Below are 95,178 nucleotides of genomic sequence, written 5' to 3'. Positions count from 1 at the left end.
CTTGGCGCCGTACTTGCCATGGAACATCAATCTGGACTAACAACAGAAAATCGGGCCAAGACACATCTTAGCGATGTGACTTGGCCCGATTTTGGCGTTACTAACGTGTGATTATCTCCTGCTTACCAATGACTTGCACCTTGTTGGCGATGACTTTAAGCTTGAGCGGCAAGGTGACGCTGGGGTCGCCGTCGATGCGGCTTCTTAAGCGTGCATCGGGACTTTCGATCGACAACTCGCGGGCGGTGAAGTAAGTCATCCCCGGCAGCTTGCTGAAGTTGCCGCTGATAAAATACGGCACCAACAACAGCGTGCGCTGCCAAGTTAAGCGCGGGGCAACGAAGACGTGAAACAACCCATCGTCGGGCTTGGCTTGCGGGGCGAAGTTGGTGAAGCCGCCTACAGAATTGGTCATGGTCACCAACAAGAAGGCGGAGTCTTGTTCCCAAGCGCGGCCGGCGCCGCTGATTTTCAAATGCCAATGCTGCTTTTTGGTCAGGCTGTGGATGCCGCGAGTCAAATACACCAAAGGCCCCAAGCGCTGTTTGGCTTGTTGGGTGACGGAAACTGCCGCATTGGCCAACACGCCTAAAGTCAACGTCGAGATCATCACTTGGTCATTGACTTGGCCGATATCGATGAAGCGGCTTGGCCCGCGCAATAAATTGCTCACTGCCAGATTAGGCAACAACGGAATATGCAAGACCTTAGCGAGATTGTTGACGGTGCCTTGGGGAATGATGCCCAATTTTGGCGGGTTGCGGCGCTTGATTAAGCCGGCGGCGACTTGATTGATGGTACCATCGCCGCCAATGGCCACCACCACGTCGCTTAATGCCACAAACGCTTGCGTGGTGGCGTCGCCGGGATTGATCGCAGGTGCGTTGGTGACTTGATGGCCGGCTTGTTCAAGACGCTTGGTGCAATATGTTGCAACTGCAGTGGCGCCGTTTTTGCCGGCATGAGGATTGTAAATCAAGGTATAGTTGGTCATAAACGCACCTCCTTTACGCTTAAGTGTACCACGATACCCCAAGGCCGCAAATTCTGGTACAATCACTTTGAGGCAAGATCAGCCTCAAAAAAAGGAGCGCGTATGTTGAGCATTGTCACAAGCGTTGCGATGTCACTGGAGGACTACAACGCTTAGTCTTCCCGCAACTGGAGGACAGAAAACTGAATTTATCTGAATATGGTACCACCAACACCCAAGCAGCTAACGGCTTGCATTTGGCGCGGGTGATTGCTTTAAGTCATCAACAATATACGGTTGTATGTGAAGCCGGCGTTATGTTTGCGCAAGTCGCAGGGCGCTTGGCCAATCTGGCGCTTGAGCCGGCAGATTTTCCCACGGTGGGTGATTGGGTGCAGATCCGCTTGGCCGATCAAAGCGACTGGGCGATCATCGAACGGCTGAACCCGCGGCAAAGTGTCTTTACCAGAAAAACCGCCGGCAAGCGCAGCGCCAGCCAGTTGGTGGCGGCTAATGTTGATTGGTTGTTGTTGTGTATGGCTTTAGACGCCAATTATAACTTGCGGCGCTTAGAGCGCTATTTGGCTGTGGCCCAAGCTTCAGGGGCCCAAGCGGCAGTGGTGTTGACCAAAGCCGATCAAGCCCAAGATCTGCCTAAGCAATTGGCGCTGGTGCGCACCGTGGCGGCAAAACAGCCAGTGTTGGTGTGTGATGCCACGCAACCAAACGGCTTACAAGCCTTGGCCGCTTTTATGCAGCCGCAAGTGACTTATGCGTGCTTAGGCTCATCTGGTGTCGGCAAAACGACGCTGATCAATCATTTGCTAGGCCAAGCGCTGCTGGCCACGCAAGCGGTGCGCGTTCAAGATGCCCATGGCCGCCACACCACCACCGCGCGGCAGTTGATCAAACTTCCTAATGGCAGTTTAATGATCGATACGCCAGGGATGCGTGAATTGGGCTTGATCGACGCTGATGTCGACGCGACTTTTGCCGATATTGCCGAATTGGCGGTGCATTGCCGCTTTCATGATTGCACCCATCAGCATGAACCAGGCTGTGCGGTGCAAGCGGCGATTGCTGACGGGACTTTGGCCCCGCAGCGTTTCGCCAGTTTCTTGCAGCTTACAGCCGAACAGGCGCATAACCGTGATTTGCGCGGCAAAGCGCGCGAGAATGCCAAGATCAAGCGGATGTTTGGCAGCAAGTAGCAAATGAAAGCTTTGCGCCAAGCTGTTAAGCATAAGCGCTGATCATGTGATCCCTGCCACCCAGTTTGGGCGGCGGGGATTTTTTTTGCGTGCGTGAAGGTTAACGGTCACATTCATCTTCGCCGCAAACCGCGGCAGCGCCTAGCGGACCGCGCAGGGAATGCTGAAGGTTTGCCGCCTTGCTTTGTTAGTTTGGCACAAGTTTTTGGGCTAATTTGCTAAAATTTAAGATTCAAGTATTGTGAGCGCTGCCAGATTGTGCTATGTTAGTTATGACACAGGGTGTTAACGTTAACATTCACAAAAATTTGGAGGCGCAACATGGCTTTATTGGATGACGATTTCTTATTGAGTAACGACATGGCCAAGAAGTTGTTTCGCGATCATGCCCAACACATGCCGATCATCGACTTTCACTGTCATTTGAACCCAGAAGAGATCTATGAAAACAAGAACTACCCAAACATTACCCGAGTTTGGCTCAATGAAGGCACTTACGGCGACCATTACAAGTGGCGCTTGGAACGGGCCAACGGCGTGCCGGAAGAATTGATCACCGGCGACGGCGATGAATACCAGAAGTTCTTGGCTTGGGCCGGCACCATTGAAAAGGCCGCAGGCAACCCGTTGTATGAATGGACGCACTTGGAATTGCGGCGCTTCTTTGGCATCAACGAACGCTTTGACACTAAGTCTGCCCCAGCCATTTGGGAGAAGGCCAACCAGCTGCTGCAAACCGATGCCTTCAAGCCGCGCAACTTGATCAAGAATTCCAATGTGCAAGCCGTTTGCACCACAGATGATCCAGCCAGTGACTTGCATTACCACAAGCTGTTAAAGGCCGAAGAGAAGGAATCAGGCTTTCGTACTTTGCCGGCGATGCGCCCAGATAAGCTGATCCAATTGGACAAGCCAGGCTTTGGCGATTATCTCAAAGAATTAGGCAAGCAAGCCGGCGTTGAAATCACGGATTTTGCCAGCTTGAAGCAAGCCTTGCACCAGCGCTTTGAATACTTCCATGCTTTAGGCGGCCGCTTAAGTGATCACAGCTTGTTGACTTATCACTTCATCGAAGGCAGCGAAGCAGAAGTTAACGCTGTCATGCAAAAGGCTAAAGACGATCTGCCGCTGTCAGCAAACGAAATCGATTTGTTCTTGACGGCATTGCTTGAAGAATTGATGCGCTTGAACACCGAGTTTGACTGGACCATGCAATTCCACGTGAACTCTGTGCGTGACTTAAACCGCCCAATGTATGACAAGCTTGGTGCTGATACCGGTTATGATGCAGTGGGCACGCAGCCTGACATTGTGTTACAGCTGCAAAAGCTTTACACCAAGATGCAAAGTGAAAACCAGATCCCGAAGAGCATTTTCTACTCATTAAATCCTAACGACTGGATGCAAATCGCCACGATGATCCCAGCGTTCATCGCCGGCGGTGTGCAGCGCCTGCAACTGGGTGCCGGCTGGTGGTTCAACGACACAGCAGAAGGCATGACCACTCAATTGCGCACGTTTGCCCAACAAAGCCTGCTGCCTAACTTCGTCGGCATGCTCACCGATTCGCGCAGCTTCTTGTCTTATCCGCGGCATGAATACTTCCGCCGCGTCTTATGCGACTTCTACGGCAAGCTGGCTGAACAAGGGCGCGTACCAGATGATGAGGATTATCTGGGCAAGATCGTTGAAGATATTTCGTACAACAACGCTTATCGCTTCTTCGGGTTCTTCCATGACCAAACCCCACAAGAGCTGTTCGGCACGAAATAAGGAGGAAAAAACATGGCATTGCCAACTTTAAATGATTCATATCGCAAATTACCTAAATATCCAACCAAAGTGATCCAGTTCGGGGAAGGCAACTTCTTGCGCGCCTTTGTCGACTGGCAGATCCAACAAATGAACAAGCAAGGCTTATTCAAAGGCGGCGTGGCTGTTGTGCAACCGATCCAATTCGGCCGCACCAAAGAACTCGACGCCCAAGACCGCTTGTATACCACGCTTTTGGAAGGCAAGCTGGATGGCAAGAAGGTCCAAGATGCTGAAATCATCGAAGACATCAACCAAACCGTGCGGCCTTTTGAAGACTGGCAAAGTTATTTGGACTTGGCCAAGCTGCCAGAAGCCCAATTCATCTTCTCTAACACCACTGAAGCCGGGATCGCTTTTGACGAAAACGACAAATATGACGCTTTGCCAAATGGCACTTATCCAGCTAAGCTGACAGCGCTGTTATATGAACGCTTCAAGTTGGGTTTGCCAGGCTTTCAAATCATTCCTTGTGAGTTGATCAACCACAACGGCAACATCTTGAAAGCTTATGTTGAAAAGTACGCCAAGCTTTGGGACTTGCCGGAAGCCTTTGGGCAGTGGCTGGAATCAGACAACGACTTCTATGCCACCTTGGTTGACCGCATTGTGCCAGGCTATCCTAAAGACCGCGCGGCAGAACTTGAAGCCGCTTGGGGCTATCACGATGCCAACATGGTCAAAGCTGAACCATTCTTCATTTTCGTGGTGGAAGGCAACGCCAAGTTAAAGCAGCTGTTCCCAGCGGTAGAAGCCGGTTTGAATGTGGTTGTGACTGACGATATGCAGCCATACCGCAACCGCAAAGTCAGTTTGTTAAACGGCCCGCATACCACCATGAGCCCGATTGCGCGCTTGGCTGGCATCGAAACGGTTGGCGAAGTCATGAAAGATCCTGATTTCTACAAGTTCATCAATGATGAAATGTACGAAGAAATCATTCCAACCGTCGCTTTGCCGCATGATGAATTGGTCACTTATGCTGAAGGGGTCAAGGAACGCTTTGAGAACCCATTCGTGAAGCATGAATTGTCCAGCATCGCTTTGAATTCCATTTCCAAGTTCAAAGCCCGCCTGCTGCCGACCTTCAAGCGTTACGTGGCCAAAGAAGGCAAGCTGCCGCAACGCATCACTTTGGCGTTGGCTGCATATTTGAAGATCTACGCCGGCCAAGCTGACTTTGAACCTTCTGATACGCCAGAAACGCTGGCAGAATTCAAGCGGCTGGTGCGCGAAACCGACTATGTTGGCGCAGCATTAGCCGACACGACGTTGTGGGGTGAAGACTTGACGCAATATGACGGCTTGAAGTGTGCTGTAGTCAAGGCGTTAGATACCTTCGACAAGCAAGGCGCCCGTGCTGCGGTACAAGCCATCAACCAAGCGGAGGCTTAGTTATGAACGCTTTTATCATCTTAGATCCCACCGATAAAGTCGGGGTCGCCTTACAAGATATCGCCAAGAACACGACGCTGGCTACGGACAAAGGGCCAGTGACGCTGCAAGAAGACGTCAAGCGCGGCCATAAGTTTGCGTTGCAAGACATTGCCCAAGGCGAAGACGTCATCAAGTACGGCTTCCCAATCGGCCATGCGACCCAACCGATTGTCAAAGGCGCTTGGGTGCACACGCACAACCTCAAGACCAATCTCAATGGTGAGCTGGCTTACACTTATCAACCGCATGATATTACCCGCCAAGTGCCGAAAGACTCGCGGACGTTCATGGGCTATAAGCGCGCCAACGGCAAAGTCGGTATCAGAAACGACTTGTATATTATTCCCACTGTCGGGTGCATCAACCCATTGTTGGACATTGTCGTTGAACAGTTCAAAGCCTTGCATCCAGATAACGGCAATTTCGATAACATCATGGTGTTGAAACATCCTTATGGCTGCTCACAACTCGGGGATGACTTTGAAACCACTCGGCGCATTCTTTGCGACGCGGCTTTGCAGCCTAATGCCGGCGGGGTGTTGGTGTATGGCTTAGGGTGTGAGAACAACCAAATGGACGGCATGATCGAAGAAATCGAACAACTTGGCGGCCCGATCGATCATGACCGCATGAAGTTCATGATCGCCCAAGAAGTCGACGATGATATCGGCACGGCTGTGGAATTGCTGGAAGATTTAAACGATGCTGCAGCCAATGACCAGCGCACCCCACAGCCGCTGTCAGAATTGAAGATCGGCTTGAAGTGCGGCGGTTCAGACGGTTTGTCTGGCGTTACCGCCAATCCGCTGTTAGGGCGCGTGGCGGACTTTGTCACCGCACAAGGCGGCACGGCGGTGTTGTCTGAAGTGCCGGAAATGTTTGGTGCCGAAACGATTTTGATGTCGCGGGCCAAAGACGAAGCAACCTTTCACAAAATCGTGGATTTGATCAATAACTTCAAAGGGTATTTCGAATCCTTCCATCAGCCGATTTATGAAAACCCGTCGCCTGGTAACAAAGAAGGCGGCATCACGACACTGGAAGACAAGTCCTTAGGCTGCACCCAAAAGTCTGGCACCAGCCAGGTCATGGATGTGCTGCAATATGGTGACAAGCTCAAAACCAAAGGCTTGAACCTTCTGCAATCGCCAGGTAACGACTTGGTTTCAAGTTCTGCCGAAGCTTCAGCGGATTGCCAAATGGTGTTATTTACCACCGGTCGCGGCACGCCTTTTGCCACTTATGTGCCAACGGTCAAAGTTGCGTCAAATTCCTACATTGCCAACAAAAAGCCGCGTTGGATCGACTTTGACGCTGGGCAGTTGGTGGATCATGACATTGACACGTTAGCTGATCAGTTCATTGATTACTTGATCAAGGTCGCTTCCGGTGTCCAAAAGACCAACAACGAACAATATGGCGTCCACGGTATCGCCATCTTCAAGAATGGCGTGACTGAATAGCGCTTCGTTAAGTCAAAAAGCACCGCAAAATCCGAATAATGGATTCTGCGGTGCTTTTTGCGATATGCCGACATTGTGAAGAAAACTCACAATCATTCAGCCGAACTGACGGCTGCGACGATACTTGAGCGGGGTGAAACCAGTTAAAGCCTTGAAGTCGTGAATAAAGCGGGAAATATCGCTGAAACCGCATGCCGCGGCGATTTGTTGGACTTGCCAGTCTTGATGGGCCAACAGCATCGCCTTGGCCTTGTGCAAGCGAAAGGCGTTGAGGTATTGCAGCGGGGTCACGCCGTAATAATCGCGGAAAAGCTTGGTTTGATACGGCGCAGAATAGCCGGTGATGGTGCATAACTTGGTGTTGGTCAGCGGCTCTTGGTAATGCTTGGTGATGTAATCCACGATCGGTTCATACAGCGATTGGGCGTAGAAGGCGTGGATCGCATGAACATTTTGTTTCAGCAGCAGCAAGAAGCGAAACACTGCAGTACTTTGATTCAAGCGGGCTTCTGGGGTGTCTTGGGTGAAGGCGTCGAGCTTGGCGTGGAGATAATCCGCCAGTTCGCCAGTCAGTTCTGGAAACATCAAGTAATGCGTCAACCCTAATTGCGCACTCAACTGCGGTGCCAGGGTGCCGGAAAAGCTCAAAAACGCGGTGCGCCAGCCACCAGCAGCCGGTGTGTAGGTGTAGCCGACGCCTGGGTGCAACAAGATGCCTTGATTTGGTGCCAATTGGATCGTTTGCCCGTCGATTTGGACCGTGCCGCTGCCAGCCAAGGTCTGCAGCCAGTTGTAATGCTGATCGCCTTGCAAATGCCGGTCAACGGCATGCTGCGGCCAATCATAGCCGATGGCATTGAAGGCTAATGGCGCATCACAACTCACGACGGGACTTTCAATCAACATGGCAGATCCTTCCTTTCGTTCCTACTCACTTTGAATTATAATTCACAATCTCTTCAAAAGCCACCTTTATCGCCAAAAACATGGTGATGACGCAAATATATGTGATAATGTTCGGATTATTTGTAAGCGGCAGTCTGTCATGCGGCGTCGATAGCAGGGGGATCCAAATAGCCAGGGCAATCGCGTGCTGCGTTTGCCCTGGCTGCTGTTTTAATTGGCATGAGTTAATTTGTGGGAATGCGATAAAACCGACGCAGAGCCAGGCAACAAGTGGCCATGATGGTTGCGTGCATGTTATTGGATCGCGTATTCTTTGGTCCCAATGGTCTCAAAGTTGGAATTGGAGAATTCAAGGGTGACCGGATTTGTATTCTTCAGTTCAAAGATCAAGACAGTATCCACAGTTTTACCTGGTAATAGTGCGTTGTTGAGGTTGTCTTCTTGTTGTTGCAGCGGATCATTTCCGTTCTCATCAGAATTCATCATGCCGACATCTAAATCGACATTTGAGGTGGCTGTTTTCTGTTTGGCGTTGATCACCATGTAGAAATTGGATGGATCTTGTTCCTTGGTGGAATTGTTGCGGATCGTATTGTAAATCACCAGGACCTTGGTGCCGTCTAAACCATCACGCACCTCAGACTTGGTTAGGGTCATCGTTTCATTACCAGCATAGAACACGTTCTTTTTGGCGTTGAAGAACCATTCGTGCTTGGCATCGGTGGGAATGGTGCCGTCAGCTGGCGCCTTGGTGGTTGTGGCTTTATTGATGGCTTTGGACGCCACGGGTTTCCCATTATGCTTGAGGCCTGAATAGGTGATCACCCATGAACCGACAACGGAAGTGGATTTCTTGATTTTCGCAGTCACCGTATCGCCTTTGGTGACGGCCTTGCCGTCTTTGCTGATAAAATTCAGGTGCTTGCCGGTTTCCAGGTTAAAACCAAAAGCGCTATTTGGCTCAATCTTTGAAATCTTGAATTTAACCGTCTTGCCTTGGACTTTCTTCCCAGCGTTTAGTGCAGTTTCTAACTTCGCGGCAGTATAGTCAACTTTTGGTGCAGTAGGCTTCGTTTGCGTTGTAGTTTTGCCACAAGCTGCTAACAACAGCGTCGCGGCGGCAACTGCCAGCAGTGAAACTATCCTTTTCTTCATTTTTCCCCCAGTCAGCTTTTGCTGAATTCATTATGTGGCAACAATGGCGCTACAAATATGATAACAAATTATTCTAATAAAGTAAGCGTTTAAATTAAACTGCGGTCATCCGCTAATCTGTTTCGGGCTGCTTGCCGGATTTCGCGTAGTACGCGCAGACAAATTGTTGCACCTGTGCGACAGGCAAATTATCTGCATCATTGCGGTTGACCATGTAGAATTGCCGCACAAATCTTGGCCCCAGCGAAGCATGGTGAATGCCTTGCGCCGCACGGGCAGAAATAATGGACTGGCCAAATCCGCTGCGCAACAAATGTACGATCACGGTGTTGTTATCAATTTCGATGACATCAGCGGTGATGTCTTTCTCGGTTAAATAGCGGTGGGTGTAATAATAAACGCCTGAGGCCTGCTCGCGAATGAGCCAAGGTCCGCTGGTGCCGGCGTGGACCAGTTGATCGTCAATTAACGTGTGCCGTTCAAGCTGCTTGGTGGCCAGCGGCTTTTCGATGAAGCCCAGATCTGCTTCATGGCGCAGCAAGGCATCTTGGACGCTTTGAGAATTCGTCATTTGCACGCTGAATTGAATGTTGGGAAACTGCGCGACCAATAGCGGCAACAATTCCGGCAGCAAGTAAGTCGCAAAGGTGTGTGAACTGGCAATGCGGCAAGGGGCTTTGTGGCCGGTGGCGCCGGGCAAACTTTGGTGCAGTTTGTCCCAAGTCGCAAGCATCGTGAGCGTTTCGTCGTACAGCACCTTTGCCGCCGGGGTGATGCCAACTTCACCGCGACCGTTGCGAATGAATAAAGCTGCGCCAAATTCGGCTTCCAGCTGCTTGATCTGGGCTGAAACTGTGGGTTGGGCAATGAAAAGCAAGGCCGCAGCCCGCGAGAAGCTGCGGGTTTCGTAAACTGTTTTGAAGGTGGTGAGATTTTTAAACATCGATTTCTCCATCAGTATTTGTGATAGCTCGTATTATAGCAATCAATCACATTGATGGAAACACTCCGGTATACTTGGTCGAGGACAAAAGGAGTGGACAAGATGGAAAAAACGAAAACAATTGGCAAGATGGCCGCATTAGCCCCGATCGTTCCCGGCCTGGCGGTATCGATCATGGTGGCCATTGCGGCCAAGCTTGTAGGGGAGTATGTGCCGAGTGTAGGCGGGGCGACTTTTGCGATTTTGTTTGGCATCGTGCTGGGCAACACAGTGTGCAAAAAGCCCGTGCTTGGCGTCGGCACGAAATTTGCTGAAAGCAAGCTGCTTGAAGTGTCGGTAGTGTTGTTGGGGCTGACCGTGACCTTCCAAACGATCGGACAAATCGGCTTGCGCGGCGCAGCCTATGTGTTATTGATGATGAGCGTGGTGATTTCTGCGGCGTATCTGATCGGCCGCAAGCTTGGTTTCAGTGAGAAAATGGCCCTGATGATGGCCGGCGGCAACGCGGTGTGCGGCTCATCAGCCATTGGCGCCATTGCCCCGGCGATCGAAGCCGACGATGCGGACAAAGGCCAGATCATCACGCTGGTGAACTTGCTGGGTACGGTGATGATGTTGACGCTGCCGTTTTTAGGCACGGCGTTGTTTGGCAAAACCGGCATGGCCACCAGTGCGCTGCTTGGCGGCACCTTGCAGTCAGTGGGGCAGGTGGTTGCCGGCGCCAGTTTGATCAATGGCCAAACCGTACAGTTTGCGATGCTGTTTAAGATCATGCGCATCATCATGCTGGTGGTGGTGGTGTACTTATTCACCCGCAAGGTCGAAGCCGATGGCCTTAAGCCAACGCGAGCCGCAGCCAATCGGAAAATGCGGCTGCCGATGCAATGGTACGTGTTAGGCTTCTTGATTTTTTGTATCTTAAACAGTGCCGTGACGCTGCCGGCGGTGATGGGCGACAGCGCGCATTTGCTCAGCACTTGGTGTGAAACCATTGCGTTAGCCGCCATTGGCTTGCGGCTGGATCTGGCGCGGTTTATCAAAGAAGGGCGCAGTTACATGATGTATGCGCTAGGCGTCGGGGCGGTTCAAACCGTTGCTGCCATTACCTTCATTAAGCTGCTTAGATTGGCGTAGGTCAATTCATGTGCAGCAAAGCAAGCAAATAGCGCCGTCTTGCTCATATTGGGCAAGACGGCGCTATTTGCTTGACTAAGCCTGCTGGAAGGCTTAGTCGATAGTTTACTTAGTGGATTTCTTAGGTTTCTTAGTGGAAGCTAAGGCCGGCTTGTTTTCTAAGTCGGTACGCACCACCAGCACGTCGCAAGCGGCGTTTCTGGTGACATACTCAGTGACGCTGCCGATCAATAAGCGCTCCACGGCGTTTAAACCGGTAGCGCCGATCATGATCAAGTCAATATTATGCGCCTTGGGCATGTCGCGGGCGATAATGGTCTTTGGTGCGCCATATTCAATGGTGTAAGTCACTTTCTCAAGCCCGGCAGCCTTGGCTTGCTGGACATAGCCGTCCATCGTCTTCTTGGCGGTTTCGGTGACTTGTTCAACCATGGCAGAGTCGAAGCTTGACACGTTTTGGAAAGCGCGAGTGTCAACGGTGTGTACCATAAACAAGTCCCCATCGTTACGCTTGGCAACAGCGATCGCCTTCTCGAAGGCGAGTTCGGATTCATAAGAGCCGTCGATCGCAACTAGAATGTGTTTGTATTGTTGTAACATGTCTATCACCTCTTAACTTAAGTATAAGGGTTTCCTAGGCAAAATGAAAGCGTGTTACGCTTGGTTGGTGATCAATTTCGGCAAGTTGATCCCCAAGATCCCCACTGCAGCTGCGCCTAACACCAATGCGCCTAACTGCACTTGAGTATTGGCCAAAACCGTCCCTAACAAAGCGACTAGTGCAGCCAAGATCAACACATAAGCATAGGTGCGCAATTGTTTGCCGGTTTTGGCCGGCACTTCTTTAAGCGTTAAGAAGCCTTGATGTTGATGAGCCAACAAGTACCAAGCCAAGGCCAATAAGACCAGCATATAAAGAACCATTACGATCGTCATAAAAAATATTTTCTCCTTCAAGCGGTGTCGTTTTGCGATCATCAGATTTGTTTGGAACCTCAGCCAGAGACTGCCGGATCGGCGCTTGTCCGGGTATGATGCGCGGTGGGGATCGTCGAGCTGCGCAAAGCAAAGCGGCAGTGATATAAGCTGGGATGCTGCCAAGGTGAAAAACACATTTGCGTCGCTGATAGCAGCCGCTAAGAGCGCCTTGTTTTGCCTTGGACCTTTTAGCAACGCAACTGTGCTTTACAATCACCCATTAATTATCCCTCAACGCACCTTACCAGCCAAGTTCATCAACCAATCTCATCGCCTGCGCTGAAGCTTTCCTCGCGCGCCGGAGCAATACCTGGCCGGGATTTTACCTCAAGATCGGAGTCCACGCCTGAAACGCTGTGGGCTTCGTCGAGCTGCGCAGCCCAACGCGGCGTGAGATAAGGCGTGACGTCAATTGGGCAAAGAGCGCCCAACTGACATCCCGTCTTATCTCCACCGCTAAATACGGACTGCTTCGCTCTGGTTATTCGTCGAGCTGCGCAAAGCAACGCGGCAGTGATATAAGCTGGGATGCTGCCAAGGCAAAGAGCGCCTTTGCGTCATCCCAGCTTATATCAGCCGCTAAATGCGCTTTGCTTCGCTCTGGTTTATTCGTCGAGCTCCGTGGCGCAACGCGGCGTGAGATAAGGCGTGACGTCAATTGGGCAAAGAGCGCCCAACTGACATCCCGTCTTATCTCCACCGCTAAATACGGACTGCTTTGCTCTGTTTTTCGTCGAGCTGCGCAAAGCAACGCGGCAGTGATATAAGCTGTGACGCCGCCAAGGCAAAGAGCGCCTTTGCGTCATCCCAGCTTATATCAGCCGCTAAGGGCGCTTTGCTTCGCTCTGGGTACAAAAAAACCGGCATACGCCGGCTAAGTCGCGAAGACTTAAATGAAAGGCTAGTAGTACCGTTCTCTTCCCGTTCTGTTGAAACCCGCGATTACGCAAGTGGGCCCAAACGTCCAAGGCGTTAGCCGCTCAGTGAAAGAGCGTCACGGCATCAGGCTCTTATGGTCCCAAGGTCTCGATACTGTTCGGTCAACTGAATATAGGGAAGCGCGCATACCTTAGGTGACTTCCATGGTTAAATCATAGCATCACTTGCCAGCAGATGCAAGTTTAAAACCTTGCTGGCTCAACGTTGGTAGCGCTATACCCAAAGCACAACGCCGCGCAGTTGTCAAGGTTTGCGCCCGGCTTGCAAGGCCCGCAACTGGGCCAAACGGGCGGCTAGGGCCTGCTCGTATTTGCCGGTGGTTTTGGCTTCGTAGTAATGTTTACCGCGCAAAGTTTCTGGCAAGTAAGCTTGTTTGACCCAATCGCCTGGGTAGTCATGCGGATACAAGTAACCAACGCCATGGCCTAAAGCTTGTGCGCCTTTGTAGTGAGCATCTTTTAAGTCGTCTGGAATCGCACCGGCGTGGCCGTCTTTGATATCTTGCAGCGCCGCATCGATGGCAGTCATGGCGGTGTTGGATTTAGGCGCCAAGCACAAGTCGATCACCGCATTAGCCAGCGGGATCCGGCCTTCTGGCAAGCCCAAGCGCTTCGCGGCTTGAATCGCCGTTAAAGTCCGGCTGGCAGTTTGCGGATTGGCTAAACCCACGTCTTCATAAGCAATCACCAACAGCCGGCGCAAGATGCTGGGCAAGTCGCCGATCACGATCAAGCGGGCCAAATAATGCAGCGCTGCGTCAACATCTGAGCCGCGGATACTTTTTTGAAAAGCAGAGATCAAATCATAATGCGCGTCGCCATCGGTGTCTCCATCAATGGCGCGGCGCTGCAGCGACTGATGGATCACTTCATCGCTGATGGTGATGTGCCCAGCCGCTTCTGGTGTGGACAAAACGGCCAGCTCTAACGCATTCAAGGCACTGCGCAAGTCACCATTGGTTGCATGAGTGAGAAATTCGCGCGCCTTAGGGGCTAACACCACTGGATATTCGCCTAAGCCGCGGGTCTTATCTGCCAAAGCGCGGTCAATGGCACTGGCAATATCAGTCGGCGTTAAAGGAAAGACTTGAAAAATCTGGGTGCGGCTGCGAATGGCTGGCAAAATGCTCATGTAGGGATTTTCAGTGGTGGCGCCGATCAAAATGATCCGCCCAGATTCCAAATGCGGCAGCAAGAAGTCTTGTTTGGTTTTATCCAAGCGATGGATCTCGTCTAACAACAAGATCACAGTGCCTGACATTTTTGCTTCTTCGGCGACGATTTGCAGGTCCTTCTTGGTGTCAGTCGCCGCATTAAGTGTGCGGAAGGCATATTTGGTGGCCCCGGCAATGGCGCTGGCGATGCTGGTTTTGCCGGTGCCAGGCGGGCCATAAAGGATCATGGATGAAAGGCGCTTGGCGATCACCATACGCCGGATGATCTGGCCTGCGCCGACGAGATGTTGTTGGCCGACGACTTCATCGAGGTTTTGCGGCCGCATGCGGTAAGCCAGTGGTTGTTGCATTTGCTCAGTCCTTTCGTCAGGTGTGAATAACTGTATCATAGCATATTGGGCCGGGTGCATCAGGTTAACCGTTTCCAAGCCGGCTCAGTGCTTGCAAGCCTAACTTGGCGTGATACGATAGACTTACACAATAACGATGATAGGATGATTATATGTATGATTATGGCCAAATGACCAAGCAGCTTAACTTGATCGGGTTACTGCCGCAAACGCAAATGCGGCTGCGTTTGCGTTTGTCAGCGACGACGCAGCGCTTGCCGCAGTCGCCATATTGGACCAGTACCAAAGAAGCACTCGTGGTGACGCTTCCGTTCACTGCTGATCTGCGGGCCACCACGCGCAAACTCGCGGCGGTGTTAGTGACGCTTAAGCGCTTAGGTGTGGACACAACCTTGCCAAGGCAACCGTTTGCCTTGGCTTGGATCTTGCCTGAGCAATTATTTGTTACCAGCTATGATGCCATCGCCAATAATGCAGATGCGCCAAGTTATGCCGCATTCAAAAGCGGCTGGTATCTGCGGGTGCTGCAAGTTTGGCCCAAGCTTCAGCCGCAGCTGCAAGCGGCTTTTGGGGTGCATGACGGCTTTAACGCGCAGGTTTTAGGGGATGTTGACAGTCCAAGCGGCTTGGTTGGGATCCAATGGCAACAAGTGCCGCTGTTAGCCAACACAGATACCGGCAGTCAAACCAGCAGTTTGTTATGGCTGCGTGCGGCGTTATGGGGCGTGTTGAATAATCAGCTGATCGATGCTTTGCCCACTTGGGGCCAAGCGACGATCATCGATCAAGAAACGGTGCAAGTCTTGCGGCGTTTTCAGCCAGGGGCCAGACATCAGGTGCCCAATTTCGACGATGGGGTGCATTTGGCAGGGTATCCGCAACTGACTTTGGATAATCAGCTGAAACTGGCGGCGGCCTTGGCCGAGGGGCATGCGATCGCGGTGTTGGACGAGCGCGCTGAAGTGTTGCAAATCGATGGCGCAGTGATTGCCGGAGCAGCCACCTTGAATTTGCAAGCCGCGGCTTTGGCGGCCAATGCCAAACCCGCCCAAAAGGCGCTGCTCGGTGCCGCTGGGTTACCGGTTCCACCTGCGGCAGAATACGTGAATCGCCAAACTGCGCTGCATGATTATGCGACCAGTTACCAAGACAAAGCCATCGTCGTTAAGCCCAGTTGCGGCCATGACGGCTTAGGCGTGCATGTGTTTATGCTGCCGCCAACGCAAGCGGCGTTTTTGGCGGCGTATGATGCCGCGGCCAAATATGGCAGTGTGTTGGTCGAAGCGTATGCCAAAGGCGCCGCTTATCGCTTGTTCGTGCAAGACGGACAGGTGCAAGCGGCGCTGGAATTGACCCCGGCAAATGTCGTCGGCGACGGCAGGCGCACCATCGCGGCCTTGGTTTCCCATAAGAATGCCAAACGCCCAGTGGGCTGGCAGCCGGTGGTGTTAGATGATCAAGCCAGCCAAGTCTTGGCGATGCAAGGCTTTAACGGCGACACGATTTTGCCGCGCGGGCATCAAGCGTTCTTGCGGTTTGCTTCAAACACCCGCTTTGGCGCCGATGGCTATGACGTGACCGATGACTTGGCAACCGGTTACTCAAAACTGGCTGTTAAAGCAGCACAAACGCTGAACTTAGCGGTGTGCGGGGTGGATATGATGATCCCGAATTTGTATCAAGCCTATGATCCGACTAAACCAGCCATGGCGGCGATTCTTAGCGTCACCGCCACGCCTGCTTTGTGGCCGCATGCGGTGGCGCAAATGGGCACCAAGCGCAACCTGGCCAGTCAGTTAGTGTCTGCGGTACTTGCCAGCAGCCGTCGTGCGCGCTAAAGCACGGGCAACATTCAACGTGCCAGCCAGTGATTCGCGCAAGACATTGCGTTGTGCGGCGTTCATTTGGGCACCGGCTAAAGTCGGCTGGCTTTGTTGATCATCCAGTTCGCTTAGCAAATGGGCCAGTTGAGTGTCGACATCAGCCAGCATTGGCGTGGCGCGGTGTTCTGTGCGGCCAAGCAAATAATCCAAAGAGACGCTGAAATAATCGGCTAAGCGGCGTTTGGTGGCGTCATCAGGTTCGCGGACGCCTTGTTCATAAGACGAATAGGCGGAAGCGGAAATTCCCAGTGAGTTGGCAAGGTCAACTTGCCGTAATCCTTTGTGTTCAGTACGAAGCTGTTTTAATCGTTCTGCGTTCATGTTCTTCACCTCATAAGTTACACTTTACAGTTACAATTTGTGTAGTTGAATGAAATCCACAAATTGAGCGTTTTCAACTTGACGGCCCACGAATTGTGACGTAATTTAAAGACAGCGTAACAAGATGGGAGTGAACCGGATGCGCGATTGGCTGGTCGGCAAAAGGCAGGCGTTGGGCTTGACTCAGCGCGAGTTTGCGGCGTTGTTGGAGATCCCGGTGAGCACGTTGGCGGCATATGAGCAGGCGGCGCGGACACCGACCGTTGCCCGGGCGAAAGCCTTGGCGCAGAAGTTGGATGTTGCATGGGAGAAATTCTTTGATTCTGATCAGAACTGACGCAAACTGGCTAGTGCAGATGCACTAGCCAGTTTCTTTGGTGCTGATCAAGTTGATGACGTCAGTTGAGAAAATCAAAGAAACTGTGTTTGCGTTCAGGAGCAGCTGGGGCAGTTGGCAAGGCGATGTCAGCGTGGTTGATAGCGGCTTGATTCACCACCAACAAGCCATAAGCGTCAGGTTCAAGGTGAGCAGAGTCATCATTGATGCTGGTGAAAGGCAAATTCACGCGGCGCGCCAGCTGCATATATGGCGCCAGCAAGGTGACATCGAGTTTGCCGTTTAGCAACAGCTTGTAGCCGTCAGCAGCGGTGTATTTGGCCAAGGCCTGCTGACAACTTGGCAAAGTCTTCGGGTCTTTCAGCTGTTCATTGGTGATCGCCAAAGCGACGCGTTCGCGCAGCGACCCCAAGTATTGGCGCCGCTCGTCTGGGCGGGTTTGGGGGTTGCCGTTCATGCTTTGGGTGAGGCGTTCATTCAGCTCGTCTTTGGTCATCCTCAACACGCTCCTTTATGCTAAAATGGTGTCTAAATTATAACACTTCGCAGGGGGTGCCGACATCTTTAACGAATCTGATTTTCGAATATTCCAAGAGCCGGATGTGGATCGCCGCTTGGCCTTGATCCGCACCCAACTCGGCCCTAAATTCGCCCAAGCCGGCAGCCAATTGCAGTACTTGGCCAAGCAGCATGCCGGCGTTGATTTCACTGTGCACATTGCCAAACACGCCAGACGCCACGTCAATCCGCCGCAGAACACGTGGCTGGCCTTATCTGCCAGTGCCCGCGGCTATAAGATGCTGCCGCATGTCGAGCTGGGCTTTTGGGATGATCGGTTGTTTTTGTGGGTGGGCGTGTTGCAAGAAGCCAAGCCTTTCTTTGGTGTGCTGCCGACGTTGGCGCAGCTGCCTCAAGGCTTTGCTTTGGCAGATTCGCATATCAATAAAGCCACTCAGCCCTTGAATGCCGCAACCCTTGCCGCACAGAATACCCGCTTTAAACAAGTGGCAAAAGCAGAGTGGCTGCTGGTGGCCAATCACTTGGCGCAAGCGCCAACTTGGCAAGACCCAACGCGCTTGTGGCGCACGATTCAACAAGAATTCCTGGCCTTGTTGCCGGTTTATCAACTGTTGACGACAACAAAATAACCCTGTTTCCATGATAGAATTATGGTAAAATGATGACATCAATCTTAGGAGGCTCTCATTTATGGAAACAATCTACACGCCTAATGCGCCAGAACCCCTTGGCCCATACTCACAAGCTAAGCAAGTTGGGGACTTGGTGTTTATTTCCGGCCAAATCGGCATCGATCCGCAAACGGGTAAATTGGCTGGCAGCGATATTGAAACCCAAACCCGCCAAGTCATGCAGAACCTCGAGGCAATTTTGCAAGCCGCTGGCAAAACATATGCCGACGTGGCCAAAGCCACTTGTTTGCTGGCGAATATCGATGATTTCGCCAAGTTCAACGCCATTTATGGTGAATATGTGGTTTCTAAACCGGCGCGTTCGACTTTTGCGGCTGTGATCCCAGCAGGCGCTTTGGTAGAAGTTGAATTGATCGTTGGCTGATCATACGAAAACGTTGCTAAGACATAAGTCACATCGTCGCGTTCCATAAAGCAACGCCAAGTAACGCAAACTGCTCTGTACCGCGATTCATAGTGCGAATCGTGGTGCAGAGCAGCTTGCGTTATTGGCTAAAACCGCTTTATGTCTCAGCCTCGTTCGCTTCAGCTTAAATCAATGAAATCCCCGGCGCCTAGCAGTAAGCGTACGAAGTCTGGCACATATTCGGTGCGATTCCAATCCCGCTGCCACTCACAAGCCAGCTGCGCGTTGGTGATCAATTCACCGCCGGCTTGTTCGATGCGCCTAAGCGCTGTTTCATGAGCGACGGTGCTGGTGCCGCCAACTGCATCCGCTACGGCAAACACGTCATATCCAGCCCGCAGCGCGTCTAGTGCCGGGAAGGTCAAGCACGCTTCAGTCCACAACCCGGCCATTACCAATTGTTGTTTGCCAGTAGCGCTAACGGCTTCGACGAAATCTTTGTCTTGCCAGGCGTTGATGCTGGTGCGGTCGTAGCTGGGCACGCCTTCCAGCAGTTGACGCAAGGGTTTAATGGTTTCTTGATTGCGCCCGGTGGCCACGTTGACGGTGGATAACACGACTGGCACATGGTAGGCCAAGGCCAATTGCACCGTCATTTCAATGTTTGCAATCAAGGTTGGATGATCGATCGATCGCACAGATTGGATCTGGGTGGGTTGATAGTCGATCACCAACAAAGCGGCATTCTCCGGTGTCAACAATGTATCTGCCGCGGGATCGCGGCGCGGATAACTGGTCATAATGATCACCTCATCTCAAGATATTGGGTCAATTGCCAAGCATTTCTGCTTTAAAGGGAGTGTAGCGCGCACTGGCTGAAATTGCGAAGAAGTGCCTTGTGAATTATGAACAAGACTCAGGCGGTGGTACAATGTGGGCAATACTTCAAGAAAAAAGGTGACAAGATGCTAGTAGGAGTCGAGAACATCGCGGCGTATTCGAGTTTGATCAGACACGCCAGAATCGGGTTGGTGACGAATTTCAGCGGCTTGACCAGCCGCTTTGAACCGACTGGCAGCGTGTTAAACCAATTTGGTACGGTGGTGAAGCTGTTTGCCCCGGAATATGGCTTGCATGGGCTGAATGCCGGACACGAAACCGTGGCTGATGTGGCTTGCGATCCCCAACTCAAGGTGCCGGTGGTCAGTTTATATGGCGAGAAATTCATGCCGGACTTTACTGATTTAGCCGATTTGGATGTGGTGGTGTTTGATATTCAAGACACCGGCGTGCGCTATCATTCCTTCATCAACACCTTGTTGCGCGTGATGCAAAAAGCCGAACAAGCTGGCAAGCCGATGATCGTCATGGATCGGCCGCTGCCCATCGGCCGCAAACAGCCGCTTGGCACGCGCTTGGCGCCGGCATACATGTCATTTGTCGGATTGCTGGCCACGCCGGCTTTGTACGGCTTGACCATCGGCGAATTGGCGCGCTGGATCCAAGCCACCCAGCTGCCTGAGCTGCAATTAGAGGTGGTGCCGCTGATCAATTGGAACCCGCATTTAACCATCACCCAAAACGGCTTGCCATGGCAGGCGCCTTCGCCGAACTTGCCAACCGAAGCGGCGGTGCGCTTATATCCTGGGTTAGGGTTGCTGGATGGCACTAACATTTCCGTAGGGCGAGGCACGGTGCGGCCTTTTGAACAAATTGGCGCGCCGTTTATTGACGGCATCAAGCTGGCCAAGCGCTTGCGTCAACTGGCCAGCCAGCGCGGCCGCGTGGGCTTTAAACCAATCTGGTTCAAGCCGATGCAAGGGCGTTATGCTGGACAGATCTGCCAAGGCGTGCAGCTGCACGTGCAAGACAATGGGCTCAACCCGCTGCGCCTAGGTGCTGAAATCCTGGCGAATTTGGCGGCGCTGTATCCCGCCGAGCTGGTTTATACCAAGCCTTTGCCGCAACTTGGCACAGCACATACATACCTGGAATATCTGTGTGGGCGCGTGATGCAAACACCTTATGACATTGCCCAGTTGACTGCCAGCAGCGACTATAATCCCGCCTTTCAGCTGGAAACAGCCGGTTACTATTTATACTAATTCTGTTATAGAAAACGTTTGAAACTGTCCTATTGATTGTGCAAATCAGCCTTCTTTGGCAAATCGGTTTCCTTACTTGAAATATGTGATATATTGAAGATGAAAATTTCAATTAAGGAAGCCAACATTATGAAAAACGAATCCGTCATCGTCCCAGAATCCACGTATAACTTTGATGTTTTAAACGGCAAGCTGTTGTTGAACCGCTTTGCGCAGCACGCCCAAGATGCCAAGAGTCGTGCCCTTTGGCAGAATGCTTTTGACTACGCGGTCAGCGCCCGCTGAGCTTAAAAAATCCCGGCTAGCAAATTGCTAACCGGGATTTTTTTAGGCGAAGCGTTCTGGAAACCAGATCTTCATTTCGCGTTCGGCACTGGCCACAGAGTCTGAAGAATGTACCACGTTGCGGATCGGGCCTGGGCCCCAAGCACGGGCGAAATCGCCGCGAATCGTGCCAGGCAAAGCTTCTTGCGGGTTGGTAGGGCCGGTCATCTTGCGGAAAGTTTCCACAATATCCACGCCGCTGGCGATGATGGCCACCAGCGGGCCTTCTGTCATGAACGCTTCGATGCCTGGGTAGTAAGGCTTGCCGACTAAAGCGGCGTAATGTTGTTGCAGCTGCGCCGGGGTGGCTTGGACGACTTTCAAAGCGGTGATGGTGAAACGGCGGCGTTCCAGCCGGGTGATGACGTCGCCGATATGGCCGCTGGCCACACCGTCTGGCTTGACTAGAATCAACGTGTTTTCTTCGTGCATATTATCCTCCTTATGCAGTGCGCTAACTATAGTTTACATTGTTGAAGCATGGCGCGCCACTGCTTGCAGAAAATTCTTAGCGGCACTTGCTGGCAAAAATTGGGCAAAATCGCCGTGCTAACGTATCATTAAGGTATCCTATCGCACAAGGAGGCGCCATCATGAAAGTTCGCAAAGCAGTGATCCCAGCCGCCGGCCTCGGAACCCGGTTTCTGCCGGCGACCAAAGCCTTAGCCAAAGAAATGTTACCGATCGTGGATAAACCCACCATTCAATTTATTGTGGAAGAAGCCAAGGCTTCTGGCATTGAAGATATTCTGATCGTGGAAGGCAAACAGAAGCGTTCTATCGAAGATCATTTTGATTCGGCCCCAGAATTGGAACAAAACCTCGCCGCCAAAGGCAAACAAGATTTGCTGCAACTGGTGCATGAAACCACGGATATCGGCGTGAATCTGTTCTTCGTGCGCCAGCCTTATCCCAATGGCTTAGGCGATGCGGTGCGCTTGGCGCGTTCATTCATTGCTGATGAGCCTTTCGTGGTGATGCTAGGCGATGATCTGATGACCGACCAGGTGCCGCTGACCAAGCAATTGATCGAAGCGTATGATCAAACCCACGCTTCGATCTTGGCGGTGATGAAGGTGCCGCATGACGACGTTTCCGCTTACGGGGTGATCGATCCGGATAAGGCGGTGCGTCCTGGGCTGTATAACGTGAAGCGCTTTGTGGAGAAACCGGCAGTCGCCGATGCGCCGTCAGACTTGGCGATCATCGGCAGGTATCTGCTGACGCCTGAGATCTTTGACTTGCTCGATCAACAAAAGCCGGGCCTTGGCGGTGAAGTTCAACTCACTGATGCGATTGATGCATTAAATCGCACCCAGCGCGTGTTCGCCCATGAATTCAAGGGCCAGCGCTTTGATGTCGGCAACAAGTTCGGATTTGTGCAAACCACAATCGAATACGGGTTAACGCACCCAGAAGTCCAAGCACAGCTGCGGGCCTATTTATTAGCCTTAGCCAAGCGGTTAACCCCAAAGCCGCCAACAAAATCATAAACATGACAGCTGAGACGTAAAGCGGCTGCGCCAATAACGCAAACTGCTCTGCACCGCGATTTGCAAGATGAATCGCGATGCAGAGCAGTTTTGCTTTACAAAGTGTCTCGCAACGATGCGAGCGATGGCTTGGACACTTTTGGTTTGCCGCATAGTGATACAATGAACACATCAGAAAAACAGGATTCAGCAAATGGTGATCAGGCAAATGCTCAACTGATATTTTAGATTAAATGTCATGTAACCTTGCAAAAATATGATGAAAGCCCGTTCAATATAAGAGTTTCATGAAAAATTCAAGGAAACTTAGGAAACCGGTCACCGAAGACTTCACAAATCAGAATAATCGTGTATGATAGAAATTGTTGAAAGATATTGATACAGAAATAAGCAGATATTCATACAGGAGGCAGCAAACACATGAAGAAGTTAACGAGTATTGTATCCATCGTCGTCGTGGCCGCGTTTCTCGCGTTGATCGGGGTCGCTTCCGTTTCGGCCAACAGCCGCACCGGTGAAACTGTGGCAGATCGCATCCAGAACCAAGATTTCTATTCCAAAGCCGCTAACATTTATGGGGACCGTACCACTGGCATGCATTATGGCCCTGATGTGCTGAGCTTCTCCGGCTTGAAGGCTTCCAGCGACGAAATGCGCGTGGGGGACTTGTTCACCACAGCCACCACACCTAGCTTACAATTGGTGCACTTCACCACTGAAGGTAACAAGTTAGTTGCTGCCAAAGCCGATTTGCCAGCCGGCGTTTCCAGTTACTATGTTGAAGTCGCTCAAGACGAGAATTCCGTGGTTTTGCATGAAACCAAAAACGGTGTCACCCGCACCCGGGTTGGCTATGCCATCAGCGAATTTAGTGCCAACTTGGCCCAAGCCGAATATAACCACTAAAAGTTGCTGTGCCAGCACAAAAACGCCTTTCGCATCACATTTGCGGAAGGCGTTTTTGGTGCAACCAAGCCTTAATTGGCGTGCAGTTGCACAGTGGTGGTCAAGGTATATGGATGTGCCGCGTCGACGATGACTCCGGCATCTTGCGCGTCCACCAGCGGCCGCAACCCCACCGCGGCGTGGGGGTGGCCTTGAATGCCGTTGAAGTTGGTGGTGGTATCCAGGTGTTCATAAGTTGACACCGCCACGCCTAAGCCGCTAGTGGTCCAATCAAGCGCCCAAGCGGCGTCAGCCAAGCGGACTTTGGTGGCGGTGCTGACTGTGGCCGTTGGTGTGATCGGCGCAGCGTCACCTAAGGTTAATTGCTGATGCATAATGGTGCGCGCCGGGTCGCCAGTCAGCATGAAGGCGAGGTTTTGCCAAGGGCGGATGGTGATTGGCGTGTCAGAAGTGACCTGCAAGCTGCTCGTCCAAACATTGTCATCATCCAACTGGTGGGTCACGGTGAGTTGTTGTTGACCTGGTGTATCATCGGCAGTTTGATCCAGCGTTAAGTGGAAGCTGACTTGATTTGGACCATCGATGGTGGCCGCCCAGTTCCAATTCTGCCAATCAGTGCGAGTTGGATGCGCGAAGTCGCGGCCTAACAAAGCCCCGAAGTGCTCGGGTTGATTGAGATAATCTTGCAAGGTGACAAAGCCGACAATCAGATTCGGGTCTGCGCCGTTGGCTTCAGGTAAGCGCAACTGCTGGACTCTGGCACCGAAGGTCAATAATCTAACGGCCATTTGGTTTTGATTGGTGAGACTGTATTGGGTGATGACTTCATTTTGAAGTCTGGCGAAGACTTTGGTGGTAACTGACATGCAACCGCTTCCTCTCGTAATTACCTTTAGCGTACCGAATTTTTGGCGGCGATGCAATGGATTTTGGGCTAAAGCCCTAGGCGAGGCGCTGATGCTTCTGGTACATTAGTAAGGACAACAACGGAAAAGAGGTTCGCGATGTTACACCAATTATTAAAGCGCGCCTATTATGCGCTGTGGGCAGCCTTTTGCTTGGCGTTGGTTTATTGTTTTGTGGTGCGCCGGTTCTTGGCGATCCAAATCAAAGCCCACATTGATCCAGTCGTGTTTGTGGTGATCAGCATCTTCGTCGTTTATCACGCGTGGTGGCTGTATCGGCATCACTTCAAATACCGCGATTTGCAGCTGGAACAAGTTGACGCCATGGAAGGCGAAGAATTCGAGCATTTCTGCGGGTTCTTGTTGAAGAAAAACGGCTACAAGAAAGTGCAAGTCACCCAAGCCACCGGCGATCAAGGCATCGACATCATCGCCACCAAGCAAGGAAAAACGTGCGGTTTTCAGTGCAAGCGGTATACTGGTTTTGTCGGGAATAAAGCCGTCCAAGAAGTATGGACCGGGCATAATTTCTATAAACTCGACGAAGCTGCCGTGATCACCAACAGCGAATTCTCTGATTCTGCCAATGAACTGGCAGATGAACTGGGGGTGCGCTTGATTGATCGGCCGCGTTTGAAGCGGATGATGCGGCGCTTGCCCAGTTAAGGGAGGGAGACACGATGGCCTTGCAGCTTGGCTTGAAAGCCAGCACTGATGAACAACAAATCGACAACCGGTTGCAACACCACCCGGATGTCTTCGAGTTTCACTTAACCGAAGCCGACTTCACACCAGCAGGCTGGGCGCATTTTGAAGCGATGGTCGCCAAAGTCCAAGCCGTGGTACCGCGTGTGGTGTTTCATCATCCGATGAAATATCAAGGGTTGCGCTGTGAACTGTGCGTCAACAAACTGGCGTATCCGGCCCTTTATGAATTCGTGATGACCAGCTCGAAGCGCTTGATCGAATTTGCCAAGCAAGTCGGCGCTGTGGCTTTGATCCATGGCGGCTACGGGCGCCACCGCGGCGAACACGACTTCACCAGCGATTGGCCGGATCTGGCGACTGCTCAGAAGGTGGTGTTAGGCCGGATGGTAGATTTCACTGCGATGGCGCCGGACAATGTCGTGTTTGAAAACTCGATCTTACCAGTGTTTGCATACGGAGATCCAGCATTTGAAGCCAAGTTATTGGCGCTGCAATTGCCATTGGCCTTTGATGTGTCGCATGCGTTCATCTATGTGCACGGCGACAACAACCGCTTGATCGCGTCGATGCGCCATTTGCGGCCGTTTGTGCGGCATTATCATTTGGTGGATTCGATGGGGTTGACGCATGACAGCCTGATCGTTGGCAACGGGGCGATCAATTGGCGGCGGGTGCTGCATGCGATGAATTCGAATGCGTCGATGATTTATGAGATCAACTTGGCCAATCAGTGGGATTGCTCGGAGATGCTGGCCAGTCAGTGGTATTTGGAACAATTGGCAGAAAAAGACCAGAGTGAAAACCAGAGCGGAGCAAAGCGGGTTTAGCGGTGGATATAAGGCGGGATGACGCTAAGGCGTTCTTTGCCTTGGCGGCGTCACGACTTATATCACGCCGCGTTGCTTTGCGCAGCTCGACGAAGACCACAGCGTAAAAGGTGGGCAGGGTCCGGACAGGTGTTGCTCCGGCGCGCGGGGCCAGTAAGACGGCGCAGGCGGTGCGGCCGGCTCCAACCACGCAAAGTGCGCGTGTTTTACGCCTAACTTTTGAGCTTTGCACTCGCCTGCGGCTCGTCTTGCAAATCTCAAAAGTTGCCGCGATTAGCACAGCGAGCCTTGCACAGCCCGCAAGTCTCACTGTGCTAATCGTTTCACGGCCTGACCGTCTTGCTGGCCCCGCGCACCTGCGCAACACCTGTCCTTCATGATTCGAGTCAGGCTGCCTGATAGTGAGATGGACTTAAGTGGTGTGAGGCGTGTCGTGGGATGATTGATAGATGATTGCGAAACACCGCGGCCCACGAAAGACTAGAGCTAAGCAGCGTGTACCTAGCCATGAGTAGCAGCGGGGACGCCGTTTGGGCGGTTGATGCCCAAGCGGCTCACGATTTCTACGCTGGGGCATTGGGCCATGTAGTTCGACGACGGCATGATGTTCCAACCGATTCATCAAATTTCTGATATTATTTCATAATTTTAGGTGCATAGCCGCTTGGCTGTGCGCCTTTTGTTGTGGTAGCATTAAGCGGAATTATCAGATGGGGGAATATGATGTCAGCGCGAGTAAAAGGTTTGCTGTGTGCGGTATTGGGGCCAGTATTATGGGGCGTGTCAGGCAATGTGGCCCAGTGGCTGTTTGATTCAGCGCATTTGCGGCCGGATTGGCTGGTGGCGGTGCGGCTGTTGTTAGCCGGGTGTTTGTTGATGATCTGGTGTTTGGCCACACGGCGTGAAGAAACGGTGGCGCTGGTGCATCAGCCGCACTTGTTGATACAAGCGTTGGGCTTTGGGGTGTTTGGGGTGGTGGTGTCGCAGTTTTCTTATTTCACTGCCGTTGCCACGTCCAATGCGCCAACAACTACGGTATTGCAATATTTGGGGCCGTTATTTATCGTGTTGTGGCTGGCGCTGCGCACGCGCAGCTGGCCGGCGCGCATTGACGTGATCTCGCTGATCGTGGCGTTTGTGGGGATCATTCTGTTGGTCACTCATGGCCAGTTGACCAAGTTGGCGTTGTCGCCGCAAGGGTTGTTTTGGGGCGTGGCCGCAGGGCTTGGCGCGGCGTTATACACGCTTTTGCCAGTGCATTTGCTGCAACAAGTGTCTGCGCCGGTGGTGATCGCTTGGGCGATGTTATTTGCCGGGATCGTGATGAGCCCGGTATTGTGGCTGACCCAAGCGCCGCATTTGACGGTTGCGATCGTTGGCGGTATCGGGTATGTGACGGTGTTTGGCACGTTGTTTGCTTATTTGTTGTATCTGGTGAGCCTGCAGGCGGTGTCGCCAACGGTGGTGGGGATGTTGAATGTGTTTGAGCCGCTAACAGCAACGGTGGTGGCGATCATCGCCTTTCATGCGCATTTCGGTATTGCGGAAATCGTTGGCGGATTGTTGGTGTTAAGTACCAGCTTCTTGCAGGTGCTGCCGCATGCGCGACGCGGGGTTTCAGCGTCTGTCGACAAACAAGATTAAGCCTTGATGATAATTATAGGTTGACCTTTCACATAAATGGTGTTTTAATTAAAAACAACTTATAAAACGAAAAGGGATCATGATAATGGTTAATTCTCAACATATCGCAGTTGCAGCTTACTATTATGGCTTTTACTACTTTAGGTAATGTCCGTGCTTGGCACGGACGTACACGTCCGTGTCTAAGGTGGCAAAGCCCTTTTCGCTTGCCGGTTAGACACTTGTCTAGCTAGCGGCGATACGAATCCCTTGTATCTTTCAAGCCAACTAGACGTCTAGTTGGCTTTTTGATTGCAAAGGAGATCCGTATGACAACATCTATGCAGCATCGCTTATCGTTAAGCTTGTACCTCAATTACATCGTCCATGGCATTGGCTTGATCATCATCGCGCAGAATATGCAAGCGTTGAGCCAAAGCTTTGGCTCTCCAGTCGCCACTGTCGCCTTGGTGTTATCTGGCGTCGGGCTGGGGCGCTTTCCGGCATATTTTGCCTTCGGCGTCTTAGCCGACAAAATGGGACGCAAAGCCTGCATCTACATTGGCATGGCCTTATATTTGGTGTTTTTTGCCGGGATGATGCTCACGCATAACTTGCAGGTGGCTTATGGTTTGGCAATGTGTGCCGGGGCAGCCAATTCCGCTTTTGACGCCGGGTCGTATCCGACTTTTGCAGATCTTGGCGGCAAGGCCAAGGCGTCGAATGTCTTGATCAAAGCGGCAATGTCGATCGGGGAGTTCATCTTACCGATTTTCGTGGCTTATAATGAAAACATGCATGGTTGGTACGGCTGGTCCTTTGCCATCGGGGTGGTGCTGTTGGTGATCAACGCCGCGTTGCTGGTGCCGATCCAATTTCCGGCCATTAATGCCGGTATCGCTGATGCGACACATCAGCAATTGACCTTAAGCATGCCGCGCAAGGTGTTGGCAACGATTGCTTTGGCTTTGTATGGTTACACGTCAATGGGCTTGATGATTTGGTTCACCCAATGGATCAGCTTGTATGCCACCAAGGTATTAGGCTTTTCGAATCTTAATGCCCACTTGTTATTATCCAGCTACTCGGTAGGCAGTATCACCGGTGTATTGGTGATTTTCGCCTTGTTGCGCAAACAAGTTCCTGAAGGCTGGCTGCTGGTGGCTTTGAACGCTTGTGGGGCGCTGGCGTTAGCGGCGGTGTGCTTGGTGCATACGCCGTTGATCGGCATGATTGCCGCGTTTGTCTTCGGCTTGTCGGCGGCAGGAGGCGGCATGCAAGTGGGCTTGACGATGTTTTTGAGCATGTACCCCAATATCAAAGGTTTGATCACTGGGATCTTCATGAATTTCGGCAGCTTGGCGACGTTTTCGGTGCCGCTGATCACCGGCTGGTTATCGGCACATGTCAATTTAGCCACCGCATTGCGGGCTGATTTGCTCGTGGCTGTGGCTGGGCTGGCGCTGGTGTTTGTCGCACGCAGCGCCATGCATGAAGCGCAAACAACGCAACAGGAGGCAATGGCATGATGAATCAAGACGAAATACATAACGCCGCGTGGCAGCAAGCCCAAGCGGGTTTGGCCAAGCAGCGCCAAGAGATCAATGAAATCGACGCGCAAATCGCCAAGTTGCTGCAAAGCCGATTTGCCGCCAGTCGGCAAATCGCCCAGCTGAAAGCCAGCGCCAATTTACCGGTGTTAAACGTCACCCGCGAAGCGCAAGTGTTAGCACATGCTACCAAAGACGTGGACGATCCGGCGGTAGCTGAAGCGATCCGCGGCATTTTTACCACGATCATGCAGGAATCACGAGCCTTACAAAATGAACAACTGAAGAAAGCGCAGGTTTAATCATGAATTACATGACAGCAGGAGAATCACACGGCCCACAACTCACCGGGATCTTAACCGGCGTACCTGCCGGGTTGCACTTGGATATCGATGCCATCAACGCGGCTTTGGCAGCGCGTCAAGGCGGCTATGGCCGCGGCAGCCGCCAAAAGATCGAACATGATACCGTGCAAATCGTCGGCGGTGTGCGCCACAGCATCACCATGGGCGGCCCGATCGCTTTGGTGGTGGCCAACCGCGATCACGGCCATTGGGGTGAGATCATGTCGCCCACGGCTGAAGAAACCGCAGAAAATTCCTTACGTCAAGTGACGCGGCCGCGGCCTGGCCATGCCGATTTGGTCGGCGGCCAGAAATACGGCCATCACGACATGCGCAATGTGCTGGAACGCTCCAGCGCCCGTGAAACGGCGATGCGTGTGGCCATCGGCGCGATTTGCAAGCAACTGCTTAACGCTGTAGGCATCACCTTAGTGGGTTATGTTGATCAAGTCGGCACCGTAGCCGGCCCGGCAGAGAAGCCTTTAGATGTTGCAGCAATTGAAAAGGCGATTTCCGAAAACGACATGCGCATGCTGGCTGATGATGATGTGGACCGTATCCATGCCTTGATCGATGAAACCCGCCATGCCGGCAATACTTTAGGCGGCATTGTGCGCGTGGTGGCTAACGGCGTGCCAGCAGGATTAGGCAGCTACACCAGCTGGGATGCGAAGTTAGACGCCAAGCTTGCCGCGGCAGTGATGGGCGTTAACGCGTTTAAAGGCGTGGAAATCGGCGACGGCTTTGAGGCGGCGACAAATTTCGGCTCGGAAGTGATGGATGAAATTGATTGGCATCAAGATAGCGGCTACACGCGCTTAAGCGATCACCTAGGCGGCTTTGAAGGCGGCATGACCAATGGCATGCCAGTGGTGGTCCGCGGCGCCATGAAGCCGATTCCGACGCTGTATCAGCCGCTGCAATCTGTAGATATTCACACCCATGAAGTGTCTAAAGCCAATGTGGAACGCTCAGACACCACAGCCATTGTGCCAGCGTCGATCGTGGTGGAAGCGGCAGTGGCTTATACGTTAGCTGATGCGCTGACGCAGACATTCGATGATGCGAATTTGGCGCGCTTGCAGCAACAAGTGGCGGCATATCGCAAAGAATTTGCGCAGTTTTAAGCGGAGGATAAGATGGATAAGCAATTGATCACCAACGTGCAGCATGGCTTGCACGGGACTTTGGCGGTGCCTGGCGACAAAAGCATTTCACACCGCGGTATCATGCTCGGCAGCTTGGCAGAAGGTACCACGCATTTGCATCACTTCTTGACTTCAGCAGATTGCTTAAGCACCCTTGAAGCGTTCAAAGCCATGGGTGTCCCCATCGAACGTGATGGTTCAGAAGTGGTCGTGCATGGGGTAGGCATGCATGGCCTGAAGCAGCCGCAGACGGCTTTGGCGATGAATAATTCCGGCACCACCACGCGTTTGATCATGGGGTTGTTGGCAGGGCAGGCGTTTGATACCACATTAGTTGGGGATGCTTCGCTGTCCAAGCGCCCAATGCGCCGCGTGGCTGATCCTTTGGCCCAAATGGGGGCCAAGATCACCACTACTGATGGCCATTTGCCAGCGACGGTGCATGGGCAAACCTTGCATGGCGCCGAGATTCAGCTGCAAGTGGCCAGCGCCCAAGTGAAATCTGCTGTGATCTTAGCGGGGTTATTTGCCGACAGTCCCACGGTGGTGCATGAATTGCTGCCCACGCGCGACCACACCGAGAACATGTTGCAAGCCTTCGGCGCCGATGTGGCAGTGAGTGCTGACAAAATGACCATCACCGTGCAGCCGACACAAGGCTTGCACGGTCAAGTCGTGCAAGTGCCAGGCGATATGTCCAGTGCCGCTTTCTTCATGGTGGCGGCCACGCTGGTGCCAAATTCTGATATTACCTTGACTGATGTGGGCTTAAATCCGTCGCGGCGCGGGTTGTTGGATGTGTTGATCCAAATGGGCGGCAATGTTACCGTCCAAGCGCGTCAGTCGGCTGGTGAAGCAGTCGGCACCATTCGCGTACAAAGTGCCGCCTTGCACGCAGTTGACCTTGGCGCTGCGCAGATCCCGGCGATCATTGATGAACTGCCGTTGGTGGCGCTGTTAGCCGCCAAAGCCCAAGGCATCACCACCGTTACCGGTGCTGAAGAATTGCGGGTCAAAGAAACGGATCGCATTGCCTGTGTTGCTGAAGAACTCGGCAAGCTTGGCGTGGCGATTCGCGAATTGCCTGATGGTTTTGTCATCGACGGGCGCAAGCCTTGGCACACGCAAGCTTCGCACTTGGCCAGCCATGGCGATCATCGCATCGGCATGATGTTAGGCTTAGCGGCGTTATTGGTGCCTGATGCCTTAACACTGGCTGATGCGGATGCCGTTGGGGTGTCTTATCCGGAATTTTTTGCTGATTTGCAAAGCTTGTTGGGGGAATAAGATGACTGAAGTATTTATTCAAGGCTTAGGGCTGATCGGCTCTAGTATGGCGCGGGCGATTCGCCAGCGGCGCGGCGATGTGACGGTGGTGGGCTTTGATGCTGATGCCAAGGCTTTGGCTTGGGCCGGGGCGCATAAAGTGGTGGATCGCGTGGCTGCTGGCTGGGCAGATGCGGCCACGGCTGATGTGGTGATCTTGGCCACCCCGGTGACGCAAATCGTCAAGGAATTGGCGCAGTTAGTTGATATTCCGCTGAAGCCTGGCGTGATCGTCACCGATACTGGTTCAACCAAAACTGCGGTGATGCAAGCGGCGCAACCGCTGATGGCCAAAGGTGTGACTTTTGTCGGCGGGCATCCCATGGCCGGCTCTGAGAAATCCGGCGTCAAAGCCGGGCGCGCCGGGTTATTTGCCGAGCATCATTATTTCTTGGTCAATGGCAACGCCACGCCGGCGCAGATCTTGGCGCTGCGCAATGTGTTGTCGGCGTCGGGGATGTATTTTGAAATGTTGTCGGCGACACAACACGATGAATTAGTTGGGCATATTTCTCATGTGCCGCATGTGGTGGCGGCGTGCTTGGCGTTAAATGCGGCTGCCGGGTTGGCCAAGCAGCCAGAGGCGTTGAATTTTGCCGCTGGCGGGTTTCGCGACACCACCCGCATTGCCGCCAGTGATCCCACCATGTGGACGGCGGTGATGCAATCCAACACCGACATTATCGTGGCAGAATTAGACGATTACATCAACCAGCTCACCCAAGCGCGCGACATGATCGCCGCGCATGATGAAGCGGCGATGTATGATTTCTTCGCCCATGCCCAAGCGGTGCGGCGCAGCATTGATGAGCAAGCGGAGGTATAAGCAATGGCAGTGATCTTAGTGGGTTTCATGGGCGCCGGCAAAACCACCGTCGGCCGCCAATTGGCCGCACAACTGGGGGTGGCCCATCATGATCTGGATGACTTGATCGTTGAAGCAGCCGGCTGTTCGATTCCGGAAATCTTCGCTGCGCGCGGGGATGCCGGATTTCGCGCGCTGGAACATGAAACATTGCTTAACGCACTTGATATCGACGGCGTCTTGTCCACTGGCGGCGGCGCGCCGGTGCAACCGCAAAACTTTGCGCTGCTCAAAGCAAGCAGCGCTCCGGTGGTGTTGTTAGAAGCCAAGCCGGCGACGATTTTACAGCGCATTGGCGCCGATGCCAACCGGCCGTTGGTGCAAGAACTCGGCCAAGCCGGCTTAGTGGCCTTGCAAGCCCAGCGCGATCCGCGCTATCACGAGCTAGCCGATTTGGTGATCGCCACAGACACCTTGACGCCAACTGAAATCGCCTTGCAGATCCGGGATTGGTTAGCCACGCGGTAATCACGATAATGGCCCGCTTACTTTATCGGTAAGCGGGCCATTGTGGGTTTAGCGAGATTTGACTGGGATCAAGGCACGACGCCGGTTGTGGCCGTACGCGACAATGGTGGAAGTGGCGATCAAACCGAAAGTGATGACAAAAACAGCGATGTGAGCAGCATTATGCATAAGCAGAATTCCTTTCTGAGTGACAGTTAATTCACGTTGGTTCTAGTATCGCTGACAGGCGCGAAGAATGTGTGGCGATTCTGGTAAGGAATCTGCTGAGAATGTGAATATTTAACATGGCGCAGCAAGAAATTTGCATGCGGATTTGTAAGCGCGTACAATTGAGCTGTAAGGAAGTGTCATCATGAAAATTCTATTTGGACTCATGTTGCTTGCGGTGGCTTGTTGGCAAGTGGTGACCTTGAGGCGGCCGGTTGCTGGGCAAACCGCAGTGGTGCTAGATGGTTATGGTGTCTTCTTTGTCGTGGTGTTGGTTGCGATGGGGCTGGCTTTGTTGGCAGGATTGGTTTAAATCATGGCGCTTGTCGCAAGCGACAGGCGCTTTTGTGACCCCAATCAGCCACAACACGTATGAATGGGGGAAGGTTATGGGACTGCTGGTCGCCGGCTTGCTATTGGTGTTGGGTTTTGGTTCGCTTGGTGAGTGTTTGTATGGCTTCTTGCAAGTGCAAGCCAGCGATCAAGCCAATACAAGCAAACAAGGTCATGAAGCGCGCATGATGATCGTGATTTATTCTGGATGCTGTGCGGTGTTGTTTGTGATTGCTGGGTTGATGCTGTTGATGAATATGCTACAATAGCTTCCATATGCAATGGAGGCTATGATGACTGAAATTTACCTGATCCGCCACGGGCAAACCGTGTATAACGTCCAAGCCCGTATTCAAGGCATGGCTGATTCTGAATTGACCGCCTTGGGCCAAGCTGACGCCAAAGCGTTAGGCCGCGGCTTGATGCAAGCCGGCGTGGTGTTTGACGCCGCTTACAGCAGTGACTTAAAGCGTGCCAAAGACACCGCTGAATTGGCCCTTGAGGCGGCTGACCAATACCTGCCAGTGCAAACTCTGCCTGGCTTGCGTGAAGAAGATTACGCCAGCCTTGAAGGCCATCCGCAACAAGAACGCACGGAGCGCTTGCAGAAGCTTCTGCCAGGCGCTGATGTGCATGACTTAACGGTGATTGCCAATGGCGTGCACCAACTCGATGCCCAAGCCGAAGATGCCGTCATGGTGCAAAAGCGCTTTGATGCTACCCTGCGTCAAATTGCCGCGACGAAGGCCAAGCGGGTGATGGTCGTTTCTCATGGCACGGTAAGCTTGTTGTGGCTGGCTTATATCGGCTATGACTTGCATGGCCAAAACAAACTTAACAACGCCAGCGTCACGCGCTTGACCATCACTGATCGCCAAGTGGCTGTGCAAGAATTTGATTCATTGGCATATGTAGAAGCTGGACGTTAATAAAATAAGCAGGTCTTGGCTGAATTAAATTCAGCCAGGACCTGCTATTTTAATTGGCCGTGCTGTTGCCGGTGGCATAATCGATGGTGTAGCCGGCTTCAACGTTAAAGATGTACACATTGAAGTGGATCGTGTTGTCACCAATGGATTGTGCGCGCATTTGCACGCCGCGGGCGACCAATTCATTGCCGCGATACCAAGGCTTGACGCTATAGCGCACATAGCGGCTGCTGGAAGCTTTCAGATATTCGGCGATATCCATTTCATGCGCCAACATCAACGGGTTGTTCAACGACATGGTGCCGGTGATCAAGTTGCGTTCGTTGTTGTTTTCGCCAGAAAGTTGAAAGCCGATCAAGTGGCTGCGGTTATACAACCAGCCATGGGCGGTGCGGCGGTTATGCCAACCGGTGGGATCATAAGTCAAGCCTTCGCGCTTTTGCGTGGGCGTCAAGGATTGATTCAACAAGGCTTGAGCTTCCACCGCGCGGCCTTGTGCGTCCAGGTCGCTGTATTGTTCCCAGGCGCCGGCTTTGGTAGCTAAGTCGGCTTTAGAAAAGCCTGGGTTGTCTTGGTTGATCACGATTTCTTGTTGGCCGGCGTAATTCTGATTGGCCAAGTTCGTGGTTTGCGCCGCTGGTGTGGCCTTAGGCGCAGCGGTGCTGGCTTTAGGGATTTGTTTGGCTTTGGCCAGTTGTTCGCTGGCGTCTTCAGATGCGTCTTTGGCAGCTTGATGATACGAGCTCAAGTCGGCTTGCAAACTGCTGATGTCTGATTTGGCTTGGCGGTTGGCGGCTTCTTTGGTCTTGACGGTTTGATTGTGTTGGCGATTGGCTTTGGTCAAAGTTGACAAGGAGCTGACTTGCGCGTCGCTGGCGGTTTGCTGGCCGCACCCGGCTAGCAAGGCGCCACATAATACCAGTGCTGTGATTAGTTTCTTCATTGACGAGGCGCCTCCTAGCGTTTGGACTTGCGATAGCCGGCAGCAATCGCTTGTTGTTCGGTGTCAAAATAGCGGGCATTGGCCGAGTTCATCTTGTAGCCGGCTTGTCCTGGCACATGATAGATCTTGGAATTAACGTTGCCGACGATCTTCTGGGCGTTGCCGGTGTTCATGTCGCCATTGTTGACTGGGGCAGCATGGTTGCCGCCGGTTGCGGCTGCTTGGGCTTTGGAGCGGGAATTGGCGGTTGTTGCGGCTTGGGCTTGGGCCTTGCTGGCAGCGGCGGATTGACTAGATGCAGCAGCTGCTTGTTGGGCTTTGATCTTGGCGCTGTTTGCGGCAGCAACGCTTGCGGCAGCGGCTTTTTGACTGGCGGCTTTGGCCAGGGAACTGCTAGCGGCGTCGCGCTGGTCGGCGGCTTTAGTCGCGGCTAGTTTGGCTTGCTTGACTTGTGCTTTGAGCAGCGCTTTTTGTTGCGCCAGCTTTTTGGCAGTGCTGTCAGCTTTAGCCACGCGCGCTGTCAATGTATGTTGCGTGTGCGCGGCGGATTTGATTTGCGCAGCCGCTTGCGTAGGCGTTAAATTGGTGCTTGGTGTCGTGGCGACAACGCCAATCATCAGCACCACAGTCGCACCTAGGCTGATCAAGGCGTTGCGGCCGTGGTGGCGGGGGTGGTGTTGGATCTTATCGATTAGCCAACGCACGGTATGATATCCTGTTGCAATCAGCGCAACGAAGAATAATAAGGCAAGAAACGTATTCATCTTTTTTCCTCCAAATAGACTTATGATCAGTGTACCGGAAGCTAAGCGTGGTGAATAGTCTATTTGTAGAATATTCTCAGGAAGGATACGTTTCCAGCCAAAAAAATCCCGGCTCACGATGATCGTGAACCGGGATCGTTGTTAACTGGCCGCAGTTGTGCTAAACAGCGGCAGCGGCGCCAAGAACGTGATGTCTTCGCGCTTGGCGGCATCGCCTTCCGCCAAGATCGCCGCTTGCGCCACGACTTGCGCATGCGCTTGATCAAGCAGCTGGGTGGCAGCGGCCAGCGAGCCGCCGGTGGAAATGACGTCATCCACTAACGCCACGCGCTTGTTGGCGAGTAATTTCGCGTCGGTACCATCCAACACCAATCGCTGATCGGCGCTGGTGGTGATGGCATGCACCGGCACACTGATCGGATCCACCATGTAGTCTTTAACGCTTTTGCGCAACACGATGAAGCGCGCTTGGTTCAGGCGAGAGCTTAGCGCTTGGGCTAAGGGGATGCCTTTGCTTTCAATGGTGACCAAGTAGTCAAAAGGCTGATCTGCTAATTTCTTGGCCAAAGCATCTGCGGCGTAATCGGTGAGTTCGGTATCGCCTAACAAGACAAACGAGGCGATCGTCAACTCCGGATTCAAGGCGATTTTTGGCAGCTGACGGTGCAAGGGGCCAAGGGTCAATTCATAAGTGTCCATCATTTCCTCCTATAAACCTAAACCTAACAGCGGCAGCACGAACTTCAACACGCCGCCGGTGACTAACCCGGCGAAAGGATCAAATACCGCCGTGGTGACAATGGTGATCCCAGCGATCATCATGTGGCTGCCAGACAACGCAGCTTGCGCATCGGCTGGGAAAATCACCACCATGCCTAAGATCAACAAGAACCCGGCAATGGCACTGGATGGGACATACTTGCCGATTTTTGGCAGCCAGCCGGCAAACAAGATCACCGCCATGATCAGCATCATCATGATTCCGGCGATCACCGGCTCCGGCGCACTGGCCGTTGCGGAGATAATCGCTTCAACTGGCGCCCCGCCTAACAAGCTGGTGCCCATATCTGCCAATGCTTGCGTTGACGTCAACAGATTCAAGTTGACTGGGTTGGGCTTGATGCCGGTCATTTGCCCAGTGATCAACCCATAGGAGATGTTGGCGCCAATGTTCAAGCACGCCAGGCTCAACGCCCCGCGCAGCACCTGCCAACTCAACTGCGGTTTGGTGAAAATGAAGCGCCGCGCCGTGACGTTAGCCGGCAATTCCGCGCGATATTTCTCGATGAATGCGGCATACAAGCTGGCAATGCCGACAGATGCAACAATCGTCCATACCAAGTCTTTGGTCAACAGGTACACGATGATTGCCACGGCGATCGACAACCAGCCGGTTTTCTTTTCGCTTTTGGTCATGGAAATGGCGATCTTGGCTAACATGATGCCGACGCCGGCCATCATCGCGTTCATGATGTCATTGCCCAGCCAGTCAACGATGCGCGTCAGCGAGCCGGTCAAGCCGATCACCACCATGATCAAGGACCCGCCGAAGATGATCGAAGTCCGCTCGCGCAATGATTTGCCCAAGTTGCCGACTAAGGCCAGCGATTCAGCTTGAAAAGACAAAGGTGCCACAGCCCCGAAGAAGCCGTTCACCCCAGACGCCAGCAGGAAAGAGAAGGTCGTGGGAAACACGGCAAAGCCTAACATCATGGCCATGATCCCTTGAGGAATACCATTCAAAACGACGCCAATTGCCGCCGATAAGTCTGCGATCCAATGCATGTCGATTACCACCTTAGTTCGTTGATGAACTGAAGTATACACGCAAAATCCGGCAAAGTTAAGGGAATTTGCGCAAAAACACGAATTGAATACACGAATATAAATACATCGTTCGTATTATGACATAAATTAATTGAATAGAGAAATTTTCCTTAGATGGAATCGGTTTCAAAGCCTCACCAAATCAGTGAATGTTCGGATTCATGGCAAGCCGATAAAATCAAAATGACCAGGTTCACCAATGGTACGAAATAGTTTCCACAAATCGTGCAGGCGCAATCAGTTATCAGGATCACTCGGTTGTATGGCAACATTGCGCATCAATTTGCAGTAATAGCCAATCCGCAATAGGGTGTTAATCAAGAATTGACCAGCCTCGTCTGTGCTGCAGATGCATGGACGTCAGCCGAGACTTGTTAGATATTGGCGTTGTTGATAGTTGACTGCACTGTTTGTTAACGAGTTCGAATATTGTAGGACAGGGGGTGCGTAGGCGCGTGGTCCGGCAAGCCGGTCAGGCCGTGAAACGATCAGCAAAGCGAGCCAAGCGGGCTGTGCTTGGCTCGCTTTGCTGATCGCGGCAAGTTCAAAGACAGGCAAGGTGAGCGCAGCGAGCGCCTGGCTTTGAACTTAGGCGGAAAACACGCGTACTTTGCGTGGTTGCAGCCGGCCGCACCGCCTGCGCCGGCTTGCCGGACCACACGCCGAAGCAGCACCTGTCCGGGCTTTACCACAGCGAAGTCCCTGCCGGTTACGCTGTGGTCTTCGTCGAGCTGCGCAAAGCAACGCGGCAGTGATACGCGGCAGTGATATAAGATGGGACGCCACCAAGGCAAAGGCCGCCTTTGTGTCATCCCATCTTATATCAGCCGCTAAAAGCGCTTTGCTCCGCTCTGGTCTTCGTCGAGCTGCGTGGCGCAACGCGATTGTGTATAAGCCGTGACGCCGCCAAGGCAAAGTGCGCCTTTGCGTCATCCCGTCTTATACACATCGCTAAGAGCGCGCCACTCCGCTCTGGTTAATAAAAAACGCCTTACCCTTAAGTGGGTAAGACGCGCTCAGTATTCAGTTGTTAGCGGGTAAGTTCGCGGCGGATCGCTTGATACTGCGCAAGGGAAATGCGGCCGGCTTGCAATTGACGTTGATACCATGCCAATTGCGCCTCCACTGACTCCTGACGCACACCGACGCGCTGGCGCAACGTATAAAACAACGTCGCAGCCAGAATCAACGTCAAGACCAACACGAGCACTAGACTGGATTGTACCATATGAAACCGCCTCCTTATGGGTACAGTATAACATAACTTGTCCTTACAAATAAACAGTTTTGCATCATCTATTCGAGCAGTTTAATCTGGCGCAGTTTTTTTTCGAAAACACTTGACCTGTAACGCGTTACGCAAATTATCCTCAAGATGTACTTCAAAAGGAGGTCATTATTATGTTTGGATTATTAAAGAAACAAGTTGTCACTGATGTTGCGATCAAGGATGGTTCAGAACTTAACGCAATTGCCAAGCTTGCCGGGTTTGCCTCAGAAAAGTTAGATATCGCCGCGCAAACCGTACGCTCAGGTTTCTTGGCCACCGAAGCGCAAGGTGCCACGATCATCGCCGACCACATCGTTTTGACCCATGCCTCAAGTGAAGCTGTTAAGCAGCCGGAGCCGCTGATCATGACTTTGGCAGCGCCGATTGCTTGGGGCGATGGCGCGCAAGTGGACACATTAGTCGGGGTGGTAGTGCCGGCAGATGCCGATACCAGTGCAATTATGGCGCAGATCAAAGCCCATTTAAGCGCCCAGGCTGACCAATATGCCACCGCTAACGCAAGTGCGTTGGAGAAGCTTCGCCGCCAGTTGTGATGTGGTAGACTGAATGCATGGGGGTGAGGCTTTGAACATTCATGATATTGCAAAGCTTGCTGGCTATTCAGTGGCGACAGTGTCGCGGGTGATCAATGATCGTCCGTATGTGTCGCAAGCTGCGCGTGAAGCGGTGTTGAAGGTGATGCGCGAAGCCGATTATGTGCCCAATGCCGTGGCTCGCGACTTATCTGCTGGCAAAACCTGGGCCATCGGCGTGGTCACACCCATGCGCGAACATCCGTATTTCACCAGTTTGACTGACAGTATCACCCAAGCGGCGTTTGCCAAAGGGTATCATGTGGTGCTGCTGCCTTCACAATATGATGCAACTGTCGAGTTGGGATATTTGGAACAATTGCGGCGCAAAGCTTATGATGGGCTGATCTTCACCTCACATGCGATGAATGCTGAAGAGATGGTGCCGTATTTGAAGTACGCGCCGGTGGTGTTATGCCATGATCCTGGCCGCTTGGCGTTGCCAGCGGCGTTCACTAAACGCGGTGATACTTATGTCGCCGGGTGCCGCTGGCTTAAAGCCCATGGCGCCAAGCGCGTGGGGCTGTTTCTGCCGCGCACGCCGGCGCTTTCGGCGACGGCTGCGGCGATGCTGACTGCTTATGAAACTGTCTTTGGCTTCACCCCGCCAAAAGCTTGGTTGGCTGATGATGTGATGAGCAATGCCGCCGGTTATCAAGCTGCTGCCAAATTGGCTGGACAAGGGCTGGATGGGATCTTGACCAATGGCGATGATATCGCCGCTGGGGCCGTGCAATATTATCGGCAACATCACCTGCCTTGCCCGCTTTTGGTGGGGCAAGAGAATCAATTGTCCAGCCGTTTGTTGAATCTGCCGACGATCGATCACCATTTTCATGAAGTGGGGCGGCATGCGTTAAACCTGGCCATTGAAGCTGAACATGGCCACATCGCTGTGCCGTCAACGTTCATTGCGCGCGGCTAAGGCGCAAGACGGATTGTGGCGGCGGCGGTTGTTCTTGTATAATGGTGAAAAACCTATAGAAAGCGAGTAACCATATGGATTGGCTATTCCGTTTCATCAAAGGGGGCTTCATCGGCTCTGGTTTCATTCTGCCGGGGGTATCAGGCGGTGCCTTGGCTGCGGTATTTGGGATCTACGAGCGGATCATCACGTTCTTGGCGCATCCGTTCACTGATTTCAAACGCAATGTGCAATATTTCATTCCTGTGGGCCTAGGCGGTTTAGCCGGCGTCTTCGGCTTGTCGTTTGCCGTGAGCTTTTTTCTCGGCGCCTATGAAGCACAGATCTTGTGGCTGTTTGTCGGCTGTATTGTCGGCACCATTCCTGCGCTTTGGCAACAAGCCGGCAAAGCCGGGCGCGGTGGTCGCCACAAGTGGGTGACACTGGTTTCTGGACTGGTGGCGCTGGCGTTCTTGTTGTTTGGTGAGCAGCTGTTTGCTGGCGGGGTCGAGCAGAATTTCGGCACTTGGATGATTGCTGGGGGCCTGATCGCCTTGGGCTTGATCGTGCCAGGCTTGTCGCCGTCTAATTTCTTGGTTTACATGGGCATGTATAAGGCCATGGCCGATGGCATCAAAACTGTCGACTTCGCCGTGTTGGTACCGTTAGCGTTAGGCGCTGTGGTGTGCTTGGTGTTGTTGGCTAAAGTGATGGATTGGGCGTTTGCCCGCTGGTACACGGATTTGTTTCATATCATCTTAGGCGTTGTGTTTGCCTCGACGATCATGATCATTCCGCGAGATTTCAACTACTTAAGCTTAGGCACCTTGGTATGCGCTGGGATGTTTGTGGCCGGCTGCGCTTTAGGCTGGTGGATGAGCTCGCTGGAGAAGCGTTATGGTTTAGATTAAACGCAAAAAGCACCTTGTGAAATAATTTTTCACAAGGTGCTTTTGCGTTAATCAGGCTGGTCGTCTGGCGGAGTGTCAGGCAAGACGATGCGGTATGTGGCGTCTTCGGCTTCGTCATAAACGGATTCCGGGCCAAATTCACCGCAAGTGACGATCAATTGATAACCATAATGGTCAAGAAATGTGAGTTTGTTGGTCGTGATCCCCGTAACATGACCGGGAAGGGAGCGGCCGTCGATCTTAATGTCCAATTCAGGACTGATGCTCAGCGCGTGACTTTTGTGTGTTTGCTCATCGACGAACCCGAAGTTGCCGGTGAATGTGTGCGCTAAGGTCAATGCAGGATTGGCTGGTGTGGAGTGGTTGCGATGTTTCAATAAGTGCTTGAAGCGGCGTAACGCGCCAGACAAGGGTAGCACCATCTGCCCACCTCCTTACTCTTGATAAATCTAATCATAGCACGAACCGATTACGTCGTGGTGAAAACCGCCTGACATTTTCGTAACGTTGTTGCAGTGTCGTCACAAAGAGATTTCAGCAATCGCCGCGCAGATTTGTTATGATAGAGCTAGTGTATGTGTCAGGTTTAAACAAGGAGGCTGGCTGATGTTGACATTAGGCGTTATTGGAACCAATTGGATCACCAAGCAGTTTGTCGAAGCGGCAAAAGGCCGCTTCAAGCTGACTGCGGTATATTCGCGCAAGCAAGCCACGGCTGACAAGTTCATCGCCGAAACTAACCCGGCGCAGGCTTTCACCGACTTGGAAGCCTTCTTGGCCAGCGGCATTGATGTGGTGTACATTGCCAGTCCCAACAGCTTGCACGCCGCGCAAACCGTGGCCGCGTTAAACCACGGCTTGCATGTGATTTGTGAAAAGCCTTTGGTCAGCCATATCAGTCAATTGGCGCAGATCCAAGCGGCTTTGGATGCTCATCCTGAAGCAATGGTGTTTGAAGCGGCGCGGCATTTATACGATCCGAACTTTGCGGTGATTCAGCAGTATTTGTTCACGCATCACGCGACTGGAGCCAGCTTGGGTTATATGAAGTATTCTTCGCGCTATGACGCGTTCTTAGCTGGTGACGACCCGAACATTTTCTCGCCGCGCTTTGCCGGCGGGGCGTTGATGGATCTTGGCGTGTATCTGGTGTATGCGGCGGTGGCCTGGTTTGGCAAGCCGCAACAAGCCACGTATTTGGCGCACAAGTTGGCCAATGGCATCGACGGGGATGGCGTGGCCTGCTTGGCTTATCAAGATTTAGATGTGGTGTTGCGCATGGGTAAAACCGCCAATTCGCAAGCGCCGTCTGAATTGTACTTTGGCCGCGACACCTTGCGCTTTGATTCACCAGGGGAGTTGAATCACTTGCGGCTTAATGACCAAAGCATCCAAGTGCCGCATGCCGCCAATCCCATGACCGAAGAAGCCGCCTTCTTTGCTCAAGCCTTTGAACAAAACGACCGCGCCGCATTTGAACTGAAATGGTCGCTGGCCAAAACGGTGCATCAAGTGATGGCAGAATTGCGGCAATCAGCAGGATTGCATTTCACCGACTAAAGCAGCTTTGCAAGAAGACTTACTTATCGCATTTTTGATTCAGCGCAGGCCTAGACCTGACGCTAGGAGGACTCAATTTGATCGCAGAACCATTTCAAGCTTTATGGCAACAAGCCGGCTTTACCGAACAGACTTTGATCCAAAAGCGGGTTTATCAGCCGCTTAAGCAAGGCGTCAACCTGATCGGCTTAGCGCCGACTGGCTCAGGCAAAACCTTGGCATTTGGCTTGCCATTGTTGGAAACGTTAGTGCCAGGCGACGGTGTGCAGCTGTTGATCTTGTCACCGTCACAAGAATTGGCCATTCAAACCCGCAACGTGCTGCAGCCTTACGCTAAAGCCGTGGACCTGAATGTGGTTGGCATCACCGGCAACGCCAACGTCAAGCGCCAAAAGGAACAACTCAAGCGCCATCCAGAAGTGATCGTAGGGACTGCCGGGCGCATGGTCGAGTTGGTCAACGCCGGCAACTTGAAGCTGCATGCTTTAACGACCATCGTGGTGGATGAAGCCGACGAATTGTTGCGCGATCCAGGGCTTGATCAGGTGCGTGCGTTGACCATGGCGGCACCTGCCGATGTGCAAATGGCCTTCTTTTCAGCAACGGCCAGTGCCATGTTCAATGAGTTAGACAAATGGTTTGGCATTGAAGCCGAAACCATTGACGTGCGCCAAGAAGACCACACCCAAGGCGCCGTCCAGCACTTGTTTGTGCAAACGGATAACGCCCATCGCGTAGAGTGGCTGCGGGCCTTGGCGCATTTGGATGATTTCTCGGCGCTGGTATTTTTCAACAACAACGGGACCTTAGAGAAAGTGGCCAGCATTTTGCATCATCAAGCAGTGAAGTTTGCCGTGCTGTCGCGCAATGACCGCTCGATCAACCGCGCCAATGCGCTGGCGGCGTTTCGCAAGCATAAGGTGACGTTCTTGTTGGTGACTGATTTGGCCGGGCGGGGGTTAGACCTCAAGAAGCTGCCGGCGGTGATCAATTATTCCGCACCTAAGCGCGCCGAAGCATACATCCATCGCGCCGGGCGGACCGGCCGCATGGGCAACAAAGGCTATGTGGTGACACTAGGCGATGACCATGATCGCCGCGACTTAAAGAAATTGGTGCCGCAATATGACATTAAGCGCGGGTATTTAGTCGACGGTAAGCTGACCACCGAAGCGCCAGCCAAGAATCCTGAAGCAGACGCTGCGCCACAAGCTGCACCGCGCATGGCCGCCGCTAAGCCCGTTGCTGCCAAGCCGGCTAAGCCAAAAGCTTCGGCAGTTGAACCGCCAAAGCCAAAGCACAAGAAGAAACGCTTGCGTGACCAAAAGAACAAAGGCAAGCGCAAGCCGCATTGATCGAGAACTGGGGGGACTTTTTTTATGAAAATCGTACGGACATTGAATATTCCAGCAAGTTATTTCTACACCAAAGTAATCGACTCGGTGTTGTATGACATCAAGCAAAACACTGGCGAAACTTTGAAACCTGCCGCTTTGCAAGGTTATGAATATAAGAAAATGATCGGCGGCAAGTTATACGGGCGCATTAAGATCACCAAGAATGTGGTCAACCGCGCTTATGCCTTTGAAACGGAAATGACCGGTGGGCTTTACACCGTGGCTTATGATATCCAAGAAACGCAAGACAACAAGGTCCAAGTGACTTACGAAGAAGGCAGCAAGTTCAACAGCATCGCGCGGGATCTGAACCAGAAGCTGATGATGTTGTTGATGGGCCACAGCCGCAAGAAGCAGCTCAACCAAATGCTCAGCCAAATCGAAGCCAGCTACACGCAAAGCTAGGCGCCGCTTGACTTGCAAGCGGGCGCATTCTTCCGTATAATGGTCAAGTCTGCAATGGTAGCTCACCTGGATAGAGCAATGGTTTCCTAAACCATAGGTAGAGAGTTCGAGTCTCTCCCGTTGCATTAGTGACCCGGTTTGAATCTGTTCAACCGCTAGAGACCTTGATAACAAGGCTTGCTAGCGGTTTTTTTGATCTTGAAGAAGTATTTTGTGGCGATTTGCAAACCCAAGCGCGAACCGCGTTGGACCGGCTTTTGCCAAGTCAGCAGCATCAATGGTCAAGCAAATAAGTCCACAAATATTCGCTAGGCAGGCGGTGGCCGTCTTGATTTGGGGGCGGTTATTCTTGCCAAAACGACGTGCCTCTTGCGGAAACATTAAGCTTAGCCGGATAGCTTGCAAGTCCCCAGGCCATCTTTCACAATAAAAAAAGCGGCCCGCCAAGGCGAGTCGCTGAAGTTCACGGTTTGATATAGGCAAAGCCATGGTGCTGGCGTTGGGCGAGTTCCACCACGCCTGATGGCACGACATCGATGCCGCCTTGCAGCTGAGTTTGTTTCAAGTTGCGCTGGTGCATGGAGTTGGCGCAAACCACGACATTCACGCTGCGCGCCAGCAAGCCCAAGTCGATATCAGAGCCGCTTAAAGCACCGGTCACGGCTTCGCCATTGATCAAGATCTCAAGCGTGGAGTTGTCTGACTGTGCCGCCAGCCATTCTTGGAAGTGTTGCACATTGCTCAATAAAACTGGCCACTTAGCTGTTTCGTCGATGTGGAAGATCACGTTCATGGATTAATTGCCCCCTGGTTGATTTACCTATGTTATACCATATGTGGCGGGCAATTTAGATGTCAAACGCGTAACGAATCACAAAAATTCCCTGGGAGGACACTGATGCAATCGTTTCTGTCAACTGTCATACTCACCGCCGCTTTGGTGGTGGCATTCTGCTTAGGGCTGTCATGGCTTAACGCCAATACCATTCAAATCGTGGTGAACAAGCGCGGCAAAGCCAACAGCCAGCTGTGGCTGATGAAACCGGGGATCTTCGTGCATGAACTGCTGCATGCGGCGGTGGGGCGCTTGTTTGGCCTGCAAGTCACACAGTTCTCGCTGCAAGCAGATACGCGCTCAGCAGCGCATGTGAGCTTCGCGTATAACCGCCGCTCGCCAAAGCATCAGCTGGGCTTGTTTCTGGCTTCTACGGCGCCTTTGTGGGGGATCAGCATTATCTTGGTGCTGCTGGGCAAATACGCCTGGTATCCTGGTGCTGCTTGGTCGCAGGTGTTGCGCATCGCGCCTGCGCCTAATTGGCCTTGGGTCGCAATTTGGGGCGTGGTGATGGTGCTGTTGACGTTTGGTGCCAGCTTGTCCAAACAAGACCTGCACAACACGTTAGCTGCCTTGCCGCTTTTGATCGTGATTGCGCTGGTGCTTTATGGCGTTGGCTGGTGGGTGTATCCGCCTTTGTTAAGCGCTTGGCAGCAGCTTAACGGTATGCTGGCCATTGGCATGGCGGTGATGGCAGGCTTGGCTTTAGTGGTCAATCGCTTGTGTGCTTGGCTGTAGCCAGCAGAAACTTATCATGATCAATTATTTATTCATCAGATAAAGCGTGTCGTCAATAATGGCGGCACGCTTTATTTGGCTTAAAGCTTAAATTTGCAAGCGCTGCCAGCAAATTGTTACGATTAGAATAACCAATGAAGGAGGTAAACATTATGACAAAACCCAGCGGCTTTAATTACTACTTAAGCGAGTTGGCGCTTGAAGGCCTTGCCTGGTGCTTGGCCCATCACGTGTTATTCGTGTGCGGCTTCAGCCATTTGGTCAAACGACTGCACGCCGTGGCGCCTGAATTGCGCGTCATTGACAGCAGTTATCGCAACCGCAAATTGGCCTTGAACAGTCCTTATGTGGTCCAAGTGGCCACATCAAACGGTCACGGAATGCGCAGCCATTCTCAAAAAGTTGCCAGACCTGGTCAAATCGTGTTGGATTGGGACAATTACGGCAGCAATATCAATTTGTTCTTCACCCGCATTGCCTTGGCGGTACGCGAAGATGCGCGTTTCCAGCAATCAGTTGGCTGATAGAAAGGACCGCTAAACATGTTGTGCACATGGTGCGAATACAAATTGGCCCCAATGTCTTGATCTAGAGATCAAAGCATTGGGGCCAATTCGTTAAGCGATTTTGTGATGCAAATGGATCGTGTAAGACAAGGCAAAAGATGCCGCCAAGAAGCCTACCACCAATGCGTATGGCACGTGGTAGTTGTAATCCAGCAAGGCGCCTGAAATCAGCGGCCCGCAAATATTGCCAATCGAGGTCAAACTCAGATTCAAGCCGTTGATAATGCCTTGGTTGTCATGGCTTTGCTTGGTCAACAAGGTGGTGATCGCCGGACGCAGCAAGTCAAAGGCGGTGAAGGCGATCAAAGTGGCGACCATCACTTCCCACTTGGTGTGCGCCACCAAGATCCAAGCCACTGCCAAGGCACTGCCGGCAAAACAGATCCGCGTCAAGCGCAGCTCCGACAACCAAGTGATCAAGCGGTCAAAGAACAGCACCTGAATGATCAACGAGATCACGCCGTTTAAGGTCAACACCAAGGCGATATCAGCCAAGGAGAACTTGAAGACTTCGTTAACGAAAATTGAATAGATGCTTTCAAAACCTTGCAGGCCAAAGCTTGACACCAAGATCATCACAAACAACATCAACATGGGCCCGCCTAAGACGCTGCGCCAATCGGTTGCGGCAGTTTGGGTGTTTGCGACTTCCTTGTGCAAGCCGAGTTTGCGGTCATTTGGCAACAAGAAAATCGTCGCCAACATGCTCAACACCCCGAAGGCCGCCGCCACCCAGAATGGCACCTTATAGCCATAGCCGGCTAAGATCCCGCCTAAGCCAGGGCCTAAGATCAACCCGCCAGATAATGACGCCGACAGCCAGCCGATCACTTTAGCGCGCTGCTTGTGATCGGTAACATCAGCTGCTAATGCTTGGGCAGTAGGGACGAACATCCCTGCCGACAAGCCACCGATGATCCGCGAAATATCAAACATATACAAGTGGTTGGTCAAAGCAAACAACACTTCAGAAATGGCAAACAACACCAAACCACCCACTAAGATCGGTTTGCGCCCGATGCGATCAGACAAGCGGCCGATGATCGGAGAGGCGACGAACTGCGTGAGCGCGTATAATGAAGACATGACCCCCATATCCGTCGCAGACAGATGCAGGCTGTTCTTGATGAAAGGCATCACCGGAAAAATCAGGCTCATCCCTAAACAGATCAGAAATTCACTGAAGATCAAGATGGCGATGGTGCGGCGGATTTGGCGAGACATAAGGTACTTCCTTTCTAATAATAAGCAATCTCACCATTTTACCACAGGTCATACAAATTTTTGATTAAAAGGAAATGAGCATATTGAATAATCACATCACCGTTATTGGCAGTATCAACGCTGACCACATTCTATCAGTGCCGCGCTTGCCAGTTGGCGGCGAAACCCTCAGTCTCAGTGCCACGCAACTGGCCGCCGGCGGCAAAGGGGCCAATCAAGCTGTTGCCGCCAGTCGTAATGGGGCCAAAGTCGCCTTCATTGGCGCAACAGGTAAAGACGACGCTGGACATGAATTACGCCGCCAACTTGCTAAAGAAGCCATTGATTTGGCTGGCGTGGCAACAATTCCCAACGCTGCTACTGGCCGAGCGTATATCATGGTCCAGCCAAGCGGCGAGAATTCGATTTTGATCGACCATGGGGCCAATTATGCCGTAACCCCTAGGCAAATTATGGCCCATGCCGGGCGCATTCGCCGCGCCGATTTCGTCGTGGCGCAATGTGAAGTGCCGATCGCCGCGATTCGTGCAGCGTTCAATGAAGCCCGCGCCGCCCACAAAACTACCGTCTTAAACCCGGCGCCGGCGCCGAAAACCTTGGCGCCGTCGCTTTTGGCCATGGTGGATCTGATCGTGCCTAATGCGTCAGAAAGCCAAGCCTTGACCGGTATTGCCATCAGTGATGTGACGAGCATGGCGCAAAGTGCCGCATGGTTTCACCAGCGCGGTGTCAAAGTCGTGATCATCACCTTAGGCGCACGCGGCGCTTATGTGTCAGGCGCCGGCATGACTGAGCTGCTTGCGGCGCGTGAGGTGCCAGTTGTGGATACCACTGCCGCAGGCGACACATTCATCGGGGCGTTAGTGGCTCAGGCCAAGCCTGACTTCAGCAATCTCAAAGCGGCGGTGGCTTACGCCATGGCAGCAGCGGCGCTCGCGGTACAACACGCCGGCGCGCAGCCATCGATTCCTACCACCCAAGCGGTGCTTGCCAGCATGGCTCAAGGCAACTCATGAGCCTGCGGATCGTCAGCGGGCTTCAGGCATGAACTTGGCTTTGGTCAATAAGCGGATGATGTCTTGGACATCGTCGGTCAATTGGCTGCGGTCTTGCGTTGACAAGTTGGTGAAGTGTTGTTCGATGCGCGCTTGGACCCGCCGCATATGCGCTTCGGCGATCGCATCGCCGGCTTTGGTCCGCAAAATGTTGATTTGGCGGCGATTCTGCGGGTTGGGTTGCCGCGCGACTAAATCGCGTTTCACCAGCGCATGGATCGTGCGGGTCAATTGCGGCGCAGTGGTGCCGAGCAACTGTGCCAACTCGCTCATGGTGCAGCCAGGATGCGCGTAAACGACGATCAAGGTCATGATTTGCTGCGGGGTCAGCTGCAGTTCTTCAAGATCACTGTTATGCAAGGCTTCATGGGCCATGGTAATGAACAGCTGGCCCAATAAGGCAATATCTTCAGGAGGATTGGTCATGGGGGTTCCTTTCCAGTCAGTCCTAAGGCTGATTTTGATTTAATTGTTTACAATTCATTGACAAGCTTACCGCAGTTGACGATACTTAACAATTGTTAAGTATCTGAAATTCATGTGACATTAAGGGGAGACAATATGCTCGAGCTTAAACATATCAAGAAATATTATCACGTCGGCGGCACGCTGACCAAAGCGCAAGACGACGTGTCGGTGGCCTTCCGCGAGCAAGAATTCGTTGCGATTTTAGGCCCGAGCGGTTCCGGCAAAACGACCATGCTCAACATCATCGGCGGCTTGGATCGCTATGATTCAGGCGACTTGGTGATCCGCGGCAAGTCGACTAAAGACTTCAAAGACGCCGATTGGGATGCGTATCGCAACAACTCGGTTGGGTTCATTTTTCAGTCTTATAACTTAATCTCCCACTTGTCGATCATGGACAATGTCGAAATGGGGATGACTTTGTCAGGCGTGTCTGCGGCAGAAAAGAAGCAGCGCGCCGAAGATGCCTTGATCCGCGTCGGGTTGAAAGACCACATGCACAAGTCGCCGCAACAACTCTCCGGCGGCCAAATGCAGCGCGTGGCCATTGCCCGGGCGATCGCCAATGATCCAGAGATCTTGTTAGCCGACGAACCAACTGGCGCGTTGGATTCGGAAACTTCCGAAGAGATCATGCAGCTGATCCAAGACCTGTCGAAAGAACGCTTGGTCATCATGGTCACCCATAACCCAGACTTGGCGCGCAAGTACGCTGATCGCGTCATCGAATTTGCCGATGGCCAGATCCAACACGATTCGCATCCGCATGTCGAACACGACAAACCCAATGCCTTCAACTTGAATCGCACCAAAATGAGTTACTGGACGGCGTTGAAGTTAAGCTTCAACAACATCCGCACCAAGAAAGGCCGCACGTTCTTGACCGTGTTCGCCTCTAGTATCGGCATCATTTCCATTGCCGTGGTGCTGGCGTTATCCAACGGTTTCCAGAAACAAATCGATAAGACCCAATCAGAGGCCATGGCGTCGATGCCGGTGACGATTTCGCAAACCGGCACCGATACCAGCTCGATGATGACCGGTACGCGTACCAAGACTTTCTCCAAAGCCAAGCACGTCACCGCCGCCAAGTCTGACGCTGAAAAGGCCCAACACACCAACAAGTTGGATCAAGATTATTTAGATTACATCAACAAACTGCCTAAAAAAGATGCCAAGAACATTGCCATCACTTATGGCACCGGCATGAACCTGGCGCGTGAAGTCAACGGCAAGTACCAATCCGTCAGCTTCTCCACCAGCAACCCTGATGCCAAAACCGCCGATTATTCAGCGATGATGGCAGCCAGCACCGGCGTGGGCGGCAGTGTGTATCCCATCGATCGCAACGGTGGCCAAAGCTTCTTGAAGACTTATTACAAAGTCATCGCCGGCAGTTATCCGACTAAAGCCACCGACATCGTGTTAGTGGTGAACAAGGATAATTCCTTGGATATCAACGCCTTAAAGAACTTAGGCTTTAGCGTCAAAGAAGGCCAGAAGCTCAATTTCAATGATTTAGTCGGTACCAAGGTCAAGTTGATGACTAACGACGACTATTACACCAAGCTGCCTACCGGTACCTTCATGCCGGCGCAAGACTTGACTAAAGCCGCCACTGCGCCAAACACCAAGACCTTAACGGTGCGCGCGGTGATCCGCGTCAAGTCCAAGAACTCTGATGGCTTATTGGCCAGCGGTGTTGCCTACAGTGCCGCATTGACCAAGCAAGTGCTTAACGCCAATGATGATTCCGCAATCGTTACTGCGCAAAAAGCCAGCCCAGCTAACGTCATCACTGGCCAAAGCATGGACACAGCCACTCGCGGTACAGTATTGGCCACGCTTGGCGGTTCAAAGACGCCAACGTCCATTCAGATCTATCCGACCAACTTCAAGCTCAAAGACAAGGTCTTGAAGTATTTGGACAAATACAACAAAGGCAAGCAAAAGGCCGATCAAGTGATTTACACCGACTTGGCTGGCACTGTCAGTGATATGACCGGCGGGTTGATGGATGCGATCACTTATGTCTTGATCGCTTTTGCGGCAATTTCACTGGTCACTTCCATGATCATGATCGCCATCATCACTTATACCAGTGTGTTGGAGCGGACCAAAGAAATCGGCGTCTTGAAAGCCTTAGGGGCGCGCAAGAAGGATATTACCCGAGTCTTTGATGCGGAAACCTTCATCTTAGGCTTTGGTGCCGGGGTGTTTGGCATCATCGTGGCTTGGGCCTTGACCTTCCCGATCAATTCTTTGTTGGCTAACGTCACCGGCTTGTCCGGCGTCGCGGTGCTTAATCCGCTGCATGCCATCGTCTTAGTGATCGTGTCGACAGTCTTGACCATCTTAGGCGGGCATGTGCCAGCCCGCATGGCGGCTAAGAAAGACGCTGCCATCGCGTTACGCGCAGAATAAGCAACAAGTAACCACAAAGGCGCCACATCAATCCGGAAGGATGATGTGGCGCCTTTGTTGTTGCAGCTTATGCCCAATCGCCATGGCGGAAAATCGGCACGGTACTGCCATCTGCGCGGATGCCGTCGATATCAGTTTCAGCTGAGCCCATCATGAAATCAACATGGGTGTCGGCGACATTCAAGCCGACTTGTTGGCGCTGGGTATCAGTCATTGCCACGCCGCCTTCAACGGAGAAGGGATAAGCCATGCCCAAAGCCATGTGATCTGAGGCATTCTCGTCAAACAAGGTGTTATAGAAGATGATGCCGGATTGGCTGATAGGGCTGGGGTCTGGCACCAATGAAACTTCGCCTAAGCTGCGCGCGCCTGAGATCATCAACAAGTTCTGCAACACCGCGTCGCCGCGATCGGCATGGGCGCGGATCACTTGGCCGTTCATGAAGGTGAAGTGCATGCCTTCAATGATCGTACCGGCGTATGAAAGCGGCTTGGTTGAAGCGACAGTGCCGTCGATGCGGCGGCAGTCAGGCGCTGTGAAGACTTCTTCAGTAGGCATATTGGCCATGAATTCTTCGCCGCGCGGATTGAAGGAGCCGGCGCCTTCCCAGATATGATGTTCTGGCAAGCCCACCGTTAAGTCGGTGCCTGGCGCGGTGTAATGCAAGGCGTCAAATTGTTGTTCATTGAGCCAAGCGGCTTTGTGGCGCAATAATTCGTCGTGTTTGCGCCATGCCGCAGCGGGGTCATCTGCGTAAATGCGCGTCGTCTTGAAAATTGCATCCCACAATTCGTCTACCGGGTCCAAAGCTTCAGGGAAGACCTTCTTGGCCCAAGCCTTGCTTGCAGCCCCGATGATCGTCCAAGAGATCTGATTGGAAGAAATCGCATCGATCAGCGGCGCATACGCGTCGCGAAAGCCGGCTTGTTGATCGGCGATGCGCCGCGGATCCAAGCCTGCCAAGTTGTCCGGGTCGCCTGAGGTAACGGTGATGCGCTTGGCGTGATGCTTGAGCCAGTATTTGAATTTCGCCGCCATGTCCGGGCTGGGATGTTTCAAGCGGGATTCTTTCATGTGGGCGATATCAAACCGCGCAATGGTGTCATCTTGCCACCACAATTGGACTTCGGCGGCACCGGCGGCGTAGGCTTCTGCAGTGATCAAGTGCGCCAATTCGCGCTGCTCGGTATCGATTTGCAAATACACCGTATCGCCAGGCTGCACGCCCACGCCGGTATGTACCGCTAATGCTGCATATTTCTTCAGGTTCTCAGCAAAATTAGGCAGGGTCATGATTTTTCCTCACTTTTTTCTCATTTAGTTGATTCTAACACAAACCCCAGGCCGCGTGCAGATAACAAAACGCGCTTTTTCCGCGGTGTGAAGCGGCGAGGCCATGCACGGCGTGATAAATGATTGCGTTTTCCCTAAGCTTTGGTAAAATAACATTAGGTTTATTAAAATATGGGGTGCATGACGAAAGTAGGGGACAAGATGTCACGAACTAAGTCGATCACAGAAACGCAGATCCTTAACACGGCTTATGATTTAGTGGTAGATGGGGGTTTCAAGAATTTCACCGCGCGCAACATCGCGCGCGTACTCGGTTGTTCGACGCAACCGATCTACTTAGAATTCAGCTCGATGGGGCGGCTGAAAATTGCAGTGATGGAGAAGATCAAGCAAGAATTGGTGCGCAAACTTTCCAAGCGCTACACACTTGATCCGGTGGTCGATTTGGGGTTGGCCTACATCAACTTTGCGCTAGGCAGTTCACGTTTGTATCACGCAGTATTTATTGAAGACCATTTTGGCGTGGAAGAAATGCGCGACTTCGCCATGGAAACGGCCTTGCAGCGCTTCGACGACTACGCACCAGCAGCCAAGATCCCGCTGGCTCAGCGCCGCAACGCCTTGATGGGGTTGTGGATCGTGGCCACTGGCATTGCCAATTTGCAAGCGGCTGGGTATGCTGATTTGTCTCGCGAGCAAATGACGGACATCTTGCAAGCAGTGGTGCAAGACTTCATGCTCAATGGCCGCTTCACCCAGAATGCCAAGGCGTTAAGCGACCATTACGCCATCATGTAACTGCGGCAGCTGCCGCATGGCCCACGTGCTTGGTCACGTGGGCTTTTTTAGGAGGATACATATGCAATCATTGATCGAACAACTTACCCCAGATGCTGCCATCAAAAGCGTCGCCGCTCAAATGGCGTTAGGCAAAGCTGAGCGCGAGCACACGCCAATCGACAGCCTTGGTTTGCGGCCGGTGTTGGAACGCGACCCGGTGGCGTTTATTTCCGCCATCGAAGCCAATTTGATCCCGGAATTATTGCCGCAGCGCCACGCGCGCATGTTGCAGAATCCAGCGGCGTTCTTCCGCGGCACGGCAGAATTGATGGCGCATGACTTAAGCCATGAAGCGCATACTGACATTAAGCTGCTTGGCGATGGGGATGCGCATTTGCAGAATTTCGGCTTCTATGCGTCGCCTGAGCGCCAGTTGTTGTTTGATTTGAATGATTTTGATGAAGCGGCGATCAATCCCTTCGAATATGATATCAAGCGCTTGGCCACGTCGGCGTATTTGCTTGGCGCCCAGCAGCATTATGCCGAAGATGCCATGGATGACTTGGTGCGCCATTTGGTGCGGACCTATCGCAAAAGTATGCACCACGCTTGCAAACAAACGGTGCTGGAGCGCTTCTATGCCTCAACGGAAGTCCATGATCTGATGGCAGGCTTAGACGACACCGATGCCGGCGATTTGATCCAGCGCGTCGTCAATAAAGCCGCCAAGCGCGATCATCAATCGGTGGTGAAGAAATACACCACCACCAATGGTCGCGGCCAGCTGCGCTTCATTGACCGCGCGCCGCGTTCGGTGCATGTGGAAGCCGACACTGAAGTCGGCTTGATGCAAGGCTTGGCGGCTTATCGCCAAACCACGCGCGCAGATGTGAATTTATTGTTGCGCCAGTATCATCTCACCGACTTGATCCGCCACAGTGTCGGTATCGGCAGCTTTGGCACGCATTGTTATTTGGCGTTGTTAACCGGCCCTGGCGGCAGTCCTTTGGTGCTGCAGATCAAAGAAGCCTTGCCGCGCCGGCGGGAGTTAAGTGCTGGACAAGAATTGGATTTGGATCTTGAAGTCAGTGCCGGCCAGCGCATCATCGCGGCTCAACAGATCTTGCAGAAAGCCTCTGATCCGTTTCTGGGCTGGTTTACCCTAGGCAAGCGCAGCTATTATGTGCGGCAGTTTCGGGACATGAAAGAGTCGCTGGACATTAGCGGCTTAAGCGTTGAACAGTTTGGCGTATATGCAGATGTGTGTGCATATTTGCTGGCGATGGCGCATGTGCAAAGTCCCACCGCCGCCGCGGCGGTCGGCTACATGAACAAGCAGTTTGATGCGGTGATTGCGAAGTGGTGCAAAGGTTATTTGCATCAAGTGATCGATGATTACGCCGCATTTGTTGCGGCAGTGGCGCCAAGCGGTGGTGACGCTATCATCTAAAACCGGCAAAATTCGGCTTGTGTTCTATTCACAGGATGCCTAGAATAGTAAGGTGTGATTCTTGAGAATTCGTTACAGTTGGCGTGCTGATGCGCGGTTAACTGGCGGTTAACGTATAATCATTTTGCACCCCGAAAGGTACTTCGGGTCAAACTTTGGTGAAGGGTTCTGATGGATTGGTAACAGCGCAGGCGCCTGGCAAGTTGTATATTGCTGGTGAATACGCCGTGGTGGAAACTGGCTACCCCGCGGTGATCGTGGCATTAAATCAGTTTGTGACGGTGACCGTAACGGTCCAAGACACATACGGCAGCATCAACTCCAAGCAATATCAAGAGAATTCGCTGACTTGGCAGCGCAATGGTGATGAAATGGTGTTCGATAACCGGGACAATCCATTCCACTATATCCTTAGTGCGATCCGCTGCACCGAAATGTATGCCCGCCAGAAAGGCAAGACGTTGGCGCTGTATTCCATGGATGTGGATTCAGATTTGGATTCAAACGACGGCAAGAAATATGGTTTAGGCAGCTCGGCTGCGGTCACCGTGGCCACCGTCAAGGCTTTGGATCAATTCTATCAATTGCATATGACCAACGCCCAGCTGTACAAGCTGGCGGCCATCGCGCATTTGGACATTCAAGGCAACGGCTCGCTAGGCGACATTGCCGCATCTGTGTACGGCGGCTGGATCGCGTATCGCTCTTTTGACAAAACGTGGCTGGCAGCGCAGCGGCGCGAGCATTCATTAGCCGAATTGCTGGATATGGATTGGCCGCGCTTGTCCATTGAATTGCTCGAAGCGCCTAAAGACTTGCGCTTGTTGATCGGCTGGACAGGCTCGCCTGCTTCCACCAGCCGCTTGGTGGATAAGATCGCCATTGCCCAAGCTAAAGAACATGCGGATTATCAGAAATTCTTAGCCGCCAGTGAACGGACGCTGGAAGGCTTGATCGAAGGCTTCCATCAACATTGTTTAACGGCGATCCAAGCCGGCATTCGCGCCAATCGCCAGTTGTTGAATCAATTGGCCCAGTTGTCTGGTGTCGAAATCGAAACACCGTCTTTGCAAACCATGTGCGACTTGGCCGAAGCTGCCGGCGGCGCCGCTAAGTCCAGCGGTGCTGGCGGCGGCGATTGCGGCATCGCAATCGTGGATGCCAAGTTGGATACAGCCCCGTTATTGCAAGCTTGGACCAAGCAAGCCATTGAACCGTTAGCTTTTCATGTGCATGAATTAGCATGATCTCAATACCGCCGGCTTCGGCGGTATTTTTTTGGCCAAAAAGCGCCGCTTAAGCGTTGTGTATTGGCGCAGGTGTGCCAGACTGCTATAATGATAATAGTAAACACACTTGGAGGTCCGCTGATGGGGGCAAGTTTGATCCATAACATGTTGTTTCGTGAAGGGTTGTTAGTGCTGCTGGTGGTGGTGGTGCTGATCAGCTTCTATGTGCGCTATCGCCATGCCGCTAGCCGGCAATATGTGCGGACACGTGAACGGCGCATGACGGCCGTCGTGCACTCGGCGCGCCGGCAATTGGTGGCGGCATTGGTGCTGTTGGCTGCGGTGTTGGTGTATGATCGGGTGCTGCCGCTGTTTGGCGTAGGCGCTGCGCCGCAAGCTGCGGCCAGTTCCAGCCAGGTGGTGAAACAAGCGCCGAAACAGACGCAAAAAGCGCGCTTGAGCAAGGCCAAATCGGTGTCTAAAGAAGCCGCCAGCGTCAGTGAATCGGCCAGCTTAGCCGCTGCCAGTTCCACTAAAGCGGCTAAAGCATCCAGTGCCAAAGCTGCTTCTCAAGCCAAAGCGGCAAGCAGTGCCAAAGCCGCCAGTGCTGTGGCCGCTTCAAAAGCGGCTGAGGCCGCCAGTTCATCCAAGGCCCAAGCGGCTAAAGTCGATCCTAAAGCCAAAGCCGTGGCGGCGGTGCAAACGTTCTATGCCAATCATCCAGAGCAGCAAGACACGCGCATCGATAACGTCGGCGTGATCCAGTACGGCAGCGACTACACCGGCGTGCCGGCGTATGAAGTGGGGATGTATCAAACCCAAGCCGATGGCACCAGCGTTGCGGTACATATGTATTTCTATTATCCAAACGGTACGATTAGCAGAGCTTATTAAACGACAAGCGTGTGAATAACACGCTTGTTTTATGCCTAAAGCCGCTTTAAATCAACGAAGGAGGACCACATGGCACAGCGCCGGAAATTTAAATTATTGCGTTTGCGCCACGCTGCCGTTGTGCCGTTGACCAAAGCGCAACGCCAAGCCCTTGATGAAGGGCGGATCCCGTTGGCGGAAATGAAATTGCCCAAGAAAGTCAAATTCCGCGAGTTTCTGAAGTTGGCGCTGCGCCGGATCAATGACGCGGAGCTGGGCCCGACCAGTGCGGCGTTGGCGTTCTATTCGTTGTTATCGCTGTTTCCGATGTTGATCTTGTTTGGGAACTTGTTGCCGTTGTTTGGCTTCAGCTATGATGGGGTATCGGCGTATTTAGGCCAAGTGGTGCCGCAAAGCATCATGACGTGGCTGAATCCGGTCATTCATAATTTACTGAATTCGACTTCCGGCTCTTTGTTGTCGATTGGGGCCGTGGCGACGTTATGGGCAGCGAGTTTAAGCGTTAACGCGTTGAAGAATGGCTTTAACAAGGCGTATGGCATCACGCCGCCGTCGAATTTCTTCGTGCAGCGGCTGTTGTCGATGCTGGTGATTTTCTTGTTGGTGTTGGCGTTAGGGTCGGTCATGATCGCCTTTGCTTTCGGGCGGCAATTCTTGGAATGGCTGGTGCCGTTGTTTGGCTTAAGCGATAACTGGTTGGCGACCTTTAACACCTTGCGCTGGCCGGTGACGCTAGCGGCTTTGATCATGGTGATTTTCTCGATCGACTATTTCTTGCCAAATGTCCGCATTCGCTTCTGGACGATCATCCCAGGCGCCAGCTTCACAGTGATCAGCTGGTTGGCGTTAGCGCAAGGCTTCTCGCTATACATGCGCTATTTCGGGGCGCGCTTTGATTCTTATGGTACCATCGGCACGTTCATGGTGCTGCTGTTGTGGCTAAACTTCTCCGGTTGGCTGTTGTTGATCGGCGTGGTGATCAATGCCTTGATCGCCGAGTATTACACCGGCCGCTTGCATCACTCGCGAGGCAAGGTCCATGATTTTGTCCGCAAGCAGCGTCAGGCATTGAAGAAGGACTAAACTCACATAAAGGCGCGCCGCTTTCATGACTGTTCATGAAAGCGGCGCGCCTATTTTGCCACCAATCAGTTATCACCGCCAGTCACGCCATAGATTTGGCCGGTGATATAGCTGGCTTCATTAGACGCCAACAAAACATACACCGGCGCCAGTTCCACCGGCATGCCGGCACGCTGCAGCAAAGTGTCTTGGCCAAAAGTTGCCAGCTTCTCGGCTGGTTGACCGCCATCGAGCTGCAGCGGTGTCCAAATTGGACCAGGGGCGACGCCATTGACGCGGATGCCGTCAGGTGCCAAGGCTTTGGCCAAGCCCACCGTGTAATTGGCAATGGCCGCTTTAGTTGCGGCGTAGTCCAAGAGGTTGGGGCTGGGGGAGAACGCTTGGATCGAGGTCGTGGTGATGATCGCACTGCCTGGCTTCAGGTGGGGTTTTGCGGCTTTGACAAGCGCAAACATGGCTTCAATGTTGACAGTGAAGGTGTCGTGAACTTGTTGCAGCGGCAATTCTGAAAGCTTCGGGTGTTGCAGCTGCTGGGCGGCGTTTAAGACCAAGGTGTCTAAGCCGCCAAGTTCGGCGACGGTACTGGCCACCACATCGGTGCAATGTTCAAGTTCGCGCAAGTCCGCTGGCAACAGCACCGCTTTGCGTCCGGCAGCTTCAATCAATTCGGCGACGGCTTGCGCGTCACTTTCTTCACCAGGCAAGAATTGGATGGCGACATCGGCGCCTTCTCTGGCGTAGGCGATCGCTGCGGCGCGGCCGATGCCGGAATCGCCGCCGGTAATCAAGACACGGCGGTTTAACAAGCGGTCGTGGCCGACATAGCTGGTTTCGCCACAATCCGGCACCGGGGTCATTTTGGCTTGCAAAGCGGGGCTTGCGTCAGGTTGTTTGGGAAAGTCTGCAGTATGATACAAACGGCGCGGATCGATTAAAGTTGGCTCTGGCATGAAGTTCCTCCTTTATTGGTATATCTTAAGTGTACCGAATTGGAGGCAGGACATGCACGTGTGAGCCTTGAGACCAAAAAAACGCCTTCCGCCATGATTGGCGAAAGGCGCACATTAAATTTATTCTGCCACGCGGCGCAACAGCACGTTGTTGGTGGAGCCTGGTTCATACAATGGCAAACCAGCGACGATGACCACCACGTCACCGGCTTCCAATTGACCAGAAGCAACGAGCTTGGCTTCGGCATCGGCGACTAAGCTTTCAAGATCTTGGCTCTTGTCGAATACCACAGGCGTCACGTTCCAAGACAGCAACAAGGAACTTGCGGTACGTTCGTCATAAGTCACTGCCAAGATCGGTGCTTGCGGCTTCAGGCGCGAGATTTGACGGGCGGTGTAGCCGCTGGAAGTCAAGGTGATGATCGCCTTGGCGTTGACGCGCTCGGCAGCGGTGACTGCGGCAATGGCAGTAGTGGTGGTGATGGAGCCGGATTGCTTGAGTTCGTCTAAGACTGGGGAGTGCTTAGGCAGCATTTTGTCGGCGCGTTCGTCGATCACAGCCATGGTGTGCACGGATTGTACTGGGTAATCCCCGTTAGCAGATTCGCCAGACAACATCGTGGCATCGGTGCCTTGCAATACGGCAAAGGCCACGTCGGTGACTTCAGCACGGGTTGGCCGCGGGTTTTCTTGCATGGAGTCCAACATTTGCGTGGCGGTGATCACCGGCTTGCCGGCGAGGTTGCACTTGTGGATCAATTCTTGTTCTACTGCTGGGACTTCTTCATAAGGGATCTCGATACCCATGTCGCCACGGGCAACCATCAAGCCGTCTGCGGCAGCCAAGATGTCGTCGGCATTGTTGATGCCTTCTTGTGATTCGATCTTAGGGATGATCAAAACGTCTTCGGCACCGGCTTCTTTAAGCACGGCGCGGATCTCTTCAACGTCGGAAACTTTGCGGACGAAAGAAGCGGCGATGAAGTTGATGCCTTGTTCACAACCAAAGCGGATATCGTCTTTATCGCGGTCGGTGATGCCTTTAAGCTGCAAGGAAACACCAGGCGAGTTAACGCCTTTCTTGGAGCCTAAGGTCGCGGGATTTTGTACTTCAAGGGTCAATTCGCGAGTTTCTGGGTTCTTGGCGATGATCTCCGTGTCCAACAAACCGTCGTCAAACAGCACATGATGGCCCAAGTCAACGTCGTCGTATAAGCCGCCGTAAGTGATATCAACGGCGCCTTTTTGGCTGAGCTTGCCGGTGTTCATGGACAAAATGATCTTGTCGCCGGTTTCGTATGCGACCTTGCCGCCGTCAGTGGTGGCGGTGGTGCGGATCTCGGCGCCTTTGGTATCGAGCATTAAGCCGACTTTCACGCCGGTTTCTTGCATGGCTTGCTTCACCAAGTTCATGCGGCCAAGCTGTTCGGCATGGTCACCGTGAGAGAAGTTGAAGCGGAAAATGTTCGCACCGGCGTTGATCAGCGCCTTGATAGTCTTCAAGTCGTTGGACGCAGGCCCTAAGGTCGAAACGATTTTGGTTTTACGCATGGTCATGATTTCCTCCAATTAATAATGTAAGCGTGATACACGTTACTGCCTTTATTTTATAGAAAACGTAACCATTAAGCAATAGCGTTCTCAAAGTAGGGGTACGATAACTGCGCGATCTTGCGCTTTCGCCGGGTTTAACCAAGGGGATGAAGCCACAAACAATTCAAGTTGTTCGCCACAAAAACGCGCCTGCGATCTAACAATCAGATCACAGGCGCGCGGGGAGGGGGCTTAATCGGCTCCTAACGGCAAGGTCATTTGGGTCATGCAGACTTCCTTGACCGCCTTAAGCAGTCGCTGAATGTCTGTGGCTTCAATGTCGCCAATGTTGCCCATGCGAAAACTTGGGATCTCGGCGACTTTGCCTGGGTAAATGACAAAGCCGCGTTGTTTCAAGGCTTCATAGAAATCCCGAAAGGCAAAGTCTTCGCTGGGATACTTGAAACTGGTGATGATCGGGCTTTGATCAGCCGCGTCGACGATCAATTCAAAGCCCAATGCTTGCATGCCTTGACTCAAGCGCGCCTGATTGGCTTTGAAGCGGGCATTGCGCGCTGCCACGCCGCCTTCTTGGATCAATTCGTCGAACGCTTGCATCGCGGCCAACACCACATGCGTCGGGGAGGTGAAGCGCCACTTGCCGGCAAATAATTCCATGCAGGCGAGTTGTTCATAAAGATCCAGCGATAAGCTGCGGGCGTGGCCTTTGGTGTTGGCGATGGTTGCGCGCTTAGCAATGATGAAGCCAAAGCCTGGCACCCCGCCGAGGCACTTGTTGGCACTTGAGATCAAATAATCGATGCCTAATTGTTGCGTGGCGATCGGCACTCCGGCAAAACTCGACATCGCATCAACGATCGTGATCAAACCGGCCGCTTTAAACATTGGCACCAAAGTTTCGATCGGGTTCAACACGCCGGTGGTGGTTTCACAATGGATCACTGCCGCATGGGTGAGTTGCGGATTGGCGGCAATGGCTTCTTGCAGCGCTTGGACTGATAGCGGCTGGGTTTCTGGGCCGATCACCGCCACATGCGGGATCGCCAAGTATTCCAGCATTTCGGTGATGCGCTGGCCATAAGCGCCATTGACACCGACTAAGACGCAAGCGTCATGGCGGGGGATGGCGGTTTGCAGCGTGGCTTCAACGGCAAAGCTGCCGCTGCCTTGCAACAAGATCGCGGCATAAGTTTCACTGTCGCATTGCGCCAAGTGGACCAACCCGCTGCGCAGGCGTTGGGTGATGGCGTTGTAATCGTCATCCCAAGTGGAGTAATCAAAGTCCATGGCTGCGCGCACCGAATCGGTGGTGGTCAATGGTCCTGGAGTCAGTAATTTGTAGGGGGTCATCGCGCCACCTCCAGATCTGCTTCTTGGCGGATCAATTGGATCAAGTCACTGGCACAAGAGACGATCACATCGGCGCCAGCGGCAGCGTATTGGCCGCGCACGCGAGTTTTGGCTTCGGCTTTTTGACGGTCATTCAAGGCGGCCCATTGCGCTTGTGACATGGCCAAGAGATTGGCACCTTCAATGATGCCCACGGCGTTGGCACCGGCATTCTGGGCTGCCAGCACATCGTTGACGGTGTCGCCGATGATCAAGACGCGGGCTGGATCGCGCACGCCAAGTTGTTGCATGGCCAAGCGGTTCATCGCCGGATCCGGGCGGCCAACACCTTGGGTTTGGGCGCTGGTGACGTTGACTTGCGGCGCATAGCCTTGGGCTTTGACCAGCGGCAACAGTTGGGCGATCATATCGGCGTCATAGCCGGAAGTACTGCCATAAGGGATGTGGTTGGCTTCTAAGAATGCGATCAATTCTGCCACTCCGGGTTTGAGTTGCGCAGTTTGCGGCAGGATCATTTGCAAATGGCGCTTGAATTGGGTAAATAATGCTTCGATCAACTCATTGGTGGCCAGTTGCGGATAAGCCGCTTGCAGCGTTTGGGCGACTTGCGGGTCTTTGAGTAATTGACGGATGTGTTGGCGCTTATCCAGCCCCATGTCGCGGCGGATCTCGGCATCGCTTAAGGCAATGTCATATTGAGCAAAAGTTTGCTGGAATGCCAGCAGTGGGGCGCGGCTACCATAGTCGATGGTGGTGCCGGCCCAATCAAAAATCACAGCTTCGATGGACATATCTTCCTCCAAGGTTAATTGAGTACATTGCGCATGCGCACAGCCAGCCATTCCAAGACGATCGTAAACGCCAGCAAGCCATAAACGATGGCGCCGACTTCTTGAAAGTCAAAGTTAAAGGCGCTGGCCATAAACAAGTTGTAGCCGATGCCGCCAGTTCCTGCGGCGGCACCAACCGCCACGGCATTGGTGAAGTTGATCTCAAAGCGAATGAAGCTCCAAGATAATAAGCTGGCGCGCACCGTGGGCCACAGCGCGTGCCGCACGACCAAAGCAAAACCGCAGCCAGTCGTGGATAAGGCGGCCAGTTTCTCATGGGGGACTTCACTCATCGCTTCGGCAAAAGCCTTCGTTAAATAGGCCACAGAATGAAAGGTCAAGCCGACTACGGCAGCTTCATTGCCTAAGCCGATCACCACGGCATACACCAACACCCATAAGATCGTGGGAATCGCGCGGATCACCGCCATTAGCGACCGCATGATGGTGCGCACAGGCTTTGGACCATAAGCGGTAGGCAAGGCCAAGCCAAAAGCCAATACCGCGCCGATCAAGGTGGTTAGAATCGCGAGGCTGGCGGTGTTCATGAAAGCCGCCAGCAATTCTTGAATGCTGTCTGAGCCCAGATGCGGCTGGATGATCATCAGCTGCAAGTTATGCCAGAAGCTGGCCAAAGCTTGGCCCCAATTTAAATGGTCAGTGTGGATCGTGGCTAAAGCATAGCCGGTGGTGGCCACCAAGACATAAATCGTCCAACGCAGCGTGGTTTGCGCTTTGGTTTTGCGGATCCGCGGCTTGGCCGGGCGCGGCGTTTGGGTAAGGGGTTCTGCGATCATTGCGTTAACACCTGCCTAATTTTGGTTGAAGTCAGTTCAATGGCGATTGTCACCACGATCAAGCACACCACCACCAACCCGGCAGCAGGGTAGTTGAATGACTTGAAGTACAAGTCAAACACAAACCCGACGCCGGTGCCGGTGAGCATGCCGACTAAAGTCGCATCCCGGACGTTGTTTTCGATCATATACAACACCCAAGACGTCAAGCCCCCGGCTGCTTGCGGCAACACGCCTTGGCGCATGATTGGCCAATAGCGCGCGCCAGTGGCAGTTAAGGCCACGACTGCACCGCCGGCAGTTTCATCAATGGTTTCGATGAATGAACGGGTCAGATAACCGATCGTCATCAGAAACAACGCCAAGAAACCGGTGAAATCATTCTGCTTGAAGGAAAACAGCAAGATCAAAGCCCAGGCCACGAAAGGAAAGTTGCGCATCACATCAGCTACTAAGCGAATGACGCCGCGCAGCCAGGCCACGCGGCCGGTGGCGTTAGCCCCGGCTAAGCTCAACAACAACGCGCAAGCTGCCGCACACACCGTGGCCGCCACGGCAATCACCACCGTGCGCCACAGTTGATACAAGATCGTTGGCAACTGCTGCCAAGCGCTGCTGTCTGGGACAAAATGCGTTGCCAGCCAGCTTAACCCGGCCCCTACACCAGTGATGGCCTGCCATGAATTCAAATGCAGCCACACTTGGCAAAAGACTGCCAATAACACCGCCGCCGGCAAGCCGAAACGGCGCAAGCGTGCATTAGTCATCAAACGCCGCCTCCTGATAGATCCGCGTTAATGCCGGTTCATCCAACGCCGCAACACCATCGTCAAAGACGATGCGCCCGTGGTTGACGCCGATCACGTGATCAGCAAACTGGCGGGCGATGTCGACTTGGTGCAAATTGACGATCACCATGATGCCGCGTTGGCCCAATTGCTTAAGCAAGGTCATCACCGCTTGCGTCGACGCTGGATCCAGGCTGGCGATCGGTTCATCACACAAAATCGCTTGCGGCTCTTGCATCAAAGCGCGGGCGATGCCGACACGCTGTTTTTGGCCGCCTGACAAGTCTTTGGCGCGCTGGTAGGCGAAGTCTTGCAAGCCCACTTCTTCCAATAAGGCCAAGGCTTGTTCGCGTTCAGCTTTGGTGTAATGTCCCAGCATTGCAGCAAGCCATGGTTTGGCCGCCAAGCAGCCATGTAAGACGTTATCAATGGCAGGCAGGGTTTCGATCAAGTTATAATCTTGAAAGATCATGCCGATATGCCGCCGCGCTTGGCGCAACGTCTTGGCATTGGCGGTGCGCAATTCGGTGTCGGCTAAGCGCACACTGCCGGATTCTGGGGTGATCAAGCGGTTGATGGCGCGCAACAAGGTCGTTTTGCCGGCACCAGAAGGGCCGATGATCGCCGTGACGCCAGGGGCAAATTGCACCGAAACATCGATCAAGCCGCGCTTGTGATTAGGGTAGGTTTTGTTCAGTTTCGTGACTGTTAACATGGCTTACATCCCAATCAAATCGTGAGTTGGCTTGTACCAGTCGTCGTCAACCGGCACGAGCTTGGTTTCAGGGGTGGCTTTGATGAAGAGCTTCGGATCCTTGGCGCCTTCTGGAGAGAACAGGCCTTTGTCGTGGTTGAATTGATCAGACAATAACATGTCTTTGATTTTCTTGACGGTAGTTTTGTCTAAGGCCTTGGTGTTGACTGCCCAAGGTTCGCGCTGTACAGGCAGCACGGCAATAGCGACGGCCTTCTTGCCGGCAAGGCCTTGGAATGGTTCCGGGGCGTCTTTTTTGACGGTGAATTCGGAACCGGCGGTGTTGTAGTCGCCTTTGGTCACATCTAAGTAAGGGCGCAAGTCAGTGTCGTCAAAAGCCGCCGCATCCACGTCGCCTTTAAATAAGTTCACGGCGCTGCCTTGATGCGAGCCGCCGTATAAGACTTTAGAGAAATATTTGCCAGGCTTTTCTAAAGCATGGGCGTCTTTGGTGCCAAATGCGCGCGACAAGCTGGCACTAGGAATGACGAAGCCGGAAGTTGAGGTGTTGGAAACAAAGGAGAAGCGGCCGCCTTTAAGCTTGGCGATGTTGTATTTGTCGCCGACTTTATATTGCGCGGCTTTGTCCGCTGGCACCATTAAGTAGGAATGATAAGCGGCGCCTTCAAGCGTGCCTTTAGGGCCTGAAATCGCGGCGATGGGCACCACGGCTTTGTTTAAGTGATGGGCGTGGATATAGCCGCTGGCGCCAAAAGTCGCCAGCTGGGCTTTGCCAGAAGCTAAGGCTTGAATGGCCACGTTGTAATCAGTGGTGGTTTGCATCTTCACCGGTCGGCCGGTGGCTTTCTCCAATTGGCGCTGCAAAGCTTGGCGCGATGGGGCAAAGGACTTGGCGCTTTCGTTAGGGTAAAACACCATGGTCAATGGCTGCTTGTTGTCGGCATGGGCATCTTTGCTGGAACAGCCGGCTAAGGCACCAACAGTCAATAAGGTCATCGCAGCAAAAGCAAAAGTCGTTTTCTTCATCATTGGGTCTCCTTTGTGAGGCGTGATTTAAGAACATGCCTAACGATACAGACTTGATGTAAAGACTTGCCCCAACTTATGTATGGATTTGGTAGGGATTATGTAACGTCACCCTTTACGATGGCTACATTGCAATAATTCTTACTAAAACTGCACGTCACGCTTTGCGCCAGCGGCTATACTGGAATTATTCTTAATCAGGGGGATGACACGATGCCAATTGATTTACGAGATGTGCAGGCGGTGTATAAAGATGCCGGTGATAATATTATTTTTGCGACGATGAATTTGGTGCGTGACGACCATGCAACAGCGCTAGAAATGATCCAAGACCTTGCTGAACACCTGCGGGCTTTCGAGTCGTCTTTGAATGTGCGCTATCCTGACAGCGGCTTGGCGGTGGCGTTTGGCTTGTCGCGCAACGCTTGGGACTACTTGTTTCCTGAGCAGCCGCGGCCAGCCGAATTAGTTGAATTTGAACCGGTCGTTGGGCCAAAGTACACCGCGCCGGCCACCCCGGCGGATTTGTTCTTTCACATTCGCGCCAAAAACTCGGCGGTGGTTTACGAGTTTATGACTCAAGTGATGACCCGCATTCGCGACCGCGTCACAGTTGTGGATGAGACTCATGGCTTCCGGTATTTTGAAGGCCGCGCGATCATTGGCTTTGTCGATGGCACGGAGAACCCCAGCGTGTTGGACACGCCGGAATATGCAGTGATCGGCGACGAAGACCCGACGTTTATCAACGGGTCGTACGCTTTTGCACAGAAATACGATCATAATCTAGCGGCATGGAATCAACTGAAAACCGAGCAGCAAGAAGCCGCCATTGGCCGCAAGAAATTTGATGATGTGGAGCTTGATGATGCCGATAAAGCGCCCAATGCCCATAACGTGGTCGCCCAAGATAACGACGGCGGCGTCGAACACAAAATCGTCCGCATGAACGTGCCTTATAGTGATCCGGCCAAAGGGGTTAACGGCACGTATTTCATTGGGTACGCGCGGCATTGGCTTGTCACCAAGCGGATGCTGGAAGGGATGTTCAGCAACTCAGATCGCTTGTTGGACTTCTCAACGCCAGTCAGTGGGGAGCTGTTCTTTATTCCGTCCAGAAGTTTGCTGGATAAAATCGCTGATGGGGAAGATTTTGGTTAGTTGATGATGAATAAGCGCGAAAAAAGCCTACAACGTTGGTGGAGCGACACGACGTTGTAGGCTTTATTTGAGTTGGTGCAAGGCAGGCCCAGACAACAACCTGTCAGGTAGACGATCCTAAATACTGTTTCGTCCACCGGAGCTTCACCGATCCGGGATCTTCCTGTTTTGGTATTCGTCGAGCTGCGTGACGCCAAGGCAAAGTGCGCCTTGGCGTCATCCCAGCTTATATCAGCGGCTAAACCCGCTTTGCGCCGCTCTGGTTTCGTCGAGCTGCGCAGTCCAACGCGATTGCGTATAAGTCGTGACGCCGCTTGGGCATAAAGCGCCCAAACGTCATCCCGACTTATACACATCGCTAAGTGCGGACTGCTTCGCTCTGGATACAAAAACGCCGCCTTCTGAGCAATAGAAGGCGGCGCGCATGAAATGACGAATTCGCAAGTGGCGTGATTAAGACCACGACCATAGCGTAACACGAAACGTAGGAGTTGTCATCATTTTCAGAAAAGATAATGTATTAATGAATATTTTTATGAAAATGTTCCCCAACAATTGATCCAAACCGGCAATGAGAACAAGGAATCCCGCCACAAAAGGCCGCCTCGATGCGAGGCGGCCTGCTTTGGCGATCAAGTTAAGCTTTGGCGTTTAAGATCAAATGCTCATTCACGAAGGCATCTAAGCCCAGTTGGTACAACTCGCGGCCGTAGCCGGAATTCTTCACGCCGCCAAAAGGCAGTTCAGGTGCGGTGATCCAAGCGCGGTTGATCGTGGTCATACCGGCTTCAATTTGGCGCGCCACGCGATCGGCGTGCTCAGGATCGGCGGAAAATACCGTGGAGCCTAAGCCGTAGCTGGAATCGTTGGCCAAGGCGATGGCTTCTTCTTCGGAGTTGACTTTGTAAATTGCCGCGACTGGGCCAAACATTTCTTGGTTGTAAGCCGGGTTGTCTTTGGTGATGTTAGTCAAGATGGTGGCAGGAATGAATTGGCCAGGCAAGTCGACAGGTTCGTCGCCAATCACGCGCGTGGCGCCAGCAGCGATGGCTGCGTCGATTTGCTTTTGTAATTTGACTTTGGCGCTGGCCGAAGAAAGCGGGGCTAAAGTCGTGGCCGGATCCAAGGGGTCGCCAGGTTGGACCTTGGCGAATTCTTGTTTCATATAATCAACGAATTCGTCATACTTGTCGGCCATCACGATGAAGCGCTTGGAAGCAGAGCAAACCTGTCCGGCGTTGAACAAGCGCGCCTGTGGGGCAGCGGCTTTCACTTCGTCCCAATCCGCGTCATCCAAAATGATGAACGCATCGTTGCCGCCAAGTTCCATGGTGGACTTCTTCAAGTTCTCACCGGCTTCTTTGGCCACGGCAGCTCCGCCGCGTTCAGAACCAGTCAAAGCGACTCCGGCCACGCGCGGATCGGCGATGGCGGCACTGACTTGGTCATAGCTGATGAACAAGTTGGTCAATGCGCCAGCCGGTGCGCCGGCGCGGCGGACCACGTCAGCGAAGGCGGCGGCGCAACTTGGCGTGTTGGAGGCGTGCTTTAAGATCATCGGGTTGCCGACGATGTAGTTTGGCGCAAACACACGCATAATCTGATAATATGGGAAGTTCCAAGGTTCAACCATGACCAAGACCCCAACGGCTTGCTTGACATAGTAAGCTTTACCGGCATTGGTTGGCAAAGGTGTCGGTGCCAAGAAGTCAGCGCCATGATCGGCAAAATAATCCGCGATATCCGCACATAAGTCCACTTCGGCTTGGGCTTCACCGATCAGTTTGCCCATTTCGGTGGTGATGGTTTCAGCTAAGGACTGCTTCTCCTGGCGCATCAAGTCTGCGACTTTGTGCAGCACGGCTTGGCGAGTGGCTGGCGCTTCGTTGCGCCAAGTCATATATAAAGCGTGGCCAGTGGCCAAGGTTTGTTCTAACTCAGCGTTTGTGGCGTTGGGGTAAGTCTTCAAAGTTTCATTTGTATATGGATTAATGGTTTTGTAAGCCATGGCAGAGTCCTTCTTTCTGGGAGTGTGGTGTTTCCGGTTACAATTGCATTATAACGCAACATTGTGCACAATGCTTGCCACAATACTTAATAATGCGTAATTCTGCTGATTTGATACAAGGACCTGTGGCCATGTCGTCTTTTGTTCCCACAAAAAGTCGACTAAATCACTTGTTTACACCACAGTAAGCGCTTACCATGATATAATCGTCGCGGAGGTGATTTCCGTGAAACGCGTATGGCTTCTGACCATCACTTATACTTTGTTGTTGTGCCTGCCGTTATCGCTGTTCTTCTGGTTGTTGTTAATGATCCTCTTTCCCCATGGATTGATCGGCGTGTCGCTGTTTTCGATGTTAGGGGTGTCGCTGTTGGTGGTGGCTGCAGCCGGCTGGCGGATGTTTCATTGGTTGAAGGTGCGCTTGTTGTTGCGTTATTACACCGCGCAATTTAAGCTGACGCCGAAAATCTTGGCGGAAGCTTTGCACGAACCATTGAATAATTTCAGCTATGGCAATCGCGGCCGCATCGTTTATCGCCTGGGTGGCGCCGCGTATGATCGCCAATTCTTGGCGGCGCTGGTGGCACATTATGGCCCGTTAGACGGCTATGCCAATCAGCCGATCGACTAGACCGATTCTGATTTGAGCATAGTTTTATGCAACGTGATACACGGTGTCTCAAAATTGTCAGCGCACATTTCGCATTATCACTTGAGTTCTGAACGCGTAACAGTATAATAATACTCATGAGTGTTACCGATAACAATTGGGGCGTTATCATAGTGGCACGTATACCAATGCGATTATAAAATATTTTTTTCAGATACTGATTTGCGACTTATTTGGGAGTGTAAGGCAATATCGCAAAATGGTTCTTGGGGGACACTGGGTCTAATTTACCGTATTATTGGGGTAGTCTGCCTAATAATACCTGTCTGCCCTGATTCATTTGCATATGCTTACCTTCGCCGGCGGAGTCGCAAGACTTCCGCCGGCTTTTTTGTGCCAAAGCGGAGCAAAGCGCATTTTGCGGTCGTCAGATGAAATGGCAACGGTACCATTTTGATTTAAGGAAAATATTTAAGGCTGAATTGATAATAAGGGGGTGAGCTGGGTGTTGAAGAAGAAATGGCGGGTATTTGGTGGGCTGATTGCTGCGCTTGGCTGTGCCATGGTGGCAGGCGTGCTGTTGACTACAGGGACCAAGCAGGCGACAGCTGCTGATGCACTAGCCGCCAATCCGAAGTTAAAGCCGCAAGAGCAGTCGTATTACCAATCTTATTCAGGGACAGACGACGATGCCCGATTTGATCTCTTAGGCGCAGCGCAACGTTTTCACGTCTTTAGCCGCAGTTACTACTCTTCCACTGCCGTTAGCGGCAATATTGCGACCCAAAACATTTATGCCACCAATAATATTAGGTCTGACGGAAGCGTCAGTGATTTGCCAACCAAGGAGTTGCCATATTATTTTGGTAAGATCCAACAGTTTCCTGGGACTTGGGACTATAAAACCATGACGATTGGTGAATATCCTGCACATATGGTCATCGGTCCTCAAGTCAAAACTGGCAACGCCGGTAACAGCGGTATTTCGGTGTTCGCAGAAAACGGACAAGAGACAGGGTTTGACAGTTTACCGCAGTTGTATCAAGAACAAGCGAAGACGCCTTACCTTGACTTTGATTATGAGTTCAACCATCTCAAGGCGTTATCAGATCTGTTTGCGACATATGGCACGTCTACAGGTGTCAAAGATAAAGGCCAAGATGTTAAAGGTGACGGCAATGCGCGTACATATGATGTTGCCGGCGCCGAAGCAACTTATCCGATCCGCGTGACTAAATGGGGTTTTGACGCCAATGGCAGCAAACGGCTGGCAGGTGTGAAATTTGGCTTATATCAGTCTGATGGCAAAGGTGGCTATGGCAGTGCCCCGATTAAAACTGGGGTCACCCGCAATGACGGCATGTTGCGTTTTCGGGTCACTGTACCTGGTGAATATGGCGTTAAGGAATTAGACGTTGGCGACAATTCGCAATATGCGCTGGATGCGACGATCCATCCGGTACACACCGGCTCTCGGGATGCGACCTACATTGATATGCCGCTTAAAGAAGCGTTAGGGTCGCTGGCGACTGATAGTGCCAGCAAGATCACGATCAAAGGCCTGGCAACCAGTGATACTGATACGACAGGCAATCCTGGACCAGTGATCATCAACGTCAATTGTGACGACGATCCCAAATACCCCATCGAAGCCAACCACCCAGCACCCAACATCATCCTGGCCGATACGCAGGGTAATGAAATCACTGGTGGTAAAGCTGAAAGCAGTCGGGTGTTGTGGAACTTCTATCGGACCACTGATGACAATGGTGTACCAACCAAAATCGCTCAAGATCCGAATACCATGACTGATCTGCCAGCTGATTTTACCGATCAGCCGGTACTTGATTTGGGTAATGACACGATCGAAGGGACAATCTTAGCGCCATACTTTAACGTCCGCATGGGCGGCTCTGCTCACTTAGACGGCATGATCGCCGCCAATAAGGTGTATATGGCCAGTGGCGCCGACTCAACGCGCCAGCCTTTGGACTTTAAGTTATTTGACGGGGGCAATGACGTTCTGGTCAATGACTTGTCTTTTTCCAATGTGACGAAGAGCTTAACCGTGGAGAAAACTTGGCAGGCACTAGATCTTTACCCGGCGCAGAGTCAAAAGGATTATCCTGCAGTGTCAGTAATTCTGAATGGTAAAACCGATGAGACATCAGCTAGTTTAACTAATTCGCTCAGCTGGAAATTACCAGATGATAAAACACTGCCTCAAGTTGAAACTTGGCGTTACCGTTACCGTTTGCCGGGTTACGCGCCAATTCTGCCCGATGATTCACCGCCGCCGGATCCTGCTTTGAAGCAGCCAGATCGGCTATTACACGCTTGGATGCAAAACTACGATACCCAGAAAGTCGACGAAGACAAAACTGGCTTTGCAAACGCCAAGTGGTTATCGACACTCAACGCTGATAAGAACAAGCCAATCAGCTACACGGTGACAGAAGGTAAGATCAATGCGGATCCAGACAGCAAGATCATCGGTTTGGATGCGTACCTCAACACTGGCCAAACTACCAGCCCCGACCAGCAAACCGTGACGATGCACAACACCCAATTTGGGATCCAAGCGCAGAAGTTCGGGACGGATAATCACGAAACCCCTTTGGCAGCGGAATTTGAAGTTGATGACGCTGATGGCAATAAGGTGATGACCTTATCTGCCAAACAAGGAACTGCGACCACAGATTCGCTTAAGCCGCTGGCGCCTGGGACCTATACGATCAAAGAAACCAAGTCGCCTGACGGTTATCAACAAGATCCCAAGCCATACACATTTACTTTGGGTAAAACAATTACTTCGGATAAACCAGTTTATTGGCACAACAAAGATGGTAGCGCAATCACCGCAACTGCCGCTGGTACAACCACAGGCTTTTATATCGGCAAGGGGACAAGCAATTGCGAAGTGAATAACCTGTTGACGTTTGTGCAATACGACCCGCCGCTTTGGACGATCAACGTCCATAAACAAGACGACGCCAGTCACAAAGCGTTATCAGATGTTACTTTTGACCTCACCAACGCGGCTCAAGCAACTGCCAAGCAAACTTTGACGACTGACGATACAGGCGATGCCACCACAGGCCGCAAGATCAGCAGTGGGACGTATACCTTAAGTGAAACCTCAACGCCGGAAGGTTACGCGCCACTTGGCGGTACCGCCAAGATCAACATTGCCAGTGATGGGAAAACAGCCACCGTTGCACTTGGCAACGGCTTCACTGGCACCCAAACTGTTGACCAGAAGAATTATACGATCAACATTACTGTCAATGAACGCAAGAAAGGCACCTTGCCTAGCACCGGCGGCACCGGCTTCTTGCATCCGCTTGAACTTGCTGTGAGTTTGTTTATCGCCGCAGCGTTGATGTTCATCTTGGCATGGTGGCAGAAGCGCAAAGGTGGTGATGCGGCATGAGACGATGGTGGATGACTTTGGCCATGGTGTTCATGGCCATATGGCTGGCAGTGGCGCACAATTTGCCACAGCCAACTGATGCCGCTTCAACTGCTTCGGTGGCAATCGACTACCAGCCGGCAGCAGCGCGCGGCCAGCCAGGATTTACGGTGTATGACTTGCAAGCTCAATATGCGGCCGCAACCAATTGGCAAGGGCTGCAAGAGCAGCTGCAAGCCATGGCACCAACGCAGATCCAAGCGTATGTGCAAGCGCACAAGCTTGCGACCTTGGCTCACCTCACTGCACAAAATCCAATGGCGCAAGTCGCTGCAGGCGCTGCGGTGTTGGCGGTGGCAGATGATGCTTTGGTGCCTTTTGGCCAAAGCAGTTGGGCCGCGGCGATGGCTGTGGTGGTGCCAAGTTCCGGCGTGGTGCTGACGCCAAAGCCGGTGACCTTGACGCAAAGCCTGTACTTCTTCAAATATGGCGTTGCGGCAAGTGGTCAACAAAGCCCGCTAGCCGGGGCAAAATTCAGCTTGACGCGCACCGTTGACGGCTTGCGCCAATGGCTGACTGCCGATGGTTGGCATGCTGATGCGACCATTGATTCGATGCGGCTGTTTGTTTCAGATGCAGCAGGCATTGTCAGCTACGACGGTCCAGCACTTGGGCCGGGTGATTATGCCTTCTGCGAAGAAGCGGCACCAAGCGGCTATCGCATCAGCGCTGATGCGCAGCAAGTGGCGGTGCATGTGCCAGAAACCGGTTCGATCACGGTGCAAAAAGCCACATTATTACCGCGTATCGATGGCCAGCTGATGACCCAATCTTCAGCGGACAAACGCCTGTGGATCGTGAATTACGCTGGGCGGCCGCTGTTGCCCAACACGGATGCGACTCCGCCAGGCGGACCGATCACTGGCGGCAGCACGCCGCCGAGTCAACCGCGATGGCGCTTGCCGTTGCCCGATACTGGGGAAGCAACTGTAAGCTTAATACTATTAGGGGCGTTGCTGATCGCCGCAGCCATTTACTTATGGCGGCGCCTTTCAGCAGCAGACAACACAAATTAGGAGCGTAAAGAAATGACAGGGAACAAATTCAAACATATTCTTGCCAGCGCACTACTGATCCTACCGCTGGCATTGCAAGTCTTTGCTGGGGCATCGACGGTGAAAGCGGGCGATGATACACCAGCATCCACAACATCCACAGACACCACTTCAATTCAGATCACTAAGTTAGGCTTCACTAAGGATCCTGAGAACAATATTCCAACCGGCGTGACTGGTTATACGTCTGGGGCGGCCCTCACTGCTGACCAAATCGCTAAAATGGGTGCTACGCCGCAATCCGGGGTTGAATTCAAGGTATATGATGCGACTAGTGAATATAATAACTTGACCGGTGATGCAGACAAGAGGATGACAGATTTAAGTACCAGCTTTGCTAACAAGGACTTGTCTAAAGTGACCCCTGCCAACGATGCTGAAGGTAACCCCGCGGTTGGCACGACGGATAAAGACGGTAACATCAAGCTGACGCTGAACAATCGCGTCAAAAGTGACGCTAAGACTGACGACAAGACTGACGATAATACTGACGACAATACTGACGACAATACTGACATTTATGCGGTATATGTGATTGTCGAAACTGACGCGTCTGGGGCTGCAACAGCAACAGCAACGAATGACCCGTCTAAGCCTGAGACAGTTGAGGGTGACACGTCAATTATTGACAAAGCGGCACCAATCGTCTTGGTGATGCCATTAGCTGCCGCTGGTGATGACGGTTCTACAACGGTGCATATTTATCCCAAGAACGTTTATGGCGAGACCTTATCCAAGGATATCGACGCCAGCGCCAACGTCGCTAGCCGCTGGAATGCCGGTGATGACAAAGGCAAAAAAGCTGTTGCTACTGCGGTTGGCGATCAGGTACCGTTTGATGTTACCGTGACTGTGCCAGATGATCTTAAGGCAGGCGACACGTTTGGTTTTACTGATACGCCTGATAAAGAACTCGTAGACAATGTTAAAACTGCTGATGATTTGACCATCACGACGACTGATGACCCGACCCATTCTATTCCTGCGGCAGATGTCTTATTGGCGGATGGCGGCATCACGACAAATGCCGATCATGGGTTTACGTTAAAGTTTGATCCTGAAAAGTTGGCAGCAAAGTATGCCGGTAAGAAATTAGTCGTGAATTATACTGCAACTTTGACCAAAGATCTAATTCCAGACGAAACTGCCACCAATACGGTAACGACCTTGGGACATAATCCAAAGCCGTTCACGTCGCAAACACCTGTCACGACTGGCGGATATAAGTTTAAGAAGACAAGTGCTGCTGACAATTCACCGTTGAAAGGTGCACAGTTCATCATTGCCAAGAAGTACAGTGATGGTACGGAACTCTATGGTGTCAAGAATGCGGATAAGTCTGGATATTCATGGACACCTAACAAGAATGAAGCAACGCCTGTGACGTCTGGTGAAGATGGGATTGTCTCCTTTACAGGCTTGGCATATTCTGCGGCATTACAGGACGAATCCGGCACTGAATATGACAAGAGCAAGCTTGGCACCGATGATGACGCCAAGAAAGTGACCTTTGACACCTACGAAGCAATTGAAACAGTAGCGCCAGCTACATACGCGCTTTTGACGCAACCAAAGAAGTTCGTCGTTGGGGCAGGCTCTTTTAAGTCTGATGATGCGGCAGACATAGTCAAGGATGCCCCTAAAAGTGAGCTTCCGCACACGGGCGGCATGGGAATCTACATCGTCATCGCAGTCGGCGTAGCCATTGCGTTGGCTGGTGTGGCGTTCCTGCGGCGTGGTAAGCATCACGAAGAAGTCTAAGGTTAGTTAGTTATTGGCTCGACGCCTGATCGCGGCGAGCCATTTTGTTATTGGAGGGAGGGGCGGCTGATGCCCAAGCGACAACCTCGTGCCCGCCAGCACCTGGTGACGCAAGCCATTGCGTTCATCTTATTGGTGACTGGCGTGGCGGTGGCTTTGTATCCATTCTATTCCGGGGCGTTGAACACGCTGCTGGACCGCGCCAGAGTGGCACGGGTGGACAAAGCCAACCAAGCGTTAAGCGCCAAGCAACAAGCGGCCATGGCCAAGGCCAACGCCAAGCTTGCCAAAGACGGCTTGCATCCAGATGCCGACCCGTTCACCGGTTTAGACGAGAAAAGCAAGCTCAACTTGAAGCGCGACCAAATCGGTTCGGTGACGGTGCCTAAGATCAAATTAACGGTGCCGTTGTTTAAGACGCTGGCGGAACAAACTTTGGCCATCGGCGTCGCAGTGGTGCCAGGCACCAGTTATCCCACTGGTGGCGTCAACACCCACACGGTGATTGCCGGGCACCGCGGGTTGGTGGATCGCAGGCTGTTCTCGGATCTCAATCGGGTCAAGAAGGGGAACCTTTTTGTCTTGAAAGTCGGCAAGCGCCACTTGGCTTATCGGGTGTTTCGCATCCAAGTGGTGTTGCCTGATGACACAGAGGTTTTGAAAATCGAAGCCGGGCGCGACTTGGCGACTTTGTTGACCTGCACGCCGTATATGATCAACTCGCATCGCCTGTTGCTGACCGGCAAGCGCGTGCCGTATACGCCGGCAGTGGCCGAGCAAGTCGCTGCGGCCAAGCGCGAAGAAACTGGGCAGCAGTTGGCCATTCTGATTGGTTCCATTGCGGCATTGCTGGCGCTGTTGGCGATGATCGGCAAGCATGTGCACACGCTGTTGTTGCGGCGCCATTTGTTTGACTTGTGGTTCACTGTGGTTGATGCCAATGGGGCGCCTGTTTCTGGGGTAACGTTTATGGTGCGCCGCAAGCACGGCAAGGCGTTATACCGCCACAAGCAGCGGCTGGCCGCCACCAGCGATGACGCCGGTCAAGTGATGGTGCCGCGTTTGCCAGGCGGGATCTATCGCTTAGATGGCGCTGGGTGGCAGATCTTTGCTGGCACCAACAAGTTAGCCCAGCAGAAAATGGTCCTTTATCCGACGAAGGCGCAGCGGCGAGACATCACGCATGCCGATGCCGGGTGGCAAGTCACTGCTAAATAACAAAGAGTCGTCGCAGAAATTTTGCGGCGTCTTTTTAGACAGTTGTGAACGTTTACAGCAGGCGGCAATGCGATTACAATACACAGTATGATGTTGTACAGGAGGCCTATTTATGGAAGTGTTGCATCTCAGTGTTCATCCTGCCGGGTTTGATGAAGCGCCGTTGGTGGCGTATTTGCCGGATTCACTTAACGGCGAAACTCGGCCGGCGGCGATTATTTGCCCAGGCGGCGGGTATGCCTTTGTGTCACCAAGAGAAGGCGAGCCGGTGGCGTTGGATTTCGTGGCGCGCGGTATGGCGTGCTTCGTGTTGGATTATGCCATCGCGCCGGTGCGCTATCCGGCGGCACTGCGCCAGCTGGCAGAAGCAATTGCGCTGGTGCGCCAGCATGCCAAAGCGTGGCACATCACACCTGATCGGGTGTTGGTGGCAGGATTTTCTGCAGGCGGGCATTTGGCGGCGAGTTTGGCCACGTTGTATGCTGATCCGATCTTGACAGAGGCTGGTTATGATCCGGCCGTTAGCCGCCCAGACGGGTTGATGCTTGGGTATCCGGTGATCACCGGTGGACCCAAGGCACATCGCGGCAGCTTTGACAACTTGCTGGGGCCAGATGCCGCTGCGGCGCAAATCAAAGCGCTGAGTTTGGAAACGCGCGTCACAGCACAAACGCCGCCAACGTTCTTGTGGAGCACTGCTGATGACGGAGCCGTGCCGATCGCCAATACGTTGATGTTTGCCGATGCCTTAGCCGCTCATGATGTGCCGTTTGCGCTGCACATTTTCCCGCATGGGCATCACGGCTTGAGTTTAGCCACTGCGGCGGTCAATGATGAGCCAGAGCCGACAGTAGCGGTATGGCCTGAGCTTTTCGGTACTTGGGTCCACGAAAGCTGGTAAGGATCATACTGCAACTTAGTGTCATGATACTAAAAGTGCCCACTGACCGTCATGGTTGGTGGGCATTGTTGCTGGATCGAGAAATACAGCGATTCACCTCAGATATCGGGCATCTACCCACTGCTGCCACCGCGCCAATTCCGCATCATCCAGCGGCGTGCCTTTGCCTGACAGCGGCAAGTCATGGGCTTGATCATACAAATAATCTTGTGTGATGGCTTGCACTTGTTCCTGGACGTAGGCTTGTGCATCGCTGGCTTGTGAAGGCTCGCGTGGCCGTTGGGGCCGGCCGAAAATCGGGTTGACGACGACCGGCTTGGTTGGTTGGCGCAACAAGGTCAGCGGGGTGGTCAAAGCCATGATCGCGTCGCGGGTCTGCTCGTTGATCACGGATTGGTGGTGCTGCAGGTAATCGATTGTTTGGCGGGTTGCGCCGCGGTGCTGCCAAGCAAGCTTGCGCACGCGCTGCTGATAACTTGCCAGCTCCAATCCCAACGGCCAGGCGTTGGTGGCGTCTGCCAGGTGCTGGGCCCATTTGGTGGCGACTTGAGGATCGCCAATATAGCGGGTGAACCATTTGTCTTGAATTTGCAAAATTTTGTCGCGGTTGATCCGCAATAATGATGCGATTTGACGCCGGTCTTGGGGATGGGTCAAGACGTGCACGGTTTCGGCATTGCCGCGTACAAGAATATCAGCGCCGTAGCGGATCGGCTGATTGGTGTCCACCATCTGCGGCGTCATCGCCAGCGCCAAGGTTTGAGTATCCTGCTCATCCAGACGCCGACGCTTGTAAGCGACGGCAAATACGCGGATGAACAATACTTCCAGTGGCTGGACATGGCCGGATTCTGACACGATCAATAATGACTTGGGCCGATCAACGATGCCGCTATACAGTAGATTAGGCACATCGATAACCTCCTTTCTAGGTCTAGCTTAAGTATACGAGGCAGGGTTAAATCCCGCGAACTTTTGCCTTTGTAAAGATTGTAAAAAGTTAGAAAAACGCTTGCAATTGTTTTTGGGCGGTGTTATCTTATACTTGCTCAACCGCATAGGGGAGAGGAGACGAACGAAGGCCAAGCTTGTCTGTACCCCAAACCCCGAAACAGGCCGGTCTGGCACGAATGAGTTCTGCTCAGGAGTGTGGCCTGTTCCCCCAGAGCGCGCGCTATGAAGCCCGGTCACCTAGTCCACGGGCAATGCCAGGGCGTACAACAGGACCGTATCACGACCACCCCAGCAAAGAGTAGGCTTACGAATGCTGGGTACTTAATTAAATATCAATTGGCAGGCAACAAGATCAGAAATAAATCGCCTGCTGCCACAAGAATACACGAAGCGTTGAGGCGTATCGTGTATTTGGTGTGCGAGTGATACCAAACGCGGCTCAGCAGTCAAATGCTGAGCCGCGTTTTTTTGCGCATCGCACATGGTTACGCTTGATTGCTTGACTGTGCCACCGAGTAGTCGATGGTATTACGCCCGGCGTGCTTGGCCAGATACAAGCTGTGATCGACTCGCGCATAAATATCCAAGGACTTGGTATCACTAGGCAGAACATGCGCGATACCAATCGATGCGGTGATGCCAAAAGTCGTGTCGTCAGCTTCAAAGTTCAAAGTCGCCAGCTGCGTGTGGATCTTTTGGGCCAGAGCTGACACCATTTGTTGATCGTGAATGCCGGTGAGCAGCACACTGAATTCTTCGCCGCCCATGCGATAAACTTTGGCCGGATTGTGGGCATTATCAGCAATTTGAGTGAGGGTTTGCCCAACGACTTGCAAGACTTTGTTGCCAACCAAGTGGCCATAGGTGTCGTTGACTTGCTTGAACCAATCGATATCAATTTCGATCAAGGCATAAGGCACTTGTTGGGCATGGTCGAAGGCATTCTGCAAGCCTTTGGTGAAAGCGCCCATGTTATACAACGTCGTCAACGGATCGCGCCAAGCATGGGTGTGATCGGCTAAAGTCAAACGATTGCGCTGGGCCAAGGCGTGGGCATAAGTACAGGTGATGATCGCCAGAATCGTCCACGCCCCAAGCTGCCGCACCCAAAACCACAAATCAAACGGGATTGGGGTGATCACATAAGCTGTGGCAAAAGACACCACCCCAAACCCCATCATAAATAGGGTGCCTAACCATAATTTGTGTGCGATCACGTCCCCGAAGCGATAGGCGAGGTATTGGGCGATGTTTAAGCCAATCACCCATGCCGCCATTGACGCAGTGATGTGGGTCGCATCGGCAAACAAATACCCCCAATTGGCGAGTAAGGTGAAGCCCAAGAAGATGCGCGAATGCATGATCGCGTTAAATTGGAACACCAACAGAATGATCAAGTTTAAGAACGTCCAATGCATCCCGAATGCATGCGGTCCCAAATACGTGTTGGTGATCGATTCCAAATATAAATAAACCAGAAAGCCCATCACCACCGCATGTTCTAATGCATGCCGGTGTTGCATCACGAAGCGGTCTGCCATGTTGCCGCGGATCCAATAGAAGAACGACAACACGCCGCAATACACCACAATGTTAGTGATCAGGCTCATCCAGAAACTGATGCTAGTCCAAAGCAGGTTCATTGGCGACCTCCTTGATCAAATTGGTTGGTTTATCGAAATAGTACCCTTGGACATATTGCACGCCTAAGCGCTGGGCCAGTGCGGCATCAGATGCGGTTTCGACGCCTTCAAGGATAAACACCAAATGATTGTCTGCCGCTACCTGCCGCCAGAAAGCAATTCGTTCTTCCATTTGCTGATCGTCGTTGGTGCGCCGCAAGTTTTGCATGGCAAACTTGACCCCATCAACATAAGTCAATTCATTGCGCACCAATTCATAGGAATTATCCGACCCGACATCATCGATCAAGATCTTGATGCCGGCAGAGCGATACAAGGCAGTGATGTGGCGGGTGGTTTCGGCATCTGCCACCGCGGTGATCTCCACAGTCAGCCGATCAAGGTCTGGGGTATGGCGCATCATTGAAGCCAAAACCGCTGCCACTTGCGGATCGCGAAATTGCGCGGCAGTTAAGTTGATGTTGAGGTTATGCAGCGCGTCTGCATTCAAGATCTCGCCTAACAAGCGCGGCAGCTCACCCAATGGCAAATCAAAGTCGTCTGGTAAAACAAAGCGGTGCTGCACCGCTGAGTAGCGCCGCAGCAATAACTCATGATAATAGCGCGTCGGGTGCGGCTTGCCCAAGTCATAGACGCCTTGGGCAAAGAAGTGGAACTTGCGATAGTCGTCTGGGGTTTGAGTGGGTGAAGGGTTGATGACGTGTTGTTCTAAACAAATCGTGTCCCGACCGGCGCGCTTGGCGGCATATACGGCGTCATCGGCGCGTTTATATAAGCTGTCGATCGTGGTATCAGTGGGGTGCAAGGCGGTGATGCCAATGGAGATCGTGACTTGCATCGGGCGCTGGCGATAGGTGTATTCACTGCTGCGCACCGCTTCTTGAAGATGCTTGATCGTGGCTATTGCCGCTTGAGGCGTTGTGTTAGGCAACACGATGTTGAGTTCTTCGCCACCGGTTTGATAAAGATGCGCCGCGGCTGCTTCTTGTTGCAGGCTGTGGCGGATGGTATCTGATACGCCAAGCAGCACTGCGTTGCCTGCCAAGTAACCATAACGGTCATTGATTTGCTTGAAATGATCCAAGTCGATCGAAACTAACGTCAACGGTTTTTGCGTTTGGCGCGCATTGGCAAACATGGCGGTGATGGCTTGTTGATCGTGCTGATATTGGGCATGATCCGTGCCATAATCGGCGATGCGGGCTTCGTAGCGCAGATGTTCGTCTAGACGATATTGACGCAGCCAATAACCCAATACGATTGCAGACATCAAGGTGTATAAGCTGATCGCCCACCAACGCTCATGATCACTGATCGCAATGCCCATTGCCAGATTCGGGGCACTGAGCCAAAATGCCGCCGCCAGCACCCCAGAGCCTAGCGTGCCAAGCCACCAATGCGTCGTCACCGTTTGATGATAACGCATGAGCAAATATAAGCCGCCAATGATCAACGCCGCAGCAGCTAGTGCTTGCGGGGTCAGCCAGTTGCTTTGGTGATGGCCATACCAGAACGTTGCGAGCGCCGCGGCTTGAATGGTTACTTCAAGTTTCGAGAAGCCGCCGAAAAACAGCGGTGTCGTCAGCAGGAATAAGGCCCAATTATGGTACAACAAGCCTGGATCGCCATGCATTAATCTGGCCGCCCCATAATGCAGCAACAAGCCGATGCCAGAAGTGAGGACCAATAAAGCGACGCGGTAGAACATCCGCAACTGCAAATTCGGTGTTGGCGTAACAAACACCGCCACATACAAGCGCTGATAAAGCGCAATGAAACCGATGCTAAAAAAGCCCACCAATACCGCTCGCATCAGGAATAGCACACTAAAGATCACAATATTCACCCATTTTCCGGATTCTCGTGAGCGTACCCACAAATTATGATTATTATATTACAGGATAGCGAATATAGTAAACTGGTCTAAAATATTTTCCGTTAATTTACATCACCGACACCCATTTGTTGCCGCTTGGATGCGTTAAATTCACGAATCGTGAACTATTTTGGCAAAATAATGCAAAAATAAAACCGTCTCGCCAAACGTTGGCGAGACGGTTTGCGCTCAGCCCCAGAAGCTGGCAGCGAGCTTTTGGCCTTGATCGATCTTGGCCCATTGTTGGGCAGCGGACAATTCATTGCCACCGTCACAAGAAGCAAAGCCGCATTGATGCGACAAGTATAATTTGTCTTTGGGCAAGATCGTGGCGGCTTGTTCCAACAGGCGCAACACGCGGGCTTCATCGTCTAACGCTGCGGATTTAGACGACAGCAAGCCTAACACGACTTCGACTTCAGGCCGCTTTTGCAAGGCAGCCAAGGCGCTGAGGTCTCCGGCGCGTTCGTCATCCCATTCCAAGAAGAAGCGGTCGTAATGCTGATCGCCTAAGAACTTAGCGGCAATCGTGGCATAACTGCCGCTTGCGGCATGGCGCGAAGCGTAGTTGCCGCGGCAGTTGTGGGTCCACACTCGCAAGCCGAGTTGATGGCCGAAGTCACACACGGCGTTATTGATGGCGACGAATTCATCAGCCAAATCGGCAACCGCGTCGTTGCCTTGCGCAAAGAAGCTGGCATCGTTATCTGGGCTGAACAGTTCCCACAAGCAATCGTCAAATTGGATGATTTCACCGCCGGCGGCTTTGTATTCGGTCAAGAATTCTTGATACGCGTTGATCAAGCCGGCCTTCAAGGCTTCTTTGGTTGGGTAGACTTGGTTTGCCCCATACAAGTGATCAAAAATTGCCAGTTCGGTGTAGGCATGCGCAGCGCCCCACACGGTGGTTTTCACCGCGCGGCCATTGGCTTGGGCTTTGACTTGTTTAAAGATGTCGATGAAGTGGTGATGTTTGCCAGACAGCGGCGCAGTGATCTGGATGCCGATGTCTTTGCGGGTTTCGAAGTCGCCGCCGTCATGATCTTCGAAGCGGTAGCCATGATCTGCGATGGTGCGGCGAATCCCGGCAAAGCCCCAGATAAAATCCAGATGCCACATGGACTTGGAATACTCGCCATCAGTCAACACGTCGATGCCGTGCTGTTGCTGCTGGGCGATGACTGAGGCAATCGCCGCAGTTTCGGTAGCTTGATAGCCGGCAAAAGCGTCGTAGAAAGGATAAGTGATGTCGTCGCGGTGTTCGATTTGGTCTTTATAAGTCAGCAAGTTGGCAGGGCGCAGCAAGGAGCCGACAAGTTGAAAGCGGGATTGGGTCATGTGAATTGCCTCCGGTTAAATTGATAAGAACAGCTTAACAAAATGATGAGAAAATAGGTAATATTGAAATGCTTGGTGATATAATAAGCACAACCTATAACGGAGGGCCATCATGCGCATTCAACAATTACAATATCTGGAAACTATCGCCGCCACCGGTTCGATCAACGAAGCCGCCAAGCGCCTTTTTATCAGCCAGCCGTCGCTGTCACAAGCGATGAAGGAACTGGAGAAAGAATATAAACTGCAGCTGTTTTACCGCTCTAAAGTCGGCATTACCTTGACGCCAGCCGGCCGTGAGTTCATTAATTATGCCCGCGGGGTCTTGGATCAAGTCAACTTGTTAGACGAGCACTTCAGAAACGATTTGCGCCGCAAGCAGCACTTCTCCGTGTCGGCGCAGCATTACGCTTTCGTGGTCAATGCCTTCGTGGAGCTGGTCAAAGAAATCGGTGGGGATGCGTATGATTTCACCTTGCGCGAAACGCAAACCCAAAACGTCTTAGACGACATTCAATCCAACCAATCTGAAATCGGCGTGACATACCTCAACGGCTTCAATGAAACCGTGATGAAGCGCCTGATTGCCGAAAAAGACCTGACTTTCACCAAGCTGTTCGTCGCCCAACCTCATGTATTTGTCGGCCGCGACAATCCGCTGACTGCCAAAGCCAGCTTGACGCTGGAAGACTTGGCGCCTTATCCGTATTTGTCTTATGAACAAGGCGATACCAACTCGTTTTATTTTGCCGAAGAGATCCAATCCACCTTGCCGCATCAAAAACATGTGCGCGTGTCAGACCGTGCGACGATCTTTAATTTGATGGTCGGACTCAACGGCTATACCATCAGCTCCGGCATCATTTCCAGTGACTTGAACGATGAGAAAATCGTGGCCATTCCGCTGGCGGTAGATGACCCGATCACGTTAGGCTATTTGCGCCACAAGAAAATCGAACTGTCGCCAACGGCCCAACGCTATTTGGAATTGTTGAAAGAACACATCCGCAACTATGGCTTCACCGTGGAATAGGCAGCTTGTGTGATTATGCGCAAGCGTTTTCTTCGCATCAGCTGCGCCAACCTTGTACAATTAATAGTGAGATCAAGGACAAGGAGGCTGACTTTTGAAACGATTACAGATCCAACTCACGCGCGCACGATATTGTGCCCATCTCGACGGCCGAGACGAAGCGGCGGTGGCCGCCTTATTGCAAACCTTGCACAAAGTGGGGCAATGCCACAACGAGTTGAATGCCCATTTGGCGCAAGGCCAAAGCTTGGAAGAGCGGTTGTTATTGGTGCGGCAATGGGCCATCAGCCATCAAAGCAATCGCTTGCGGATGCATGCCGAAGCGGTGTTGAATGTGGTTGATAGCTATCATTTGGATGCGCGCTTGAGTAAATAAGGAAGGTCACCACAGCGGCGGCCTTTTTATTTTGCACTGGAAATTGGCGACGCTAACAATTTCTTCTATTATTTTGACCAGTAATTGATTAGAATAGGAGCAGAGATTAGCGAAAGGAATGGCGTCAGTCGTCTAGGTATTCGTTCATGAAACATCACCTCACCCCATTAGGCAAAGTTTGTGCAGCAGGCTTGGCTGTGTTGATCGTTGGTATCGGCTTATGGCGCTTGAACGCGGATGACCCCACAGACCAAGATCAAGCCAGCACCAAAACGGTCACAACGACTAAATCGACTAAAGCGGCAAAATCAACCAGTCATCCCAAGCCGGCACCAAGCAAACCAACGGCCACAACTATCGCCGCGCAGTTGAAACAACAATGGCAGCCGATCTTGGCGCAACATGACGAACCCATTGAAATTGCGGTGTATTCGAAGCAATACGATACGACCGTGGCGTTGAATTCGGCCAACGATACGACGCATACTACCGCCTCGATCCTCAAAGTCACCTTCTTAACTGAGCTGTTGCACCAACACGCCGCGGCGAACACGACCTTAACAACCAGTGAGCAAACCAATGCGCAAGCCGCCATCGAACACAGCGACAATGCCGCTGCCACCGCCTTATACAATGAAATCGGCGGCGCCAGCGGGGTGGCCACGGCGTTTGCCAACTTGGGGATGAGTGATTCACACGCCGGCACCAGCGGTTGGGTGAGCACCACGACGACTGCCCAAGATCAGCTGAAGTTGTTAAACACGGTGTTTTATAATGGCGATTATTTAACCAGCAACTCGCGTGAATACATCAAGGGCCTGATGGGCAGTGTGGCTTCAGATCAGAATTGGGGTGTATCAGCCGGCGCCAAGTCCAGCCAGCTGAAGAACGGCTGGCGGCTGAACTACGATGACACTTGGATCGTGAATTCCATTGGCCATTTAGGCAGCGGCGAACGCTCTTGCACCATTGCGATCTTGACGGATCACAATGCTTCTTTAGATAAAGGCATTGCGCTGGTTGAAGAATTGGCCAAAGCTTCCGGCAAGGTCTTGAACTTGGCCCAATGAACGTCAAAAATGCCGCTTCGCAGATGATTGCGAAGCGGCATTTTTGCATGTGGTTAGTGGCTTTGGGTGCGCTTTTGGACCCAGTTGGATAACCAAGTCAGCGCAGTGATGATGATCAAATAAATCAACGCGACCATGGTCCAGATCTTGAAGCCTTCCATGTTGCGGGCGATGATGATCTTGCCGGTTTGTGTCAATTCAAGCAAGCCGATCACCGATAAAATCGAGGTGTCTTTCAAAGTGATAATAAATTGGTTGATGAAACTTGGCACCATAATGCGCAAGCCTTGCGGTAAGATCACCGCCCGCATCGCTTTGGTCCAAGACAGGCCTAAGCTGCGCGCGGCTTCCATTTGCCCTGGGGCCACGGCGTTGATGCCGCCTTCGACAAACGCGGCGGTATACGCGCCTTCGTTGAAGGTCAAGGTAATGATGCCGGCAATGAAAGCAGGGATCTTAGAGCCGGTGAGACTCGGAATGCCGGTATAAACAAACAACGCCAATACCAGAAGCGGTAAGCCGCGGAACACATAAATGAACACTGTGGCTACGCCTTGAGCCAAGTGGTTAGGCATCACCCCTAACAAGCCGATCAACACGCCGACCACCGTGGCACACACGATGCCGGCAATGGTCAGCAGCAAGGTTTCACCTAAGCCTGACATCAAAGTGTGCCAGTTTTCTTTCAGCAGGCCCAAGAAACTGCGGTCGCTTTCTTGGGTTTTGGCGTTTTTCTGCTTTTGCGACGCGATGGTGCCGTTGCCTAAGTACTTGGCAACGATCTTATCATACGTGCCGTCTTGTTTGACCTTCTTGATCCCGGCATTAAGCTGCTTGATCAAGTCATCGTTGCGGTCTTTGTTGACGGCAATGCCGTAATACTTAACAGTTTGCGGCTTGTTGACAATGTGCAGCTTGATGCCGGTGGCAATGGCGTATTGCAACACCGGTTGATCGTCGAAACACGCCACGGAGTTGCCGGTGATCACGTCTTGGTACATGTTGTTGGAATCATCGAAAGTTACCGTGGTGAAGCCGTATTTCTTCTGGATCGAAGCGGCGTAATCCGCAGCAGCAGTGCCGGTTTTGACTGCGACGCGCTTACCTTTAAGGTCTTTAAGCGACTTGATGTTTGAGCCTTGCTTGGCCGCGGCAACTGGGCCGGTGGGGTAGTAAGGATCAGACATCGCAAATTTCTGTTGGCGCTCTGGCGTGATGGTCATGCCGGCGATCACCCCGTCGACTTGGTGGGCTTCTAAGGCTTGCACCGCGGCGTTAAAGCCAGGATGTTGGACTTTGACCTTGAAACCTTCTGCTTTGGCAATGGCCCGGATCAAGTCGATATCGATGCCGACGTATTTGTTTTGTTTGTTGGCAAATTCAAAAGGCGCATAAGCCACGTCGGTATCAAAGGTGTAAGTTTTTTCTGCAGCGTGAGCCGGTTGTGGTGCTTGGCATAACAAGGCGACAAAAACCGCCGCCAAGAAGCTGATAATAGCAGGTTTTCTCATGGTGAATACTCCAATCATTTTGGACACAATTAGATTAAGAATAGAGATAAATTGGCGTTTTGTCCACAAGAACTGTGAGATTAGGTGACAAAATTTACCGCGGTGGGTACAATATTGGTATCTGAAACAGGAGGCGTGATGATGGGTAAAATATGGGGGATCGCAGTAGGGGCTGCGATCGGGTTATTGGGGTTAAGCGGTTGTCAACAAAAGTCTCAAGCACCAGCGACGCACAAAGCGTCGTCAGCCGCAGTGAGTAAATCAGCGTCTGGCCGCCAGGTCAAGGTACCTGCAGCAGCGTCCAGCAGCGTAAAGCCGGCAAAAGCGTCCAGTTCAAGCAGTGTCAAACAAGCAGCCCCTTGGTCAAGCACCAAAGCCGCTCAATTGGAGACGTTTATGCAGCAATGGGGGCAATCGATGGGGCAAACGTATGTGGAATATGATGACGCACACCCGGTGGATTTCTATGGCTTAAAGGTGCCAACGGAACTGGGTCGTATGCCGCCAGCCATTGGTGAACAGAAAATCAATTATTCGTTGTCTCAAGACGGTCAAACCACGGCGGATTATGCCGTGGTGGCGATTTATTCTGATGCGGCCACAGCCGGGTTTGGCGGGGAGCATTTGTATTTGTTCACGCTGTATCACGGCCAGCCCAAAGTGTTGGTAACTATGCAGAATCAAGGTAACGAGAAGAATTGGCTGTATTTTTCCGTGACGCAAAATGCAGACCTCGCCAAAGGCTTTGCCGATATTGCGGCAGGCAAGTCGGCTGTCGCACCGGCTGCTAAGGTCGGTCCGCAATCGTCGCGCGAAGCGATCACCCGTGCTGAAGAAGCCAACGGGAATATGCCCCTGGCTTGGGAACCCATCAAGAATTACAAACAAGCTGAAGCTTTGTTGAAGGTTAAGTTTGGTGATGGCAAATGGGTCACTGGCCATGGTTCTGCTGGCATCAGTTCACCAATTTATTGGTCGGTAACGCTTGAAGGGGGCACGCTTTATAAGGTCGTCTATGCCACTGGTGAAATCAAGGACTTCGAATGATGACAGTTGCCGGCAAATGGGGAATCCGTTGTTTAGCAAGTCTGTTTGGGTAATTTAGTCCTTTACATCGCAGTGATTGGATACCCAAAAAGAGCGTGGTGTGTCACCACCACGGCTGCTTGCAGGCCGTTTAAGACGTGGAATTCGATTAACGACACCAAGATTGTCGCTCTCGCCAAAGAGTTTATCGACGGTCTTGGTGTCGTTTTCGTTTAATCTTGCGTCAAGCCTTCAGCTTGGGCGGGTTTGCCATAATAATAACCTTGCACATAAGGCACATTCAATTCGCGGGCTAAAGCCAAGTCGTCGGCGTTCTCCACGCCTTCAAGGATAAAAGACAATTTGTTGTCTAAAGCCGTTTGGCGCCAGAACTGGACGCGTTCATTCAGCGCTTGGGCGGTGGTGGTTTTACGCAAGTTCTGCATGGCGAACTTTACGCCGTTGATGTAAGGCAAGCAATTGCGCACCACTTCAAAAGAGTTGTCGCTGCCCACATCATCGATCAAGATCTTCATCCCGGCTGCGCGATACAAAGCACTGATGCGGCGCGTGGTTTGCGAATCGGTGAGGTCGGTGATCTCGATGGTGAGATTGTCTGGGCCTTCTGGGCTTTCGGCAAATTGAGTCAAGGCATTGGCAATGTCCAGATCTTGAAACTGGGCGGCAGTTAAGTTGAGGTTGAAGTTCGCCAAGGCCGTGTGGCTCATGAACTCTTTGATCAAAGCGATTTGCATCCACGCCGGGATCTCGAAAGAATCAGGCAAGATCCAGCGCTTTTGCATCGGGTCATAGGTTCTAAGCAACAATTCGTGATAATACTTCGGGGTGCCTGGCTTGGTCAGGTCATAGACGCCTTGGGCAAAATATTGATAATCTGCCAGGCGCTTTTGCGAGTGATCAACGCCTGAAACCAGCTGATCATCCAGCGTGATCGCGTCGCGGCCGCTGCGCTTGCTTTTGGATAAGGCATCATCGGCGCGCTTATAAATATCGTTGATGCTGGTGTCTGCCGGCTGCATGGTCGTTACCCCCACTGACATCGTGACGGCAATGGCGCGCTCATCGTAAGTGTACTCGCGCTTGCGCACACTTTGCCAGCAGGCTTTGACCACTGGCAGCACCGCTTGCGCCGCTTGATTGGGGAACACAAGGTTATATTCTTCGCCAGTGGTCAGATACAACTGATGGGCGATGCCGGCTTCGGCTAAGACCTGCTTGAGGGTGTCAGTCACGCCAATCAGCACGGCATTGCCAGCCAGGTGGCCGAAGCGGTCGTTGATCTGCTTGAAGTTATCCAAGTCCAGCGTGACAAAACTCAACGGCGCGCCGGTTTGTTTGGTGGCATCAAACAGCGCTTGTAATTCCTTTTGATGATCGGTGTAGCTGTTGGCTTGGACGCCTTTTTGGTAGTCGATCAAGCGTTGGTGTTCGCGGATGCGCCGATCTTCGCGGTATTGCCGCAGCCAATAGCCTAAGACAAACGCCAGCATCAACGTGTACAACACGATCGCTTGGATCACCAAGGCCCAAGTCATGTGCATGCCCATGGAAATCGGCGGCACAGTGAGCCAAAATAATGATGCCCCGATCAAGCCGCCGGCCACGCCGATCCACCAATGGCGAATCACTTGTGCGCCGTATGCTTTCAACAAACCAACGGTACAAGCGAATGCGACTAAAGCCGCCAAAGGCACCGGCTGCCAGAAATTCGGGGCGTGATGCATGTACCACACCACAGCCAACGCGGCGTATTGCAAGGTGACTTCCAGTTTGCTAAAGTGCCTGAATAACAAAGGCAGCGTTAACACAAATAAGGCCCAGTTATGATAAAGCAACGCAGAATCATTATGAATATATTGCATTGCCGCATAATGGATATATAAGCCGATCCCCACTGTCAGCACCAACAGCCAAAGCCGGCGCACCTGGCGCCATTGCGGTTTGGTTGTGGGATTTTCAAAGGCGTCATACCACACGCGCTGGAAATATTGAATGTAGCCGATGCTAAAGAAACTGACTGTGACGACGCGTAAGATAAAAAGCGACATGTTCGCCGTAAATTGACCGAAAACCATTCCAGTTTCACTCCCTGACATAATAGGGGTATCCTACCATAATTTACGAATTGATAGTAACCAAATGATCAAATTACCTGTGATCTGCTGGCACTTGTGCCAATTTGTCCAGGCTTGTTCGGGTTTCACGCAGCGCCTTTGCCGCTGGCGCTTGCGTGGTATAATGAGCGCAACTGCCCAAAATCTCGGGAAAACTGGCAAGACATCATCAAATAAGGCGAGGGATAACCCATTGAGTGACAAAATCATCGAATTGATGCAAGGCGAATTGTCCGGCATCACCAATCATCAAGTGCAGCAAGTATTGGCATTAATGGCCGATGGCAACACCGTGCCTTTTATCGCACGCTACCGCAAAGAAGCCACTGGCAGCTTGGATGAAGTGCAGCTGCAAGCCATCCAAGAAGCCCACCAGCGTGCTGTGGCCTTAGAAGAGCGCAAAGCCGCGGTGATCAAGCGCATTGACGAACAAGGCCAACTCACGCCTAAATTGCGCCAACAGCTGCAAGCCGCCACCAAGCTGCAAGTGGTCGAAGACTTGTATCTGCCATACAAACAAAAGCGTCAAACCAAAGCTGCCGTAGCCAAACAACAAGGCCTAGAGCCGTTAGCCAAGTGGCTGTTAACTGATCCTAAAGGCGACATTAAAGCCGCCGCCAAGCGCTATGTGACTAAAGACGTGCCAACCGCCCAAGCAGCGTTAGACGGCGCGCATGAGATCTTGGCTGAAACCTTCAGTGAAGTGGCTCAGTTGCGCAACTGGGTGCGTGATTACACCAAACAAACCGGCATTTTGCGAGTGCATGTGCGCCCCAAAGGCGAAGCGTTGGATGACAAAGGCGTTTATCAGCAGTTCTATGATTTTGCCGAAGCGCTTAAGCGCATGACTGCCACGCGCACCTTGGCCATCAATCGCGGCGAGAAGGCGAAGATCTTAACGGTGAAGATCCAAGTCGACGTTGAGCGGATCATGGCCCAGTGTCATTGGCAATTAATCGGCCATCAGTCGACCACCCAAGCAGCGGCTTTTCTCGAAGACGCCTATCAAGATGCGTATAAGCGCTTCATTGGCCCAGCCATCGAGCGCGAATTGCGCAGTGAGCTGACGGCGACGGCTGAACAAGCGTCGATCAAAGTATTTGGCCAGAACTTGTATAACTTGTTGATGCAAGCGCCGATCAAAGGCAAAGTCGTGTTGGGTTTTGACCCGGCGTATCGCACCGGCTGCAAGCTGGCAGTGGTTGATGAAAATGGCAAATTCTTGACCAAAGCCGTGATCTACCCGCACAAACCGGCCCCAGAAGCCAAGCGCCAAGCCGCAGCCGGCGAATTGATCGCCTTAATCGAACGCTTCCACGTGACAATGATCGCCATTGGCAACGGCACCGCCAGCCGCGAATCTGAACAATTCGTGGCCGACACTCTCAAGCAGCTGACGCGCGATGTGTATTATGTGATCGTCAATGAAGCCGGCGCTTCAGTGTATTCGGCCAGCCAAGTGGCGCGGGATGAATTTCCCGACTTGCATGTGGAACAGCGCAGCGCCATCAGCATCGCCCGCCGCTTGCAAGACCCGTTGGCGGAATTGGTCAAAATCGACCCGGAAGCAGTCGGCGTGGGCCAATACCAACACGACTTGCCGCAAAAGGCTTTGGCCCAAGAAGTCGACGCGGTGGTGGAGCGCGCCGTTAACCGCGTCGGGGTCAACTTAAACACCGCCAGTGCCCAATTGTTGGCGCGAATCTCTGGTTTAAGCAAAACCATTGCCGAAAACATTGTCGCTTACCGTGACGCCAACGGCCGCTACCAAAGCCGCGCCGAGTTGAAGAAAGTGCCGCGCTTAGGGCCTAAAGCCTATCAACAAGCCGTCGGGTTCTTGCGCATTCCAGATGGCAAAGAACCGTTGGATAACACCGACATTCACCCGGAAAGTTATCCGGTGGCCAAGCAGCTACTCAAAGCCGCCAAAGTCGCCGGCTCCGCCATTGGCACGCCGGAAGCCAACGCGGCGATTCGCCAAGCGGCTCAGCAGCCATTAGCTGCCACTGTCGGGGCAGCGACCTTGCAAGACATTGTGGCCAGTTTGCAACAACCTGGCCGCGACTTGCGCGACAACATGGCCACGCCGCTGTTGCGTCAAGACGTGTTGACGATTGAAGACTTGCGCGTGGGGATGCAGCTGGAAGGCACCGTGCGCAATGTCGTGGACTTTGGCGCTTTTGTCGACATTGGCGTTAAACACGACGGCTTGGTGTATGTGGGCAGAATGGCCGACCATTATGTCAAAGATCCCAAGTCGGTGGTGGCTATCGGTGACATCGTGACGGTGTGGATCGATTCGGTGGATCTCAAGCGCGAGCGCATCGGCTTGAGCATGATCGCCCCTAAAAAGCCTGTTGCAAAATAACCTGAACCACAAATAGACCCACCTGCGCTTGTGAGGCGCAATAAAAAAGTTAGACAATTTAGATCTTGAATTAAACAGTTATGGCTTGGTTCCGGTATTCAACCAGAATTAAGCCATTTTTTCTGGAGAGACGCGGGTTGTTAAACCAGGCGACGTAGCCGTTCACCAGTTTGACTTAGCCCAAGACAGCGCTAGTCTCATAACTTATCCTGGATTATTCACCTCGGTATTGGGGACATGAAATCGCATCTGGCCGGTCTGAAAGCAACGTTTGGATCGTTGCGAATACTGACTGAGCGGAGAAGTTGGTGATCGATGCACCACGAACAGACCGACCCAGTTTTCGGCTCGACGCACGACCTATTCAGTTATTCAGTTCAGGTCGCCAACTGATGGACTTCGTC

Annotated in this window: 89 protein-coding genes and 1 tRNA gene; 53 read left to right on the top strand and 37 right to left on the bottom strand. The window is 52.6% G+C overall.

Annotated features, from left to right (window positions below):
• Window positions 1–100: 100 nt before the first annotated feature.
• On the bottom strand, window positions 101–994 hold the full coding sequence (locus ACGG90_RS09315) for a diacylglycerol/lipid kinase family protein (RefSeq protein WP_390408689.1): 894 nt from the start codon (window positions 992–994) through the stop codon (window positions 101–103).
• 296 nt (window positions 995–1,290) lie between these two features.
• On the opposite strand from ACGG90_RS09315, the gene rsgA reads away from it, so the two are divergent.
• The 4 genes from rsgA (at window position 1,291) to ACGG90_RS09295 (ending at window position 6,896) form a co-directional block, all read left to right on the top strand.
• The gene (gene rsgA, locus ACGG90_RS09310; RefSeq protein ID WP_390408686.1) at window positions 1,291–2,184 is read left to right on the top strand and encodes a ribosome small subunit-dependent GTPase A; all 894 of its coding nucleotides are present in this window, start codon (window positions 1,291–1,293) and stop codon (window positions 2,182–2,184) included.
• Window positions 2,185–2,505: 321 nt separating this feature from the next.
• A complete protein-coding gene (uxaC, locus tag ACGG90_RS09305; RefSeq protein ID WP_390408683.1) occupies window positions 2,506–3,957 on the top strand; it encodes a glucuronate isomerase in 1,452 nt (483 codons plus the stop codon).
• Between the two features lie 12 nt (window positions 3,958–3,969).
• Complete coding sequence (locus ACGG90_RS09300; protein ID WP_390408681.1) at window positions 3,970–5,391, top strand: tagaturonate reductase; 1,422 nt, start codon at window positions 3,970–3,972, stop codon at window positions 5,389–5,391.
• A 2-nt stretch (window positions 5,392–5,393) separates the two neighbouring features.
• Complete coding sequence (locus tag ACGG90_RS09295; protein WP_390408678.1) at window positions 5,394–6,896, top strand: UxaA family hydrolase; 1,503 nt, start codon at window positions 5,394–5,396, stop codon at window positions 6,894–6,896.
• Window positions 6,897–6,992: 96 nt separating this feature from the next.
• On the opposite strand, the gene ACGG90_RS09290 is transcribed toward ACGG90_RS09295, so the two are convergent.
• The 3 genes from ACGG90_RS09290 to ACGG90_RS09280 all read right to left on the bottom strand — a co-directional run bounded on the left by ACGG90_RS09290 (window position 6,993) and on the right by ACGG90_RS09280 (window position 9,900).
• Complete coding sequence (locus ACGG90_RS09290; protein WP_390408676.1) at window positions 6,993–7,802, bottom strand: AraC family transcriptional regulator; 810 nt, start codon at window positions 7,800–7,802, stop codon at window positions 6,993–6,995.
• 294 nt (window positions 7,803–8,096) lie between these two features.
• Window positions 8,097–8,957, bottom strand: coding sequence for a DUF5067 domain-containing protein (locus ACGG90_RS09285; protein WP_390408673.1), 861 nt, complete (start codon window positions 8,955–8,957; stop codon window positions 8,097–8,099).
• 112 nt (window positions 8,958–9,069) lie between these two features.
• Window positions 9,070–9,900: a LysR substrate-binding domain-containing protein gene (locus ACGG90_RS09280; protein WP_390408670.1), complete on the bottom strand. Its 831-nt coding sequence runs from the start codon at window positions 9,898–9,900 to the stop codon at window positions 9,070–9,072.
• Window positions 9,901–10,002: 102 nt separating this feature from the next.
• Between ACGG90_RS09280 and ACGG90_RS09275 the strand changes: the two genes are divergently transcribed.
• A complete protein-coding gene (locus ACGG90_RS09275) occupies window positions 10,003–11,034 on the top strand; it encodes a YeiH family protein (protein ID WP_390408667.1) in 1,032 nt (343 codons plus the stop codon).
• A gap of 105 nt (window positions 11,035–11,139) precedes the next feature.
• Here ACGG90_RS09275 and ACGG90_RS09270 read toward each other — a convergent pair whose 3' ends face one another.
• The 3 genes from ACGG90_RS09270 to ACGG90_RS09260 form a co-directional block, all read right to left on the bottom strand.
• Complete coding sequence (locus ACGG90_RS09270; RefSeq protein WP_390408665.1) at window positions 11,140–11,634, bottom strand: universal stress protein; 495 nt, start codon at window positions 11,632–11,634, stop codon at window positions 11,140–11,142.
• Window positions 11,635–11,688: 54 nt separating this feature from the next.
• Window positions 11,689–11,970, bottom strand: coding sequence for a hypothetical protein (locus ACGG90_RS09265; protein WP_390408663.1), 282 nt, complete (start codon window positions 11,968–11,970; stop codon window positions 11,689–11,691).
• 1,224 nt (window positions 11,971–13,194) lie between these two features.
• A complete protein-coding gene (locus ACGG90_RS09260; protein ID WP_390408660.1) occupies window positions 13,195–14,475 on the bottom strand; it encodes a replication-associated recombination protein A in 1,281 nt (426 codons plus the stop codon).
• A gap of 152 nt (window positions 14,476–14,627) precedes the next feature.
• Between ACGG90_RS09260 and ACGG90_RS09255 the strand changes: the two genes are divergently transcribed.
• Entirely contained in the window at window positions 14,628–16,313 is a 1,686-nt protein-coding gene (locus ACGG90_RS09255; protein ID WP_390408657.1) for a hypothetical protein, read from the top strand.
• On the opposite strand, the gene ACGG90_RS09250 is transcribed toward ACGG90_RS09255, so the two are convergent.
• Window positions 16,272–16,679 (bottom strand): helix-turn-helix domain-containing protein, encoded by a 408-nt coding sequence (locus ACGG90_RS09250; RefSeq protein ID WP_390408653.1) that lies wholly within the window; start codon window positions 16,677–16,679, stop codon window positions 16,272–16,274. The genes ACGG90_RS09255 and ACGG90_RS09250 overlap by 42 nt on opposite strands.
• A gap of 139 nt (window positions 16,680–16,818) precedes the next feature.
• On the opposite strand from ACGG90_RS09250, the gene ACGG90_RS09245 reads away from it, so the two are divergent.
• Window positions 16,819–17,016 (top strand): helix-turn-helix transcriptional regulator, encoded by a 198-nt coding sequence (locus ACGG90_RS09245; protein WP_390408650.1) that lies wholly within the window; start codon window positions 16,819–16,821, stop codon window positions 17,014–17,016.
• Between the two features lie 61 nt (window positions 17,017–17,077).
• Here ACGG90_RS09245 and ACGG90_RS09240 read toward each other — a convergent pair whose 3' ends face one another.
• Window positions 17,078–17,512, bottom strand: a complete 435-nt coding sequence (locus ACGG90_RS09240; RefSeq protein WP_390408648.1) for a DUF1694 domain-containing protein — start codon at window positions 17,510–17,512, stop codon at window positions 17,078–17,080.
• A gap of 64 nt (window positions 17,513–17,576) precedes the next feature.
• Between ACGG90_RS09240 and ACGG90_RS09235 the strand changes: the two genes are divergently transcribed.
• Window positions 17,577–18,164 (top strand): DUF1054 family protein, encoded by a 588-nt coding sequence (locus tag ACGG90_RS09235; protein ID WP_390408707.1) that lies wholly within the window; start codon window positions 17,577–17,579, stop codon window positions 18,162–18,164.
• A gap of 61 nt (window positions 18,165–18,225) precedes the next feature.
• Entirely contained in the window at window positions 18,226–18,591 is a 366-nt protein-coding gene (locus ACGG90_RS09230) for a Rid family detoxifying hydrolase (protein WP_390408645.1), read from the top strand.
• A gap of 161 nt (window positions 18,592–18,752) precedes the next feature.
• Here the strand turns inward: ACGG90_RS09230 and ACGG90_RS09225 are convergent, their stop codons facing one another.
• Entirely contained in the window at window positions 18,753–19,373 is a 621-nt protein-coding gene (locus ACGG90_RS09225; RefSeq protein ID WP_390408642.1) for an isochorismatase family protein, read from the bottom strand.
• 105 nt (window positions 19,374–19,478) lie between these two features.
• Here ACGG90_RS09225 and ACGG90_RS09220 point away from each other — a divergent pair, with 105 nt between their 5' ends.
• Complete coding sequence (locus tag ACGG90_RS09220; protein WP_390408639.1) at window positions 19,479–20,678, top strand: exo-beta-N-acetylmuramidase NamZ family protein; 1,200 nt, start codon at window positions 19,479–19,481, stop codon at window positions 20,676–20,678.
• Between the two features lie 129 nt (window positions 20,679–20,807).
• Entirely contained in the window at window positions 20,808–20,963 is a 156-nt protein-coding gene (locus ACGG90_RS09215) for a hypothetical protein (RefSeq protein WP_390408636.1), read from the top strand.
• A gap of 42 nt (window positions 20,964–21,005) precedes the next feature.
• On the opposite strand, the gene ACGG90_RS09210 is transcribed toward ACGG90_RS09215, so the two are convergent.
• Window positions 21,006–21,434: a nucleoside-diphosphate kinase gene (locus tag ACGG90_RS09210; protein WP_390408633.1), complete on the bottom strand. Its 429-nt coding sequence runs from the start codon at window positions 21,432–21,434 to the stop codon at window positions 21,006–21,008.
• 161 nt (window positions 21,435–21,595) lie between these two features.
• Here ACGG90_RS09210 and galU point away from each other — a divergent pair, with 161 nt between their 5' ends.
• Both galU and ACGG90_RS09200 read left to right on the top strand, forming a co-directional pair.
• On the top strand, window positions 21,596–22,495 hold the full coding sequence (galU, locus tag ACGG90_RS09205; protein ID WP_390408630.1) for a UTP--glucose-1-phosphate uridylyltransferase GalU: 900 nt from the start codon (window positions 21,596–21,598) through the stop codon (window positions 22,493–22,495).
• A gap of 420 nt (window positions 22,496–22,915) precedes the next feature.
• On the top strand, window positions 22,916–23,401 hold the full coding sequence (locus ACGG90_RS09200; protein WP_390408627.1) for a hypothetical protein: 486 nt from the start codon (window positions 22,916–22,918) through the stop codon (window positions 23,399–23,401).
• A 71-nt stretch (window positions 23,402–23,472) separates the two neighbouring features.
• On the opposite strand, the gene ACGG90_RS09195 is transcribed toward ACGG90_RS09200, so the two are convergent.
• Window positions 23,473–24,267: an aldose epimerase family protein gene (locus ACGG90_RS09195; RefSeq protein WP_390408624.1), complete on the bottom strand. Its 795-nt coding sequence runs from the start codon at window positions 24,265–24,267 to the stop codon at window positions 23,473–23,475.
• Window positions 24,268–24,405: 138 nt separating this feature from the next.
• Here ACGG90_RS09195 and ACGG90_RS09190 point away from each other — a divergent pair, with 138 nt between their 5' ends.
• The 12 genes from ACGG90_RS09190 to ACGG90_RS09135 all read left to right on the top strand — a co-directional run bounded on the left by ACGG90_RS09190 (window position 24,406) and on the right by ACGG90_RS09135 (window position 34,634).
• On the top strand, window positions 24,406–24,972 hold the full coding sequence (locus tag ACGG90_RS09190; protein WP_390408621.1) for a restriction endonuclease: 567 nt from the start codon (window positions 24,406–24,408) through the stop codon (window positions 24,970–24,972).
• Window positions 24,973–24,992: 20 nt separating this feature from the next.
• Window positions 24,993–25,841 carry a sugar phosphate isomerase/epimerase gene (locus ACGG90_RS09185; protein ID WP_390408704.1) on the top strand — a complete coding sequence of 283 codons (849 nt, stop codon included), beginning with the start codon at window positions 24,993–24,995 and terminating at the stop codon, window positions 25,839–25,841.
• A 723-nt stretch (window positions 25,842–26,564) separates the two neighbouring features.
• On the top strand, window positions 26,565–27,485 hold the full coding sequence (locus tag ACGG90_RS09180; RefSeq protein ID WP_390408619.1) for a DMT family transporter: 921 nt from the start codon (window positions 26,565–26,567) through the stop codon (window positions 27,483–27,485).
• A gap of 308 nt (window positions 27,486–27,793) precedes the next feature.
• Window positions 27,794–28,993 (top strand): MFS transporter, encoded by a 1,200-nt coding sequence (locus tag ACGG90_RS09175; protein ID WP_390408616.1) that lies wholly within the window; start codon window positions 27,794–27,796, stop codon window positions 28,991–28,993.
• The gene (locus tag ACGG90_RS09170) at window positions 28,990–29,316 is read left to right on the top strand and encodes a chorismate mutase (RefSeq protein ID WP_390408613.1); all 327 of its coding nucleotides are present in this window, start codon (window positions 28,990–28,992) and stop codon (window positions 29,314–29,316) included. Before ACGG90_RS09175 ends, ACGG90_RS09170 begins: the two co-directional genes overlap by 4 nt.
• Window positions 29,316–30,485, top strand: coding sequence for a chorismate synthase (gene aroC / locus ACGG90_RS09165; protein WP_390408701.1), 1,170 nt, complete (start codon window positions 29,316–29,318; stop codon window positions 30,483–30,485). Before ACGG90_RS09170 ends, aroC begins: the two co-directional genes overlap by 1 nt.
• Before the next feature lie 12 nt (window positions 30,486–30,497).
• Complete coding sequence (gene aroA / locus ACGG90_RS09160; RefSeq protein WP_390408610.1) at window positions 30,498–31,793, top strand: 3-phosphoshikimate 1-carboxyvinyltransferase; 1,296 nt, start codon at window positions 30,498–30,500, stop codon at window positions 31,791–31,793.
• Window position 31,794: 1 nt separating this feature from the next.
• A complete protein-coding gene (locus tag ACGG90_RS09155; RefSeq protein ID WP_390408608.1) occupies window positions 31,795–32,658 on the top strand; it encodes a prephenate dehydrogenase in 864 nt (287 codons plus the stop codon).
• A gap of 3 nt (window positions 32,659–32,661) precedes the next feature.
• Window positions 32,662–33,165, top strand: a complete 504-nt coding sequence (locus tag ACGG90_RS09150) for a shikimate kinase (RefSeq protein ID WP_390408605.1) — start codon at window positions 32,662–32,664, stop codon at window positions 33,163–33,165.
• 352 nt (window positions 33,166–33,517) lie between these two features.
• Window positions 33,518–33,685: a hypothetical protein gene (locus ACGG90_RS09145; RefSeq protein ID WP_390408603.1), complete on the top strand. Its 168-nt coding sequence runs from the start codon at window positions 33,518–33,520 to the stop codon at window positions 33,683–33,685.
• A 76-nt stretch (window positions 33,686–33,761) separates the two neighbouring features.
• The gene (locus ACGG90_RS09140; protein ID WP_390408600.1) at window positions 33,762–33,974 is read left to right on the top strand and encodes a hypothetical protein; all 213 of its coding nucleotides are present in this window, start codon (window positions 33,762–33,764) and stop codon (window positions 33,972–33,974) included.
• A 24-nt stretch (window positions 33,975–33,998) separates the two neighbouring features.
• On the top strand, window positions 33,999–34,634 hold the full coding sequence (locus ACGG90_RS09135) for a histidine phosphatase family protein (RefSeq protein WP_390408597.1): 636 nt from the start codon (window positions 33,999–34,001) through the stop codon (window positions 34,632–34,634).
• 49 nt (window positions 34,635–34,683) lie between these two features.
• Here the strand turns inward: ACGG90_RS09135 and ACGG90_RS09130 are convergent, their stop codons facing one another.
• From ACGG90_RS09130 to ACGG90_RS09110, 5 genes are all read right to left on the bottom strand, one after another.
• Window positions 34,684–35,577 (bottom strand): DNA/RNA non-specific endonuclease, encoded by an 894-nt coding sequence (locus ACGG90_RS09130; RefSeq protein WP_390408594.1) that lies wholly within the window; start codon window positions 35,575–35,577, stop codon window positions 34,684–34,686.
• Window positions 35,578–35,591: 14 nt separating this feature from the next.
• Entirely contained in the window at window positions 35,592–36,341 is a 750-nt protein-coding gene (locus ACGG90_RS09125) for a sunset domain-containing protein (protein WP_390408590.1), read from the bottom strand.
• A 141-nt stretch (window positions 36,342–36,482) separates the two neighbouring features.
• Complete coding sequence (locus ACGG90_RS09120) at window positions 36,483–37,040, bottom strand: phosphoribosyltransferase family protein (protein ID WP_390408587.1); 558 nt, start codon at window positions 37,038–37,040, stop codon at window positions 36,483–36,485.
• A gap of 9 nt (window positions 37,041–37,049) precedes the next feature.
• Window positions 37,050–38,126 (bottom strand): NCS2 family permease, encoded by a 1,077-nt coding sequence (locus ACGG90_RS09115; protein WP_390408584.1) that lies wholly within the window; start codon window positions 38,124–38,126, stop codon window positions 37,050–37,052.
• Between the two features lie 1,072 nt (window positions 38,127–39,198).
• Complete coding sequence (locus tag ACGG90_RS09110) at window positions 39,199–39,396, bottom strand: hypothetical protein (protein WP_390408581.1); 198 nt, start codon at window positions 39,394–39,396, stop codon at window positions 39,199–39,201.
• 173 nt (window positions 39,397–39,569) lie between these two features.
• Between ACGG90_RS09110 and ACGG90_RS09105 the strand changes: the two genes are divergently transcribed.
• The 3 genes from ACGG90_RS09105 to ACGG90_RS09095 all read left to right on the top strand — a co-directional run bounded on the left by ACGG90_RS09105 (window position 39,570) and on the right by ACGG90_RS09095 (window position 41,846).
• Window positions 39,570–39,992, top strand: coding sequence for a PTS sugar transporter subunit IIA (locus tag ACGG90_RS09105; protein WP_390408579.1), 423 nt, complete (start codon window positions 39,570–39,572; stop codon window positions 39,990–39,992).
• A 31-nt stretch (window positions 39,993–40,023) separates the two neighbouring features.
• Window positions 40,024–40,956, top strand: coding sequence for a LacI family DNA-binding transcriptional regulator (locus ACGG90_RS09100; RefSeq protein WP_390408576.1), 933 nt, complete (start codon window positions 40,024–40,026; stop codon window positions 40,954–40,956).
• A 74-nt stretch (window positions 40,957–41,030) separates the two neighbouring features.
• Window positions 41,031–41,846: a DUF368 domain-containing protein gene (locus ACGG90_RS09095; protein ID WP_390408574.1), complete on the top strand. Its 816-nt coding sequence runs from the start codon at window positions 41,031–41,033 to the stop codon at window positions 41,844–41,846.
• Between the two features lie 47 nt (window positions 41,847–41,893).
• Here ACGG90_RS09095 and ACGG90_RS09090 read toward each other — a convergent pair whose 3' ends face one another.
• Window positions 41,894–42,256: a DUF4828 domain-containing protein gene (locus ACGG90_RS09090; protein WP_390408697.1), complete on the bottom strand. Its 363-nt coding sequence runs from the start codon at window positions 42,254–42,256 to the stop codon at window positions 41,894–41,896.
• Between the two features lie 196 nt (window positions 42,257–42,452).
• Between ACGG90_RS09090 and ACGG90_RS09085 the strand changes: the two genes are divergently transcribed.
• The 4 genes from ACGG90_RS09085 to ACGG90_RS09070 all read left to right on the top strand — a co-directional run bounded on the left by ACGG90_RS09085 (window position 42,453) and on the right by ACGG90_RS09070 (window position 45,333).
• Window positions 42,453–43,406: a Gfo/Idh/MocA family protein gene (locus tag ACGG90_RS09085; RefSeq protein ID WP_390408571.1), complete on the top strand. Its 954-nt coding sequence runs from the start codon at window positions 42,453–42,455 to the stop codon at window positions 43,404–43,406.
• Between the two features lie 80 nt (window positions 43,407–43,486).
• Window positions 43,487–44,761, top strand: coding sequence for a DEAD/DEAH box helicase (locus tag ACGG90_RS09080; RefSeq protein ID WP_390408694.1), 1,275 nt, complete (start codon window positions 43,487–43,489; stop codon window positions 44,759–44,761).
• Between the two features lie 24 nt (window positions 44,762–44,785).
• Window positions 44,786–45,208 carry a DUF3284 domain-containing protein gene (locus ACGG90_RS09075; protein WP_390408569.1) on the top strand — a complete coding sequence of 141 codons (423 nt, stop codon included), beginning with the start codon at window positions 44,786–44,788 and terminating at the stop codon, window positions 45,206–45,208.
• A gap of 51 nt (window positions 45,209–45,259) precedes the next feature.
• Window positions 45,260–45,333 (top strand) — tRNA-Arg (locus ACGG90_RS09070).
• Window positions 45,334–45,671: 338 nt separating this feature from the next.
• Here ACGG90_RS09070 and ACGG90_RS09065 read toward each other — a convergent pair.
• Window positions 45,672–46,001: a DsrE family protein gene (locus ACGG90_RS09065; RefSeq protein ID WP_390408567.1), complete on the bottom strand. Its 330-nt coding sequence runs from the start codon at window positions 45,999–46,001 to the stop codon at window positions 45,672–45,674.
• 105 nt (window positions 46,002–46,106) lie between these two features.
• On the opposite strand from ACGG90_RS09065, the gene ACGG90_RS09060 reads away from it, so the two are divergent.
• Together ACGG90_RS09060 and ACGG90_RS09055 are read left to right on the top strand one after the other, a co-directional pair.
• Entirely contained in the window at window positions 46,107–46,781 is a 675-nt protein-coding gene (locus tag ACGG90_RS09060; RefSeq protein ID WP_390408565.1) for a hypothetical protein, read from the top strand.
• Window positions 46,782–46,933: 152 nt separating this feature from the next.
• A complete protein-coding gene (locus ACGG90_RS09055) occupies window positions 46,934–47,305 on the top strand; it encodes a hypothetical protein (protein ID WP_390408563.1) in 372 nt (123 codons plus the stop codon).
• Window positions 47,306–47,398: 93 nt separating this feature from the next.
• On the opposite strand, the gene ACGG90_RS09050 is transcribed toward ACGG90_RS09055, so the two are convergent.
• Window positions 47,399–48,571, bottom strand: coding sequence for an MFS transporter (locus ACGG90_RS09050; RefSeq protein WP_390408561.1), 1,173 nt, complete (start codon window positions 48,569–48,571; stop codon window positions 47,399–47,401).
• Between the two features lie 83 nt (window positions 48,572–48,654).
• Between ACGG90_RS09050 and rbsK the strand changes: the two genes are divergently transcribed.
• Complete coding sequence (gene rbsK, locus ACGG90_RS09045; protein ID WP_390408559.1) at window positions 48,655–49,587, top strand: ribokinase; 933 nt, start codon at window positions 48,655–48,657, stop codon at window positions 49,585–49,587.
• Between the two features lie 12 nt (window positions 49,588–49,599).
• Here rbsK and ACGG90_RS09040 read toward each other — a convergent pair whose 3' ends face one another.
• Window positions 49,600–50,052, bottom strand: coding sequence for a MarR family winged helix-turn-helix transcriptional regulator (locus ACGG90_RS09040; RefSeq protein ID WP_390408557.1), 453 nt, complete (start codon window positions 50,050–50,052; stop codon window positions 49,600–49,602).
• Between the two features lie 135 nt (window positions 50,053–50,187).
• On the opposite strand from ACGG90_RS09040, the gene ACGG90_RS09035 reads away from it, so the two are divergent.
• The gene (locus ACGG90_RS09035) at window positions 50,188–52,518 is read left to right on the top strand and encodes an ABC transporter ATP-binding protein/permease (protein WP_390408556.1); all 2,331 of its coding nucleotides are present in this window, start codon (window positions 50,188–50,190) and stop codon (window positions 52,516–52,518) included.
• 67 nt (window positions 52,519–52,585) lie between these two features.
• Here ACGG90_RS09035 and ACGG90_RS09030 read toward each other — a convergent pair whose 3' ends face one another.
• A complete protein-coding gene (locus ACGG90_RS09030; RefSeq protein ID WP_390408554.1) occupies window positions 52,586–53,812 on the bottom strand; it encodes an aminopeptidase in 1,227 nt (408 codons plus the stop codon).
• Window positions 53,813–54,013: 201 nt separating this feature from the next.
• Between ACGG90_RS09030 and ACGG90_RS09025 the strand changes: the two genes are divergently transcribed.
• The 5 genes from ACGG90_RS09025 to ACGG90_RS09005 all read left to right on the top strand — a co-directional run bounded on the left by ACGG90_RS09025 (window position 54,014) and on the right by ACGG90_RS09005 (window position 59,248).
• Complete coding sequence (locus ACGG90_RS09025; RefSeq protein ID WP_390408552.1) at window positions 54,014–54,610, top strand: TetR/AcrR family transcriptional regulator; 597 nt, start codon at window positions 54,014–54,016, stop codon at window positions 54,608–54,610.
• A 61-nt stretch (window positions 54,611–54,671) separates the two neighbouring features.
• Window positions 54,672–56,042, top strand: a complete 1,371-nt coding sequence (locus ACGG90_RS09020; RefSeq protein WP_390408550.1) for a DUF2252 domain-containing protein — start codon at window positions 54,672–54,674, stop codon at window positions 56,040–56,042.
• Window positions 56,043–56,218: 176 nt separating this feature from the next.
• Complete coding sequence (locus tag ACGG90_RS09015; RefSeq protein WP_390408548.1) at window positions 56,219–57,289, top strand: phosphomevalonate kinase; 1,071 nt, start codon at window positions 56,219–56,221, stop codon at window positions 57,287–57,289.
• Between the two features lie 123 nt (window positions 57,290–57,412).
• Window positions 57,413–58,165: a hypothetical protein gene (locus ACGG90_RS09010; protein WP_390408546.1), complete on the top strand. Its 753-nt coding sequence runs from the start codon at window positions 57,413–57,415 to the stop codon at window positions 58,163–58,165.
• 69 nt (window positions 58,166–58,234) lie between these two features.
• On the top strand, window positions 58,235–59,248 hold the full coding sequence (locus ACGG90_RS09005) for a YihY/virulence factor BrkB family protein (protein ID WP_390408544.1): 1,014 nt from the start codon (window positions 58,235–58,237) through the stop codon (window positions 59,246–59,248).
• 65 nt (window positions 59,249–59,313) lie between these two features.
• Here the strand turns inward: ACGG90_RS09005 and ACGG90_RS09000 are convergent, their stop codons facing one another.
• The 8 genes from ACGG90_RS09000 to ACGG90_RS08965 all read right to left on the bottom strand — a co-directional run bounded on the left by ACGG90_RS09000 (window position 59,314) and on the right by ACGG90_RS08965 (window position 67,258).
• Window positions 59,314–60,198, bottom strand: a complete 885-nt coding sequence (locus tag ACGG90_RS09000; protein WP_390408543.1) for an SDR family oxidoreductase — start codon at window positions 60,196–60,198, stop codon at window positions 59,314–59,316.
• A gap of 120 nt (window positions 60,199–60,318) precedes the next feature.
• Window positions 60,319–61,755 (bottom strand): pyruvate kinase, encoded by a 1,437-nt coding sequence (pyk, locus tag ACGG90_RS08995; RefSeq protein WP_390408541.1) that lies wholly within the window; start codon window positions 61,753–61,755, stop codon window positions 60,319–60,321.
• A gap of 228 nt (window positions 61,756–61,983) precedes the next feature.
• Complete coding sequence (gene phnW, locus ACGG90_RS08990; protein WP_390408538.1) at window positions 61,984–63,102, bottom strand: 2-aminoethylphosphonate--pyruvate transaminase; 1,119 nt, start codon at window positions 63,100–63,102, stop codon at window positions 61,984–61,986.
• Window positions 63,099–63,893, bottom strand: coding sequence for a phosphonoacetaldehyde hydrolase (phnX, locus tag ACGG90_RS08985; protein ID WP_390408536.1), 795 nt, complete (start codon window positions 63,891–63,893; stop codon window positions 63,099–63,101). Before phnX ends, phnW begins: the two co-directional genes overlap by 4 nt.
• 14 nt (window positions 63,894–63,907) lie before the next feature.
• On the bottom strand, window positions 63,908–64,729 hold the full coding sequence (locus ACGG90_RS08980; RefSeq protein ID WP_390408533.1) for a PhnE/PtxC family ABC transporter permease: 822 nt from the start codon (window positions 64,727–64,729) through the stop codon (window positions 63,908–63,910).
• Window positions 64,726–65,496 (bottom strand): ABC transporter permease subunit, encoded by a 771-nt coding sequence (locus ACGG90_RS08975; protein WP_390408530.1) that lies wholly within the window; start codon window positions 65,494–65,496, stop codon window positions 64,726–64,728. Before ACGG90_RS08975 ends, ACGG90_RS08980 begins: the two co-directional genes overlap by 4 nt.
• The gene (gene phnC / locus ACGG90_RS08970) at window positions 65,489–66,232 is read right to left on the bottom strand and encodes a phosphonate ABC transporter ATP-binding protein (RefSeq protein WP_390408527.1); all 744 of its coding nucleotides are present in this window, start codon (window positions 66,230–66,232) and stop codon (window positions 65,489–65,491) included. The genes ACGG90_RS08975 and phnC overlap by 8 nt, the downstream gene beginning before the upstream one ends.
• A gap of 3 nt (window positions 66,233–66,235) precedes the next feature.
• Window positions 66,236–67,258 carry a phosphate/phosphite/phosphonate ABC transporter substrate-binding protein gene (locus ACGG90_RS08965; protein ID WP_390408525.1) on the bottom strand — a complete coding sequence of 341 codons (1,023 nt, stop codon included), beginning with the start codon at window positions 67,256–67,258 and terminating at the stop codon, window positions 66,236–66,238.
• Between the two features lie 213 nt (window positions 67,259–67,471).
• On the opposite strand from ACGG90_RS08965, the gene ACGG90_RS08960 reads away from it, so the two are divergent.
• On the top strand, window positions 67,472–68,419 hold the full coding sequence (locus ACGG90_RS08960) for a Dyp-type peroxidase (protein WP_390408522.1): 948 nt from the start codon (window positions 67,472–67,474) through the stop codon (window positions 68,417–68,419).
• Between the two features lie 637 nt (window positions 68,420–69,056).
• On the opposite strand, the gene ACGG90_RS08955 is transcribed toward ACGG90_RS08960, so the two are convergent.
• Window positions 69,057–70,427 carry an NAD-dependent succinate-semialdehyde dehydrogenase gene (locus ACGG90_RS08955; protein ID WP_390408519.1) on the bottom strand — a complete coding sequence of 457 codons (1,371 nt, stop codon included), beginning with the start codon at window positions 70,425–70,427 and terminating at the stop codon, window positions 69,057–69,059.
• A gap of 226 nt (window positions 70,428–70,653) precedes the next feature.
• Here ACGG90_RS08955 and ACGG90_RS08950 point away from each other — a divergent pair, with 226 nt between their 5' ends.
• The 6 genes from ACGG90_RS08950 to ACGG90_RS08925 all read left to right on the top strand — a co-directional run bounded on the left by ACGG90_RS08950 (window position 70,654) and on the right by ACGG90_RS08925 (window position 79,444).
• A complete protein-coding gene (locus ACGG90_RS08950; protein WP_390408516.1) occupies window positions 70,654–71,058 on the top strand; it encodes a hypothetical protein in 405 nt (134 codons plus the stop codon).
• A gap of 484 nt (window positions 71,059–71,542) precedes the next feature.
• Window positions 71,543–74,470 carry a SpaA isopeptide-forming pilin-related protein gene (locus tag ACGG90_RS08945; RefSeq protein WP_390408514.1) on the top strand — a complete coding sequence of 976 codons (2,928 nt, stop codon included), beginning with the start codon at window positions 71,543–71,545 and terminating at the stop codon, window positions 74,468–74,470.
• Complete coding sequence (locus ACGG90_RS08940; protein WP_390408512.1) at window positions 74,467–75,525, top strand: prealbumin-like fold domain-containing protein; 1,059 nt, start codon at window positions 74,467–74,469, stop codon at window positions 75,523–75,525. The genes ACGG90_RS08945 and ACGG90_RS08940 overlap by 4 nt, the downstream gene beginning before the upstream one ends.
• 12 nt (window positions 75,526–75,537) lie before the next feature.
• Window positions 75,538–77,325 carry a SpaH/EbpB family LPXTG-anchored major pilin gene (locus ACGG90_RS08935; RefSeq protein WP_390408509.1) on the top strand — a complete coding sequence of 596 codons (1,788 nt, stop codon included), beginning with the start codon at window positions 75,538–75,540 and terminating at the stop codon, window positions 77,323–77,325.
• A gap of 69 nt (window positions 77,326–77,394) precedes the next feature.
• Window positions 77,395–78,543 carry a class C sortase gene (locus ACGG90_RS08930; protein ID WP_390408507.1) on the top strand — a complete coding sequence of 383 codons (1,149 nt, stop codon included), beginning with the start codon at window positions 77,395–77,397 and terminating at the stop codon, window positions 78,541–78,543.
• A 112-nt stretch (window positions 78,544–78,655) separates the two neighbouring features.
• Window positions 78,656–79,444 (top strand): alpha/beta hydrolase, encoded by a 789-nt coding sequence (locus ACGG90_RS08925; protein ID WP_390408505.1) that lies wholly within the window; start codon window positions 78,656–78,658, stop codon window positions 79,442–79,444.
• 93 nt (window positions 79,445–79,537) lie between these two features.
• Here ACGG90_RS08925 and ACGG90_RS08920 read toward each other — a convergent pair whose 3' ends face one another.
• From ACGG90_RS08920 to ACGG90_RS08905, 4 genes are all read right to left on the bottom strand, one after another.
• On the bottom strand, window positions 79,538–80,356 hold the full coding sequence (locus ACGG90_RS08920; RefSeq protein ID WP_390408502.1) for a hypothetical protein: 819 nt from the start codon (window positions 80,354–80,356) through the stop codon (window positions 79,538–79,540).
• A gap of 527 nt (window positions 80,357–80,883) precedes the next feature.
• Window positions 80,884–82,041, bottom strand: coding sequence for a GGDEF domain-containing protein (locus tag ACGG90_RS08915; protein ID WP_390408499.1), 1,158 nt, complete (start codon window positions 82,039–82,041; stop codon window positions 80,884–80,886).
• On the bottom strand, window positions 82,022–83,878 hold the full coding sequence (locus ACGG90_RS08910) for a diguanylate cyclase (RefSeq protein WP_390408496.1): 1,857 nt from the start codon (window positions 83,876–83,878) through the stop codon (window positions 82,022–82,024). The genes ACGG90_RS08915 and ACGG90_RS08910 overlap by 20 nt, the downstream gene beginning before the upstream one ends.
• 228 nt (window positions 83,879–84,106) lie before the next feature.
• Entirely contained in the window at window positions 84,107–85,255 is a 1,149-nt protein-coding gene (locus ACGG90_RS08905; protein WP_390408493.1) for a cobalamin-independent methionine synthase II family protein, read from the bottom strand.
• A gap of 112 nt (window positions 85,256–85,367) precedes the next feature.
• On the opposite strand from ACGG90_RS08905, the gene ACGG90_RS08900 reads away from it, so the two are divergent.
• From ACGG90_RS08900 to ACGG90_RS08890, 3 genes are all read left to right on the top strand, one after another.
• Window positions 85,368–86,288 carry a LysR family transcriptional regulator gene (locus tag ACGG90_RS08900; protein WP_390408490.1) on the top strand — a complete coding sequence of 307 codons (921 nt, stop codon included), beginning with the start codon at window positions 85,368–85,370 and terminating at the stop codon, window positions 86,286–86,288.
• A gap of 94 nt (window positions 86,289–86,382) precedes the next feature.
• Window positions 86,383–86,664, top strand: a complete 282-nt coding sequence (locus tag ACGG90_RS08895; RefSeq protein WP_390408488.1) for a hypothetical protein — start codon at window positions 86,383–86,385, stop codon at window positions 86,662–86,664.
• A gap of 146 nt (window positions 86,665–86,810) precedes the next feature.
• Window positions 86,811–87,734, top strand: a complete 924-nt coding sequence (locus ACGG90_RS08890; protein WP_390408485.1) for a serine hydrolase — start codon at window positions 86,811–86,813, stop codon at window positions 87,732–87,734.
• A 53-nt stretch (window positions 87,735–87,787) separates the two neighbouring features.
• Here ACGG90_RS08890 and ACGG90_RS08885 read toward each other — a convergent pair whose 3' ends face one another.
• Complete coding sequence (locus ACGG90_RS08885; RefSeq protein ID WP_390408482.1) at window positions 87,788–89,245, bottom strand: ABC transporter substrate-binding protein/permease; 1,458 nt, start codon at window positions 89,243–89,245, stop codon at window positions 87,788–87,790.
• Window positions 89,246–89,386: 141 nt separating this feature from the next.
• Between ACGG90_RS08885 and ACGG90_RS08880 the strand changes: the two genes are divergently transcribed.
• Window positions 89,387–90,292, top strand: a complete 906-nt coding sequence (locus ACGG90_RS08880; RefSeq protein ID WP_390408479.1) for a DUF4767 domain-containing protein — start codon at window positions 89,387–89,389, stop codon at window positions 90,290–90,292.
• Between the two features lie 212 nt (window positions 90,293–90,504).
• Here the strand turns inward: ACGG90_RS08880 and ACGG90_RS08875 are convergent, their stop codons facing one another.
• Window positions 90,505–92,367, bottom strand: coding sequence for a diguanylate cyclase (locus tag ACGG90_RS08875; RefSeq protein ID WP_390408476.1), 1,863 nt, complete (start codon window positions 92,365–92,367; stop codon window positions 90,505–90,507).
• 256 nt (window positions 92,368–92,623) lie between these two features.
• On the opposite strand from ACGG90_RS08875, the gene ACGG90_RS08870 reads away from it, so the two are divergent.
• Window positions 92,624–94,774 (top strand): Tex family protein, encoded by a 2,151-nt coding sequence (locus ACGG90_RS08870; RefSeq protein ID WP_390408691.1) that lies wholly within the window; start codon window positions 92,624–92,626, stop codon window positions 94,772–94,774.
• Window positions 94,775–95,178: the final 404 nt, after the last annotated feature.

This window comes from Lacticaseibacillus jixiensis, assembly GCF_042847315.1.
Lineage (GTDB): Bacteria > Bacillota > Bacilli > Lactobacillales > Lactobacillaceae > Lacticaseibacillus > Lacticaseibacillus jixiensis.
Note: the sequence above shows the minus strand (reverse complement) of the source record. Positions and strands in the feature narration are given on the sequence as shown.

What these genes read in the sequence shown, in the direction of transcription:
- ACGG90_RS09240 (WP_390408648.1), bottom strand. Translation starts at nt 17,512, where the DNA reads ATGACCAAAGACGAGCTGAATGAACGCCTCACCCAAAGCATGAACGGC.
- phnC (WP_390408527.1), bottom strand. Translation starts at nt 66,232, where the DNA reads ATGTTAACAGTCACGAAACTGAACAAAACCTACCCTAATCACAAGCGC.
- ACGG90_RS09085 (WP_390408571.1), top strand. Translation starts at nt 42,453, where the DNA reads ATGTTGACATTAGGCGTTATTGGAACCAATTGGATCACCAAGCAGTTT.
- ACGG90_RS08975 (WP_390408530.1), bottom strand. Translation starts at nt 65,496, where the DNA reads ATGACTAATGCACGCTTGCGCCGTTTCGGCTTGCCGGCGGCGGTGTTA.
- ACGG90_RS09270 (WP_390408665.1), bottom strand. Translation starts at nt 11,634, where the DNA reads ATGTTACAACAATACAAACACATTCTAGTTGCGATCGACGGCTCTTAT.
- uxaC (WP_390408683.1), top strand. Translation starts at nt 2,506, where the DNA reads ATGGCTTTATTGGATGACGATTTCTTATTGAGTAACGACATGGCCAAG.
- ACGG90_RS08880 (WP_390408479.1), top strand. Translation starts at nt 89,387, where the DNA reads ATGGGTAAAATATGGGGGATCGCAGTAGGGGCTGCGATCGGGTTATTG.
- ACGG90_RS09285 (WP_390408673.1), bottom strand. Translation starts at nt 8,957, where the DNA reads ATGAAGAAAAGGATAGTTTCACTGCTGGCAGTTGCCGCCGCGACGCTG.
- ACGG90_RS08965 (WP_390408525.1), bottom strand. Translation starts at nt 67,258, where the DNA reads ATGAAGAAAACGACTTTTGCTTTTGCTGCGATGACCTTATTGACTGTT.
- ACGG90_RS09055 (WP_390408563.1), top strand. Translation starts at nt 46,934, where the DNA reads ATGACAAAACCCAGCGGCTTTAATTACTACTTAAGCGAGTTGGCGCTT.
- ACGG90_RS08960 (WP_390408522.1), top strand. Translation starts at nt 67,472, where the DNA reads ATGCCAATTGATTTACGAGATGTGCAGGCGGTGTATAAAGATGCCGGT.
- ACGG90_RS09060 (WP_390408565.1), top strand. Translation starts at nt 46,107, where the DNA reads ATGCAATCGTTTCTGTCAACTGTCATACTCACCGCCGCTTTGGTGGTG.
- ACGG90_RS09120 (WP_390408587.1), bottom strand. Translation starts at nt 37,040, where the DNA reads ATGGACACTTATGAATTGACCCTTGGCCCCTTGCACCGTCAGCTGCCA.
- ACGG90_RS08905 (WP_390408493.1), bottom strand. Translation starts at nt 85,255, where the DNA reads ATGACCCAATCCCGCTTTCAACTTGTCGGCTCCTTGCTGCGCCCTGCC.
- ACGG90_RS09050 (WP_390408561.1), bottom strand. Translation starts at nt 48,571, where the DNA reads ATGTCTCGCCAAATCCGCCGCACCATCGCCATCTTGATCTTCAGTGAA.
- ACGG90_RS08935 (WP_390408509.1), top strand. Translation starts at nt 75,538, where the DNA reads ATGACAGGGAACAAATTCAAACATATTCTTGCCAGCGCACTACTGATC.
- ACGG90_RS09250 (WP_390408653.1), bottom strand. Translation starts at nt 16,679, where the DNA reads ATGAACGCAGAACGATTAAAACAGCTTCGTACTGAACACAAAGGATTA.
- ACGG90_RS09065 (WP_390408567.1), bottom strand. Translation starts at nt 46,001, where the DNA reads ATGAACGTGATCTTCCACATCGACGAAACAGCTAAGTGGCCAGTTTTA.
- ACGG90_RS09145 (WP_390408603.1), top strand. Translation starts at nt 33,518, where the DNA reads ATGAAAATTCTATTTGGACTCATGTTGCTTGCGGTGGCTTGTTGGCAA.
- ACGG90_RS08940 (WP_390408512.1), top strand. Translation starts at nt 74,467, where the DNA reads ATGAGACGATGGTGGATGACTTTGGCCATGGTGTTCATGGCCATATGG.
- ACGG90_RS09125 (WP_390408590.1), bottom strand. Translation starts at nt 36,341, where the DNA reads ATGAATACGTTTCTTGCCTTATTATTCTTCGTTGCGCTGATTGCAACA.
- ACGG90_RS09035 (WP_390408556.1), top strand. Translation starts at nt 50,188, where the DNA reads ATGCTCGAGCTTAAACATATCAAGAAATATTATCACGTCGGCGGCACG.
- ACGG90_RS08980 (WP_390408533.1), bottom strand. Translation starts at nt 64,729, where the DNA reads ATGATCGCAGAACCCCTTACCCAAACGCCGCGCCCGGCCAAGCCGCGG.
- ACGG90_RS08870 (WP_390408691.1), top strand. Translation starts at nt 92,624, where the DNA reads ATGCAAGGCGAATTGTCCGGCATCACCAATCATCAAGTGCAGCAAGTA.
- ACGG90_RS08890 (WP_390408485.1), top strand. Translation starts at nt 86,811, where the DNA reads ATGAAACATCACCTCACCCCATTAGGCAAAGTTTGTGCAGCAGGCTTG.
- ACGG90_RS09255 (WP_390408657.1), top strand. Translation starts at nt 14,628, where the DNA reads ATGTATGATTATGGCCAAATGACCAAGCAGCTTAACTTGATCGGGTTA.
- ACGG90_RS09175 (WP_390408616.1), top strand. Translation starts at nt 27,794, where the DNA reads ATGACAACATCTATGCAGCATCGCTTATCGTTAAGCTTGTACCTCAAT.
- ACGG90_RS09150 (WP_390408605.1), top strand. Translation starts at nt 32,662, where the DNA reads ATGGCAGTGATCTTAGTGGGTTTCATGGGCGCCGGCAAAACCACCGTC.
- ACGG90_RS09195 (WP_390408624.1), bottom strand. Translation starts at nt 24,267, where the DNA reads ATGTCAGTTACCACCAAAGTCTTCGCCAGACTTCAAAATGAAGTCATC.
- ACGG90_RS08955 (WP_390408519.1), bottom strand. Translation starts at nt 70,427, where the DNA reads ATGGCTTACAAAACCATTAATCCATATACAAATGAAACTTTGAAGACT.
- ACGG90_RS09095 (WP_390408574.1), top strand. Translation starts at nt 41,031, where the DNA reads ATGGATTGGCTATTCCGTTTCATCAAAGGGGGCTTCATCGGCTCTGGT.
- ACGG90_RS09025 (WP_390408552.1), top strand. Translation starts at nt 54,014, where the DNA reads ATGTCACGAACTAAGTCGATCACAGAAACGCAGATCCTTAACACGGCT.
- rsgA (WP_390408686.1), top strand. Translation starts at nt 1,291, where the DNA reads ATGTTTGCGCAAGTCGCAGGGCGCTTGGCCAATCTGGCGCTTGAGCCG.
- ACGG90_RS08925 (WP_390408505.1), top strand. Translation starts at nt 78,656, where the DNA reads ATGGAAGTGTTGCATCTCAGTGTTCATCCTGCCGGGTTTGATGAAGCG.
- ACGG90_RS09315 (WP_390408689.1), bottom strand. Translation starts at nt 994, where the DNA reads ATGACCAACTATACCTTGATTTACAATCCTCATGCCGGCAAAAACGGC.
- ACGG90_RS09215 (WP_390408636.1), top strand. Translation starts at nt 20,808, where the DNA reads ATGAAAAACGAATCCGTCATCGTCCCAGAATCCACGTATAACTTTGAT.
- ACGG90_RS09005 (WP_390408544.1), top strand. Translation starts at nt 58,235, where the DNA reads ATGGCACAGCGCCGGAAATTTAAATTATTGCGTTTGCGCCACGCTGCC.
- ACGG90_RS09230 (WP_390408645.1), top strand. Translation starts at nt 18,226, where the DNA reads ATGGAAACAATCTACACGCCTAATGCGCCAGAACCCCTTGGCCCATAC.
- aroA (WP_390408610.1), top strand. Translation starts at nt 30,498, where the DNA reads ATGGATAAGCAATTGATCACCAACGTGCAGCATGGCTTGCACGGGACT.
- ACGG90_RS09140 (WP_390408600.1), top strand. Translation starts at nt 33,762, where the DNA reads ATGGGACTGCTGGTCGCCGGCTTGCTATTGGTGTTGGGTTTTGGTTCG.
- ACGG90_RS08875 (WP_390408476.1), bottom strand. Translation starts at nt 92,367, where the DNA reads ATGGTTTTCGGTCAATTTACGGCGAACATGTCGCTTTTTATCTTACGC.
- ACGG90_RS09225 (WP_390408642.1), bottom strand. Translation starts at nt 19,373, where the DNA reads ATGACCAGTTATCCGCGCCGCGATCCCGCGGCAGATACATTGTTGACA.
- pyk (WP_390408541.1), bottom strand. Translation starts at nt 61,755, where the DNA reads ATGACCATGCGTAAAACCAAAATCGTTTCGACCTTAGGGCCTGCGTCC.
- ACGG90_RS09000 (WP_390408543.1), bottom strand. Translation starts at nt 60,198, where the DNA reads ATGCCAGAGCCAACTTTAATCGATCCGCGCCGTTTGTATCATACTGCA.
- ACGG90_RS09075 (WP_390408569.1), top strand. Translation starts at nt 44,786, where the DNA reads ATGAAAATCGTACGGACATTGAATATTCCAGCAAGTTATTTCTACACC.
- galU (WP_390408630.1), top strand. Translation starts at nt 21,596, where the DNA reads ATGAAAGTTCGCAAAGCAGTGATCCCAGCCGCCGGCCTCGGAACCCGG.
- ACGG90_RS09110 (WP_390408581.1), bottom strand. Translation starts at nt 39,396, where the DNA reads ATGGTACAATCCAGTCTAGTGCTCGTGTTGGTCTTGACGTTGATTCTG.
- ACGG90_RS09155 (WP_390408608.1), top strand. Translation starts at nt 31,795, where the DNA reads ATGACTGAAGTATTTATTCAAGGCTTAGGGCTGATCGGCTCTAGTATG.
- ACGG90_RS09300 (WP_390408681.1), top strand. Translation starts at nt 3,970, where the DNA reads ATGGCATTGCCAACTTTAAATGATTCATATCGCAAATTACCTAAATAT.
- ACGG90_RS08900 (WP_390408490.1), top strand. Translation starts at nt 85,368, where the DNA reads ATGCGCATTCAACAATTACAATATCTGGAAACTATCGCCGCCACCGGT.
- ACGG90_RS08915 (WP_390408499.1), bottom strand. Translation starts at nt 82,041, where the DNA reads ATGAACCTGCTTTGGACTAGCATCAGTTTCTGGATGAGCCTGATCACT.
- ACGG90_RS08930 (WP_390408507.1), top strand. Translation starts at nt 77,395, where the DNA reads ATGCCCAAGCGACAACCTCGTGCCCGCCAGCACCTGGTGACGCAAGCC.
- ACGG90_RS09295 (WP_390408678.1), top strand. Translation starts at nt 5,394, where the DNA reads ATGAACGCTTTTATCATCTTAGATCCCACCGATAAAGTCGGGGTCGCC.
- ACGG90_RS09245 (WP_390408650.1), top strand. Translation starts at nt 16,819, where the DNA reads ATGCGCGATTGGCTGGTCGGCAAAAGGCAGGCGTTGGGCTTGACTCAG.
- ACGG90_RS09280 (WP_390408670.1), bottom strand. Translation starts at nt 9,900, where the DNA reads ATGTTTAAAAATCTCACCACCTTCAAAACAGTTTACGAAACCCGCAGC.
- ACGG90_RS09010 (WP_390408546.1), top strand. Translation starts at nt 57,413, where the DNA reads ATGGGGGCAAGTTTGATCCATAACATGTTGTTTCGTGAAGGGTTGTTA.
- ACGG90_RS09190 (WP_390408621.1), top strand. Translation starts at nt 24,406, where the DNA reads ATGTTACACCAATTATTAAAGCGCGCCTATTATGCGCTGTGGGCAGCC.
- ACGG90_RS09260 (WP_390408660.1), bottom strand. Translation starts at nt 14,475, where the DNA reads ATGCAACAACCACTGGCTTACCGCATGCGGCCGCAAAACCTCGATGAA.
- phnX (WP_390408536.1), bottom strand. Translation starts at nt 63,893, where the DNA reads ATGTCCATCGAAGCTGTGATTTTTGATTGGGCCGGCACCACCATCGAC.
- ACGG90_RS09030 (WP_390408554.1), bottom strand. Translation starts at nt 53,812, where the DNA reads ATGACCCTGCCTAATTTTGCTGAGAACCTGAAGAAATATGCAGCATTA.
- ACGG90_RS09210 (WP_390408633.1), bottom strand. Translation starts at nt 21,434, where the DNA reads ATGCACGAAGAAAACACGTTGATTCTAGTCAAGCCAGACGGTGTGGCC.
- ACGG90_RS09220 (WP_390408639.1), top strand. Translation starts at nt 19,479, where the DNA reads ATGAACAAGACTCAGGCGGTGGTACAATGTGGGCAATACTTCAAGAAA.
- ACGG90_RS09180 (WP_390408619.1), top strand. Translation starts at nt 26,565, where the DNA reads ATGTCAGCGCGAGTAAAAGGTTTGCTGTGTGCGGTATTGGGGCCAGTA.
- ACGG90_RS09170 (WP_390408613.1), top strand. Translation starts at nt 28,990, where the DNA reads ATGATGAATCAAGACGAAATACATAACGCCGCGTGGCAGCAAGCCCAA.
- ACGG90_RS09200 (WP_390408627.1), top strand. Translation starts at nt 22,916, where the DNA reads ATGAAGAAGTTAACGAGTATTGTATCCATCGTCGTCGTGGCCGCGTTT.
- ACGG90_RS09130 (WP_390408594.1), bottom strand. Translation starts at nt 35,577, where the DNA reads ATGAAGAAACTAATCACAGCACTGGTATTATGTGGCGCCTTGCTAGCC.
- ACGG90_RS09265 (WP_390408663.1), bottom strand. Translation starts at nt 11,970, where the DNA reads ATGACGATCGTAATGGTTCTTTATATGCTGGTCTTATTGGCCTTGGCT.
- ACGG90_RS09135 (WP_390408597.1), top strand. Translation starts at nt 33,999, where the DNA reads ATGACTGAAATTTACCTGATCCGCCACGGGCAAACCGTGTATAACGTC.
- ACGG90_RS09115 (WP_390408584.1), bottom strand. Translation starts at nt 38,126, where the DNA reads ATGCATTGGATCGCAGACTTATCGGCGGCAATTGGCGTCGTTTTGAAT.
- ACGG90_RS09275 (WP_390408667.1), top strand. Translation starts at nt 10,003, where the DNA reads ATGGAAAAAACGAAAACAATTGGCAAGATGGCCGCATTAGCCCCGATC.
- ACGG90_RS09290 (WP_390408676.1), bottom strand. Translation starts at nt 7,802, where the DNA reads ATGTTGATTGAAAGTCCCGTCGTGAGTTGTGATGCGCCATTAGCCTTC.
- ACGG90_RS09105 (WP_390408579.1), top strand. Translation starts at nt 39,570, where the DNA reads ATGTTTGGATTATTAAAGAAACAAGTTGTCACTGATGTTGCGATCAAG.
- ACGG90_RS09040 (WP_390408557.1), bottom strand. Translation starts at nt 50,052, where the DNA reads ATGACCAATCCTCCTGAAGATATTGCCTTATTGGGCCAGCTGTTCATT.
- ACGG90_RS08885 (WP_390408482.1), bottom strand. Translation starts at nt 89,245, where the DNA reads ATGAGAAAACCTGCTATTATCAGCTTCTTGGCGGCGGTTTTTGTCGCC.
- phnW (WP_390408538.1), bottom strand. Translation starts at nt 63,102, where the DNA reads ATGACCCCCTACAAATTACTGACTCCAGGACCATTGACCACCACCGAT.
- ACGG90_RS09020 (WP_390408550.1), top strand. Translation starts at nt 54,672, where the DNA reads ATGCAATCATTGATCGAACAACTTACCCCAGATGCTGCCATCAAAAGC.